Source organism: Cupriavidus sp. 01L43, from assembly GCF_056399925.1.
In genome coordinates this window covers 56,695-169,727 of record NZ_JBFTSH010000005.1, presented here as the reverse complement: position 1 = coordinate 169,727, position 113,033 = coordinate 56,695, and the positions used below count along the sequence as shown (strand labels likewise).

96 protein-coding genes and 1 pseudogene (2 of these 97 only partly in view) are annotated in these 113,033 nt (G+C 66.8%); 49 read left to right on the top strand and 48 right to left on the bottom strand.

Going from position 1 to position 113,033, the window contains the following annotated elements:
* The 5 genes in view from AC1DP9_RS11390 to AC1DP9_RS11370 are tightly spaced (at most 30 nt apart) and all read left to right on the top strand, a layout consistent with a single transcriptional unit that may run on beyond the window.
* Positions 1 to 193: the 3' portion of a class I adenylate-forming enzyme family protein gene (locus AC1DP9_RS11390; RefSeq protein WP_477107383.1), read on the top strand. 1,334 nt of this gene lie to the left of the window's left edge; 193 of the gene's 1,527 nt are visible here — the last part of the coding sequence; its start codon lies beyond the left edge, outside the window; its stop codon occupies positions 191 to 193.
* Positions 194 to 223: 30 nt separating this feature from the next.
* A complete protein-coding gene (locus AC1DP9_RS11385) occupies positions 224 to 1,315 on the top strand; it encodes an ABC transporter substrate-binding protein (protein WP_255370788.1) in 1,092 nt (363 codons plus the stop codon).
* Entirely contained in the window at positions 1,312 to 2,655 is a 1,344-nt protein-coding gene (locus AC1DP9_RS11380; RefSeq protein WP_477107382.1) for an acyl-CoA thioester hydrolase/BAAT C-terminal domain-containing protein, read from the top strand. Before AC1DP9_RS11385 ends, AC1DP9_RS11380 begins: the two co-directional genes overlap by 4 nt.
* Positions 2,652 to 3,410 carry an ABC transporter ATP-binding protein gene (locus AC1DP9_RS11375; protein WP_477107381.1) on the top strand — a complete coding sequence of 253 codons (759 nt, stop codon included), beginning with the start codon at positions 2,652 to 2,654 and terminating at the stop codon, positions 3,408 to 3,410. Before AC1DP9_RS11380 ends, AC1DP9_RS11375 begins: the two co-directional genes overlap by 4 nt.
* Positions 3,400 to 4,185: an ABC transporter permease gene (locus tag AC1DP9_RS11370; RefSeq protein WP_477105186.1), complete on the top strand. Its 786-nt coding sequence runs from the start codon at positions 3,400 to 3,402 to the stop codon at positions 4,183 to 4,185. Before AC1DP9_RS11375 ends, AC1DP9_RS11370 begins: the two co-directional genes overlap by 11 nt.
* 189 nt (positions 4,186 to 4,374) lie before the next feature.
* Here AC1DP9_RS11370 and AC1DP9_RS11365 read toward each other — a convergent pair whose 3' ends face one another.
* The gene (locus AC1DP9_RS11365) at positions 4,375 to 8,262 is read right to left on the bottom strand and encodes an autotransporter domain-containing protein (RefSeq protein WP_477107380.1); all 3,888 of its coding nucleotides are present in this window, start codon (positions 8,260 to 8,262) and stop codon (positions 4,375 to 4,377) included.
* 491 nt (positions 8,263 to 8,753) lie between these two features.
* Between AC1DP9_RS11365 and AC1DP9_RS11360 the strand changes: the two genes are divergently transcribed.
* Entirely contained in the window at positions 8,754 to 9,413 is a 660-nt protein-coding gene (locus tag AC1DP9_RS11360) for a carbonic anhydrase (protein ID WP_477107379.1), read from the top strand.
* Positions 9,414 to 10,038: 625 nt separating this feature from the next.
* Here AC1DP9_RS11360 and AC1DP9_RS11355 read toward each other — a convergent pair.
* The gene (locus AC1DP9_RS11355) at positions 10,039 to 10,383 is read right to left on the bottom strand and encodes a hypothetical protein (protein ID WP_477107378.1); all 345 of its coding nucleotides are present in this window, start codon (positions 10,381 to 10,383) and stop codon (positions 10,039 to 10,041) included.
* A gap of 132 nt (positions 10,384 to 10,515) precedes the next feature.
* Positions 10,516 to 11,082 (bottom strand): TetR/AcrR family transcriptional regulator, encoded by a 567-nt coding sequence (locus tag AC1DP9_RS11350; RefSeq protein ID WP_441591227.1) that lies wholly within the window; start codon positions 11,080 to 11,082, stop codon positions 10,516 to 10,518.
* A gap of 118 nt (positions 11,083 to 11,200) precedes the next feature.
* On the opposite strand from AC1DP9_RS11350, the gene AC1DP9_RS11345 reads away from it, so the two are divergent.
* Both AC1DP9_RS11345 and AC1DP9_RS11340 read left to right on the top strand, forming a co-directional pair.
* The gene (locus AC1DP9_RS11345) at positions 11,201 to 11,845 is read left to right on the top strand and encodes a glutathione S-transferase (protein WP_477107377.1); all 645 of its coding nucleotides are present in this window, start codon (positions 11,201 to 11,203) and stop codon (positions 11,843 to 11,845) included.
* A 179-nt stretch (positions 11,846 to 12,024) separates the two neighbouring features.
* A complete protein-coding gene (locus tag AC1DP9_RS11340; protein WP_477107376.1) occupies positions 12,025 to 12,672 on the top strand; it encodes an alternative oxidase in 648 nt (215 codons plus the stop codon).
* A gap of 16 nt (positions 12,673 to 12,688) precedes the next feature.
* On the opposite strand, the gene AC1DP9_RS11335 is transcribed toward AC1DP9_RS11340, so the two are convergent.
* Complete coding sequence (locus tag AC1DP9_RS11335; protein ID WP_441644899.1) at positions 12,689 to 13,633, bottom strand: LysR family transcriptional regulator; 945 nt, start codon at positions 13,631 to 13,633, stop codon at positions 12,689 to 12,691.
* A 119-nt stretch (positions 13,634 to 13,752) separates the two neighbouring features.
* Between AC1DP9_RS11335 and AC1DP9_RS11330 the strand changes: the two genes are divergently transcribed.
* Together AC1DP9_RS11330 and ggt are read left to right on the top strand one after the other, a co-directional pair.
* Positions 13,753 to 14,739 (top strand): tripartite tricarboxylate transporter substrate binding protein, encoded by a 987-nt coding sequence (locus tag AC1DP9_RS11330; RefSeq protein WP_477107375.1) that lies wholly within the window; start codon positions 13,753 to 13,755, stop codon positions 14,737 to 14,739.
* A gap of 2 nt (positions 14,740 to 14,741) precedes the next feature.
* The gene (gene ggt, locus AC1DP9_RS11325) at positions 14,742 to 16,367 is read left to right on the top strand and encodes a gamma-glutamyltransferase (protein ID WP_477107374.1); all 1,626 of its coding nucleotides are present in this window, start codon (positions 14,742 to 14,744) and stop codon (positions 16,365 to 16,367) included.
* A gap of 15 nt (positions 16,368 to 16,382) precedes the next feature.
* On the opposite strand, the gene AC1DP9_RS11320 is transcribed toward ggt, so the two are convergent.
* The 6 genes and pseudogenes from AC1DP9_RS11320 to AC1DP9_RS11295 all read right to left on the bottom strand — a co-directional run.
* Positions 16,383 to 17,573, bottom strand: a complete 1,191-nt coding sequence (locus AC1DP9_RS11320) for a M24 family metallopeptidase (protein ID WP_477107373.1) — start codon at positions 17,571 to 17,573, stop codon at positions 16,383 to 16,385.
* An 8-nt stretch (positions 17,574 to 17,581) separates the two neighbouring features.
* Positions 17,582 to 18,550: a Bug family tripartite tricarboxylate transporter substrate binding protein gene (locus AC1DP9_RS11315; protein ID WP_477107372.1), complete on the bottom strand. Its 969-nt coding sequence runs from the start codon at positions 18,548 to 18,550 to the stop codon at positions 17,582 to 17,584.
* A gap of 146 nt (positions 18,551 to 18,696) precedes the next feature.
* Positions 18,697 to 19,308, bottom strand: coding sequence for a TetR/AcrR family transcriptional regulator (locus AC1DP9_RS11310; RefSeq protein ID WP_092294060.1), 612 nt, complete (start codon positions 19,306 to 19,308; stop codon positions 18,697 to 18,699).
* 109 nt (positions 19,309 to 19,417) lie between these two features.
* Positions 19,418 to 20,416, bottom strand: coding sequence for a tripartite tricarboxylate transporter substrate-binding protein (locus AC1DP9_RS11305; protein WP_477107371.1), 999 nt, complete (start codon positions 20,414 to 20,416; stop codon positions 19,418 to 19,420).
* A gap of 49 nt (positions 20,417 to 20,465) precedes the next feature.
* Positions 20,466 to 21,641, bottom strand: a complete 1,176-nt coding sequence (locus tag AC1DP9_RS11300) for an acyl-CoA dehydrogenase family protein (protein ID WP_477107370.1) — start codon at positions 21,639 to 21,641, stop codon at positions 20,466 to 20,468.
* Between the two features lie 9 nt (positions 21,642 to 21,650).
* Positions 21,651 to 23,021, bottom strand: a pseudogene (locus tag AC1DP9_RS11295) (AMP-binding protein); the annotation flags it as partial.
* A gap of 6 nt (positions 23,022 to 23,027) precedes the next feature.
* On the opposite strand from AC1DP9_RS11295, the gene AC1DP9_RS11290 reads away from it, so the two are divergent.
* Positions 23,028 to 23,804: a LysR substrate-binding domain-containing protein gene (locus AC1DP9_RS11290; protein ID WP_477107369.1), complete on the top strand. Its 777-nt coding sequence runs from the start codon at positions 23,028 to 23,030 to the stop codon at positions 23,802 to 23,804.
* A gap of 169 nt (positions 23,805 to 23,973) precedes the next feature.
* The gene (tehA, locus tag AC1DP9_RS11285) at positions 23,974 to 24,963 is read left to right on the top strand and encodes a dicarboxylate transporter/tellurite-resistance protein TehA (protein WP_477107368.1); all 990 of its coding nucleotides are present in this window, start codon (positions 23,974 to 23,976) and stop codon (positions 24,961 to 24,963) included.
* A 68-nt stretch (positions 24,964 to 25,031) separates the two neighbouring features.
* Here tehA and AC1DP9_RS11280 read toward each other — a convergent pair whose 3' ends face one another.
* From AC1DP9_RS11280 to AC1DP9_RS11260, 5 genes are all read right to left on the bottom strand, one after another.
* Complete coding sequence (locus tag AC1DP9_RS11280) at positions 25,032 to 26,039, bottom strand: zinc-binding alcohol dehydrogenase family protein (protein WP_477107367.1); 1,008 nt, start codon at positions 26,037 to 26,039, stop codon at positions 25,032 to 25,034.
* 30 nt (positions 26,040 to 26,069) lie between these two features.
* Positions 26,070 to 26,924 (bottom strand): alpha/beta fold hydrolase, encoded by an 855-nt coding sequence (locus tag AC1DP9_RS11275; protein ID WP_477107366.1) that lies wholly within the window; start codon positions 26,922 to 26,924, stop codon positions 26,070 to 26,072.
* A 31-nt stretch (positions 26,925 to 26,955) separates the two neighbouring features.
* Positions 26,956 to 28,002, bottom strand: coding sequence for an alcohol dehydrogenase catalytic domain-containing protein (locus AC1DP9_RS11270; RefSeq protein WP_477107365.1), 1,047 nt, complete (start codon positions 28,000 to 28,002; stop codon positions 26,956 to 26,958).
* A 10-nt stretch (positions 28,003 to 28,012) separates the two neighbouring features.
* Positions 28,013 to 28,732 (bottom strand): hypothetical protein, encoded by a 720-nt coding sequence (locus AC1DP9_RS11265; RefSeq protein ID WP_092294078.1) that lies wholly within the window; start codon positions 28,730 to 28,732, stop codon positions 28,013 to 28,015.
* Between the two features lie 97 nt (positions 28,733 to 28,829).
* A complete protein-coding gene (locus AC1DP9_RS11260) occupies positions 28,830 to 29,681 on the bottom strand; it encodes an alpha/beta fold hydrolase (protein ID WP_477107364.1) in 852 nt (283 codons plus the stop codon).
* Positions 29,682 to 30,106: 425 nt separating this feature from the next.
* Here AC1DP9_RS11260 and AC1DP9_RS11255 point away from each other — a divergent pair, with 425 nt between their 5' ends.
* A complete protein-coding gene (locus AC1DP9_RS11255; protein WP_092294082.1) occupies positions 30,107 to 30,748 on the top strand; it encodes a response regulator transcription factor in 642 nt (213 codons plus the stop codon).
* Here the strand turns inward: AC1DP9_RS11255 and AC1DP9_RS11250 are convergent, their stop codons facing one another.
* The gene (locus AC1DP9_RS11250; protein WP_477107363.1) at positions 30,749 to 32,029 is read right to left on the bottom strand and encodes a sensor histidine kinase; all 1,281 of its coding nucleotides are present in this window, start codon (positions 32,027 to 32,029) and stop codon (positions 30,749 to 30,751) included.
* A gap of 270 nt (positions 32,030 to 32,299) precedes the next feature.
* Here AC1DP9_RS11250 and AC1DP9_RS11245 point away from each other — a divergent pair, with 270 nt between their 5' ends.
* From AC1DP9_RS11245 to AC1DP9_RS11235, 3 genes are all read left to right on the top strand, one after another.
* The gene (locus tag AC1DP9_RS11245) at positions 32,300 to 32,689 is read left to right on the top strand and encodes a response regulator transcription factor (RefSeq protein ID WP_477107362.1); all 390 of its coding nucleotides are present in this window, start codon (positions 32,300 to 32,302) and stop codon (positions 32,687 to 32,689) included.
* Between the two features lie 150 nt (positions 32,690 to 32,839).
* A complete protein-coding gene (locus AC1DP9_RS11240; RefSeq protein WP_092294088.1) occupies positions 32,840 to 33,736 on the top strand; it encodes a LysR family transcriptional regulator in 897 nt (298 codons plus the stop codon).
* A gap of 109 nt (positions 33,737 to 33,845) precedes the next feature.
* On the top strand, positions 33,846 to 34,799 hold the full coding sequence (locus tag AC1DP9_RS11235) for a GlxA family transcriptional regulator (protein WP_477107361.1): 954 nt from the start codon (positions 33,846 to 33,848) through the stop codon (positions 34,797 to 34,799).
* 26 nt (positions 34,800 to 34,825) lie between these two features.
* On the opposite strand, the gene AC1DP9_RS11230 is transcribed toward AC1DP9_RS11235, so the two are convergent.
* Positions 34,826 to 35,815 (bottom strand): AraC family transcriptional regulator, encoded by a 990-nt coding sequence (locus AC1DP9_RS11230; RefSeq protein ID WP_477107360.1) that lies wholly within the window; start codon positions 35,813 to 35,815, stop codon positions 34,826 to 34,828.
* Between the two features lie 252 nt (positions 35,816 to 36,067).
* On the opposite strand from AC1DP9_RS11230, the gene AC1DP9_RS11225 reads away from it, so the two are divergent.
* Positions 36,068 to 37,420, top strand: coding sequence for a nucleobase:cation symporter-2 family protein (locus AC1DP9_RS11225; protein ID WP_477107359.1), 1,353 nt, complete (start codon positions 36,068 to 36,070; stop codon positions 37,418 to 37,420).
* Positions 37,421 to 37,423: 3 nt separating this feature from the next.
* Positions 37,424 to 38,821 (top strand): amidohydrolase family protein, encoded by a 1,398-nt coding sequence (locus AC1DP9_RS11220; protein ID WP_477107358.1) that lies wholly within the window; start codon positions 37,424 to 37,426, stop codon positions 38,819 to 38,821.
* A 37-nt stretch (positions 38,822 to 38,858) separates the two neighbouring features.
* Here AC1DP9_RS11220 and AC1DP9_RS11215 read toward each other — a convergent pair whose 3' ends face one another.
* Positions 38,859 to 39,635, bottom strand: coding sequence for a DUF899 domain-containing protein (locus AC1DP9_RS11215; RefSeq protein ID WP_477107357.1), 777 nt, complete (start codon positions 39,633 to 39,635; stop codon positions 38,859 to 38,861).
* Positions 39,636 to 40,027: 392 nt separating this feature from the next.
* Between AC1DP9_RS11215 and AC1DP9_RS11210 the strand changes: the two genes are divergently transcribed.
* The 3 genes from AC1DP9_RS11210 to AC1DP9_RS11200 all read left to right on the top strand — a co-directional run bounded on the left by AC1DP9_RS11210 (position 40,028) and on the right by AC1DP9_RS11200 (position 42,867).
* Entirely contained in the window at positions 40,028 to 40,771 is a 744-nt protein-coding gene (locus AC1DP9_RS11210) for an acetoacetate decarboxylase (RefSeq protein WP_477107356.1), read from the top strand.
* Positions 40,772 to 40,818: 47 nt separating this feature from the next.
* Positions 40,819 to 41,601 (top strand): 3-hydroxybutyrate dehydrogenase, encoded by a 783-nt coding sequence (locus AC1DP9_RS11205; protein ID WP_092294102.1) that lies wholly within the window; start codon positions 40,819 to 40,821, stop codon positions 41,599 to 41,601.
* A 63-nt stretch (positions 41,602 to 41,664) separates the two neighbouring features.
* Complete coding sequence (locus AC1DP9_RS11200) at positions 41,665 to 42,867, top strand: DUF3734 domain-containing protein (protein WP_477107355.1); 1,203 nt, start codon at positions 41,665 to 41,667, stop codon at positions 42,865 to 42,867.
* 1 nt (position 42,868) lies between these two features.
* Here AC1DP9_RS11200 and AC1DP9_RS11195 read toward each other — a convergent pair whose 3' ends face one another.
* The 6 genes from AC1DP9_RS11195 to AC1DP9_RS11170 all read right to left on the bottom strand — a co-directional run bounded on the left by AC1DP9_RS11195 (position 42,869) and on the right by AC1DP9_RS11170 (position 48,191).
* On the bottom strand, positions 42,869 to 43,588 hold the full coding sequence (locus tag AC1DP9_RS11195) for a response regulator transcription factor (protein ID WP_255370790.1): 720 nt from the start codon (positions 43,586 to 43,588) through the stop codon (positions 42,869 to 42,871).
* Positions 43,589 to 43,801: 213 nt separating this feature from the next.
* Positions 43,802 to 45,007, bottom strand: a complete 1,206-nt coding sequence (locus AC1DP9_RS11190; RefSeq protein WP_477107354.1) for an NAD(P)/FAD-dependent oxidoreductase — start codon at positions 45,005 to 45,007, stop codon at positions 43,802 to 43,804.
* A gap of 217 nt (positions 45,008 to 45,224) precedes the next feature.
* Complete coding sequence (locus AC1DP9_RS11185) at positions 45,225 to 45,725, bottom strand: Ohr family peroxiredoxin (RefSeq protein ID WP_092294108.1); 501 nt, start codon at positions 45,723 to 45,725, stop codon at positions 45,225 to 45,227.
* A gap of 19 nt (positions 45,726 to 45,744) precedes the next feature.
* On the bottom strand, positions 45,745 to 46,485 hold the full coding sequence (locus AC1DP9_RS11180; RefSeq protein ID WP_441591207.1) for an SDR family oxidoreductase: 741 nt from the start codon (positions 46,483 to 46,485) through the stop codon (positions 45,745 to 45,747).
* A gap of 148 nt (positions 46,486 to 46,633) precedes the next feature.
* Positions 46,634 to 47,605: a GlxA family transcriptional regulator gene (locus tag AC1DP9_RS11175; RefSeq protein WP_255370791.1), complete on the bottom strand. Its 972-nt coding sequence runs from the start codon at positions 47,603 to 47,605 to the stop codon at positions 46,634 to 46,636.
* A 4-nt stretch (positions 47,606 to 47,609) separates the two neighbouring features.
* Complete coding sequence (locus AC1DP9_RS11170; RefSeq protein ID WP_441591205.1) at positions 47,610 to 48,191, bottom strand: CBS domain-containing protein; 582 nt, start codon at positions 48,189 to 48,191, stop codon at positions 47,610 to 47,612.
* 286 nt (positions 48,192 to 48,477) lie between these two features.
* Here AC1DP9_RS11170 and AC1DP9_RS11165 point away from each other — a divergent pair, with 286 nt between their 5' ends.
* Positions 48,478 to 49,092 (top strand): flavodoxin family protein, encoded by a 615-nt coding sequence (locus AC1DP9_RS11165; RefSeq protein WP_092294117.1) that lies wholly within the window; start codon positions 48,478 to 48,480, stop codon positions 49,090 to 49,092.
* 54 nt (positions 49,093 to 49,146) lie between these two features.
* Here the strand turns inward: AC1DP9_RS11165 and AC1DP9_RS11160 are convergent, their stop codons facing one another.
* Entirely contained in the window at positions 49,147 to 50,850 is a 1,704-nt protein-coding gene (locus AC1DP9_RS11160; protein ID WP_092294119.1) for an FAD-dependent oxidoreductase, read from the bottom strand.
* A gap of 215 nt (positions 50,851 to 51,065) precedes the next feature.
* Between AC1DP9_RS11160 and AC1DP9_RS11155 the strand changes: the two genes are divergently transcribed.
* Positions 51,066 to 52,079, top strand: a complete 1,014-nt coding sequence (locus AC1DP9_RS11155; RefSeq protein WP_477107494.1) for a LysR family transcriptional regulator — start codon at positions 51,066 to 51,068, stop codon at positions 52,077 to 52,079.
* On the opposite strand, the gene AC1DP9_RS11150 is transcribed toward AC1DP9_RS11155, so the two are convergent.
* Positions 52,039 to 52,947, bottom strand: a complete 909-nt coding sequence (locus tag AC1DP9_RS11150; RefSeq protein ID WP_477105199.1) for a LysR substrate-binding domain-containing protein — start codon at positions 52,945 to 52,947, stop codon at positions 52,039 to 52,041. The two genes, AC1DP9_RS11155 and AC1DP9_RS11150, sit on opposite strands and share 41 nt — an antisense overlap.
* A gap of 106 nt (positions 52,948 to 53,053) precedes the next feature.
* On the opposite strand from AC1DP9_RS11150, the gene AC1DP9_RS11145 reads away from it, so the two are divergent.
* Positions 53,054 to 53,803: an SDR family NAD(P)-dependent oxidoreductase gene (locus tag AC1DP9_RS11145; RefSeq protein ID WP_092294125.1), complete on the top strand. Its 750-nt coding sequence runs from the start codon at positions 53,054 to 53,056 to the stop codon at positions 53,801 to 53,803.
* Positions 53,804 to 53,879: 76 nt separating this feature from the next.
* On the opposite strand, the gene AC1DP9_RS11140 is transcribed toward AC1DP9_RS11145, so the two are convergent.
* Positions 53,880 to 55,532 (bottom strand): hypothetical protein, encoded by a 1,653-nt coding sequence (locus AC1DP9_RS11140; protein WP_477107353.1) that lies wholly within the window; start codon positions 55,530 to 55,532, stop codon positions 53,880 to 53,882.
* 213 nt (positions 55,533 to 55,745) lie between these two features.
* A complete protein-coding gene (locus tag AC1DP9_RS11135) occupies positions 55,746 to 56,183 on the bottom strand; it encodes an Lrp/AsnC family transcriptional regulator (protein ID WP_092294129.1) in 438 nt (145 codons plus the stop codon).
* Between the two features lie 118 nt (positions 56,184 to 56,301).
* Here AC1DP9_RS11135 and AC1DP9_RS11130 point away from each other — a divergent pair, with 118 nt between their 5' ends.
* Entirely contained in the window at positions 56,302 to 57,213 is a 912-nt protein-coding gene (locus AC1DP9_RS11130) for a DMT family transporter (protein WP_441591202.1), read from the top strand.
* On the opposite strand, the gene AC1DP9_RS11125 is transcribed toward AC1DP9_RS11130, so the two are convergent.
* The gene (locus tag AC1DP9_RS11125; protein ID WP_477107352.1) at positions 57,205 to 58,089 is read right to left on the bottom strand and encodes an aldo/keto reductase family oxidoreductase; all 885 of its coding nucleotides are present in this window, start codon (positions 58,087 to 58,089) and stop codon (positions 57,205 to 57,207) included. The two genes, AC1DP9_RS11130 and AC1DP9_RS11125, sit on opposite strands and share 9 nt — an antisense overlap.
* 114 nt (positions 58,090 to 58,203) lie before the next feature.
* Between AC1DP9_RS11125 and AC1DP9_RS11120 the strand changes: the two genes are divergently transcribed.
* Positions 58,204 to 59,094, top strand: a complete 891-nt coding sequence (locus tag AC1DP9_RS11120; protein WP_092294135.1) for a LysR family transcriptional regulator — start codon at positions 58,204 to 58,206, stop codon at positions 59,092 to 59,094.
* A 1-nt stretch (position 59,095) separates the two neighbouring features.
* Here AC1DP9_RS11120 and AC1DP9_RS11115 read toward each other — a convergent pair whose 3' ends face one another.
* The gene (locus AC1DP9_RS11115; protein ID WP_477107351.1) at positions 59,096 to 62,629 is read right to left on the bottom strand and encodes an autotransporter domain-containing protein; all 3,534 of its coding nucleotides are present in this window, start codon (positions 62,627 to 62,629) and stop codon (positions 59,096 to 59,098) included.
* Positions 62,630 to 62,665: 36 nt separating this feature from the next.
* Between AC1DP9_RS11115 and AC1DP9_RS11110 the strand changes: the two genes are divergently transcribed.
* From AC1DP9_RS11110 to AC1DP9_RS11100, 3 genes are all read left to right on the top strand, one after another.
* Entirely contained in the window at positions 62,666 to 62,923 is a 258-nt protein-coding gene (locus tag AC1DP9_RS11110) for a hypothetical protein (protein ID WP_477107350.1), read from the top strand.
* Positions 62,924 to 63,312: 389 nt separating this feature from the next.
* The gene (fur, locus tag AC1DP9_RS11105) at positions 63,313 to 63,759 is read left to right on the top strand and encodes a ferric iron uptake transcriptional regulator (RefSeq protein ID WP_092294139.1); all 447 of its coding nucleotides are present in this window, start codon (positions 63,313 to 63,315) and stop codon (positions 63,757 to 63,759) included.
* 126 nt (positions 63,760 to 63,885) lie between these two features.
* On the top strand, positions 63,886 to 64,293 hold the full coding sequence (locus tag AC1DP9_RS11100; RefSeq protein ID WP_092294141.1) for a PXPV repeat protein: 408 nt from the start codon (positions 63,886 to 63,888) through the stop codon (positions 64,291 to 64,293).
* 34 nt (positions 64,294 to 64,327) lie between these two features.
* Here AC1DP9_RS11100 and AC1DP9_RS11095 read toward each other — a convergent pair whose 3' ends face one another.
* Positions 64,328 to 65,239, bottom strand: a complete 912-nt coding sequence (locus AC1DP9_RS11095) for a DMT family transporter (RefSeq protein WP_477107349.1) — start codon at positions 65,237 to 65,239, stop codon at positions 64,328 to 64,330.
* A 560-nt stretch (positions 65,240 to 65,799) separates the two neighbouring features.
* Here AC1DP9_RS11095 and AC1DP9_RS11090 point away from each other — a divergent pair.
* On the top strand, positions 65,800 to 66,126 hold the full coding sequence (locus tag AC1DP9_RS11090) for a PadR family transcriptional regulator (RefSeq protein ID WP_092294144.1): 327 nt from the start codon (positions 65,800 to 65,802) through the stop codon (positions 66,124 to 66,126).
* 126 nt (positions 66,127 to 66,252) lie between these two features.
* Here AC1DP9_RS11090 and AC1DP9_RS11085 read toward each other — a convergent pair whose 3' ends face one another.
* Entirely contained in the window at positions 66,253 to 67,746 is a 1,494-nt protein-coding gene (locus AC1DP9_RS11085) for a putative bifunctional diguanylate cyclase/phosphodiesterase (RefSeq protein ID WP_477107348.1), read from the bottom strand.
* A 307-nt stretch (positions 67,747 to 68,053) separates the two neighbouring features.
* Between AC1DP9_RS11085 and AC1DP9_RS11080 the strand changes: the two genes are divergently transcribed.
* Positions 68,054 to 70,039: a sensor domain-containing diguanylate cyclase gene (locus AC1DP9_RS11080; RefSeq protein WP_092294148.1), complete on the top strand. Its 1,986-nt coding sequence runs from the start codon at positions 68,054 to 68,056 to the stop codon at positions 70,037 to 70,039.
* Positions 70,040 to 70,099: 60 nt separating this feature from the next.
* Here the strand turns inward: AC1DP9_RS11080 and AC1DP9_RS11075 are convergent, their stop codons facing one another.
* The gene (locus AC1DP9_RS11075) at positions 70,100 to 70,471 is read right to left on the bottom strand and encodes a hypothetical protein (RefSeq protein ID WP_092294150.1); all 372 of its coding nucleotides are present in this window, start codon (positions 70,469 to 70,471) and stop codon (positions 70,100 to 70,102) included.
* Positions 70,472 to 70,689: 218 nt separating this feature from the next.
* Between AC1DP9_RS11075 and AC1DP9_RS11070 the strand changes: the two genes are divergently transcribed.
* The gene (locus tag AC1DP9_RS11070) at positions 70,690 to 71,040 is read left to right on the top strand and encodes a four-helix bundle copper-binding protein (protein ID WP_092294152.1); all 351 of its coding nucleotides are present in this window, start codon (positions 70,690 to 70,692) and stop codon (positions 71,038 to 71,040) included.
* A 136-nt stretch (positions 71,041 to 71,176) separates the two neighbouring features.
* Positions 71,177 to 72,592, top strand: a complete 1,416-nt coding sequence (gene fumC, locus AC1DP9_RS11065) for a class II fumarate hydratase (RefSeq protein ID WP_092294154.1) — start codon at positions 71,177 to 71,179, stop codon at positions 72,590 to 72,592.
* A gap of 19 nt (positions 72,593 to 72,611) precedes the next feature.
* Here fumC and AC1DP9_RS11060 read toward each other — a convergent pair whose 3' ends face one another.
* Entirely contained in the window at positions 72,612 to 74,414 is a 1,803-nt protein-coding gene (locus AC1DP9_RS11060; RefSeq protein ID WP_477107347.1) for an OPT/YSL family transporter, read from the bottom strand.
* Positions 74,415 to 74,587: 173 nt separating this feature from the next.
* Between AC1DP9_RS11060 and abiEi the strand changes: the two genes are divergently transcribed.
* The 3 genes from abiEi to AC1DP9_RS11045 all read left to right on the top strand — a co-directional run bounded on the left by abiEi (position 74,588) and on the right by AC1DP9_RS11045 (position 77,146).
* Positions 74,588 to 75,148 (top strand): type IV toxin-antitoxin system AbiEi family antitoxin, encoded by a 561-nt coding sequence (gene abiEi / locus AC1DP9_RS11055; protein ID WP_092294158.1) that lies wholly within the window; start codon positions 74,588 to 74,590, stop codon positions 75,146 to 75,148.
* Positions 75,126 to 76,016, top strand: coding sequence for a nucleotidyl transferase AbiEii/AbiGii toxin family protein (locus AC1DP9_RS11050; protein ID WP_477107346.1), 891 nt, complete (start codon positions 75,126 to 75,128; stop codon positions 76,014 to 76,016). Before abiEi ends, AC1DP9_RS11050 begins: the two co-directional genes overlap by 23 nt.
* A gap of 194 nt (positions 76,017 to 76,210) precedes the next feature.
* The gene (locus AC1DP9_RS11045; RefSeq protein WP_477107345.1) at positions 76,211 to 77,146 is read left to right on the top strand and encodes a 2-hydroxyacid dehydrogenase; all 936 of its coding nucleotides are present in this window, start codon (positions 76,211 to 76,213) and stop codon (positions 77,144 to 77,146) included.
* Between the two features lie 12 nt (positions 77,147 to 77,158).
* Here the strand turns inward: AC1DP9_RS11045 and AC1DP9_RS11040 are convergent, their stop codons facing one another.
* From AC1DP9_RS11040 to zwf, 5 genes are read right to left on the bottom strand one after another with little or no spacing between them, the layout of a single operon-like run.
* A complete protein-coding gene (locus AC1DP9_RS11040; RefSeq protein WP_477107344.1) occupies positions 77,159 to 78,499 on the bottom strand; it encodes a sensor histidine kinase in 1,341 nt (446 codons plus the stop codon).
* Positions 78,499 to 79,206, bottom strand: coding sequence for a response regulator (locus tag AC1DP9_RS11035; protein ID WP_477107343.1), 708 nt, complete (start codon positions 79,204 to 79,206; stop codon positions 78,499 to 78,501). Before AC1DP9_RS11035 ends, AC1DP9_RS11040 begins: the two co-directional genes overlap by 1 nt.
* Before the next feature lie 15 nt (positions 79,207 to 79,221).
* Positions 79,222 to 80,244, bottom strand: a complete 1,023-nt coding sequence (locus AC1DP9_RS11030; protein WP_477107342.1) for a glucokinase — start codon at positions 80,242 to 80,244, stop codon at positions 79,222 to 79,224.
* Between the two features lie 36 nt (positions 80,245 to 80,280).
* On the bottom strand, positions 80,281 to 80,961 hold the full coding sequence (gene pgl / locus AC1DP9_RS11025; protein ID WP_092294169.1) for a 6-phosphogluconolactonase: 681 nt from the start codon (positions 80,959 to 80,961) through the stop codon (positions 80,281 to 80,283).
* Positions 80,962 to 80,995: 34 nt separating this feature from the next.
* A complete protein-coding gene (gene zwf, locus AC1DP9_RS11020; protein WP_092294171.1) occupies positions 80,996 to 82,444 on the bottom strand; it encodes a glucose-6-phosphate dehydrogenase in 1,449 nt (482 codons plus the stop codon).
* A gap of 366 nt (positions 82,445 to 82,810) precedes the next feature.
* Between zwf and edd the strand changes: the two genes are divergently transcribed.
* Positions 82,811 to 84,649, top strand: coding sequence for a phosphogluconate dehydratase (gene edd, locus AC1DP9_RS11015; protein WP_477107341.1), 1,839 nt, complete (start codon positions 82,811 to 82,813; stop codon positions 84,647 to 84,649).
* Here edd and AC1DP9_RS11010 read toward each other — a convergent pair.
* Both AC1DP9_RS11010 and AC1DP9_RS11005 read right to left on the bottom strand, forming a co-directional pair.
* Positions 84,646 to 85,569, bottom strand: coding sequence for a mechanosensitive ion channel family protein (locus tag AC1DP9_RS11010; RefSeq protein WP_477107340.1), 924 nt, complete (start codon positions 85,567 to 85,569; stop codon positions 84,646 to 84,648). The two genes, edd and AC1DP9_RS11010, sit on opposite strands and share 4 nt — an antisense overlap.
* 292 nt (positions 85,570 to 85,861) lie before the next feature.
* A complete protein-coding gene (locus AC1DP9_RS11005) occupies positions 85,862 to 87,130 on the bottom strand; it encodes an MFS transporter (protein WP_477107339.1) in 1,269 nt (422 codons plus the stop codon).
* Positions 87,131 to 87,371: 241 nt separating this feature from the next.
* Here AC1DP9_RS11005 and AC1DP9_RS11000 point away from each other — a divergent pair, with 241 nt between their 5' ends.
* Positions 87,372 to 89,540: a TonB-dependent receptor family protein gene (locus tag AC1DP9_RS11000; protein WP_092294179.1), complete on the top strand. Its 2,169-nt coding sequence runs from the start codon at positions 87,372 to 87,374 to the stop codon at positions 89,538 to 89,540.
* A gap of 109 nt (positions 89,541 to 89,649) precedes the next feature.
* Here the strand turns inward: AC1DP9_RS11000 and AC1DP9_RS10995 are convergent, their stop codons facing one another.
* Together AC1DP9_RS10995 and AC1DP9_RS10990 are read right to left on the bottom strand one after the other, a co-directional pair.
* Entirely contained in the window at positions 89,650 to 91,242 is a 1,593-nt protein-coding gene (locus AC1DP9_RS10995) for a peptide chain release factor 3 (RefSeq protein WP_092294181.1), read from the bottom strand.
* A gap of 76 nt (positions 91,243 to 91,318) precedes the next feature.
* The gene (locus AC1DP9_RS10990; protein WP_092294183.1) at positions 91,319 to 92,326 is read right to left on the bottom strand and encodes a YihY/virulence factor BrkB family protein; all 1,008 of its coding nucleotides are present in this window, start codon (positions 92,324 to 92,326) and stop codon (positions 91,319 to 91,321) included.
* A 1,275-nt stretch (positions 92,327 to 93,601) separates the two neighbouring features.
* Between AC1DP9_RS10990 and AC1DP9_RS10985 the strand changes: the two genes are divergently transcribed.
* Positions 93,602 to 93,922: a hypothetical protein gene (locus AC1DP9_RS10985; protein ID WP_092294187.1), complete on the top strand. Its 321-nt coding sequence runs from the start codon at positions 93,602 to 93,604 to the stop codon at positions 93,920 to 93,922.
* Between the two features lie 189 nt (positions 93,923 to 94,111).
* Here the strand turns inward: AC1DP9_RS10985 and AC1DP9_RS10980 are convergent, their stop codons facing one another.
* The 3 genes from AC1DP9_RS10980 to AC1DP9_RS10970 form a co-directional block, all read right to left on the bottom strand.
* Positions 94,112 to 95,485, bottom strand: coding sequence for a sigma-54-dependent transcriptional regulator (locus AC1DP9_RS10980; RefSeq protein ID WP_092294389.1), 1,374 nt, complete (start codon positions 95,483 to 95,485; stop codon positions 94,112 to 94,114).
* A 125-nt stretch (positions 95,486 to 95,610) separates the two neighbouring features.
* The gene (locus tag AC1DP9_RS10975) at positions 95,611 to 96,066 is read right to left on the bottom strand and encodes a hypothetical protein (protein WP_092294188.1); all 456 of its coding nucleotides are present in this window, start codon (positions 96,064 to 96,066) and stop codon (positions 95,611 to 95,613) included.
* 435 nt (positions 96,067 to 96,501) lie between these two features.
* On the bottom strand, positions 96,502 to 97,875 hold the full coding sequence (locus AC1DP9_RS10970) for an NCS2 family permease (protein ID WP_477107338.1): 1,374 nt from the start codon (positions 97,873 to 97,875) through the stop codon (positions 96,502 to 96,504).
* A gap of 329 nt (positions 97,876 to 98,204) precedes the next feature.
* Between AC1DP9_RS10970 and AC1DP9_RS10965 the strand changes: the two genes are divergently transcribed.
* Together AC1DP9_RS10965 and AC1DP9_RS10960 are read left to right on the top strand one after the other, a co-directional pair.
* Entirely contained in the window at positions 98,205 to 98,408 is a 204-nt protein-coding gene (locus AC1DP9_RS10965) for a cold-shock protein (RefSeq protein WP_008646365.1), read from the top strand.
* Positions 98,409 to 99,900: 1,492 nt separating this feature from the next.
* Positions 99,901 to 100,995, top strand: coding sequence for a replication protein RepA (locus tag AC1DP9_RS10960; protein WP_092294194.1), 1,095 nt, complete (start codon positions 99,901 to 99,903; stop codon positions 100,993 to 100,995).
* 105 nt (positions 100,996 to 101,100) lie between these two features.
* Here the strand turns inward: AC1DP9_RS10960 and AC1DP9_RS10955 are convergent, their stop codons facing one another.
* Positions 101,101 to 101,304 carry a cold-shock protein gene (locus AC1DP9_RS10955; RefSeq protein WP_006159056.1) on the bottom strand — a complete coding sequence of 68 codons (204 nt, stop codon included), beginning with the start codon at positions 101,302 to 101,304 and terminating at the stop codon, positions 101,101 to 101,103.
* A 392-nt stretch (positions 101,305 to 101,696) separates the two neighbouring features.
* Here AC1DP9_RS10955 and AC1DP9_RS10950 point away from each other — a divergent pair, with 392 nt between their 5' ends.
* The gene (locus tag AC1DP9_RS10950) at positions 101,697 to 102,353 is read left to right on the top strand and encodes an AAA family ATPase (RefSeq protein WP_092294390.1); all 657 of its coding nucleotides are present in this window, start codon (positions 101,697 to 101,699) and stop codon (positions 102,351 to 102,353) included.
* A gap of 5 nt (positions 102,354 to 102,358) precedes the next feature.
* Positions 102,359 to 103,387 carry a ParB/RepB/Spo0J family partition protein gene (locus tag AC1DP9_RS10945; protein ID WP_092294196.1) on the top strand — a complete coding sequence of 343 codons (1,029 nt, stop codon included), beginning with the start codon at positions 102,359 to 102,361 and terminating at the stop codon, positions 103,385 to 103,387.
* A 73-nt stretch (positions 103,388 to 103,460) separates the two neighbouring features.
* Here AC1DP9_RS10945 and AC1DP9_RS10940 read toward each other — a convergent pair whose 3' ends face one another.
* Positions 103,461 to 105,056 (bottom strand): phage integrase family protein, encoded by a 1,596-nt coding sequence (locus AC1DP9_RS10940; RefSeq protein WP_477107337.1) that lies wholly within the window; start codon positions 105,054 to 105,056, stop codon positions 103,461 to 103,463.
* A gap of 274 nt (positions 105,057 to 105,330) precedes the next feature.
* Here AC1DP9_RS10940 and AC1DP9_RS10935 point away from each other — a divergent pair, with 274 nt between their 5' ends.
* From AC1DP9_RS10935 to AC1DP9_RS10910, 6 genes are all read left to right on the top strand, one after another.
* Entirely contained in the window at positions 105,331 to 109,005 is a 3,675-nt protein-coding gene (locus AC1DP9_RS10935; RefSeq protein ID WP_477107336.1) for an autotransporter outer membrane beta-barrel domain-containing protein, read from the top strand.
* Positions 109,006 to 109,415: 410 nt separating this feature from the next.
* The gene (locus AC1DP9_RS10930) at positions 109,416 to 110,306 is read left to right on the top strand and encodes a helix-turn-helix transcriptional regulator (RefSeq protein ID WP_477107335.1); all 891 of its coding nucleotides are present in this window, start codon (positions 109,416 to 109,418) and stop codon (positions 110,304 to 110,306) included.
* A gap of 323 nt (positions 110,307 to 110,629) precedes the next feature.
* Entirely contained in the window at positions 110,630 to 111,166 is a 537-nt protein-coding gene (locus tag AC1DP9_RS10925; RefSeq protein ID WP_255370793.1) for a DNA-binding response regulator, read from the top strand.
* Positions 111,167 to 111,264: 98 nt separating this feature from the next.
* Positions 111,265 to 111,567: a hypothetical protein gene (locus AC1DP9_RS10920; protein ID WP_255370794.1), complete on the top strand. Its 303-nt coding sequence runs from the start codon at positions 111,265 to 111,267 to the stop codon at positions 111,565 to 111,567.
* 351 nt (positions 111,568 to 111,918) lie between these two features.
* Entirely contained in the window at positions 111,919 to 112,608 is a 690-nt protein-coding gene (locus tag AC1DP9_RS10915) for a phosphatase PAP2 family protein (RefSeq protein ID WP_477107334.1), read from the top strand.
* A 36-nt stretch (positions 112,609 to 112,644) separates the two neighbouring features.
* Positions 112,645 to 113,033 carry the start of an undecaprenyl-phosphate glucose phosphotransferase gene (locus AC1DP9_RS10910; protein ID WP_092294206.1) on the top strand. It continues 1,018 nt past the right edge of the window, so the window shows 389 of its 1,407 coding nt (coding positions 1-389); its start codon is at positions 112,645 to 112,647; its stop codon lies beyond the right edge, outside the window.

Sequence of the window (113,033 nt, the reverse complement as noted above, 5' to 3'; positions counted from 1 at the left end):
GGCATTCGTGGTGCTGCGTCCAGGCATCGCGCCGCCCACCGAGCACGCGCTGCGCCAATGGTCGCTGACACAGCTGGCCGCCTATCAGCACCCGCGGCAGATCTGGTATGTCGATGCGCTGCCGCTGGCCGCCACGCAGAAGATCGACCGGCGCGCACTGGCCGACGAAGCCGTGCGCCTACTGGTTCCATAACACCCCCCCGATTGCAATCCGCAGGAGTCCATGATGTTGTTCTGCAAGCCGGCGCGCGCCGGCGCCATCCTCGCCGCGCTCGGCACCACCGCTCTCTTCGCCACCTCGGCCCAGGCGCTCGATGAAGTCACGGTGGCGCTGGCCATTCCCCCGGCTGTCCACGACGGTGCGCCGTATGCCGCCGCCGAAGCGCTGGGCCTGTTCAAGGAAGCCAACCTTAGCGTCAAGACGATCGTCTTCCAGGGTGCTGGCGCCCTGCTGCCCCAGGTGGCGGGCAAGCGCGTGACGTTCGGCTATCCAACATCGGAACCGGTTATCGCGAGCTATTTCTCGGGCAAGGACCCGCTGCCACTGCGCTATTTCTATAACGGGGTGCCAGGCAATACGATGGAGTTTGCCGTGCTGGCCGATTCGCCGATCCGCACCCTGGCCGACCTCAAGGGCAAGCAGATCGGCGTGGGCGCGCTGACATGGGGCACGATTCCGGGCGGCCGCGCGGCGCTGCGCATCGCAGGCCTGGAGCCGGGCAAGAACGTCGAGTACGTGGCAGTGGGCGCGCTCGGAGCGGGGTTCCAGGCGCTGCGCACCCATCGCGTTGATGCGCTGAACTTCAACAGCAGCTGGGACGACATGCTCGAGTTCTCCGGCACCAGGATCCGGCGCATCGCATATCCGGCGGTGTTCCAGGAGACGGCCGGCAACGGCTTCATCGCACACGTCGATACCCTGCGCGACCAGCCCGACCTGGTGCGCCGCTTCGGCCGCGCCTACACCCAGGCCCAGATCGTTTGCGAGGCGAATCCCGCATTCTGCGTCAAAGCGTTCTGGCAGCAGCATCCGGAGACCAGACCGGCCGGCGACGAAGCCAGGCAGCTCGCCGAGGCGTCCGAACTGCTGACGCGCCGGCTGAAACGCGTGCTTTACACGCCGTCGGGTACGCTTCGCGTGCCGGGCCAGTACGATCTGCCGGCCATCCAGCGCGGCATCGATGCCATGGCCAAGGCCGGAGAATATCCCAGCGCCGACGTGCCGGTACAGAAGATCTTCTCGAACGAGTTTGTCCAGGCGTTCAGCGACTTCGATCGCGCCGCGCTGGTACGTCGCGCAAAGGCAGCCCAATGACCCGGCATCTGCACGCGCGAATCGATATCGCGCCGGCTGACGCGCTGGTGGATGTGCCGCGCGAGATCACGCTGCGAGGTTTCAACGGTGACGAATGCGTGGCCCTGGCCGCCACCTTGAACCATCCTGACGGCAGCCAGTGGGAAAGCCAGGCCATGCTGACTGCCGATGCCGACGGCACGGTCTCGGTCAGCGCCACGGCTCCAGTCAGCGGCGACTGGATCGTTGCCGACGCCACCGCGCCGGTCTGGGCGATGCGGCGGCTGCGCGCCCCCACGCGCCCGGCATGGAGCGAAGGCACCGCACCGCTAGAGATCGCGCTGACAGCCACGGGCCAATATGGCGCACAGGCGCGCGCGCAATACACCTTGCGGTTCCTGGCGCCCGGCGTCACGCATCGGCCAGTACGCGAAGCGGGGCTTAGTGGCACGCTCTACACCCCGGCGAGCCCCGGCCCGCATCCGGCGGTACTGGTGCTTGCCGGTTCGGGCGGCGGGATGCACGAACAACGCGCCGCGCTGTACGCCTCGCACGGCTACGCGGCGCTGGCGCTTGGCTATTTCAAGGCACCGGGCAGGCCAGATCATATCGACGACACACCGCTCGAATACTTCGAAACCGCGCTACGCTGGATGCACGATCGCCTGGCGCCCCGGCACGGATTCGTTGCGATTTCAGGCGTGTCGCGCGGCGGTGAACTCGCGCTGCTGCTGGCGTCCTGCTTCCCTGCGCTGGTCTCGGCCGTCGTCGCGTACGTACCCAGCGCTGTGGTGCATGGCACGCTGCGCGCGGGCCATCCTGACAAACCACGCGATGCCACCGCGTGGACATGGCGCGGCGCGCCGCTGCCCAATGTCTGGCGCGACAACCCCGACGCCGACTGGCACGCGTTCGATCATCCGCCCGCACCCGGCCAACCGGTACGTCAGGCAGCCGCTTTCCATACACCGCTGCGCAACGCCGGGGCCATGGCACGCGCCCGCATCCCCGTGGAAAACATCCTGGGACCCGTTCTGCTGATATCGGGCACCGATGACGGTTTCTGGCCATCCACGCTCTACGGTGACCAGGTGGCCGATGTACTGGGCCAGCGCAAGAACGGGGCGCCCGTAGAGCACGTGCGCGGCGAAGGCGCCGGACACGCAATCGGGCTACCGCAGTTGCCCGCAACGCTGATCGCAAAGCCGCACCCGGTGGCAGGCCTGCTGCTCGATGGCGGTGGCACCGCGATGGCTAACGCCAGGGCGAGCGCCGTCTCTTGGGCACGGGTGGTCAATTTCCTCGCCGACGCCGCGCAGCGGTCGGCAAGCGGTCATGCTGTGGGAGCGCCCGCGTCATGAGCGCCGCACTCTCGATATGCGGCGTGGGTCTGACCTATCCGACGCGTTCCGGCCATACCGAGGCCCTGTCCGACGTCGATGTGGAGATCGGTGAAGGCGAGTTCGTCGCCTTGCTCGGCCCCTCGGGATGCGGAAAATCCACGCTGCTGCGCCTTGCCGCCGGCCTGCTTTCACCGACGCGCGGACACATCGCACTGAATGGGCGGCCCGTCGAGGGGCCCAGCCGCAGCACCGGCGTGGTGTTTCAGAAGCCGAGCCTTCTGCCCTGGAAGAGCGTACGCGAAAACGTGCTGCTGTCAGCACGCACGCAGGGACTGGACCCTGCCCGCGCAAAGGCCCGTGCGGATCAACTGCTCGACCTTGTCGGCCTGACCGCCTTCTCCGAAAACTATCCGTTCGAGCTGTCGGGCGGCATGCAGCAACGCGTCGGCATCGCGCGCATGCTGCTACCTGACCCCGCACTGCTATTGATGGACGAGCCTTTTGCCGCGCTGGACGCGCTGTCCCGGGAGACCCTGACCTTCGCGCTGCAGGACATCTGGAGCGTCCAGCGCAAGTCGGTGTTATTCATCACCCACAGCATTCCCGAGGCCGTGTTCCTGGCCGACCGAATCCTGGTCATGTCGCCCCGCCCTGGCCGCATCGTGGAGTCACTGCCAAATCCGCTGGCGCGCCCGCGCAGTCTCGACACGTTCGACAATCCGGAGTTCACCACGCTCACCCAGCATCTGCGGAGACATTTCAATGCCCACTGACACCGTGGCCCGGCGGCTGCCCGCACTGGTCTATCCCGCTATCAGCATCGGCCTGCTGCTGCTCGCCTGGGATCAGGCCGTACGATGGCTTCAGATTCCCGACTACCTGCTGCCACCGCCAGAGGCGGTGTTTCGTTCGCTCGCAGATGGCTTTTTCACGGGCACGCTGTGGCCGCATATCGGCGCCACGCTGCTCAACACGGTGGCCGGCTTTGCGGTGGGCAGCGTGCTGGCCGTGGTACTCGGCGCGTTGCTGGCGGAATCCGAGACTTTCGAACGCTTTGTCTACCCTCTGCTGGTGGGCCTGCAAGCCACCCCGAAGGTAGCGCTGGGACCCATCCTGCTGGTCTGGTTCGGTTTTGGCGCAGCATCGAAGATTGTGCTGGTGGCCCTGGTCTGCTTCTTTCCGCTGTTCGTCAACACGGTCAACGGCATCCGGCGCACCGATCCCGAACTGCTCGAAGCGTGCCGCGCCTTCAGCGCTTCGCGCGGTTTCCTGCTCTGGCACGTAAAGCTGCCGGCAACGCTGGGCGACATCTTCTCCGGCTTGCAGATCGGCGTATCGCTGGCATTGATCGGCGCCGTGGTGGGCGAATTCCTCTCCGCGCAGCGGGGGCTGGGTTTCCTGATTGCATCATCGTCGGTCAGCATGAACTCGGCCACGATGTTCGCGGGCGTATTGCTGCTTGCGCTGACAGGGCTCATTGGCGTAGAGGGGGTTCGGGCCGTCCACCGGCGTGCCGTCTTCTGGCATCCGACGGTACGGGGCCGATAGCAGCGGCGAGAAATCTAGACCAACAGACCGCGTGCGTCCGGGATCGGCCGTGGACTCAACCGGTCGATGGATCGTTGTCTCACTCCAGCCGACACCTGCGCCAGAGTGCAATGCGCCGCGCAAGGGAAATACAATCGGTGCTCTATGGGATTTTAGGCAATCAGCTGGTGATCCACCGAAGCACGATGTTTAAAACCTCCACCGCAATCCCACCGTCCCGGTATGGTCCTGGTTGCCGCCGCCAAACTGCCCGGTATAGCGCAGGCCGAGCGTGGCCATGGGCGAGATGGCGAAATCGGCGCGCAGTTCGGCCAGGGCCGCGTTCTGGGCGATCGGGGCGCCCGTCACCGTGAACGGCTGGCTGCCGTCGAACGCCAGCGTTGTGGCCGGGCGTACGTCGCCGAACGCGTGGCGCCAGCCCGCCCCGACGTAGAACGCCGCGTCGGTGCCGCCAAACTGGACGCGCGCGCTGGTGCGCAGGCCGAGCGTGGTGGTGGTCAGCGTGTTGCTGTCGCCCGGGCTGTGCAGGGCCGTCGAGCCGCCCGTCTCCGCGAAGCTGCGCGTGCGTGTGTCGCTCCAGGCCACGCCGGCATACGGCTCGAGCTGGGTTGCCGCCGATAGCGGCATGGCGAAGCCGGCTTCCGTGAAGACCTGCGCCGTGCTGGCGTGATAGCTGGCCGTCAGGGACTGGACCGTGCTGCCCCCGAGGCTGGCCTGCCGGTCGGTGTCGGCGTCGTGCCAGCTATAGGCGGTGCCGAACAGCCATTTGAGCTTGCCGCCGCCGAGCGCGAAGGCGCGGCCGCCATATAGCGTGGCGCTGAAGGAATCGGTGATGGCGCGCGAGGACCGTTCGCTCACGCGCAGCGTGCTGTTGGCGTAGCCGAACGCCCCGCCGATGCGCCAGTCTTGCCCCACCGCCCCGTCGCCGCCCAGATAGAAGCCGCCAGTCTGCTGGCGCGCGCGCGCCGCATCGGCACTCCCATGGAAATTCTGCCAGTTGCCAAGCACCTCCACCCACAGCGGCTGGGCGGCGGAAATGGGCAGCGCTGCGGCCGGCAGGGGGCCGCCTAGCTGGGCGATGGGCGCGCCGGGCAGCATGCCGGCGGACAGGCTGTCGTTCAAATGCGCCAGCGGCAGCGCCCGTGCGCCACCCGCCAGGGTCATCAGACCCGTGGCCACGCTGGCGTGGGCCTCCCCGGAGAGACTGTCGAAGACGGCCGGCGGCGCGCCCTCGGGCAACGTCACCACGGCTTCGTGCACCGGGTTGCTGTCCGACAGGGTCTCCAGTGCGTTGGCCACGGCACGCTGGTTGCCGGTGACCGCGGCGTCGGCAAAGCGCATCGGGCGCGGGGCGGCTCCGCCAATCCCGCCACCTGCGCCGCCACCTGCGCCGCCACCCGTGCCCGGATCGACCGGCGAGACGGGCGATACAGGGTCCGTCACGTCCTTGCGCGTAAGCGCCAGGGTGACCTCGTTGGGGCCATATGTCAGCGTCGGGTCAAGGAACGCGTAGTTCGAACTTACCGACGCAAAGCGGCCCTGCATCGTCCCGGCCGTCAGGATGCTGTAGCGGCGCGTGGACGCGAAGTTGCCGTCGGGGCCGACATGGACCACCGCACCGCCGAGTGTGGCCGTACCGCTCACCGCCACGCGGTCGCTGGCCGACGAGGCCGGGTCGGCTTCCACGCGATAGGTCGAACCGGCGGCCAGCGTCAGGTCGCCGATGACGGTCAGCGTGCCGATGGAATTGCCCGGTGCCAGCGTGCCGCCCGATGCAATCACGGTACTGCCCACACTGCCGGCGCCGCTCAGCGTGGCGCCGTTATTCACCATGACCGCACCGGTCACGCTACCGCTCACTGCCAGCGTGCCGGCGCTGACCTGCGTCGCACCGGTATAGGTATTCGTGCCGCTCAGCGTCAGCGTGCCGGTGCCGATCTTGATCAGACCGCCGCCGGTGCCGCCACCGGCCCCGCCATCCTCGATCGTGCCGCTCACGGTGGTGGAGGTGTTGTTGCTGCCCACGGTCAAGACGTTCTGGCCGAGCTGGAAGCGCCCCGCCCCCGCGATGGCGCCGGCGGTGATCCGGTGGTCGAAGGCCGGCCCGGACGTGCCCGAGAAATCGACCCAGCCGCCCGCATCCGCCACCAGCGAGGCGTTGCCGGCGGTACTCCAGCCCCAGAACTCGGTGTAGCTGCCACTGCGCGTGGTGACCTGGCTGTTTCCGCCGGTGCTGCCCTCCTGGAAGGACATCACGCCCCCGTCGTTGACGATCGTGGCATTGGCCGCCGTGCTGCTGCCGAGCAGGTACGTGAACCCGCCGAGGTTCGTCACCTGGGTATTGCCAAGCGTGCCGGCGCCGTACAGGTTGATGTAGCCGGATCGATTGACCACCTGCCGGCCGCCCAGGTCGAAGCGGCCGTTCAGGCGCAGCGTTGCGCCGCCATCGACACTGACTGCACCACTGCCCAGCGCGCCGTTGACGTTGGCGATCAGCGTGCCGGCGCTGACCTGCGTGCCGCCGGCATAGGCGTTCACGGCGTTCAGTTCCAGCGTGGCGTTGCCGGTCTTGGTGAGGCCGCCGGGGCCGTCGATGACACCGTTGTGCGTCAGCGTGCCATTCGTGACCTCGAAGGTGCCGCCGCCGGCACCGAGCGTGGTGGCGCGCGCGGTGGTCATGGCTGCGGTCGTGCGCAGCGTGCCGCCGTTCAGCCCGAGCGAGCCAGCTGCCGCCCCAAGGTTGGCGTCGGACGAAATCGCCAGCGTGCCGCCCAGGATTTGCCAGCTCGTGATATCCGTGTTGCTACCGGCGAGGGTCCAGACCGACGCGCCGATTTTCTCGAAATGCTCGAAGCCACGATAAAGGCCGGCGTTGCCGATGCCGCCGGTCAGCGTGGCAGCGCCCGTGTCGCCAGCCAGCGCCAACGTGTCGTCAGTGCCGTAGGCCTCGATGCTCCCCACGAAGCTGTTGGTCCAGAACTCGAAACGGTTCGTGCCGCCCGTGAACTGGACCGCCGCCGCGCCGGGGCCGCTTGCTACGATGGTCCCCTTGTTGACGATGGTCAGGTTGCTGCCGCGCACGCCCACGCCGGACGCACCCGTAGTGCCGTTCGCGGCCGGCGAACCATCGAAGTTCATGCCACCCTGGCCACCCACGCCCCCCGCGCCCCCCCTGATCGTGCCCTCGTTCAGCAGCGTGGAGCCGCTGGCCAGTTCCATGCCGCTGCCGCCCATGCCGCCCTTGCCGCCCACGCTGCCGTAGAAATCGTAGACGCCGTCGCCGCCGTTGCCCCCGGTCCCGCCATTGCCACCCGCCACCACGGCATTTGCTTCGATATGTACCGTGGCCGCGCTGGTCAGCAACATGCCGACACCGCCGTCGCCGCCGTTGCCCGCGCCTTGGAGGCCCGCGATCGGCTTCGACCCGCCGCCGTTCCCGCCATTGCCGCCCCGGCCGCCGGACACCCCGCCGCCCGCCTTCACCACGATCTCGGTACCGCCCGCGTGGATCAGGCCGTACCCACCTTCGCCACCGCCGCCGCCGCCCCCCTGATACGCTACCGGCAAATAGCCGTCATCGCCACCGTTGCCACCCTTGCCACCACTGCCGCCGAACACGCCGGTGGAGATGGTGGTCGGCACGGCACCCATCACCATGCCATCCGCGCCACCCCCGCCGCCACCGCCGCCGCCACCTGCGTACGAGGCATTGTCGAAGTTACCGTTGCCACCGTCGCCACCACCCTGGCCCGGCGCGGTACCCGCTGCGCCCGCCAGCCCCCGCGGCATCGCCTGGGACGCGTTGATGCCGCCCGCCCCACCGGCCGCGTTGCGCGCGCCGCCCCCGCCGCCGGTGCCGTCGCCATCGGGCACGGTCAGCCCACTCTGGCCAGCCTGGCCCGAAGCGACGCCGCCCAACCCGCCCGGCAGGTTAAAGCTGTAGCCCCCGGCGCCACCATTGCCGCCAGCGGCCTGCGCCGGCGACCCGGAAAGGGACATCATGAGGATGGCAACAGCGCCGGCAATGGCGCGCAGGCACGGCTGTTCACCGGCGGTGAGGCTCGAATCTCTTGTCATGCGGATTTGCGGCCGGCCAGGCCGGCGACCCTTTTCCCTGCGCGGCGACCAGCGGCTTGCCGGCTATGCGTGCGCTTTCATTGTTTTAATGTGCAGGCGGGCGCCCGTGCGAACATCAGTGGCATCGGCAAAAAGCCGAAACGGCGCACGAGATGCGCCCCCTCGGGGCGGGATTTTCGCAATTTTGCGAATAGAAAGATACGCCTGAGTACCGCAGATATGCCTCAAAACAACAGCCCATATGTTTAAGCCGCGCTTCGAGGTTAATGTTCATGCGTCCCGCACGCCCAATGCGCATTCACGGCTAGATGCGCGAAGGTGCCTCCCGCGTGGATCGCCAGGCGGACAGCGAGGCTGGCCGCGACACTTCTTTCGAGTCCCCGGTCCGTCGCCCTTCGGCTAGTCCCCAATCCCAGTTCATAATAACGACCGCGGCGCGACGAATGGAACGGCGTGTGCCTGCATCTCTTATTTCGACGTGGAGAACGCAAATGCGTGACATCATCGACGGCTTCCTGCGTTTTCAGCGAGAGGTCTATCCGCAACGCGTTGAGCTCTTCAAGCAACTCGCGACGACGCAACATCCAAAGGCGCTGTTCGTCACCTGCTCGGACAGCCGCGTCGTGCCTGAACTCCTTACGCAACGTGAACCGGGCGAATTGTTCGTGATTCGCAATGCCGGCAACATCGTGCCTTCGTACGGTCCAGAACCCGGCGGGGTCTCGGCCACCGTCGAGTATGCGGTCGCGGTGCTGGGCGTAAAAGACATCGTGATATGCGGCCACTCCGATTGCGGCGCGATGGGCGCCATTTCGCGGTGCACGTGTCTTGACCATCTCCCGGCGGTTGCGAGCTGGCTGCGCCATGCGGATGCCGCCAAAGCCATCAACGCGGCGCACCATTTCGACACGCCTCGCGCCAAGCTCGACGGGCTCGTGCGCGAAAACGTGATCGCGCAACTTGCGAATCTGCGCACGCATCCCTCTGTGGCACTAGCCCTCGAGCAAGGACGACTGAATCTGCACGGCTGGGTGTACGACATCGAGGCAGGTAGCATCGACGCACTGGACGGCACGACCCGACGCTTCGTGCCGTTGGCCGAGTCGCCGACGACAGTTGCGGTGACTTCCCATCACCACAGAAGCGTATGACTGCGCCCTCCCTTCGCGCCAGTAGGAAGGTGCCAGGAATAATTGGGACCTGAAGTGAAGAGCGCGCAGGGCATCCGCTCGTACCCGCCGAAATGCGTGTCGACTTCTGACTGATCTACCACGGTAACCTCCACTCCCACCCTTTCCTGCGGAAGCCCCCGGAGGATCGCTAGTGCGGGTTCAAGATGAAATGCCGCCTCTTTATCTCTCGCGAACGTCGTACCGACCCGGATCAGATAGCTTTCCCCGTTCGTAGCGCAGGCGTGTACGGTGGCGGCCGAGTGTTAGCCATTCGACACGAAACTCCAGGATGTCCTCGACATTCGGTTCACACCGGCGAGACGCGTGAGCGTCCGCCGGCGTGTGCCGTCAGTCGGCGTTGACGGTGATGCCGCGCGACTTGGCCAGGAGGGTATTTCCCATACCGTCAACGCCAATCGAAACTTGCGCAGCGATGGAGGGGAGAATTGTAGATATTGCCGGCGGCCCATAGGTCGCGGCACGCTCGTTCTTCGTTCACCATCCAGCGTGTGTGTGCCTCCGCCGTTGCCAAGCTGCCCAAGCCATTCCCACTAGAAACGCCAGTGCCGGGGCGAAGATAGGCACAGCCGCACGAAGGACCACTCTACTTACCGTCATGGCCTGCTCTCTCGGTCGATTCATTGATCACGGTTGGGTGATGCTTCCAAAGCAGGGCCTCCACGCCTTCCAACTGCAACAGGTCCACGCCGGTGACGATCAATCTCGCGCAATCGCCACCTGAGTCCTCGTGGGCCTCCGGGCTCTGAGCGCCTACGATTTCCACAATCAGGCTGCGAAGTGCGGGTAAAACTCCCTGCTCGCCCTCCTCGCCCACCGACTTCTGTGAAAGCTGGACGCTAACGGCGAGGCCGGGATAAGTGTCTCGCAAAGCCTGACAGGCACTGGCTGCTGAAGATTGATTAGAAAAGCTCGCCGTGATCGTGGACATTTCATCCTCCGTGCCCTGCGCATCGAAATTAGCGATTCCTGCAACCACCATGCCAAGTCGCGCGCCTTCATCGTGTTCGCCCCCGACCGTGGATGGTCAAGCCTAACCCGCGCCGGCGGGCGGTTCAGGCGACTAGGGAATGAGGCCGGCCTGGCGACAGCCCATAACCGCGTTATCGAACAGGCCGATGTCCCGGCGCCCACGCGCCACCAGTTGCGCGCCTTCGATGGCGGCAAACATCGCCAATGCGCGTTGGCGGCGCTTCTGCACGCCCGCAAGTGGATCGTCCATTTCCACCACTCGCATGAGCCACGCGATATTGACATCTGTAAAACGGCCCACTTCCGAGCGCACGGCCTCAGGCAGGGCTTCCTGTTCCGCTGCCATGATTCCACAGAGGCACATACGGTTGCCGTTCAGCAGCGCGGCCCGAAAGATCGCCACATAAGCGTCGAGCAGCACCGTCGGATCCTCGGATGTCTTGAGCAACTGTTCCAGCATCTCCGCGCCTGAATCCGTGTACTCGCGCGCCAAGGCTGCGCCGAGATCTCCCTTGGTGGGGTAATGGTGATGGACGGCGGGTCCTTTTATGCCCAGCCGAGCCGCAATGTCGCGGAAGCTGAGCGCGTTATAGCCCTGCGCTTGGACCAGTCCTCGGGCTATTTCTAAGATGCGTTGTTTGGTGTCTGTCGAAGCCATGCCGCATTGTACTAAATGACTTAGCGCTAAGTAAGCTTGACGCGGTGCGAATGAGCCTTTAGGATCTGCCTACTTATCAATAGGTAAGCTACCCAAGAACGCGCGCTACAGGCACAAAATGAAAATCTTCGACATCCCAGGCTTTCCTAATCCGCTGCGCATCCGCATCGTTCTCGCTGAAAAATCGCTGGCCGACCGCGTGACTTTCGTGAAGATCGATCTTCCCGCCGCCGAGCACAAGCAGCCAGCCTTCCTGGCCATCAATCCCACAGGCACCGTTCCGGTGCTGCAGTTGGACGATGGCACGTACATTTCAGAATGCACGGCCATCACGGAATACCTCGACAATCTCGATGGCAAGCCGGTGCTGACCGGCCGCACGCCAAAGGAGAAGGGCGTCATCCATATGATGCAGAAGCGCGCTGAGTCTGAACTGATCGATGCGGTAGGCATCTATTTCCATCACGCGACGCCCGGGCTAGGCGCCGGGTTGCAGCCCTACAAGAGTCCGGACTGGACCGGACGGGTGGAATGGGGCAATCGCCAGCGCGAGAAGGCCGAGGCCGGTATGCGCTACTTCAACGCGGTGCTGTCCAAGCAAGCGTATGTGGCGGGTGACACGTTCTCGATGGCCGATATCACTGTGTGGGCGGGGCTTCTGTTCGCGGGCTTTGCCGAGATTCCGGTGCCGGCCGAATGCGTTCATCTGATGGCATGGCGGGCCAGGATGGATGCGCGGCCATCGGTCAGCCATCCGGCCTGACCGCGTCTCCCTCCGGTTAAGTCGCGCCGGCGTTACTTCGGCGCGCCCAGCTGCGGGGGTCCACCCGGCGCCGTTGTGTCGTCGCTCTTAAAGGTGTATTGTGGATACATGTTTTACCGGAATCCATCTGGTCAGATCGATTCCAGCTTAGTTTCCCCGCTAACCTTTAGGAGCAAGCAATGGATTCCCCCGCCGCCTCGGCCAACCTGGAACGGCATCGTTCCGCCGAGAATATGTCCGACCGTGTCGCTTTGGCCATCACACTGACGCTGYGGGTGCTTGCGGATACCTTCTTCGCCAAGCGCTATGGCAATCGTGCCATTGTGCTTGAGACAGTCGCTGCGGTACCCGGCATGGTGGGCGGCATGCTTATCCACCTACGTTGTTTACGCTGGATGGTGGCCGACCATGGCTGGATCCGCACCTTGCTCGATGAAGCCGAGAATGAACGCATGCACCTTATGACGTTTGTCCAGATCGCCAAGCCGAACTGGTTTGAACGACTGGTCATCCTGGCTGTGCAGGCCATCTTCTTTGTCGCGTTCTTCCTGCTGTATCTGAGCTCGTCACGTACTGCGCATCGCATGGTGGCGTACTTTGAGGAACAGGCTGTCATCAGCTATACGCTGTACCTCGCCGAGATTGACGCCGGTCGGGTAGAAAACATTCCGGCCCCGGCATCCGCCATCGCCTATTGGAATCTTCCCGAGAATGCTCGCCTGCGGGAAGTCGTCATTGCAGTCAGAGAGGATGAAATTGGTCACCGGGACGTGAACCATGAATTCGCCGATGCGCTGACTGCCGCCCCGGTTCGGCAGACGGGCTGATCGTCCACACGCTTTCCTACTCCCCCCGCATCGTCCTCTTCGCTTCGCGCCGCAGGATCGAGACGAATTTCACCAGCGTTTCATCCTGGCCGCCACGTCGCCACACCACGCCGACTGGGCCGAACGAGCCCACGTCGGTCAGGGGCAGGCGGCGTACCAGCGAGCGGGCCACGAGGTGCCGGGCCATGGCGCCCGAGCAGACGCCCAGATAATCGCTGGCATGGAGAATGGATTCGAGAACCATGACCGATCCTGTCTCCAATGCCGGCACGATTCCCGCACCGCCCCGCTCCAGCAGCGTGTTTTCCAGCCGCACGCGCATCAGCGTATCGCGCGGCGGCATGGCCCATGGATAGGCGTACAGGTCCGTCCAGTCGATCTGGGTGGCGTCCGAGAGCGGATGGTCGGGTCCGACCACGATCGCAATATCGTCTTCGAACAGCACTTCGTGCTCAAGCGTCGGCCCATAGGCGCGTGCATCGATCGAGCCCACGATCAGGTCGAATTCGCGCTCTTCGAGCTGGCTCAGCAACCTGTTGAAGACACCCTCCGACACCTGGAAGGCCACGTTGCCTTCGTCTTTCTGGAACGCGAGGATGGCACGCGGCAACAGATGGGCGATCCCCGCCGTCACACTCCCAATGTGCAGCCGCGACACCTCGCCTCGCTCGAGCGAAACGAGTTCGTCATTCGTCCGGCTGACTTCGCCGAGCACGCGCAGCGCCAGCTTGCGCACGGCTTCGCCCGCTGGCGTCAGCCGCATCTGCTTGCCCCGTAGCACGAGCCGGGCGCCGACCAGTTCCTCCATCTCGCTGAGCCAGTGCGAGACGGCCGACTGGGTCATGTGAAGCCGGTCGGCGGCCAGCGTCAGCGTCCCCGCCTCGATCAGTACCAGGAACGACTCCAGATGGCGCATGCGCAACCGCCGGGCCCACGCTACGGCGTCTTGCGGTGACTGCATGAGCATTTCCTCATAGTAGGTTCGTAAGTTTTCATTGGCGACGACCGGGAAGTCGCGGCAATAATGCGACAGCAGCGGCCGCACTGCAACCACGACACGACTGAAGATAAGGATACGACATGAGGAAAATCTCCACTCGGGGGACGATGCTGGCTGCTGCCGCGCTGGTGCTGGGCGCCACGGGGCCTGCCTGGGCCTGCGGGGAGGCCGGTAACACCAGCCCGATCCGCCTGGTGGTCTCGCAGCAGGCCGGTGGTGGCACCGACACGCTGGCACGCATGTGGGCCGAAACCGCGCGGCGGGAACTGGGCACGACGGTCGTCGTCGAGAACAAGGCTGGCGCTGGAGGCGTCATCGCGGCGAAGTACGTGCTCGGCCAACCTGCCGACGGCTGCACGCTCTTCCTGGCCGGCGTGTCGCAGATGGTGCTCAACAAGTTTGCCTACGCGCCGCTCGCCTACAAGCCTGAAGTCGACTTCGCGCCGGTGGCGGTGCTGACGACCACGCCTTTCGTGCTGGTCGCCAATCCGCAATCCGGTATCCGCACCCTGCAGGACCTTGAGGCGATGGCGAAGGCCAAGCCCGACGCGATCAACTTCGCATCGTCGGGCAAGGGCAATTCCACGCACGTCATCGTGGAGTTGTTCCAGAAGAACCAGAAGCTCCGCATGACCCATGTGCCCTACAAGGGCGAGCCCGATGCCATCGTCGGGACGGTCAGCGGACAGACCCAGCTCATGGCGCCCACCGTCGCCACCGCCACGCCGCAGATTCAGGCCGGCAAGCTGGTTCCCTTGGTGCTGTTCTCGCCGAAACGCGTCCCCGAACTGCCTAACGTGCCCACCGCATCCGAGCTGGGCCTGACGGGGTTCGACGACCTCGGCTGGATGGGGATTGCTGCCAAGGCTGGCACACCGCCTGAAACGATCCGCCGCCTGCACGCCGCCTCGCAAAAATTCCTGACCGACAGCGCCGTGCTTCAGAAGATGAAGACGATGCAGGTGATCCCGATGCCGGGACCGTCGAACCTGCTGATGCAACTGACCGAACGCGACACCGCCCGGCTGCAGAGCGCGATGTCCGACGTCGATTTCAAGGCGAACTGACCATGAGCACGCGTGGAATGGTGGTGTGCCCGCAGCCGGAAGCTGCGGAATCGGGCGCGGAGATCCTGAAAGCCGGCGGTAACGCCATCGACGCCGCAGTGGCGTGCGCGCTCGCCCAGACCGTGGTCGATCCGCTGATGTGCGGTATCGCCGGATTCGGCACCGCAGCGGTCTACCTGCCCGGCAGCAACGTGCATGAGTATTTCGACTTCCACGCGACCGCGCCGGGCAATGCCCGACCGGACATGTGGGCCGACCTGCTCGAAGGCGAAGCCCGCGACGGCTTCGGCTTCTTCATCAAGGACCGCCTCAACGACATCGGCTATCAGTCCGTCGCCACCCCGGGCACGCTGCGCGGACTCGAGGCGATGCACGCCGCGCACGGCCGCCTGCCGTGGGCCGAAGTGGTCGCCCCGGCCGTCGACTGGGCGCGGCACGGCTACTTCGTCCGCCCCGGCATGTATGCCTTCTGGAACGACGACGCCACCTTGGGCCGCGCCAGCAACCGGGAGCGGCTGGCCTTCAGCGCATCGGGCCGTACGCTCTACTGCAAGGCGGATGGCAGTCCCAAATCCGTTGGCACGCCCATCGTCAATCCCGACATGGCCAACGTGCTGGAGCGGATCGGTCGCGTCGGTGCCGACGATTTCTATCGTGGTGAAATTGCCGCTGCGATCGTCGAAGACATGCAGCGCCATGACGGCCTGATTTCGAAAGCGGATCTCGATGACTATCAGGTGGTCCGACAAAAGCCGCTGTTCGGTCGATACCGCGACCGCGTCGTGGCGACGAACCAGCCCCCCGGCGGTGGCGCCATGTTGCTGGAGATGCTGCACGCGCTCGAACAGTTCGACCTGGCGGCCATTCCGCACAACTCGCCCGAGTACATCACGATTCTGTGCGAGATCATGAAGCAGGCCACCGTCGACAAGGACCGCCATATCGGCGACCCCGCCTATGTCGACGTCCCGCTCGACTATCTTCTGTCGGCCGAGCGGGCGGCAGCAACGGCCGACGCGGTGCGGAGCGGGCAGCGTGTCGAAGTGACGCGCGTCAATCCGGGCCATGCGGTGCCGCGCGACACCACGCATCTCTCGGTGGTCGATGGCGACGGCAACTGCGTGTCGCTGACGCATTCGCTCGCCATGCCGGCCGGGGCGATCACACCCGGACTGGGGTTCATGTACAACGGCTGCATGGGCGTGTTCGATCCCCGGCCCGGTCGGGCTGGGAGCATCGCGCCGGGCAAGCGCCGCTTCACGTCGTCTTGCCCGACCATCGTGTTCCGGGATGGCAAGCCGGAGATCGTGCTCGGCGCGCCCGGGGGCACCCAGATTGCCATGGGCGTGCTGCAAGCCATCCTGAACGTGGTGGATCGCGGCATGACGATGCAGGAGGCCGTGTCGGCGGCCCGGTTCTCGTCGACCAGCAACGCCATCGACATCTGCAATCGGGTACCGCGGGCAGTGGCTCGGCAACTTGAGCAACGCGGCTACGAAGTCATCCGAAATCCCTACAACTACACCATCGGCTGGGTGCACGCTGTGCGACTCAGCGACGGCCGCCTGGAAGGCGGCGCCGACCCCGGACGCGATGGCGTCGCCTACTCGGTGGAATCGTTGATGTAGGGCAGATTCGGAGCGCTACCCAACCGTGGCGTACGCCAACGTCTTCGGCGTCTGGACGATCACCTCAGGCGCATCGCCAACAATGACGGTGTCGTCCAGACGAAAGCCGCCGAGACCATACACGTACAAGCCGGGCTCGGACGAATAGACCTCCCCGGCCAGCAGTCCCCGCGTGTTGAACGCCATGTCTTCGGGATACTCATGCAGCATCAGGCCCACCGCGTGGCCCGTCCTGTGGAAGACGTATTCCCCGCATCCCGCGGCTTCGATCACGGCCTGCGCGGCGGCATCCATATCGCAGACGCGCCGGCCGACCACGGCGGCGGCCACCGCAGCGTCCGTCGCCTGCGCGGCCACACGATAGAACCTCGCCTGCTCGTCGGTCGGCTGGCCGCAAAACCACGTACGTTCATTCTCGACGTAGAGCCCGTTCAGCCTCGGGAGTACGAGGTTGACGATGGTGTCGCCCTTCGCAATGCGCGCGCCGCAAGAGGCGCCATCGCCGTGCGGGGAAGCGGATGCAGCGCCGGTGAGGGTCCAGCACTTCAGGATCTCGAAGTCCTCGCCGGGGAACCGCCTCGCCGCTTCTTCCACCATGAGCGCCGCCATGGCGTGGTCCAGCTCCTGAACCAGACGGCCGGGGCGAATGTTCTCCCGGTACCGATCCTGGACCCAGTCGGTCAGGCCGGCCAACGCCCGCATGTTCTGGAGTTCCTCTTCATGCTTGACCCACCGGAGACTGCGCATCTCGGCAAGCGCCGGTCGCAACGTCATCTCGGGAAGGTGGCGCTGCGCCCCGGCCAGAATGGGATGCGGCACGTCCACAGCGATGCGCGACATCGCCAACCCCTTCTGGCTCAACAAGCCTGCTACCACCTCCGGCAGTTGCGACGGCAAGGCAAGACGGTTGGCCACACGCGGGTGCTCGGCATAGTAGGTCACGTCCGAGAGCCAGACCGTGCCCTTCTCCGTGGCGAAGCGCATGTGGTTGGTGGAGAGCTCGTTCATTACCGCGAACGTGTCCCCGTTGCGCGGCACGACAACGAACACCGGCCGCTCCCATGGCCAGACATCGAGCTGGAAATTCGTTGCGTACTGGAAGAAGTCAGGCGTGCCGAACACCAGGGCATCCACGCGCAAGCGGTCCATCAGGCGTCGCATCGCCGACAGCCGGTATTCGTGTACAGCGTTGGTCAGATGAGGCATGTCGTGGCCTAGAGAGAGATGTTGAGACGGCGAATGGTGGGGCCCCACGCGTCGGCATCGCGCTTCATATAGCGCTCGACTTCCGAAGGCGGGCCCTTGATGGCATCCAGAAACTGGAATCCCAGCTTTTCCTTGAACTGCGGATCGTCAAGAACATGGTTGATATCCGCGTTGATCTGCTGGACCACCCCCGGCGGCGTGCCGGCCCGCGCCACGATCGCGTACCAGCCGGGCACCTCGACGTCGTAGCCCAGCTCCTTGAACGTAGGCACTGTCGGCAGCGCAGTCAGGCGCCGCTCACCGGTGACCGCCAAGGGCAGCAGCTTCTTGCCCACGATGAACGGCTGCACACCCGCCACGACGTTCATCATCACGGGCGTTTGTCCATTCATCAGGCTGGTCGATCCCCCCGTCCCGTTGAAGGGCACGTGCTGCATCTTGATGCCGGTGCGCTCCGCCACCAGTTCCATGGCGAGGTGCGTGGAGTTGCCGATGCCACCGGACGCAAAGCTGATCTCGCCGGGCCGTGCCTTGGCCATGCGCACGAAATCCTGGAACGTTTGCACGTGCAGGGATGGAGCCGCGACGAAGACGAACGGCGAGTTGGCGAGCATGGCCACGCCAGTCAGGTCCTTGGTCGGCGAGTACGGCAGCTTCGGATAGAGGAAGGGATTGAAGGCCAGGTTAGACACGCCGGCAAAGAACAGCGTGTGGCCATCGGCCGGCTGCCCCAGTACGTACGAGATGGCCAGCGTGCCGTTGGCGCCTGGCTTGTTCTCCACGACAACCGGCTGCTTCCACGCCTGCCCGAGCTTCTCGGCCAGTGCGCGTGCCAACACATCGTTGCCCGTTCCACCCGCCTGCGGCACTACCAACCGGATGGGCTTGGTCGGAAAACCTTGCGCGCAGGCGGTGGCCGACAGCGCCAGTGACGCAACCGCCGCAGCAGTCCATCCCCATAACTTTTGCACGTTCATCTCGCACCCTGAAATCATCTGTTTCGTCGCTACCGCTAGCGACGATTACCGAAATGTACCATGTGGTACACGATGGGGCGAAATTGGGGTTTACGCGAGCGCGCAACGACGGTATCGGGTGAGAGTGCTTCGGGGGTCGGTCGGGGCTACGCGCCCTTCTTCGACTTTCCAGGCGAGGTCATCTTGCTGGCGAAGTACTTGAGCGCGGCCGTGGTGCCCTTGCGGTCGCCTGTCGTGATCAGGTCCAGCAGCAGGCCGCGAATCGTCGCCACTTCGACGCGTGCGAACAGCCGCGCCTCTTCCGCGCTGATGTGCATGGCTTGCTGCAATCGCTCGGCAATTACTGCGGTCCAGCTACCAATGACATCGTCAAGAAAGCCGCTGAAGCGTTCACGATCCCGGATGGCTCTTCCGTAGATTTCGAACAGCAACTGCATGATGGGCAGATAGCTCGACGCGGAGTAGCGCTCCCATGCCGCCACCAGGGTCGCTTCCGCATCCAGTCCATCCACGTGCAATTGCTCACGTGCCTGCTGCTCGGCATGCCGCACGCGGAACAGCAGTGCCTGCCAGAAGCCGTCAGCGGAGCCAAAGTAGTAGATGAGCATCCGGTGGCTGGTTCCCAGTGCATCCGCCACACTGCGCAACGACAGATCCCCAAGACCGTTCTCGAGAACATGCACGGTTGCCGCATCGAGCAATTGAATGGCCTGCTCGCTAGCGGAGCGGTCGGGCGGCGAGGCTTTGGTTTTTGGCATCCTTGGCTTCGGATTCGGGAATAAGGGGCGGGGGTCAAAATGTACCATGCAGTACAAGACGGCAGCGCTCTCTTCATTCGTCGGCCTGGCCGCAGCGCCACGCTGATCGCTATCCAGCCTCGCCTTTCATCCCGATCTTCGTCACCAGCGCCCCGTAGCGTGAGGTTTCCGCTGCAACCAGCTCCGCGAACTGTGCAGTCGAGGCGCTCTTGCGAATCTCCCCGCCATTGGCCTTCATCGTGGCGTCCAGCTTGCCGCCGGCTTGCAAGGCGGCTACCGCCTCGAACAGCCGCCTGGCGATCGGGGCCGGCAGGCCCGCTGGCGCGAACAGTCCACTCCAGTTGTCGAGCACGAAGCCGGGCGGTAGCGATTCCGCCAGCGTCGGCACTTCCGGAAAATGTATGGAACGCGCCGCCGCGGACACGGCCAGCGCGCGCACCTGTCCCTGCCGGATCATCGCCGCGGCCGTGCTGAGCACAGGCATGCCGAACTGCGTCTGCCCGCTGATCATCGCGGTGAGGATTTCGTTGGCGCCCTTGTACGGGATGTGCACCGCTTCCGTGTGCGTGTCATGCAGCAGCGTTTCCACCGCCAGATGCGACACACTGCCGTTGCCGCCCGAACCATAGTTCAGCGCGCCGGGTCTCTTGCGCATCGCGTCGATCAGTTCGCGGGCCGACTTGTAGGGCGACGAAGCCGGCACGGCAAGCACCACGGGCCCGCCCGACAGCGCCGAGATCGCCGTGAAATCGCGCGACGGATCGTAGGGCGGTTCGCGATACAGGTGCACATTGATCACGTGCTGGTTGGCCAGCACGCCCAGCGTGTAGCCATCGGGAGCCGCCCGCTTCAAGGCGCGCGCGCCGATGATGCCGCCGGCCCCGCCGACGTTCTCCACCACCAGCGGTTGCCCCAGCACCGGCCCGAGTTCGGCCGAGATGGTTCGGGCGATGGAATCCGGCGCGGTGCCCGCGACAAACGGCACGACGAGCCGGATGGGCCGGCTGGGATACGGTGCGGCGGCCAGCGCCACGCGGCCAAACGTGCCGCCCAGCGCCGCGGCGCCGGCGGCGGCGCCTGCGCTGGCAAGCCAATGACGACGATTCATGGTTGTCTCCTGATAGGCGCGCGGTCTGGGCCGCGTCACCGGTCCGCGTTCAGGCAGCAGCGGGATCGAGGATCGCCTTGGCAATCGTGTTGCGCTGGATCTCGCTGGTGCCGGTGAAGATGCGGAACATGCGCAGCTTGCGCCAGGTCTGCTCCACGGGATGTCCGCGTGTCACGCCCACGTTACCGTGGATCTGCACGGCCTTGTCGGCCACTTCGAAACAGCGCTCGGACACGAACAGCTTGCAGGCGGCGGCCTTCATGCGCAGGTCGGCGCCGGCATCGGCCAGCATCGCCGTCTGCGCAATCATGCTCTCGCAGGCCCACAGCGCTGCCGCCATATCGGCCAGCATATGCTGGATGGCCTGGAAGCGCGCGATCGGACCGCCAAACTGCCGCCGTTGTCCCGCGTACTCGACCGATGCCTGGTACGCGCGCGTCGCCAGCCCGAGCATCGAGGGGCAATGCAGCAGTCGGTTCACGTTGATGCGCGACATGCCGAGCTTGAAGCCCCGCCCTTCCCCGCCGAAGATGTTGGCGCGCGGCACACGCACGTTCTCGAAACGGATATCCGCATCGATATGCTGGCCGGACATCGGCACGTAGGCCTGTTCGACGGTGACGCCGGGCAGGTCAAGGTCGACCAGCACTGCGGTGATCGCGGGCGGCGTGGTGCCTGCATCGGTCACGCACATCACGATGGCGAAGTCCGCGAACGGTGCCCCGCTGATGTAGTGCTTCTGGCCATTGACGACCAGATCGTCGCCATCTGCCACAGCGGTGGTCCGAATGCTCTGCGCGTCAGATCCGGAATGGGGTTCCGTCAGCGCGAAGCAAGTGGACTTCTCCCCCCGGATCACCGGGCGGAAGTAGCGCGCCACCTGGTCTGGCGTGGCGTACTTGAGCATATTGCCCACGCGGGGCGGGCCACCCAGATCGCCCAGCACGTGCGGTGCCAGTACCGCGCCGCTGGCGGCAAGGTCGGCCTTGAGCGCGCACTGCTCCTGGATGTTGAGTCCCTTTCCGCCAAGTTCTACCGGCAGGCAGGCGGCGTAGAGGCCCAGTTCGCTCGAACGGCGCCATACCTTGCGCAGCACCTCGCGCGGCCATGGGTCTTCAGTGCCCAGACCGAGCTCCTGTTCGAGCGGGCGCAGGTCATCGTCGATGAAGCGCGCCACGGCGGCCCGCGTATCGATCAGCACCGGATTGGTCAGATGGTCGAACATAAGCACTCCTCAGTTCACGCGGCGGCCGGCGCCGGCCCAGTACTGCTCGCGCACGAGCTTGCGGGCCAGCTTGCCGCTGGCGTTCTTGGGTAGTTCCGCCACGAAGTCCACCGAGCGCGGCGACTTGTAGTCCGCAATGCGCGCGCGGCAATGGCCGATCAGTTCGTTCGCGCTGGCCTGCCGGCCCGGCCACAACGCCACGACAGCCTTGACGCTTTCGCCCCAGGTATCGTCCGGCACGCTGATCACGCACGCCTCCATCACGTCGGGGTGCTGGTACAGCGTGGCCTCCACTTCGTTCGGATAGACGTTGAAGCCGCCCGAGATGATCATGTCCTTCTTACGGTCGACGAGATAGATATAACCCTCCGCATCCACGCGGGCGAGATCGCCGGTATGGAGCCAGCCATCGACCAGCACCTCGCTGGTCAACGCCGGCTCGCCCCAATAGCCCTGGAACACGTCTGCGCCGCGAATCACCAGTTCGCCGATCTCTTCGCCGCTGACCTCCTCGCCGCGCTCGTTGACCACGCGGACTTCGGTCTCGCCCAGCGCGCGGCCGCAGGACGCCAGCCGCTCGGGGTATTCGTCGATGGCCAGTGCATGGTCGACCGTGGAAAGCCGCGTGACGCCGGACGTCGATTCGCTCGCGCCATAGCCCTGCGACAGCACCGGGCCGATGCGCTGCCACGCCTCGCGGATGCGCGCCGGCGCCATCGGTGCGGCGCCATAGGCCAGCGTCTTGAGGCTGCTCAGGTCGGCAGTGGCAAGCGTCGGCTCGGCCAGCAACATGTTGATCATCGCCGGCACCATGAAGACATGGGTCAACTGCAGGCGCGCGACCTCGGCCAGGAAATGCGCGGGCTCGAACTTCTCGAACAACACCAGCGTGGCGCCGAGGAACAGGTACGGCTGCATCAGCATGCCGGAGGCATGCGTGACCGGGCCGATCAGCGCGAGGCGGTCGCCGGGGCGCGCGGGCCGGTCCATGGTCAGGATCATCTTGCGCAGCGCCGCCAGCCGGTTGCCATAGCTCTGCATGGCCGCCTTGATCTTGCCCGTGGAGCCCGAGGAGAAATGCAGCACCGCCAGATCGTCGGGGTGCGGCGTGTAGTCGATCGCTGCCATGCTGCCACTGGCCATGAGCGACTCATAGTCACCATGGCCCGGTGCCCCGGTCTCGATGGCGAAGAAGTGCTCCACGCTGCCAAAGCCTTGGGTATCCCGCGAGTAGCCGGTATATCCGGGCCCCACGATCATCACGCGCGGCGTGCAGTTCTCCACCACGTCGGAAGCCTCGGCGGCGGCGAAGCGCGGGTTCAGCGCCGCCTTGACGAGCCCGGCCTTGTACAGCGCGCATTCAATCTCGACGATCTCGGGCAGCGCGTGGAAGCGCAACTCGGCGTGTCGCTGTTCGAGCGCACGGCGCTCGGCATGCGGGTGACGCCGGCTGGAGCGGTGTTCCTGGAACGGGCGCGCCGCATCCGGCTGGAATACGAAGACGCGCTCAAGGAGATGCGCGGCATCCAGACGGGGGAACTGGGCTTGCTGCGGCTGGGCTATTCGCCGTCGATGCCAACCGGGCTGGTGCTCGGCGCGTGCCGCCAGTTGATCCGGGAGCGGCCGGTAGCCAGGCTGCGGCTGACGATGCGCGTAGCGCGCGAACTGATGGATCTGGTGGAGACCGGCGAACTGGACCTGGCCTTGGCTCCCCTGCCGCGCCAGCCCAACCCGGCGCTAGAGATGCGGGAACTGTTCACCGACCGCCTCGCCGTGGTCGCCGATGAGGCCCATCCGCTGCAGCAGCGGCGCAACCTCACGCTGGCCGATCTGGTCGGCCAGCAATGGATGCTGCCCAGCGCCCACGTATTGATTCGCCAACAACTCGAGGCCGCGTTTGCCGAGCTTGGCCTGCCACCGCCCATCCTGCGTGTGGAGACGGATTTCGGCAGCGCCACGCTGTTCGACCTCGTGCGCGGCACCGACATCCTGTGCATGGCCGCTGCCAACGGCAACAGCCGGATTGCCGGACTGCACCCGATCGCGCTGCGCGCCGATGCACTCGACCTGGGCCGCCGCGTCGGCGTGCTGTCGCGGGCGGGCGCCTACCTGTCCCCGCTCGCGAACCGGATGGTGGATCTGCTCGCCGCGAAGTCGGTGTGAGCGAATTCGCTGGCCAGTGGCAGCCGCTTCCGCCCCTATGCTTTGGCATAGGTGTCGATGGCTCTTCGAACAATGATGCGGATACAGACTGAGAATTGGCGTCCGACCTCCATCTGTCTAACATTCCGGCTATCAGTCGCACGTTTTGTTCGACATCCGGAGGAACCTCATGACCCCCAGCAATATATCCGCCCCCGTCGCCGCCACGCGTGCCGGGTTCGCCGTTCCGGCCTCTGCCATGGGCATTGTGCTCGGCATGGCCGGCCTATCGAACTGTTGGCGGGTCGCTCATACGCTATGGGGTGTCAGCGCGGAGATTTCTGACGCGCTCTTTGCGGTCACCACGCTCATCTGGGCCGTGCTCGTGCTCTTGTACGCCGCCAAGTGGGTGGGGCATCGTAGCGAGGCATTGGCGGAGGCACGACATCCCGTCGCATGTTGCTTTATCGGCTTGATCCCGGTGGCCACGCTGCTGATTGCGGTCTGGCTACACGGTTACGTTCCAACGTTGGGGCGCGCCCTGATCGTGGTGGGCGTGGTTGCCCAACTGGCCTTCTCGACGTTCCGCAGCGGCGGCATGATGCGAGGGGGTCGCAAGCTCGGCGATACCACCGCGGTGATGTATCTACCCACCGTGGCGGGCAACTTTGTCTCCGCGATGGCCATGAGTTCGCTTGGCTGGATGGATCTCGCCAAGCTATTCTTCGGCGCCGGCCTGTTCTCGTGGCTCGCGATCGAGTCGATCCTCACCTACCGACTGCATCTTGGCGACGAACTGGCCACTGCGGTGCGACCGACACTGGGTATCCAGTTGGCGCCACCGGTAGTTGGCGCGGTGGCATACCTTGCCGTCACAGGTGGCAGCCTGGACTGGCCCTTCTACGCAATGTTCGGTTATGGCGTCCTGCAGCTACTGTTCCTGGCGCGGCTCGCAACCTGGTTTTCGGCGGCGGGCGCGACACCGGGTTTCTGGGCGTTCAGCTTCGGGGTCACCGCGCTGGGGCTGTCCTGCATGCGCGCCGCGACCATCGCACCTGCTTCTCTATTCGCGAACCTCGCATTGCCCCTGTTCGTCTTCGTCAATCTCTTTGTCGGCGCGCTGTTCCTGATGACACTGCGCCTGTTGCTGCAAGGTCGTCTGTTCCGTCGCACTACTTAACCGGCAGTCACGAAAGCGCGCCCAGGACCGCAAACGCGGTTCTGGGCGTTGCGCCTGCCTTGCCTCGGCTAGCTACGCTCGAGGACTATCTTCCCGACGGTCTTGTTGCTCTCCAGCGCTGCATGCGCACGACGGAGGTTTTCGGCCGTGATATCGCCGTAGTGCTCGCCAACCGTGGTCTTCAGCACACCCTCATCGAGCAATGCCGCCACGCGCCCGAGCAGCTTATGCTGCGCGATCATGTCGGCGGCCCGGTACATCGACCGCGTGAACATGAATTCCCAATGCAGCGAGATCGACTTGCGCTTGAGCGGCATCGCGTCCAGCGTTGCGGGATCGTCGATCAGCGCCAGTTGTCCCTCGGGCTTGAGCAGGTCGACGATCTGGGCGTAGTAGCTGTCCGTGTGCGTCAGGCTGATGACATGCTCGACCTGAGGCAGCCCCAACGCCGCCAGTTGCGGCTGCAGCGGCTGGCTGTGGTCGATCACATGGTGCGCGCCTCGCTCGCTCACCCACTTCCGGGTCGCGGGCCGGGAAGCCGTGCCAATGACCGTCACGCCGGTGAGCTTGCGCGCCAACTGGATCAGGATCGAGCCGACACCACCGCTCGCGCCGATCACCAGCAGGCTCTGTCCCTGGCCGCCACCCTCGGGGATGCGCAGCCGATCGAACAGCAGCTCCCACGCCGTAATGCTGGTCAGCGGCAGCGCCGCAGCCTCGGCGGGCGCGAGCGAAGTGGGCCGATGCCCCGCAATCCGTTCGTCGACAAGGCCATACTCGGCGTAGCTGCCCTGGCGCGTGATATCGCCGGCGTACCAGACCTTGTCGCCCACCTTGAAGAACTCCACCGCAGCGCCAACGGCCTCCACCGTGCCGACGGCGTCCCATCCCAACACGCGCGGCGCGCCCGGCTGCACACCGAGGCGTAGCTTGCTGTCCACCGGATTCACTGCAATCGCCTCGATCCGGACCCGCAGATCACGGGAATCCGGTTCCGGCCGCGGGAGGTCCACCTCGTACAAGGCACGCGGATCCTCGATGGGCAGCCCGGCCTTGTCGTAAACAATCGCTTTCATTCTGCTTGACTCCTCGATAGGTAGAACAGGCTACGCGCCGCGCAGGAACTCGCGCACGTGCGCGACGTAGGTGGGGGCATACTGGAAGAGGGCCCCGTGACCGGCGTTCGGATAGACGATCAATGTCGCATCTGGCAGACCCTCCGCCAGCACAAAGCTGTTACGCGTAGGGATCATGGTGTCGTTGTCCCCATTGGTCACGAGCACGGGATGCGGAATCTTGCCGAGCTTGCCGGTGACGTCACCCTCCCAGTTCGCCCAGGCGATCATCGCGCCAAGTTGCGCCGGCGCAACCTCGGTGCTGGCCGGCAGGTCCGGCTCGCCGGTTCGCGATGCAAGGCGCTCCAGGAAAGCTTGCGCAGCGGCGGTGCCGGCGGGCGTCGCCGGGAAGAAGAGCCGCTTGAGTTTTTCCGGCATCGGCATCTCGCCATCCGTGTAGATCGCAACCAGTTCGGGACGATCCATGCCGGCACCCTCGCCGCCCTGCGGCGCACTGCCCGACAGGATCACACGCGCCACCAGTTCCGGTCTGGCGATCGCGATATCCTGCGCGAGAAAGCCGCCGAGCGAGTAGCCCAGGATGTGGCACTTGCGGAGTGCGATGGCGTCGGCGAACCGCAGGACATGCCGGGCCATGGCCTCGATGGTGGCCGGCACGGCACCGCCGGAGCGTCCCACCCCCGCGTTCTCGAAGAGGATGATCTCCCGGTCCGCGGACAGCGCGTCGATGATCGCCGGGTCCCAGTTGTCGAGCGTGCCAGTGAAATGCTGGAGGCAAAGCAGGGGCAAGCCGCCGTTTGCGTTGCCGAAGCGCCGATAGGCGTAGCGGACGCCCTCGGCTTCGGCATACTGCGTCGGGGCATTGGATGAGGTTACGGGTGTCATGCTGGTGTCCAGTGTTGTTCAGCCATCGTTGTCATGCCGCCGCGGAGCCGTCGTACGCGGGCATGACCAGCACCGCCCGGAACCGGACATCGGCACGCATCATGCGGTCGTAGGCTGCCTGCGCCTGCTCCAACGGGAAGGTCTCGATCATGGGCCGGATGTCCTGCAAGTTGGCAAAGGCCAGGGTCTGCTCGTTGTCGAAGACCGTTCCCGTGAGAGCGCCTACCACCGCACGCGCGCCGAACACGAGGTCCATTGCCGTCAGCGAGATGGGGTCGCCCGGGACGGCCACGACGACCAGCCGTCCGCGCGCCGCCAGGCCGGGAACGAGCGCCGACATGCCGGCGCCCGTAGGTGCCGTTCCCAACACCACCTTGGCCCCGCCGAGACTGCGCAGCACGGCCACAGCGTCTTCGCTTTCCGAGTCGATATAGCGATGGGCGCCCAGCTCGGCCGCCAGTTCCGCCTTGTCGGCGCCACGCGCAATCGCCACGGTATGGAAGCCCATCTTGCGCGCGAACTGCACCGTGAGATGGCCGAGGCCGCCCAGTCCATGGACCGCCACCACGTCGCCGGCCCGCGCATTGGCGTTACGCAAGGCGTTGAAGGTGGTCAGGCCGGCGCACAGCAGCGGAGCCGCCTCGGCAGCGTCGAGTTCTTCCGGCACACGTACCAGCCCGCGCGCTTCGGCGAGCATCCGTTCGGCGTAGCCGCCATCCGTCGTCATGCCCGTAATGACCGGGCTCTCGCAGTTGACGATATCGCCCTGCCGGCATGACGGGCAGCTACGGTCTTCGCCGGCCAGGAAGCCTACGCCCACGCGCTGGCCGATGCGCCAACCATCGACACCATGGCCCAGTGCCTCGATCCGGCCCACGACCTCGTGGCCGGGCACCATGGGCCGCTCCGGGTCGGCGGGAGCGCGCCCCACCGTGGCGCTGTCCGAGTGGCAGACGCCGCACGCTTCCACGCGGATTCGGACCTGTCCGTGTCCAGGCTCGGTCACCGGGCGATCGATCAGCGCCAGCTTGCCAGGCGCCACCACTACGGCGGCGCGATAGGTTTGCGTTGCAGTCATGGTTGCGCCCTCACTCGAAGCGGAAGTCCGACAGATCCACGCCCACGATCAGCGGCTCCGCCATCGCCAGGTTCTCGGGCGTGCGCGGGTAGATGCGCATGCGCGTCGGCATGCGAATGCCCTGCACCTCGACATAGTCGGAAAGATAGCGGGCGGCGGCGTTACGGCCCTGGATGTCCACCTCGTAGTCATGACGGCGCAGCAGGCCGTCCGCGTCGAAGTAGTAGGTCTGCTCCGCGCTATGCGTGGCCACGGCATCGGGGAAGGTCACACGCAGACGCCGCCAGGAGAGGCCGTCCACCACCCACGGCTCGATCTCGGTGGCACGCACGCCGGGGTGGCGCAGCACGAATGGCGACGTCAGATACGTCCACATCGTGTAGCCAGCGAAGTACGCCAGTTGGGCATTCGACCAGGGGGTCTCAAGCTCGAAGCCGGCGAATGAGGCACGGGGGTTCGAGAGGGTCTCGACCGGCGTACCGTCCGGTTGCAGGATCTCCACGCGCGCCGGCGTGAAGACCGAGTGGTTCGTGGTCGGTGCGAAGGGTTCGTGCGACACCCGTTGTGCGTGAAGGTCGACGGTCACGCGTGAATCCGTCAAGACCCCTTCACGTTGCTTCAGCGTCCACAGGACACCCGTGTGGTGCAGGCGCGCCGACACGCGCTGGAAACCCTGGAAGCGTTCGAGGCCACCCGCGGCCTCGATGGCGAAACTGATCAAATCAGACATGCTTTACCTTTCTGAAGACGAAACGATCCACTTCGACGCTGACGCGCGAAGGTGGGGAAATGGTGCGACCGGCGCGCCGTGTGCCGGTCGGTATCCGCTAAGCGTGGGTATCGATGAAAGCGGCCACGTGCCGAGCAGCCGCAACAGGAAACTGGAGGTGGGGACCGTGCCCGGCGCGCGGGAACGTCACCAGGTGGAGGGTCGGCAACTGGTTGTTCAGCGCATACCAGTTCTCTACCGGGAACACGATGTCGTGATCGCCGCCCACATGCAGCACCGGAATGTGCGTGGACTTGAGCGCGTGAAGCACGGCTTCGACCGGGAAGGCGGGGTTCCGCGGCCCATCGCCAAGTTGGGCGCCGGCCCATTGCCATGGCACCTCGGGGCTGACGTCGGCTTTGCGCGCGGCGAGCCGCTCTGCGGATTGCCTGGCCGCCTCCCGGCTCTCCGGAGAGGCCGGCTCGAAGAACAGGCTGACGAAATCGTCGAAGTCGTTCTCGCGCTTGGCCAGCGTATAGAACAGCGCCTCGCCCGGTTTGGCCAGCTCGCCCGGCGGTGTCGTGGCGAGCAGCACGGCGTGGCTGACGAGCTGAGGCGCCAGTGTCATCACGAGTTGGGCAGCAATACCGCCGACCGACCAACCGCCGATGATGACCTTGCCGAGGTCTAGCGCGGCGATCAGGTCGATCGCATCACGGGCCAGCGACGCAGGCTGATAAGTCGGCTCACCGGTGGATTGCCCCATGCCGCTGTAGTCGAACACGGTCACCTGGAAGCCCTGGCTGGCCAGGGAATCGAGGAAGAGAGGATCCCAGGCGTCCATGGTGCCCCGGAACCGCACGCAGAGCACGACCGGCTTTCCACGCCCGAAGGTGCGATAGGCGAGGCGCCGTCCCGGCACGTCGGCGAACCGGGTTTTCGCGGTGAGGCTTGCCGAGACTTCGGCCATTGAAGCATTCATTGAGTCCAACCTTGCATGACCATCGATGCACTGTAAGGCACGGATGCCAGGCCTTCATGATTCCCGCTCCGCAGAAAATCTCAAACGACATTTATCGTGAGGTTTTCGGACATGCGGACCCTGAATGCCGTGCCGCGCCCTCCCAATCGCGGCGCTTTCGATGCGCGCCGCGCCAGCATCAAAACTATCCGCAAAGCCAGACCGGATAAAGCGTGGACGCCTGAACAGTACATCCGTGCGGGCCGAACAATGGGTCATCCAATGCCGCGCTGACGCCAGTTTCCCGCACGTTTCCGGGGCATGACACGTTCACTTCGCACAGGGGGGATATGCGACAATCGCCGCGACCTTGAAGACAGAAACACAACGCTGTCATCGCGGTTGGTGCGTTTTTTAAACCCGTGAAGTGAAGCATGTCCATGGATGCCAAGACACAGGACGCGACGTCAGTCGTCTACATCGTCGACGACGAGGAATCGACCCGCTCGTCATTGACCAACCTCCTGCGTTCCGTGGGATTCACCGTCCGCAGCTTCGAAGGGACAGCGGCGTTCAAGGCATCGGCGAGCGCGAACGTACCGGGCTGCCTGCTACTCGATGTTCGCCTGCGTGGAGAGAGCGGATTGTTCTTTCAGCAGCAGGAGAAGGCGAACCACCGGATGCCGATCATCTTCATGACGGGATATGCCGACGTGAGCATCTGCATCAAGGCGATGAAGGCCGGAGCTGCGGACTTTCTTCTCAAGCCATTGGCAGAGCAGGATGTCATCGACGCCGTGACGGCCGCCCTGGCATTGGACAAGACCCTGCTCGATGCGGATCACGCGCGCAACAAGCTGGCGCAGCTCTATGACTCGCTGACCGCGCGCGAGCGCGAGGTGCTGGCCTACGTGGTAGGCGGCGCGCTGAACAAGCAGATCGCTGCCGGCATCGGCATCAGCGAAGTCACTGTCAAGGTGCATCGTGGCACTGCCATGCGGAAAATGAAATCGAACTCCGTCGCCGACATCGTGCGCAAGGCGCAGATGCTTGGCATCGAGCCGATGTGGCGCTGATCAGGGCCGCCGCGCCTGTCCTTGCACGCCCGGCAGCGTAAAGCAGAGCGTCGCGCCCTCGCCTCCCATCGACTCGGCCCAGATGCGGCCGCCGTGGGCCTCGATGATCGACTTCGAGATGGACAGGCCCAGGCCCAGGCCTTCGGCCTTGGACGTCGCGAAGGGCTGGAACAGCCTCTGGAACGCTTCAGCGTCGATACCCGGCCCGGAATCGGCCACCTTGAACCGAATGCTGTCCTCGCCTTCCGGCTCCGCCTGCACGGCGAGACGGCGTACCGGCGCATTCGTTCTCGCTTCGATGGCGTGGATACCGTTCAGTAGCAGGTTGCCCAGGACTTGCTGCAGCTGCAGACGGTCCACGAACACTCGCAGGCCGGCATCCACGTCAGTTTCCACGACGATGCCCTTCGCCTCCGCTTCAGGCGTGATCAGGAAGATCGCCGACGCCACCACTTCGGCCGCCGACTGCAACCTGGCCTGCGGCGGCGTATGTGTCATGAAACCGCGCAGCTTGTGGCAGATCTCGGTGGCGTCACGGGCCCAGCGCGCTGCGTCGCGTACGGATGACTTGGCTTCCTCCATCTCCGGCTGGTCGCGCTCCAGCCATCGGGCTGCGGCTTCGATCGACGTCCTGGTCGCGGACAGCGGCTGGCTGATCTCATGCGTGATCGACGCCGCCAATTGTCCGATCAGTGCAATGCGTCCGGCGCGTGCCATCTCGGCGCGCATCGACTGCAGGCGGCTGATGTTCTCCTGGTACTCGGAGATGTCGAACGCGAAGAACTGCAGCCGCGCATAGCGGGCAGGCTGGGCCGGCAACGAGCAGCGCCATACGATGGGGATCGTCCGTCCGGTCAGCGACGTCAGCGTGCGCTCGCCCTGACAGGCTGTCGCGCCATCGAACATCGCCTTGAGTACCTTCGAGTTGCTAAGCCGGCTGGCGGGAAGCAGGTCCCTGGCCTTCGCGAAGAAAGATGCCCGGGAGTCCGCATCGAACAACGCCAGCGCGGCGTCATTGGCGTCCACGAAAACGTGATGACGATCGCGCAATTCCTGGATGGCCATCGGATTGGCGTCCAGATAGGCCTCCAGATCCGTCACGCCCTCCGCCTTGCGCGCGTCGACCCATTGCCGGATCCCGGACCAGTCCTCGATCAGGATGGGAATCGGCGCGAAGCGAAAGGTCTCATCCCCAGGATGGCTACACGATGCCAGGCGTGGACAGGCGTCGGGGTCGATTGCGATCTGGGGCGTGGAAGCTTCGGGGCTGGGATGGATCATGGAAGACGGATATGGGCGGCAGGCCACGCGGGCGCCATGGCAATCATGCCGGACCGTGGATGTACCGGCATCTATACGAACGTATAGTCTGCCGCGCTGTGGGCCTTGAAGCTACGGCGCCACCAGCCCCGAGGCCGGAGGCTTCTTCGGGACAAACCCGATGTGCCATGGCGTACGTGCCGCGATACGTCCGTATAAGTGTCCCCGGCACCGCGATTGCGCTAATGTCCGGACGAGAGACCCTTCGCCGCGTTGCGCTACCGATATGTCGTGTCAGTCCTGACGCCCGTGCCTGCCAAGATTGTCTGTGTCATCGATGATGAACCGTCCGTCCGGCGTTCCACCGGCGCGCTGATCCGCGCGCTGGGTTGGGGCGTCTCCTTTTTCTCGTGTGCCGAAAGCTTCATCGCCCATCCGAGCAGCACCGCCTACGACTGCCTGATCTGCGATATCGCGCTGGAAGGTATCTCCGGCCTCGAACTGCTGCGACGGTTCCGTCATGCGGGGCACGCAACACCGTGCATCTTCGTCACCGCCCATGGCACGCCTCAAAACCGTTCCGAGGCCATGCAGCTCGGTGCGGCATGCATGCTCGACAAGCCGGTGGATCCTGATGAGCTGGTCGACTGGATGTCACGCATCCTGGGTTCGATACCCTGACGCGACACGCGCCCGGCCCGTGCCGCCACGTTGCGCACGGTTATACGAACGTGTCGCCCACCATGCGCCAATCGCGACTATTGCGGGCGTGCTGCCGTCCCTACACTCGACGGCATCACCAATCGAGCTGATGCACAGGGGAAACCGGCCATGGAACGCATGCTGCAAGCGATGGAGGTATTTGCGCGGATCGTCGAGTGCGAGAATTTCACGCGTGCGTCGAGTCTTCTCGGCATACCGAAGGCCTCGGCGAGCTTGCTGATCCAGCAGCTCGAAGTCCATCTGCAAGTGAAGCTGCTGCACCGGACGACGCGCCAGGTTCGACCCACCCCGGCCGGCATGACCTTCTACGAACACTGCCTCAAGATACTCCTCGCCATCACCGACGTGAAATCCGTGATCGGGTCCAGCGCGGGCAAGGCGAGCGGCAAGCTGCGTGTGGAGCTGCCGGGCGATATCGCACGCCAGCTGATGCCGCACCTGACCCAATTCCGGCATGAGTATCCGGACGTCAGCCTGCAGATCTCGACACCGCGGCACGCCTCGAACCTGATCCGCGATGGCATGGACTGCGCGATCAGGCTGGGCGAACTCGAGGATTCCTACAGTTTCAGCCGCCGGATAGGGAGCTACCGCCTGATCACCGTGGCAAGCCGGCTCTATCTGTCGCGGCATGGATGTCCTGCCAAGGTAGAAGACCTGGCGGGGCATCGCACGGCTCACGCCGCACAGCACGGTGCCGGCCGCCCTTGGGAGTTCGCGTTCGAGCTTGGCGGCCGCCACACGCGGCATCCTGTGCCGGAGTCCATCGCCTTCGACGACATGGACCTGCTGTTGCACTACGGTCTCCAGCATGGTGGCGTCATTCAGGTCTGGGATGCGGTGGCACGACCCTATCTGGCCAGCGGCCGGCTCGAGGAAGTTCTCGCCGATTGCCGACCCGGCGTCCTCCCGATTCACGCCGTCCACTCGTGCCGAACGCGGGAATCCATGTCGCTGCGCGTGTTCGTCGACTGGCTGTCCGCCGCGCTCGAAGCCGAGCATTGAGCCGGCGGTCAGGATCGCCTGGCACCATTCCCAGTCTCCACGATGCCGCACGTACATTTCGCTTGACATCTATAATCCGGGTTTTCAGGCAGCGGTAGGGGTGGAAAGGATGCATCGGATCGGCTACTTCCTGACAGATGGCTTCCAGGTCATGGCCATCGGCACCCAATCGGTGTTCGAGTTCGCCAACGTCGTGGCGCGTGAGCGTGTCTACAGCGTGACGAACTACTCTCTGGATGGCGGCGAGGTGCAAGCGTCCCTCGGCGTTTCCGTCAAGACGACACCCGTGCATGCGAGCAGCGAGGCCGACACCTGGATGATCAGCGGCATCGTCGATCCGACCCAACGCACCAGCACCGCCCAGGAACTGGATTTCGTGCGGACGGCGTCGGAGCAGTCACGCCGCACGGCGGGCCTCTGCACTGGGGCCTTCGTGCTGGCAGATGCCGGCCTGCTCGACGGCAAGCGGGCGACCACACACTGGGCGTTCGCCGAGGCGCTGCAGGCGCGCTGCCCTGCTGCGCGTATCGAGCCTGACCATATCTTCGTGGCGGATGGCGCAATCTGGACGTCCGCCGGCCTGACGGCAGCGATGGACCTGGCCCTCGGGCTGGTCGAGAAGGACCTGGGCAGCGAGGTGGCCACCAAAGTCGCTCGCGTCATGGTGATGAACCAGCGGCGCGCGGGCGGCCAGCCCCAGCAGTCCGAGCTGCTCAAGCTCGCCCCCAAATCCGACCGCATCCAGACGGCGCTCGAATATGCGCGCCAGAACCTGTCGCGGCCGTTACGCATCGATGAACTGGCGCGGGCCGCACATCTCAGCACCCGGCAGTTCCAACGCATCTTCCAGTCCGAGACGGGCCACTCCCCGGCGAAAGCGGTTCAGCAGCTTCGCATCGAAACGGCACGCACCATGATCGAGCGCGGGCGCCATTCCCTGGAAGTGATCGCGCGGGAAACCGGCTTCCGCGATCGCAATCATCTGCGAGAGGTCTTTGTTCGCACCTATGGCGCAAGCCCGCAAGAATTGCGCAGGGATGCCAGGACGCTGATCGCCGCCTAGCGAGCGTGGCGGCAGGCGATCCCCCCTCAGCCCCGCAACGTCACCGAAGGCAGCTCCCCAAACTCCCGCTGGTACTCGCGCGAGAACAGGCTCAGGTGGGTGAAGCCATGCCTTAGGGCGATGGCGGATACCGCGCCCCGTTCCAGGGTGGCGCGCTGGAGGTCCGCGCGCGCGGCCTGGAGGCGCAGCACGCGCAAGTATTCCATCGGCGTGGTGTTCTTGGCCTTGCGGAAGCCCAGTTGCAGGGTGCGCTCGCAGACGCCGCAATGGGCGGCCAGCGCGCCGAGCGTGATTGGCTTGTCGAGGTGGGCGCGCAGGTAGCGGATGGCGCAGCGCACGTAGGCCGGCAGGGCGGCGTGGAAGCCGCGCGGGAGCAGGCTGCCGTCATGGCCGAACTGGTCCACCAGCAGCGTGCCGAGGATCAGCCGCTCGATGGCGGCGTCAGTGGCCGGCAGCGCGGCGCCATGCGCGCGGGCGTCGAACTCGGTGCGCAGCCATACCATCATGGCCTGCCAGCGCGGCGTATCCACGGCGCGGAAATCGAAGACCAGCGGCGCCGGCGCGTCGAAGCTGAAGCATTCCAGGAACGCCGCTTCCAGCGCCTGCCGGCGGATGACCACGCTGAAGCGCTCGCAGTCGGCATCAGGCTGTAGCCGCACCGGCAGCGAAGGCGAGAACACGCGCACCGCGCCCACCGGCATCTCGTCGGCGCTGCCCTCCATCACCAGCCGGCAGCGGCCCGCCGTCACGGTCTGGATCACGAATTCGTCCTTGCCGACGCGCGGCTCGATCTCCATCGCCCGGCCATAGCGCGTGGTGGCCAGCGTCAGGTGACCGATCTGGCACGTGCGCAGCTGCACGTCGGGCGTCGCGTCTTCGGCGTTTCCGACGCTTTCCCCTACATCGAGCCGCGTGGGCCCGAACACCCGCGCGGAGAGCGACTGCACGTGGTCCAGCGCCCGCGCGCGGCCAGCGTGGGCCGTGTTGCCTGTCTGCGATGCGGCGCGCTGCGTCATGGCACGTCTCCGGTGAGGTGCGGCCATCGTAGGAGCCACGCTCCGCTCGGGCAAGTCAGGGAAACCCGCTGTGCCGTGCCCCTGTCCGGATCTCGCGCGGTTTCGTTTCGATGCTGGCGGCTTCGTATCGATGCTACGGCCGCCGCGCCGCGCTCGCTACTGTCAGGGCAGGCGGCCACGCGGCTGCCGGCGGCAGCACGGCCCGACCACGATCGGCCGGCCCGCCCTTCCAACATGGCAGGAGACAACCCCATGCAACCCCCAATCCACCCCGTCGACCAGATGCTGCCCGCCCGGGCGATGGTCTCGCTCGGCTTCCAGCACATGCTGGTCAGCTACCTCGGCGCCATCGCGGTGCCCATGATCGTGGCCGGCGCGCTCAAGATGACGCCTGCCCAGACCACGCTGCTGATCAGCACCGCGCTGTTCACCTCGGGCATCGCCACGCTGCTGCAGACCGTGGGGTTCTGGAAGTTCGGCGTGCGGCTGCCGTTGATGCAGGGCGTGGCGTTCGGCTCGGTGGGGCCGGTCATCGCCATCGGCAGCGACCCCGCACTGGGCTTCAACGGCGTCTGCGGCGCGGTGATCGGCGCCGGCATCATCACGCTGTTCCTGGCGCCGGTGATCGGCCGGCTCAAGCGCTTCTTTCCGCCGGTGGTGAGCGGCTGCATCATCACTGCAGTGGGGCTGTCGCTGTTCCCGGTGGCCTACCAGTGGACCGGCGGCGGGCACGGCGCCAAGGAGTTCGGCTCGCCGATGTTCTTCGTGGTGGCGTTCGGCACGGTCGCGCTGATCCTGTTCGTGAACAGCCACGGCGGCAAGCTGGTGCGCAGCCTGGCGGTGCTGATCGGCCTGCTGGTCGGTGGCGTGGCGGCGTGGCTGCTCGGCATGGGCAATTTCGACGAAGTGGCGCGCGCGCCGTGGTTCACCCTCGTCACGCCGTTCGCGTTCGGGCTGCCGACCTTCAACGCCGGCGCCATCGCCACCATGGTGATCGTGATGGTGGTGCAGATGGTCGAGTCGATGGGGTTGTTCGTGGCCATTGGCGACATCGTCAAACGGCCCGTCACCGAGCGCGAGGCCACCAACGGCCTGCGCGCCAACGGGCTGGCCAGTGCCATCGGCGGCATGTTCGCCGCGTTCCCGTTCATCGCCTTCATGGAGAACGTGGGCCTGGTGATCGTCACCGGCGTGCGCAGCCGCTGGGTGGTGGCCACCTGCGGCGTGATGCTCTGCGCGGTGGCGCTGGTGCCGAAGATCGGCGCGCTGTTCTCGTCGATCCCCTCGGCCGCGCTCGGCGGGGCCACGCTGGTGATGTTCGGCGTGGTGGTCGCGGCGGGCATCCGCACGCTCGGCCAGGTGGACTACGAGCGCAAGCCGGCCAACCTCAGCGTGGTGGCCATCACGCTGGGCTGCGCGTTGATGCCGGTGATCATGCCGTCCCTGCTCGCCAAGCTGCCGGCCGCGCTGCAGCCGTTCGTCCACAGCAGCGTGATCATTGCCTGCGTGGTGTCGGTCTTCCTCAACCTGCTGCTCAACGGCATCCCGGCGCGCGACGAGGAGCCGGCGCTGGCCGTCGCGCCCGAGCACATCCCGGAGATGTAAGCCATGACCCCTCCCCTCTCCCCTTCCCCGCAAGGCAACCTGCTGGTGCGCGGCGCGGCGGCCGTGATGACCGGCCGGGCCGGCGCCGCGGCACGCGCGGGCGCCGTCGACATCCGCATCCGTGATGGGCGCATCGCCGAACTGGCGGCCGGGCTCGTGCCGGGCGCCGACGAGACGGTCATCGACGCCACCGGCTGCGTGGTCTACCCCGGCTGGGTCAACACCCACCATCACCTGTTCCAGAACCTGCTCAAGGCGGTGCCGGCGGGCATGAATGCCGATCTCCAGGCATGGTTGGCGAGCGTGCCCTACCCCCGGCTGGCGCGCTTCACGCCCGAGTTGTTCCGCACGGCGGTGCGGCTGGGCATTGCCGAGCTGCTGCTGTCCGGCACCACCACCTGCGCCGACCATCACTACCTCTACCACCACGGCCACGGCGCGGAGACCGGCGACGCGTTGTTCGAGGAAGCCGAAGCGCTCGGCATGCGGCTGGTGCTGTGCCGGGGCGGTGCGATCCAGTCGGCCAGCGACCATCCCGGCATGCGCGCGACCGCGCTGGTGCCGGAGACGCTCGACGAGATGCTCGGCGATATCGAACGCCTGAAAGCCCGCTACCACGACGCCGCGCCAGACGGCCTGCGCCGCGTGGCCGTGGCGCCGACCACGCCCACGTTCTCGCTGCCCCCCGTGCTGCTGCGCGAGGTAGCCGGCTTCGCCCGTGGCATGGGGCTGCGGCTGCACACGCATCTGTCGGAGACCGACAAATACGTGCGCTTCTGCGCGGAGAAGTACCGCTGCACGCCGGTGCAGTTCGTGGCGGACCACGACTGGCTCGGCCCGGACGTCTGGTTCGCCCACCTCGTCACCGTCACGCCGGACGAGATCCGCATGCTCGGCAGTACCGGCACCGGCATGGCCCACTGCCCGGTCAGCAACGCGCGGCTCGGCAGCGGCATCGCGCCGGTGCGGGCGATGGCCGATGCCGGCGTGCCGGTGTCGATCGGCGTGGATGGCGTGGCGTCGAACGAGTCCGGCAGCATGGTGCACGAGGCCAATTTCGCTTGGCTGGTGCACCGGGCGCTCGGCGGCGCAACGCAGACCCGCGTGGAAGAGGTCATCCACTGGGGCACGGCCGGCGGCGCCCAGGTGCTGGGCCTGCCCGGCGTGGGCACGCTGGCGCCGGGGCAGTCCGCCGATCTGGCGATCTACGACGTGGGCGGCCTGCGCTTTGCCGGCTTCCACGACATCGCCACGGCCCCGGTGGCGGCGGGCGAACCGACCCCAGTACGCGATGTGTTCGTGCGCGGCCGGCACGTCGTGCGCCAGGGCGAGGTGGTGGGGCTCGACGTGGAGAAGCTGCGCCGCGAGGCGCGCGACGCGCTGGAAGTGCTGATGGCGTAAGCGGCTTGCCGAAAGCCGCCGCAGGGTGCGGCGGCGTTCAGGGCTTCTTCTCCGCCGCCGAGGCTTCGCGGAATGCCTTCTCGCCGGCGGTGGATATCTCGACCCACTTCTTGTCGGGCGCTGCGCCGTCCACGTAGCTGTCGTGCCAGTTCCACCATTTGTAGGTGGGCGTCTGCGGGTAGCCTTCGGGCGAATCCTCCCAGAGTTCCTGACGCCCCAGCGGGGTGATGTCGAGGCAGTTCCAGGTGTTGCCCATCTGCTCGTCGCCGCGATTGTTCAGGAAGTAGGTGCGAAAGATGCGGTCGCCGTCGCGGAAAAAGACGTTGGTGCCATGCCATTCGTCTACACCAAAGTCGGCATCGAAGCGGTCCGTGATGGTGAACCACGGAATGTCCTTCCAGCCCATGCGCGCCTTCAGCCCCGCAATCTCCGCCTGCGGCGCGCGCGAGACGAACACCATCGTCGTGTCCCGGGCGTTCAGGTGGGCCGGATGGGCGATCTGGTCGGCCACCAGCGAGCAGCCCCGGCAGGCATGCTCGGGCCAGCCGTGCACGCCGGGCTCGTAGAAAGCGCGGTAGACGATGAGCTGGCGCCGGCCGTCGAAGAGGTCCGCCAGGCTGCGCTTGCCGTCGGGCCCCTCGAATGTGTAGGGGGTGTCCACCGCCATCCACGGCATGCGGCGGCGCTCGGCGGCCAGCGCGTCGCGGGCGCGGGTCTGGGCCTTCTCCTTCACCAGCAGCGCCTGGCGCGCTGCCTCCCAGGCGTCCGGCGATACCACCGGCGGGGTCTTCATGTCCTTGGTTGATGTCGTCATGGTTCGCGATCTCCTATGCGGGGCGATTCCGGGCAAGTTTGGCACCGGGTGCCGGGATTGGGGAGTAACAAGGCTGACGGGATTGTGTAGAAATCGCCGCCGCAAATGCCGCCTCCGGCACAACCTGCGCACTTATGCGCCGTCATCGTCACAATCGCTCATCCGTGGGGGCACGTCGTCTACGACTCCGGGATGATGGCGTCGCCGTCCGGTATAGCGCCGGCCCCCTCCCATCCGCCGCCAGCCCTTGCCAGCACTGGCCGCGCGGCGGTCGATACCCACGTCTGATGGATTCCCCCCCGCCGGCCTTCCAGAATGAACCGGACCGTCACGGCTCCTGTCATGGGGACAGCGACCGCGCCGCACGGACCGCCTTCAGGAGGCACAAGCACATGGACGTCCGGACCATCCGGGAGCGCGCGTTCGCCGCGCCGCTTTGCAGCCCGGCCTATCCGATGGGACCGTACCGCTTTCTCCATCGGGAGTTCTTCGTCATCACCTACCGCACCGACCCCGAGCGGCTGCGCGCCGTGGTGCCGGAGCCGCTCGAGATTGCCGAACCGGTGGTCCACTACGAATTCATCCGCATGCCGGACTCCACCGGCTTTGGCGACTACACCGAGTCCGGCCAGGTGATTCCGGTGATCTACCAGGGCCGGCGCGGCAACTACACCCATGCGATGTTCCTCGACGATCACCCGCCGCTGGCGGCGGGGCGCGAGCTGTGGGGTTTTCCGAAGAAGCTGGCCACGCCGCGCCTGGCGGTGGAGACCGACACGCTGCTGGGCACCCTCGACTACGGTCCGGTGCGCGTGGCCACCGGCACCATGGGCTACAAGCACAAGGCGCTGGACCAGCAGGAGGTGCACGACGCGCTGGCGAACACGCCCAACTACCTGCTGAAGATCATCCCCCATGTGGACGGCACGGCCCGCATCTGCGAGCTGGTCTGCTACTTCCTCAAGGATGTGGACGTGAAGGGCGCCTGGAGCGGCCCAGCCGCGCTGTCGCTGTTCCCGCACGCGCTGGCCCCGGTGGCAGACCTGCCCGTGCTGGAGGTGCTGGGCGCGAAGCACTATGTGGCCGACCTGACCCTCGGGCTGGGCGAGGTGGTCTTCGACTACCTCCAGCGCTAGCCCCAATCCCTTTTCTCTTTCCCTTCCCCTCTTTCGGAGAAACAAACATGAAGCTCCAAGGCAAATCGGCCATCGTGACCGGCGCGGCAAGCGGCATCGGCAAGGCCATCGCAGAAACGTTGGCCCGTGAGGGCGCGGCCGTAGCCGTGGCCGATCTCAACGCGGACGCCGCCAACAAGGTCGCGGCCGAGATCGAGGCCGCTGGCGGCCTGGCCATGGGCGTGGCCATGGACGTGACCAACGAGGATGCCGTCGAGTCCGCCACGGCGGCGGTGGCGGAGCGCTTCGGCGGCGTGGACATCCTGATCTCCAACGCCGGCATCCAGATCGTCGCCCCGATCCACGAATACAGCTTCGCGGACTGGAAGCGCATGCAGGCCATCCACCTCGACGGCGCCTTCCTGACCACGCGCGCGGCGCTCAAGCATATGTACCGCGACAACCGGGGCGGTACGGTGATCTACATGGGCTCGGTCCATTCGCACGAGGCTTCCCCGCTGAAGTGCGCCTACGTGGCCGCCAAGCACGGGCTGCTGGGCCTGGCGCGCGTGGTGGCCAAGGAAGGCGGCGAGCACAACGTGCGCTCGCACGTGATCTGCCCCGGCTTCGTGCGCACGCCGCTGGTGGACAAGCAGATTCCGGAGCAGGCGCGCGAGCTGGGCATCAGCGAGGAAGAGGTGGTGCGCCGCGTGATGTTGGGCGGCACCGTGGATGGCGTGTTCACCACCGTGGAGGACGTGGCCGAGACGGCGCTGTTCCTGTGCGCCTTCCCCTCCACCGCGCTGACCGGGCAGTCGTTCGTGGTCAGCCACGGCTGGTACATGCAGTAAGGGCGACGGGCGCCCCGTGGGAAACCCCGGGGCGCCACACGCCAACCGAGGCGAGGAGAAGACATGTTTCTCGAGAAGCAACCCCTGCAGGGCAGCTCCGGCGCCGCGCGGGCAAGAATCGAAGTGGATCGCGGCTATGCCGTGCGGGCGCTGGTGCTGCAAGGCGGCGGCGCGCTGGGCTCCTATCAGGCGGGCGTCTACGAAGGGCTGGCCGAGGCCGGCATCGAGCCGAACTGGGTGGCGGGCATCTCCATCGGCGCGCTGAATGCGGCCATCATCGCCGGCAACGCCCCCGAGCACCGGGTGGCGCGGCTGCGCGAGTTCTGGGCCCATATCTGCCGGCAGCCCTGGCTGCCCAGCCTGTTCCCGTACGAGACGATTGCCGACAGCGCCCAGCACTGGCCAGACCCGCTGCGCATCTGGTTCGATGGCATCGAGGCCGCACGCGCACTGGTCGAGGGCCAGCGCGGCTTCTTCTCGCCGCGCGTGTGGCGCACGCCGGGCGCCCACAGCGCGAGCTACTACGACACCTCGCCGCTGAAGGCCACGCTGGAGCGCTTTGCCGACTTCGACCGCATCAACCGCCATGCCGACATGCGCGTGTCGGTGGGCGCCGTGAACGTGCGCACGGGCAACTTCGTCTATTTCGACAATACCCAGATCACGCTGCGCGCCGAGCACTTCATGGCCTCCGGCGCGCTCCCGCCCGGCTTTCCGGCCGTGGAGATCGACGGCGAGTACTACTGGGACGGCGGCCTGGTCTCCAATACCCCGCTGTCGGCCATCCTGCAGGCCAAGCCGCGCCGCAACGCGCTGATCTTCCAGGTGGACCTGTGGAGCGCCCAGGGCGCGCTACCGGAAGACCTGATGGCGGTGGCCACGCGCCAGAAGGACGTGCAGTATTCCAGCCGCACGCGCCTCATTACCGACTCGATGAGCGAGCAGCAGAACTTCCGCCGCCTGCTCAACGACGTGCTGGCGCTGGTGCCCCCGGCGCGCCGCCAGACCGAGGCCTACCTGCGCGCGGCGGCAAGCGCCTGCGACGCCCGTCGCAACGTGATCCAGCTGATTTACCGCGATAAATCGTTCGAAGGCAGTGCGAAGGACTTCCAGTTCGGGCCGCTGACGATGCGGGAACACTGGACCAGCGGGTTGGACGATATCCGCGACACGCTGAGCCGTCCGGAATGGCTGGCCATGCCCCCGCATGAGGAACCGTTCGTGACGCACGACATCCATCGGCAAGAGGCCGAGGACGATCAGTAACTCAGTAACCCATCGCCGCCGGCTGGGCCGCGCCATCTCCCGGGCGCGGCGCGGCCGGGCTGGCCCCGCGTGGCGGGCACAGGCCGAGTTCCAGCGCCATCTTCACCAAATCGGCGAAGGTGCGCGCTGCCATCTTGCGCATGGCCCGGGCGCGATGGATCTTGATGGTGACCTCGCTGATCCCCATTTTTCCGGCAATCTGCTTGTTCATCAGGCCCGAGGCGGCCAGCGTCATCACTTCCCGCTCGCGCTCGCTGAGCGTGGCATAACGGGCGCGCAGGTCGTCGCCGCATTGCAGCGCGTGACGCTTGGTGCGATCGACGGCAATTGCCGCCGACACCGCGTCGAGGAAATCCTGGTCCCGGAACGGCTTGGTCAGGAAGTCCACCGCGCCGGCCTTCATCGCCCGCACCGACATCTCGATATCGCCATAGCCGGTGATGAAGACCACCGGCAGACACATGCCGCGCTGGTTCATCTCGCGCTGCACCTCCAGCCCGTTGGCCACCCGCAGGCGCACGTCGAGCACCACGCAACTGGGCGAGTCGTCGATTTTCACCGCCAGGAACTCTTCCGCCGTGAGGAAGGAGCGCGAGCGCATGCCGACGGAGCGCAGCAGGTTCGCCAGGGCGTCGTTCATGCCGGGGTCGTCATCGACGATGTAGATCAGCGGTTCGAGGGGGGCGCAGCCGTGAGGGGACTTCGGTGGCAGGGATTTCACGATGGGCTCCGGGTCTTGCAGACAACAATTTCAGTTGCTGGAAGTCTAGGCAGGCAGACGGCAGCCAACAAGACGCATGCCCGGGAGGCCGCGTTTCCAAGTCCGCACCAATCGCCCCGGATACGGACGACAAAAAAAGAACCGACGGCCCCGGAGGAGGAAGCCGTCGGTCAAACGGGATGGAGGAGACAGGATGGAGAGAAGCGGGACGACTTAGAACGTGATGTTCGGGTTCCCGGCGGCCAGCGCCTGCTCACGCACGGGCGCGGGCGGGTAGATCCACTGGGTGTTGATCATCATCTTGCGTTCCTTGCCTTCGGCGTGCGTCAGCTTGACCTGACGGTCCCAGCCTTCGGTGTAGACCGCGCCCCAGCTGCCCAGGTCCAGGCAGGTGGCGTAGAACGGCTGGCTGTAGTCGAGCGTCGGCAGGCCCAGCAGGTCGGCGGCCACGTTGTGGCCGGCAAAGCGGCCCATGAACAGCGCGTGCTGGCAGGACATCAGCGAGTAGTGGTCCTGGTCGTCGGTGAGCGCGCGCACCACGTCGCCGGCGCCGAAGACGTCCTTGGCGCCGATCACGCGGAGGTCAGGCGTCACGTCCATGCGGCCCTGGCGGTCCAGGTTCGGGGACACCTGCTTGGTCAGCGTGCTGGCGACCATGCCGCCGGTCCAGATGATGGTGTCGGTGTCGATGCGCTCGCCGGTGGCCGTGACCACGCCGGTGGCGTCCATCGACACCACACCGGCACCCAGGCGGGTTTCGATGCGTAGCTGGTCCAGCGCTTCCAGAATCTGCGGACGCGGGCCCGGGCCGAGGTCGGGGCCGATGGCCTCGATACGCTCCACGACCACGATGCGCGGCTGGTAGTCCTTGCCGAAGATGGCGCGCAGGCGCTCGGGCAGCTCGGTCGCCACTTCCAGGCCGGTGAAGCCGCCGCCGACCACCACGAAGGTATTGCGGGAGGCCGTGCTCGGGCGCGCGGCCAGGCCCTGCAGGTGCTCGCGCAGCTTCACGGCCTCGTCGATCTGGTCCACCGCGAAGGCATGCTCGGTCAGGCCCGGCAGGGGCGGACGGAACAGGCGGCTGCCGCTGGTCAGCACCAGGCGGTCATAGCTGACCGACTGCGTGTCGCCGGAGGTGGTGGTCACATCGACGCTGCGGTCGCCCGGGTGAATCCGGTCGACGGTGCCTTCGATGAACTTCACGTTGACCGCGTTCAGCAGCGGCAGCAGGGGCACGGCCATCTGCTCAGGCTGGGCTTCATGCAGGCGGGGGCGCACGTGCAGCTCGGCCTTGGGCGACACCAGCGTGATCTCGACCACGGTGTCCGCGTTGCGCTCCATGTCCACGACACGCGCCGCACCGAGTGCGGACCAGACGCCGGCGAAGCCGCCACCCACAATCAGAATCCTTTGTTTCATGGTCGTTTCCTCTTTATCTCAGCCAGGGGTGCCGCCGGGCACGGCAGCGATGGGATACCTACGGGAGGGCAGGGCACCGCTGCAGTGCGGGGACACTGCGGCGGTGCGGCTTGGTTGCCGTCCTGCTTGGGATGAATCGTAGGTGGAGGGGCGGTGGACCGGAAGTACCGCCACGGTACGCATGCTGTTGCCGCGCAGGCACCAATCGAGGGTGTACTCAGTGGGCGATGGCGATGACGCTTCGCATGCCCTCGCGGGCCATCTTGGCGTAGGGGCACATGCGCTCGGTATTGCGCACAAGCTCCTCGGCCACGTGCCGTTCCACACCCGGCATGCGGATGCGGACGTCCGCGATCAGCGCGTAGGCGCCATCGGCGGGGTCGCGCCCGAACGCGACCTCGACGGCCACGGTCATCGCTGCGACATCGACGTGCGCACGCTTCGCGATCAGGCTCAGCGCGCCGTGGAAGCAGGCGGCAAAGCCCGCCGCGAAGAGCTGCTCGGGATTGGTGCCGCTGCCCGGGCCGCCCAGCGCGGCGGGCAGCCGCAGGTCCAGCATCAGATTGCCGTCATCGGATCTCGCCACCCCGGATGCACGGCCGTGCTCCGCCGTGCCGCCCGATACCGTGACGGTGGTCGTATACAGCGCGGTGAAGCCCTGGCCCCGGTATCGGTCGAGCAGCGTCAGCGGTGGAGGTTCCAGCCTCTCGTTATCCATCGTGTCTCCCGGCTGGTTGTTATCGATGCATCCAGTCGCTGAAGCTGATGTGGCCGAGCCGCGCCTCCCCTTCCGGCACCAGCGTGCCCTCCTGGAGTTCGGCGCCGAAGTAGCGCGCGTCCGGATCCGCCACGGCGGTCTTGGTAGCGCCGGTGGCCTTGAGGTAGCGCTGTACGAGGTCGCTCATCTGGAAACGCTCCGGGCCGGCGATGTCGACGATGCCGTTGACCGGCGCGGCCAGGGCGGCGTCCGCCACGGCGTCTGCCACGTCATCCGAGGCAATCGGCTGGATCAGCGCGGGCGTGATGCGCAGCGTGTCGCTGTCTCCCGCCGACTGGACGATGGCGCCGAGGAATTCGAGGAACTGCGTGGAGCGGACGATGGTGTAGGGGATGCCGGCGCCCCGGATCAGCGCTTCCTGGGCGATCTTGCCGCGGAAATAGCCGCTCTGCGCGAGCTTGTCCGTGCCGACCACCGACAACGCCACATGATGGGCGACCCCGGCGGCCTTCTCGGCGGCGGCCAGGTTGCGGCCGGACGTCTCGAAGAAGTGCAGCACCGCGTCGTCGGCGAACGACGGCGAGTTCGCCACGTCCACCACCACCTTGGCACCGGCCAGCGCCTTGTCCAGCCCTTCGCCGGTCAGCGCGTTGACGCCCGACTTCGGCGAGGCCGCCACCACGTCATGCCCTTGCGCGACGAGACGCGCCACGACCTTCGTGCCAATGAGGCCGGTTCCGCCAATGACCACAATCTTCATGATGCTTCTCCTTGCTGAGTGCTGCGTTGCCGAGGGGGGATGAATTCACCCTCATGCTAGACACCGGCGGCGCGTGGCGCCAGACCGACGCCAAGCGCACGGTGTTTCCTGTTTCGCACCAATCACAAGGAGACGTACAAGAAGAAGGCTAGCGGTTCACCTGCAGGCGGTATTCGCTGGGGGAGAGGCCGAAGTGGCGCTGGAAGGTCACGCGCATGCGCTCCTCGCTGCCGAAGCCGCATTCGTTGGCAATCTGGTCGATGGCCCGGTTCTGGTCCTGGAGCGCCCGCCGGGCGGCTTCGAGCCGGAAYAGCTCCACGCCCTTGGCCGGCGTGCGGCCGGTCTTCTGCTTGTAGACCCGTGCGAAGTTGCGCGGGCTCATGCCGACATAGTCGGCCAGCTGCTCGACGGAAAGCTCGGCCCGGGACAGGTTTTGCACGATCCACATATGGAGCGACTCGAACACCGGCACCTGCCGGCTCTGCGTGATCAGCATCTCGCTCAGTTGCGGCTGCGCGCCGGGCCGCTTCATGTACACCGCGAGTTCCTTGGCGGTGTTCAGCGCCACCTCGTGGCCGTAGTCGGCCTCCACCATGGCGAGCGCGAGGTCGATGCCGGTGGTGACGCCGGCCGAGGTCCAGAGATGCTGCTGTTGCACGAAGATGGCGTCGGCGTCCAGGTCCACGCTGGGAAACAGCTCGTGGAAGCGGTCGCGCATCGCCCAGTGGGTGGTGGCACGCTTGCCGTCGAGCAGGCCGGCGAAGCCCAGCAGGAAGGCGCCGGTGCACACGGACGCCACGCGCCGGACCTTGCACGGCGCGTCGTGCAGCCAGGCGATCAGCGACGCCGAATGCTGGGCTACGTCGATGATCTTCGGGGAGCCCGGCACGATCACCGTGTCGACAAGGCGCAGATCGAACGTCTCCAGCGACTCGACCTGCAGCATCGTGCCTTCCGCCGACGGTACGGCGCCGCCATCCAGGCTGGCGGTATGACAACGGTAGCCCGCCAGCCCGTGCTCGTGCGCGTAGCGGGAAGCGGCCCAGAACACGGTTTGCGGTCCGGCCAGGTCGAGCAGGCTCACTTCGGGATAGACCACGAAAAGAATATTGCGTGGCATCTGTTCAATGTTCCCTGCGTACGGCGTAGGTGTCTGGCCCATGGCTGGTAGCGCTGAAATCGGTGGATGTTAAGTCTTGCGGACAATCTGGCGCAAGACCGTGACCGGCGGATGTCGGGCTGCCTGGTGGACCCGGCGGACCCGGCGGACCCGGCGGCACGTGGCGCAGATCGATCACGGCCTGCATCAGCGCAGGGCGTTCGACCATGCCGAGGTAGGCACCGTCCCGGGTCACGACCAGCGGGTCCGCCGGGTGCCGGTGCAGCGTCGGCGTCAGTGCCCGCGCCAGCTCGATGACCGTGGCATCGATGCAGAGCCGGTGCGGCGCGTGCGAGACGAACTGCACGCAGTGTTCGCGATGGATCCAGCCCCGGTAGCACGGCAGCCGCACCACATCGCCAATCAGCTCGCGGCAGATCACCCCCACCGGCACCTCCCCCCTCAGCACGGCCACCGCGCTGGCGGTGGGATGCTGGGCCAGGATCCGCAGCGCGTCACCCAGGGACTGCGTGTGCTGCACGGCGGGAATTCGGCGCAGCAGGGTCGGCAGCACAGCCGTTGGCACGCGATACGGGTCTTGTCTCATCGGGGAGTCGGGGGGCCCACGCTGGCGCAGGCTGGATCGGGACACTGTCAGAGCGAGTCTAGTCAGGCGCGGGATGGTGAACAAGACACCTGGCGCGGCCACGAAGTTTCCCCGTACGCACCAATCGCCCGGCCGATGCCCGGTACGTGCCGAACGCGGCTGGCAGCTTGGCAGGAATTATGGGAACGCTGTCATTTACGTCACATTGGCCCCTAATTACCATCGAAGCAAGTCCAGAACAGGCCGAAAAACCGGCCGGCATCGAAGTCTTTAGTGAGAAGCAAGCATGAACAATGCAGTACGCGTCGCGGTGGTGTACCACAGTGGGTATGGTCACACGCGCCGACAGGCGGAAGCCGTGCACGCGGGCGCCGCCAGTGTCATGGGGGTAAGGAGCGTGCTGATTCCCGTGGAAGACGTCGACGCGCACTGGAAGGACCTGGAATCGGTCGACGCGGTCATCTTCGGCACGCCCACCTATATGGGTAGCGCCTCCGCGCAGTTCAAGGCGTTCATGGACGCCTCGTCGCAGACCGTGTTCGCCACCGGCGCCTGGAAAGACAAGGTGGCCGCCGGTTTCACCAACGCGGCCTCGCGCTCCGGTGACAAGCTGAACACGCTGCAGCAACTGGCGATTTACGCCGCGCAGCTCGGCATGCACTGGGTCAACCTGGGCCTGCCGCCCGGCCACAACCACTCCGGCTCCACCGAGGACAGCATGAATCGTCATGGCTACTTCCTTGGCGCGGCGGCCCAGAGCGATGCGGATGTCTGCGCCGATGACGGCGCCACCGCGGCGGACCTCAAGACTTCAGCCTACCTGGGTGCGCGCGTGGCGCGTGTGGCCCTGCAACTGGCGGCCGGCCGGGCCGAGTTGGCCAAGCTGTCGCTGGCGGCGTAATCACCGCGGCGGCCCGCGCACCGGCTCCGGGTGGGTGCCCTTAGGTGGGCACGCTCAGGCCGCTTCCTGCGCGGCAGCCAGGTAGCCGTGAATCTGCGAGACGACCACAGCCCCTTCGCCCACGGCGGTGGCCACGCGCTTGGTCGATCCGGACCTCACATCGCCGATGGCGAAGATGCCCGGCACGCAGGTTTCCAGCGTGTTGGTCGGCTGTCCGGCCAGGGTGCCTGTCAGCACGAAGCCCTTCTGATCCAGGCCCACCTGGCAACCGCCCAGCCATGCCGTATTCGGGTCGGCGCCGGTGAACAGGAACACATGCTGAATCGCTTTCTTCTCTTCCACACCCGTCTCGCGGTTGCGGAGCACCACGCCGGTGAGCCGGGCGTCGCCGCTCAGGTCCGTCACTTCGGTGTGCGCATGGACGGTGATGTTGGGCTGCGCGGCGATGCGGTCGATCAGGTACCGGGACATGCTCTGTTCGAGGCTCGCCCCCCGGATCACGATATGCACGTGCGCGGCGTGCGCGCCGAGGAACACGGCGGCCTGGCCGGCCGAGTTGCCGCCGCCCACCAGCACCACTTCCTGGCTGGCGCAGAGCTTGGCTTCCACCGGCGATGCCCAGTAATAGAGTCCCCGGCCCTCGAACATCGCCCGGTTCGGGATCGGCGGGCGACGGTAGGCGGCGCCGCTGGCGATGATCATCGTGCGCGCGCGCACCGTATCGCCGGCCTTGGTGCGCACCTTGTGCACCGTGCCGCAGTCCAGCCGGGCGACTTCGACGGGGCTCGCGATATGCGCGCCGAACTTCTGCGCCTGGGCGTAGGCATTGGCGGTCAGCGTGTGGCCCGAGATGCCCGCCGGAAAGCCGAGGTAGTTCTCGATGCGCGCGCTGGCGCCCGCTTGCCCGCCGGGCGAGAGGGCGTCCAGCACGATCACGCGCAGGCCTTCGGACGCCGCGTAGACGGCGGCGGCGAGTCCCGCCGGGCCGGCGCCGATGATGCCGACGTCGTAGACGCGGTCCTTGTCGAGTTCGGGCAGCAAGCCGAGGCAGGCCAGCACCTGCGTGGTATCGGGGCGGCGCAGCACCGTGCCGTTGGGGCAGATCATCAGCGGGAGGTCGGCCTCGTGGGCGTCGAACTTGCGCAGCATGCCGGCGGCGTCCTCGTCGGTGTCGAGATCGAACACCGAGTAGGGGTAGTTGTTGCGGCGCAGCAGCGCCTGGAGTTCGACCATGGCGGCGTCGCTGCCGTGGCCGACCAGCGACGGGCCGCGCCCGCGCTGGATCATCGCCGTGCGGCGCAGGATCAGCGCCTGCATGATCAGTTCGCCGAGCACCGCCTCCGCCACCATCAGGGAGCGCAGGCAGGCCGGGCGCACGACGATGGCGCGCACATCCTCCATGGCGATGCCGTCCACCAGTTCCGGCATGCCGGAAAGCTGGCCGATCTCGGCCAGGAAGTTGCCCGGGCCGTGTTCCGTGACCAGCGTGCTGTCGCCGATGCCGTCACGCTGGACGATGCGCACCCGCCCTTCCACCACCAGCACCAGCCCGCTGGCCGGGTCGCCGGTGCGCACCACCAGTTCGCCGGCACGCCAGGTCCGTTCAGCGCCATAAGGCGCGATCCGGGCGATGTCTGCGGCGGTCAGGTGCGGGTACATCTGCCGACGATGAAACGCAATGACCGGAGCGCCCGGTTGCTCTCCCGACGCATCGCCAGCGGCGGTGGCGGAAGTGAGGGGGTTCGGGAGGGTGTCCATGGCGTTTTCGAGGGTGAGGTGGGCTTGGATTGCAGAGTAGCAGTCCGGCCCCGGAAACTCAGTCATGCACTCGGCGACTCCCGTACGACTTACGTATATCGATCCGCAACCGCTTCGACTGGGGAACAGCAGGAATGAACCGATCCGACACATTGGACCCGGCGGCAGGCGTGGCATCGATCGTCCCGGCGACGCCCTTGGCGCCCGGGGAGGCCATGGAACGTGGCTTCCGCGTCAGCCTCCCGAATCGCGCCGATGCGCTGTCCACGGGCTTTGCGGCGAGCTACGCCGGCATCATGGCCTTCATGGCGGTGGCCAGCGAGGGCAGCTTCGCCAAGGCCGGCGAGCGCCTCGGCATCGGCCGCTCGGCGGTGAGCCGCAACGTGCAGAAGCTGGAGACGCAGCTGAGCACGCGGCTGTTCCTGCGTACCACGCGCACCACACAACTGACACGCGAGGGCCAGCGCTTTTTCGAGAATTGTCATCAGGGCGTCACGCATATCGTCGAGGCCATGAACGACATGCTGGAGCTGCGCGAAGGCCCGCCGCGCGGCATGATCCGCATCAGCGCCACCGTGGGCTTTGGCCGGAAGGTGGTGGCACCGCTGCTGGAGCCATTCATGGCCGCCTATCCCGAGATCGCCATCGAATTGCTGCTCGACGACCGGCCCACCGACTTCGCCTCCGAGCAGGTCGACGTGGCCTTCCGCAACGGACGCATCGAGGACTCCAGCATCATCGCCAAGCAGCTGATTCCGATGCAGATGGCGCTGTGCGCGTCGCCCGCCTACGTGGCGCGGCACGGCCTGCCCGATGCGCTGGAAGACCTGAGCCGGCATACCTGCATCAACTTCCGCTTTGCCAGCGGGCGGGTCTTCGAATGGGAGTTCAAGGTGGAGGGGCAACTGCGCAAGGTCATGCCGACCGCGCGGCTCACGTTCAACGACGCCGACCTGGTCCTGCATGCGGTCCTGCAGGGCTGGGGCATCGCGCAGCTGGCCGGGTACCAGATCGCCGAGCCCTTGGCCGCCGGGCAACTGGTGGTGGCGATGGGCCGCTACGCGCCCGACGACCGCGGGCACTATCTCTGCTACCTGAGCCGGCAGCACCTGCCCACGCGCATCCGCGTGTTTATCGACTTCATGACCGATGCGATCCGCGCGCAGGAGCTGAACTGCCTGACCGACTTCAACCCCGAGCCGGATCTGATCCCGGCGCCGATCGGTTGAGTGCCGCCGCGACGAAGTCGATGAACACCTTCGCGCGGACGGGCAGGCGCCGCCCGAAGCTGTGCAGCACCTGCAGCGGCACGGGCCGCAGGCCGACATCCGGCAGCACCACGCGCAGGCGGTTGGCGTCGAGATCGGCCTGCACGGCCGTGCGCAGGATCTGGGCGATGCCCAGCCCGTTGACGGCGGCGGTGCGCAGCGCTTCGCCGCTGTCCGAGTCGAACGCGCCTTCCAGCGGCACGCGCGCCCCATCGGCAAAGGCGATCGGCACCACCTGCCCGGCCAGCCGGTAGCGCACGTGCCGGTGCGCGGCCAGATCCGCCACCGTGCGTGGCACGCCGTGCCGCTCCAGATAGTCCGGGGAGGCCACCAGCACCAGCGGCAGGTCGGCCAGCGGCTTGGCGAACAGGCCGCTGTCGACCACCTGCCCGGCGCGCAGGGCCAGGTCGAAGCCTTCACGAATCAAATCGACATGCTGGTCGCTGACGCTGACCTCCAGCGCCAGCCGGGGATGGCGCGGCATCAGGATCGCCGTGACCGGCCCCAGCAGCGAGCGCGCGAGGTCGCTCGGCATGCTGATGCGCAGCGTGCCCACCGCCGTGGACGGGGTGCCCAGCACCTCGGCGGCCTCCTCCAGCCCCCGCACCAGCGACGCCACGCGCCCGTAGTAGGCCTGCCCCTCGTCGGTCAGCTCGAAGGCGCGCGTCGAGCGGTGGAACAGCTTCACGCCCAGCCGCGCCTCCAGCCGCGCAATGCTCTTGGACACCGCCGAGGGCGTGGTGCCGAGCCGCCGCGCGGCGGCCGTGAACGAGCCCGCTTCCACGGCGCGGACGAAGGCGGACAAGCCATGCAGGCGTTCGATCGACATTGATGACAGGTTGGCACAAGTGATGGGTCTATTGTAGGGCTGGGAGGCCCCGGCCCGCTCTGGCTAAATGCGTAGGCAAACCCATCAGGGTTATCGAGGAACGCATATGAACACGCTAGCAGGAAAGGTCGCCGTCGTTACCGGCGGCAACAGTGGCATCGGTTTCGCCATCGCCCGTCAATTCGTCGACCAGGGCGCCCATGTGGTGATCGTCGGGCGCCGCAACGACGCCGTGGAGGCCGCCGTGGCCGAACTGGGCGCGAAGGCAGTCGGCCTGACCGGCGACATCGCCGATCTCGCCACCCACGACCGCGTGGCCGCCCTCGTTGCCGAGCGCTTCGGCGGCGCCGACATCTACGTGGCCAACGCCGGGATGAACATCATCACCGAATCCGCACAGGTCGGCATCGACGAGTACGACACCCACTTCGCCACCAACACCCGGGCGGTGTTCTTCGGCGTGCAGAAGATTGCGCCGGTGCTGCGCAACGGCGGCGCGGTGCTGCTGGTCAGCTCGATTGCCAGCGGCAAGGTGCTCGACGGCCACGCGGTCTATGCCGGCAGCAAGGCCGCCATCGAAGCGTTCGCGCGGAACTGGGCGCTGGAGTTCAAGGGACGCGGCATCCGCGTCAACGTGATCAGCCCGGGCCCGACCGAGACGCCGATCCTGGCCAAGCTGGGCGTCGGCCCGGCCGAGCGCCCCGGCTTCGAGGCCGCCATGGCCGCCGCCATCCCGCTGGGCCGGCTGGGCCGCGCCGACGAGGTGGCATCGGCCGCCGTGATGCTGGCAGGCAATGCCGGGAGCTTCATCACCGGCGTGAACCTGCGCGTGGACGGCGGCATCTCGCTGACCTGAGCCGGCTGATCCGGGCGCAGAAACGAAGAAGCCCGCCGGAAGGCGGGCTTCTGTCATGCGTACAGCGGTGTAGTGCTTACTGCGGACGGTTCACCGAGATGTCGAAGAACGGCACCGGCGCGCTGAGGCTGATCATCACGCCCAAGCCGGTGTTGTTCAACGTCATGGCAATCCCCTCGCGCAGGCCGTTGGCGGCCGCGCGATAACGCAGACCCGGCACCGGGCTGTTCTGCGTCCAGCTGTCCGGACGGCCGTCGCCGCGCAGGCGCGAGTAGACGCCGGTCACCGGATCTGCCGCAGTGATCGTCGTCGATGCCGTTTCCATCAAGAGCGTGCTGTCGGCGAAGGCCGTGAGGTCCCAGTACGAATTCTTCGTGCCGACCACCGGCATCGCGCGGGCAATCGCCTTGGTGGCGATCATGATGCCGTTCGGCTGTGTGATCACGACCGTGAGCTGGCCGTCCGTGCCCTTGAACGCCACGGCTTGCGCAACGCCCGAGGTGTCCGTCAGGTCGAAGCCGCCAGTGGGGTTGACCGTGACCGTGCCCAGATCGGCGTCGAGCCATGGCGTGCAGGTGCTGGTACCCGTGCAATCCGCGCCGGCGGTCATCTTGCCGGCGGCATTCAGGGTGAACTTCACACGCGCGGGCGCGTACGGCACGCTGGGGTCGTCACGCTCGAAGCCCAGGCCGTTCCAGTCGCCAGCCAGTTCAGCCAGCGGCAGGGTCTGCGCCGGGACGATCAGCGGCGGGAAGACCGTGGGGGCACCGACACCCAGGCTCGGCACCACCATCATGCCGATGCCCGACTTCGCCACCATGATGTCCAACGCCATCGGGGCGGTGCCGAACGTGAAGTGGCAGGCGTCGCCGACAACCGGGGTCAACGGCGTGGGGGGAGCAATTTCGATACCGTCGGCGAAGCTGGTCACGGGAACGAACGACGTCGTGTCGGCGTTGAACTTCATCGGCCCGATGATGCCGCCCGTCACCATGAAGTAGTTGCCCGTGCGCAGGCCCGCGCAGGTGGCCGAGGCCGGCTGGAGAACCGTGCCGATGGCGGTCGCGCCGGCGTTGCTGCCCACTGCCGACGACAGGTCGGCCAGCGTGGTCTTCGCCGTGGCCAGGCGTGCCATCAGTTGGTCCAGCAGCTTGTCCAGCGCATTGCCGGCGTTGCCGCCATTGGCGGCCACCAGCGGTGCCTTGAACGGGTCGATGCCCGTCAGGTCGACCACGCCGGTCAGGACCAGGCTCACGGCATTGTTGGCCTTGGTCAGGCCGTCCGCGGTGATGAGGTTCTGGGCATTCTTGTCGAACTGGGTGAAGAACGTCGTAGTGCTCCCGCCCGCCAGCGAGGCGGTCAGCAGTTCGGTCAGCGGCGTGATGTTGGCCACGGCGCTGGTGCCGGAGCCGCCTTCCACCACCGAGTGCAGCGTCGTGCCGTCCGGCGTGGTCACGGCCAGCACGCACGGACGCACAGCGTTGTCGATATTGAGGGTGAACGTGCCGTCAGCGGCCGTGGTGGCCGTGCCGCTACCCGTGGCGCATTTCGCCTGGACCGTGGCGCCAGCCAGCGCCGCACCGACCGCAGCCGTGCCGCTGATCTTGGTGGTCACCGGCGCGCTGCCCGAACCGCCGGCCGGCGTGCTGGTGGTGCCATCCCCGGAGCCGCCGCCGCAGGCCGAAAGCACCGCAGCCGCCAAACCCGTCAACAAAATCCTCGATTTCATCCCTGACCTCTTTCTTATGATGTCTTTCCCCGCGCAGCGACCCGCAGCGCGTACCCGCGGGCAAATCTACGATGCCCGGCGGCGTGGAGTGTCAGGGAGTGGTCTTGCGCCGGCCAACCCGCTGTGGGGGGATTGACAACACAACAGGATTGGCACGTTTCGGCGATTTTGTCTCAAATCGCAATAATGCGTTATTCGACACCTGAATCCTTGTCAGAGCGGCGGCAGCCGCCGCCTGACCGGCTGGGATTTGACGATGGACGAACTGGTCTCCGCCATATCGGTAATCCGCTCGAGAATATGGTCCAGGTGCTCGATGGAGCGGAGGTACAGCCGTCCGATAAAGCAGTCGTCCCCGGTCACCTTGTCGCATTCGCCGAATTCCGGAATCGATTCGATCAGCTTCTGCACCTGCTGGAGCTTCCCCGGCAGCGGCCGGATGCGGACGATGGCCTGCATCGGGTAGCCGAGCGTGCGCGGTTCGGCATCCACGGTAAAGGCGCGGATCACCCCGCGCTCCTCCAGCCGCCGCAGCCGCTCCGACGCCGCCGGCGACGACAGCCCCACCTGCTCCGCCAGCGCCTTCACCGGCATGCGCGCGTCCTGCTGGAGCAGCGCCAGGATACGGCGGTCCAGATCGTCGATCGACATAGGAAATTTCCCCCTTTTGCCTAATTAAGTAAGGAATATAGGCGACTTGCCTACATTCCGGCATGGGCAGCGGGCGGACGACCTCGTAAACTGCCTAGCCTCGATAGGAGGATTCGCAGTGGACGAGCGCAAACGCGGGATGATGGAAATGGTGGCGGCGATGGTCATCTCCGGCACCATCGGCTGGCTGGTGGTGGTGTCGGGCCGCCCGGTGACGCAGGTGGTGTTCTGGCGCTGCGCGTTCGGCGCGGCCGTGCTGCTGGCGGTCTGCGCCGCCAAGGGCTACCTCAAGCCGGGCACGCTGAACCGCCGCCAGTTGCTGCTCGCGGTGGCGGGCGGCGTGGCCATCGTCGCCAACTGGCTGCTGCTGTTTTCGGCCTACGCGGGGGCGTCCATCTCGATTGCCACGGCGGTCTACAACACCCAGCCGTTCATGCTGGTGGCGCTCGGCGCGGTGTTCCTGCGCGAGCGGCTGACACTGGCCAAGCTCGGCTGGCTGCTGCTGTCCTTCGGCGGCATGCTGCTGATTGTGCAGGCCAAGCCCGGCGCCGGCGCGCCGCACGGCGACTACCTGGTCGGCATCCTGCTGGCGCTGGGCGCGGCGTTCTGCTACGCGCTGGCCGCGATGTTTGCGAAGCAACTCAAAGGCACGCCGCCGCATCTGATCGCCCTGATCCATGTGATCGTCGGCACCGTGATGCTGCTGCCGATGGCGGTGTCGTCGGATTTGCCGTCCGGCCTCGTGCCGTGGGCCACGCTGACCACCATGGGCGTGGTCCATACCGGCCTGATGTACATCCTGCTCTACGGCGCGATTCAGAAATTGCCTACGCACCTGACCGGCGCGCTGTCCTTCATCTATCCGATCGTCGCCATCCTGGTGGACCGGGTGGCATTCGGTCACCAGTTGCACCCGACCCAGCTGGTCGGGGCGACGCTGATCCTGCTGGCCGCCGCCGGCATGACGCTGGGCTGGCCATGGCGCAAGCCGGCAGCAATGGTGGAGGTGGAGGGCAAGTCCTCAACGTGAGGCGGGGTCTGGCGCGCCGATGCGGTCGAGCGCCGCGAGCACGTCCGGCGCCAGCGCCAGCGTGGCTGCCTGCAGGTTTTCGCGCAGATGGCCGACCGACGAGGTGCCCGGGATCAGCAGGATATTGGGCGACCGGTGCAGCAGCCAGGCCAGCGCCACCTGCATCGGCGTAGCGCCCAGCGAGCGCGCGATATCCGCCAGCGCCGTGGACTGGATCGGCGAAAACCCACCCAGCGGGAAGAACGGCGTGTAAGCGATGCCCTGCCGCGCCAGATCGTCGATCAGCGCCTCGTCGTGGCGGTGCACGAGGTTGTACTGGTTCTGCACGCAGACAATCTTCGTGATGCGCTGCGCCTCCGCCACCTGCGTGGCAGTGACATTGCTCAGTCCGATGTGGCGAATCAGGCCCTTTTGCTGAAGTTCGGCCAGCGCCACCACCTGCCGCTCCAGCGATCCTTCGGACGGCGCGTGGATATCGCCCATCGCCCGCAGATTGACGATGTCCAGCGCCTCCAGCCCCAGGTTGCGCAGGTTGTCGTGCACGCCGCGCGCGAGGTCTTCCGGCTCCAGCGCCGGAATCCAGGCGGCATCCAAGCCGCGCACCGCGCCCAGCTTGGTCACGATCAGCAGATCGTCCGGATACGGGTGCAGCGCCTCGCGAATCAGCTGGTTAGTGATATGCGGGCCGTAGTAATCGCTGGTGTCGATATGGTTCACGCCCAGCGCCACGGCCTCGCGCAGGACGGCGATGGCGGCGTCGCGGTCCTTCGGCGGGCCGAATACGCCGGGGCCGGCCAGTTGCATCGCGCCGTAGCCGAGGCGGCGAATGGTCCGGCCGGCCAGCGAAAAGGTGTTCAGGGGTTGGGATGCCGACATGACGCGCTCCTTGGAAGTGGGTGAAGCGAGTATGAGAGCGATTGCGCTGTTCGATAATCCCATCTAGATTGCACAGGTTGTTCAATAATCTGCACAGTTCGTGCCATTGCTGCGATGGAATTCAACGACCTTGCCGCCTTTGTTTCAGTCGCCCGCGCGGGCGGGTTCCGGGATGCTGCACGGATCGGCGGGGTATCCGCATCGAGCCTGAGCATTGCCGTGCGCCGGCTGGAAGCGCGGCTCGGCCTGCGGCTGCTGAACCGCACCACGCGCAGCGTGGCGGCGACCGAAGCCGGGCTGCGCCTGCTGGAGAAGCTGACGCCGCTGTTCAGCGAGATGGAAGCCTCGCTCGACGTGCTGAACCTGTTCCGCGACAAACCCACCGGCACGCTCCGGCTCAACGTGCCGTCGAGCGTGGCCACGCTGGAGCTGACCGCGCTGCTGCCCCGCTTTCTTGAGACTTATCCCGATATCCGCGTCGAGGTGATCGTCGAGGACAGCTTTGTCGATCTGCTGACGATTGGCTGCGACGCCGGCATCCGCTATGACGAGCGGCTGGAGCAGGACATGATCGCCGTGCCGATTGGCGCGCGCGTGCAGCGCTTTGCGACGGCTGCGGCGCCGTCCTATCTGGATCGGCACGGCCGGCCCAGCCATCCGCGCGAACTGCTCGGCCACGCCTGCCTGCGCGGCCAGTTCGCCGGCGGCGCCATGCCGCCGTGGATCTTCGAGCGCGATGGCGAGGTCGTGACGCTGGACCCGCCCGGCCCGCTGGTCGTGAAGCCGGCCGCCGCCTTCCACCTCGCCTTCGAGATCGCCCTGGCGGGCGGCGGCGTGGTCCATTTCTTCGAGGGCGGCCTGCGCCGCTACCTCGATAGCGGCGCGCTGGAGCCCATCCTGGAGCCGTGGTGGCAGACGTTCTCCGGGCCGTTCCTCTACTATCCCGGCCATCGCCACGTGCCCGCCCCGCTGCGCGCTTTTATCGATTTCGTGAAGGCGGCGTAAATCAGAACGGCGCCGCCAAGGTCAGCCGCACTCCCTGCTGCAATCCGCCCATGCCGAACATCACGTTGTAGTCCAGTCCGAAGCGCATCGAGCGGGTGCGCAGCTTGGCGCCCAGACCCACTTGCACGCGGTCGCGACCGTACGGCGAGCCGTTCACGGTGTAGGCCGGCCCGGCGCCGGCCAGGTCGGCATAAGCCAGCCCGGCCCCGCTCTGGCCGTTGAAGTCGTGCTGGAACTCGACCCGCGCGAACGGCAGGAACAGGCCCCAGCGCGTGGGCTGCGCGTACTCGGTGCGCAGGCCCAGCGTGCCGGACACCGCGGTCACGGTCTGCCCGAAGTAGGTCAGCGAACTGAAGCCGGCGCCCGTTTCCGAATACCGGTCGAGCGTGCTTTCCGAGACCGACAGGCGGCCGTAGGGCGACACCAGCCACGCCGAGTCGCGGTACTCGTAGCCGGTGGAGACCGAGGCGAAGACCTGATGCCCGTCGCGGCTGCCATAGGCGAAGGCGCTTTCGTCGCCCACCCAGCGGCGCGAATCGAAATTCAGCGAGCCGTAGCCGGCCACCCCGTCGATAAACAGCGAGGGCTTCGGGCGATAGCTGCCGTAGAGCGCCACGCTGAAGGCGTCGGCCTTGCTTTGCGTGCCGGAGGCCCCGACGTCCGTCGAATCGCGCCCGTAGCCAAAGCCGAGGCCGAGCGTGAATTCGTCCGAGAACCGGTAGTCCGCGCCGGCGGTCACGCCGCCCGTGGTGAAGCGGAAGCCGGACCGTTGCGCCGTGGTGTTGGCGAAGCCGAAGTCCACCGTGCCGGCGGTCCAGAAGGCCAGGCGGATATCGTCGTTGTCCGGCGTCGGCGCAGCGCCGGTGTTCGGCAGGTCTGGTGCGGTGCCCTCGCCGGTGCCATCGCCGGTGCCATCCCCGGCGCCGGCTTCGGCGGCCACCGCGGCCTCGCGCGATCCCGCTCCCCTATCCATCCCACCGCGCCGGCCCGTGTCGGCCAGCCGGCTCGCGGGCAGCACGCCGCGCAGGCAGGCATCGCGCGCGGTCAGGTTCTGCTCGGACTCGCAGCGCCGCGTATCGCCCTCGGTGCGCGGCATCTGCACCGTGATCTGGTTGCCGGACGGCGCCCGGCCCTTGCCGTGCAGCTGCTCCAGACGCTGGTTGTAATTGCTGAGCTGCGCCGTCGCAAAGCGGCGCGCGGCCTGGATCTGGGCGTTGATCAGGCCCGAGACGTCCGGGTCGGTCGACGGATCGCGGCGCGCGGCCACGCTCAGCTCGAGCACGGCTGGCGACGAGGTGGCGATGGCATTGCTCAGCGTGTAGGTCACCACGGCGGCGCCCGAGAACGCGGCAGCCGGCGTGAACGTCACCGTGTAGCCGGCGGCGGCAGCCACCTGCTTGTCCGCGCTCGCGGGGCTCTTGGCCGCGCTGGCGGCCACGGTGGCACTGCCGGCGTTGGCCGGCGTCACCGAGACGATGGTCACGCCCGTGAACGGGCCACCCGTGGCGCCCTCGGTCACGTCCACGCTGACCGGCCGGTTGGCGAGGGTCGAGAGCTGCCGCTGGGCCACCGCGATCGGCACCGCGTTCACGGTGACGGTGACCGTCACCGGCGCCGAGGCCCCGGCGCTATTGTTCAGCGCGTAGGCGAACGTCACCGCGCCCGAGGTGGTCGGCGTGGGGGTGTAGACGATGTCCAGCCCATTGACGACCACGCTGCCACTGGCCGGCGGCGTGGTGATCGCCACGCCCGAGAACGGCGCGCCCGTGGCGTTGGCGGCGGCATGGATCGTCACTGGTCCGTTGGAGGCCGTGGTCACCGCCACTGGCGGCGCTGTGGGAATCGTCTGCGCCGTGGCCAGCGTGAAGCTGCGGGTGGTGGTGAATGGCGCGCCCACCCCCGTGCTGCTGTCCATGATCTTCACGGTAAAGGTGGAGGCGCCCGGCGTGGTCGGGGTACCGCTCAGCACACCAGTGCTCGCGTTCAACGACAATCCGGGCGGCAGCGTGCCGGCCGAGATGCTGAAGGTGTAGGGTGCCACACCGCCAGCGCCGGTCAGCGTCTGGCTGTAGGCGGTGCCGAGGGTCGGCGTGGGTAGCGTGGCGGGCGACAGCGTCAGCGTGGGCGTTCCCACGATCAGCGTGTAGGGCCGGCTGCCCGTGTATGGGCCGCCGCCGGTGCTGCTGTCCGTGGCGGTTACGGTGAAGGTGAAGGCGCCACTCGCTGTCGGCGTCCCCGACAGCAAGCCCGCCGGGGACAGCGTTACGCCAGCCGGCAGCGCCCCGCTGGTCACGGCATAGGTATACGGCGCCGTGCCCCCACCTGCCGTCAGGACCTGGTTGTAGGGCGCACCCACGGTGCCGTTTGGCACGGCCGTCGGACTCATGGTCACCATCGGCACGCCGACGGTCATCGCGTAGCTCTGCGTAGTCGAGAAGCCTGCGGTGTCGGTCGCGGTGATGCTGAAAGCGACAGCGCCGCCCCCAGTTGGCGTGCCCGCTAACACCCCACTCGGGCTTAGCGCCAGCCCGGACGGGAGCGTACCGCTCGTCACGGCATAGCTGTACGGCGCGGTCCCGCCGCTTGTCGACATGGTCTGGCTGTAGGCGATGGCGACCACGGGAGCAGGCAAGGTGCTCGGACTCACCGAGAGGATTGGCGGAAGGACCAACAGCACCAGCGTATTGCTCGTCTTGGAGAACGGGCCGACGCCCGTGCTGCTGTCGGTCGCTTTGACCGTGAAGACGTAGGTGCCGGCGCTCGTGGCCGTGCCGGCCAGCGTACCGTTGGAGGCGAGGCTGATCCCAGACGGCAGTGCGCCCGAGGCGAGCGTATAGGTGTACGGCGCGGCGCCGCCGGACGCCATGGCCAGCGACTGGCTGTACGGCACGCCTGCGGTGGCGGCGGTTGGCGAGGGCAGCGCATAGCTGATCGTCGGCGGTGCGACCGTTATCGTGACAGTGGCCGGCGTCGAGGTACCCGAACCGTTCGAGGCCGTGTAGGTGAAGCTGTCCGGGCCGGCATAGCCGGCCATCGGCGTATAGCTGATGGACGTGCCCGACGTCATGACAGTGCCGTGGGCGGCTGGCATCGCTACCGCGACGCTGGTAGCCGCACCACCGCTCAGCGCCAGCGTGATCGGGTTGTTGTTGCTCCCGTAGGCCACCACAGCGGAGACGGCTCCCGCCGTGGGCAGCGGGGTGAAATAGGTGAATTGGTCCGCGGCGCTGGTGGCGCTGGTACCCTCTGCCGTGGTCACGGTCACATCGACCGTGCCGGCGGCCCCGGGGGGCGCTGTGGCGGTGATATTCGTCGAACTGCCCACGACGAAGCTGGCCGAGGTCGCGCCGAACCTGACGTCGGGTATGCCTGTGAAATCGGTCCCGATGATCGTCACAATCGTGCCGCCGGCGGTGGATCCGCTGGAAGGGCTGATCGACGTCACCGTGGGCGGCACCGCCCATGCCAGTTGCGCGACAGCCATCATCCACAGCGCCAGGATCGTTCCCAGCCATCGCCGGAAGACCCTCGCCATGCCCGTGGAACCTGCGCGCGCCACCCCTGCGGCGCCGTGCTGGCAACCGCCTCGTTTTTTGTTGTTTTGCACCCGATTTCTCCCGCAACCCCGCTTTTATTTAGGGGGCTGTTCTTTTTTCAGACCGGGCAGACCATAAGCGAAAGTGGCGCCTACGACATCCCCCTATTGGGTACTGTCGCCCGTGCAGCGGCCGCTTTGTCCATTTTTCACAACGGACTCGCCAATCAAAAATTCCTGAAAATTCCTCTTGAAATGAGATCGATTCCCATTTACACTGCTTTCACTGTCTGACGAACGGCACCGCCGGCGCAGACAAAACAGTTTTCAGGGCGTGGCAGCAATGCGGCGCCTGTTACCGACTTTTGTGGGGACCGCTCCGACACACGGAGCGTTTGGTAGTAGCCAGTCGCAGGAAGATCGGGAAAACATCCAGACCCCGTTTTCCCGATCGCGTCATCCTGCGACAAGCCAGGCCACCTTTTTATTCCGCGCGCCGTCAGGCACGGCGCGCCGCCCGGGACGGGCTGCCAGTCTGCGTCGTCCGGCCCGGGTGCTTCTCGCCTGATTTCCAGCACGCCTCGGCCGGTGGGCCATCGATACCTCGATACCCGCGCCCACCGCCTTCGGAATCCTCGTGGAGTCAACTAACTGAGCGCACCCCGCCCGGTGCGAGCCGCCGCATGTCCCTGTCATCCGTGAAGTCCAGCCCTACCCCTCTCCAACGCGCCGGCCTCAAAGCCACGTCGCCCCGCATGCATGTGCTGGAGGCGTTCCGGCGCAGCGACCGCCGCCACCTGAGCGCGGAAGATGTCTACCGGATCCTGCTGGCGCAGGAAGTGGATGCGGGCCTGTCCACGGTCTATCGCGTGCTGAACCAGCTGGTGCAGGCCAATATCCTCCTGCGACACACCTTCGAGGCCGACCACGCCGTGTTCGAGCTGAACGAGGGCGGCCACCATGACCACCTGATCTGCGTGAGCTGCGGGGTGGTGGAGGAATTCCGTGACGAGGGGATCGAGCAACGCCAGCGCAAGGTGGCGGCCGAGAATGATTTCGAGCTGCGCGAGCACATGCTGGTGCTCTATGGCCTGTGCCCGGCCTGCCAGGTGGTGCCGGGAAGCGAGTAATCGGCCGGGCAGAAGTGCCGGCCGGATCTCTTACAGAATTGGCCGATTCTGTTACAAATGTGCGTGAATAGTAATACGCCAGATGGGTAGAGTGGAGTCATAACCTCTCACCCCCTGGTGAATACTATGAACAAGCGTCCTCTTTCCCTGCTGGTTTTCGTCGCTGGCGCCGCCGCGCTGGCGGCCTCCACTGCCGCCATGGCGCGCGTCGATATCGACGTCAACCTCGGCGCGCCGGCCCCGGTCTACGTGGCACCCGCTCCCGTCTATGTCGAGCCCCGTCCGGCCCCGGTCTACATGCCGCCGCCGCCGGTGGTCTATCGTCCGGCGCCGGTGGTGGTGGCGCCGGTCGTGATCGGCTGGCATGGCGATCGCTACTGGGATGGCGGCCGCTGGTATGACCGCCGCCAGTACCAGGCGTGGCATCGTCACGACAACGGCCATGGCTATGGGTATGGCCGCGACCGTCACGATGACCATCGCGGCCATGACGACCACCGCGACCATGGTGACCGTGGCGACCACCGCCACTAAGTCAGACCAATAAGTCAGACCAATAAGCCAGTCGTCAGGAGCTTGCCGCAGCGGGCTTGACCGCCAGCGCGGCCGGCTTCAGCACCAGCCAGACCGCCGCGCCGATCAGCAGCATGCCGGCGGCATGCGCCCACGACAGCGTCTCGCCCAGGAACATCCAGCCCCAGACGATGCCGAACGGCGGAATCAGGAAGGTCACCGTCAGCGACCGCACCGGGCCCAGATCCGCCACCAGCCGGAAATACAGCACGTAGGCGATGGCCGTGCAGACCATGCCGAGGCCGAGCATGGCCGCCCACACGCCCAGGCCAGCGGCCGGCAGCGTGTTCTCGCGCACCAGCGCGGCCAGGCTGAACGGCAGCAGGAACAGCGTCGCGCCGACCATGCTGCCCGCCGCCACGAGCCGGTTATCCAGGCCGCCGCGCGCGGTGATCCAGCGGCGCGTCAGGAAGCCGGCCAGCCCGTAGCACGAGGTCGCCACCAGGCAGGCCAGCGCGCCGAGCAACACATCGTGCGAGAACACCACCGGGCCAGTGCGCGTGAGCACCGCCACCCCGGCCAGCCCGATCAGCACCCCCATCCCCTTGGCGCGCGTCAGCTTCTCGGCGAAGAACAGACTGCCGATCAGCACGCCCATCAGCGGCGTCATGGCGTTGAAAATGGCCGAATAGCCCGCCGGCAGCCACAACGCAGCCACCGAATACATCACGAACGGGATACCCGAGTTGATGATGCCCAGCGCGATCACCGGGCGCCACTTGCCCTGCATGTCCCATTTCACTTTCATCAGCATCAGGCAGGCCGCCAGCGTGACGGCACCGATCAGCACGCGGAAGAACGCTGTCGGCAGCGGCCCCAGCACCGGCGCGCCGATGCGCACGAACAGGAAACTGGCGCCCCAGATGGCGGACAGCGACAGCAGACGAATCAGGTCGGAAGGTTTCATGGGCTTCGTGAGAAGCAACGACTCGGGCGCCTGCCGCGAAACCGTTGCGCATTGGATACAAAACGACGAAAAATCGATCGATATGCCCCGTGCCGTAGGTTGATCGAACAACACGGCGCGCGACACCGTACTGCCATTACACCGCGCCCGACGGCAGGCTGCGCGCTGGAATCGGACCTGATCCTGACCACGAAAATGGCCAGAGAACACGCGCTAAAAGTCGCAAAGTCTGCCCATAAGTGGGGCAAAGATCACCATTGTTGCGGAATCGCTGCAGAATCTCTTTCGGATGCCTTTCATACCTACCCCCCATATGTGGGGAGCCCTAGCACAGGGCGTGACATCGCGTATTCGATTCCGCTAAACTCTGTTCTGCGCCAGAGTTAATTGACCCCTCCGACGCATTCCCGACAAGCCGCCAGGCAACCCTGGCGGCTTCTTTTTTTTCTGCCGTCGGAAAGCGCCTATCGTATGCGACTTCGGCATCTCTTGGGCAGCGCCGCAGCGCGCGCGGTAAAATCCGCGTCAACCGCCAGTCCCCCCTTTGCGTTGCCTGCCTCATGAAACGACAGTTCCTCGGCTTGTTAGCCCGCGTCTACGTCTTGCAATTCGCCATGGAGGTGCCCGCCACCGTGGCCATGCTTGCAGAAATGCTGATGGAGTACGGATTCCAGGTGGATATCGGCACGGTGCGGCCTTTGCTGCGCGCGTTGCAGATGGATGGGTATCTGGAAAGTGTATTGCGCGACGGTATCGGGCGGGTCTATCAGCTGACCGAACAGGGACGCGAGGAACTGGCGAGCAGCCGGCTGCGCATCGACGAACTGTACCGCCGGCTCCATTCGCCCAACGGCGAGGACGCGGCGGCGTCCATCGTCAACGGCTGAGCCCCGACTGATCCCCAGACAAGACAAACCCGGCTGTGCGCCTGAGCGCCAGCCGGGTTTTTTCATGGCCAAAGCGAACCTGAAGCGTACCCGTTTCTGCGGCGCCGGATGAGTGCCGGAGGGGCCTCAGGCGACGCGCGAGAAGCCGTCCCCGGCCAGCAGCAGGTCGCGCAGCGCGTTCAGCCCCAGCGGTTGGGAGAACAGGAAACCCTGTACCGCGTCGCAGCCCTCGCCACGCAGGAAATCCAGCTGCGCGGTCGACTCCACACCTTCCGCCACCACGTGCAGGTGCAGTTGATGGCCGAGCGCGATGATGGCGGCCGCCACCGCGCGGTCGTGGCCGGGCATGGCCAGGTCATCGACAAATGACTTGTCGATCTTGAGCTTGCTGATCGGCAGCCGCGTCAGGTAGCCCAGGCCCGAATAACCCGTGCCGAAGTCGTCGATGGACACACTCACGCCCAACTGGCGCACGCGCCGGAACGACTCGATCGTGGTCTCGCCGCCATCCACGAGAATGCCTTCGGTGACCTCGATGGTCAGGCTCGGGGCCGGCAGGCTGGCCGCCTGGAGGCAGCGCGCGACGGTCTCCGGGAAGTCCGCCCGGCGCAGTTGCAAGGGCGAGATGTTCACCGCCACGTCGATGTCGCGGCCCAGTTCGTTGCGCAGGGTCTGGATGTCGCGGCAGGCGGTGGCCAGCGTCCACTCGCCCAGCGCGTCGATCATCCCGCACTGCTCGGCAATCGGGATGAATTCGGATGGCTGCATCACACCGCGCTCGGGGGTTTCCCAGGCGATCAGCGCCTCCACGCCCACCACGTTCAGCGTGGCGAGGTCGACGATGGGCTGGTAGCGCAGCCGGAACTCCTGCTCGGCCAGCGCGCGGCGCAGCAGCGCCTCGATGGTAAAGCGGGTCAGCGAAGCCTCGGCCATCTCGCTCGCAAAGCGCCGCAGCTGCGCCCGGCCGCCGCGCTTGGCCGCGTACATGGCCGAATCGGCGGATTTCAGGAGGTCGGTCAGCGTCTCGCCATCATCGGGATAGATCGCCATGCCGAGCGAAGGCGTCACCCGCAGCGGCTGCCCGGCCAGGTGCCCGGCCAGCTGCAAGCCTTCGGAGACGCGCGCCAGGATCTTGGCCGCCGTCAGTTCGGCCTCGCTGTCATGGCGCAGGCCGCCCAGCACCACGGCGAATTCGTCGCCGCCCATGCGTGCCACCACGTCGCGCGGCTGCACCGTGCCGCGCAGGCGCTGGGCAATCGTGCGCAATACGTCGTCGCCCACCGGGTGCCCGAGGGTTTCGTTGATGTGCTTGAAGTGGTCGAGGTCGAGCAGCAGTAGCGCCACGCGCTCGCCATGGCGGCGCGCATCGTCGAGGACGGCCTCGGTGCGGCTGTGCAGCGCGGCGCGGTTCAGCAGCCCGGTCAGCGCATCGTGCTGCGCCAGATGGCGGATGTACTCGTCCACGCGGCGGCGTTCGGTCTGGTCCTGCGTCGCCTGGGCCTGGGTCACCTGCCCGGACGCCCGGCGGCTCCACCACGCCCGCGCCGCCCAGCCCGCCAAAGCGCCGCCCGCTGCAACCAGCAGCCAGGGCAGAACGGGCAACCACGCGGACAAAGTCATGAAGGCAGGATAAAAGACGGTGGAAAATGGCGCCGGCCCCCCCTCGTTTGGGGGGCAATTTCGACACGCCGGCCGCACTATACCGTGCCGGCCCAACGGCGCACAGTGCTTCCGCACACACATGCGCGGGCCGCCAGCAGAAATGCGCGGCCGTTGTCAACGCCGTTTCCCCCGGCTGACTCAAACGGGTGATGCGTGATAGGTTCCCCCGCTGCCGCACCCCGGAATCAGGCACGGGAAGTGCGTGAGCAGCATTGTTTTCCACTCCCGCGCGCCCTCGCCCTCCGTATTGCCCGCGTTTGTCAGCATGCCCCGCATCCAACCCTCCCTGAAGGCGCGCATCGCGCTGATCACCACGGTGCTCGCCGCCGTGCTGGGGACGGGCATCGTACTCGGCTCGCTCTATTACGCGCACCGGGACCTGGAGGACGCCCTCCAGAACCAGCAGGACTCCATCGTCAAGCTTTCTGCCGACCAGCTCGACACGGCCATGGACGACCGCATCGTGATGCTGGCCCATATGGCACCGCAGATCGGCGCGGTGCTGGAGGGCGCACACGGCCGGGCTCGGGAGGACGTACGCGCCGACCTGCTCGACGTCATCGGCAAGACCATCCCGGTGCCGGCGGCGTTCAATTCGGTGGTGGTGACCGATGCCACGGGCAGCGTGCTGACATCCTCCGGCCCGCCGATCGAGGTGGCCGACCGCGACTACTTCCGCGAGGCGGTGCGCACGCTGAACCCGGTGGTGGCCGCGCCGATCCACGCGCGCGTCGATGGCACGATTGGCGTGCTGGTGGCGATGCCGGTGGTCTCGGCGTCGAAGCAGTTCCTCGGCCTGGTGGGCGGCTGGCTCGATCTGTCGCGCTCGAACTTCCTGGTCGAGATCGCGCGTAGCCGGCTGGGTAGCACCGGGTTCTACTGTCTGGTGTCAGCGGGTGCCAAGCCGGTCTACGTGCAGCATCCGGACACCCGCCAGGCCCGCCAGCCGGCCCGCGCCGTGGGCGACACCTGCGGCGAGACGGACCAGACTGCGACGTTCGAATTCCTGATGCCGGAACGGCCCGTGATCGCGCGCTACCTGATGTCCACCACGGGCTGGGAGTTGATCGCCGTGCTGCCCGCGCGCGAGGCCTACGCGCCCTTGCGCCAGATGCAGCGACGCTTCCTGATGATGGCGGGGCTGGTGCTGGGCGGCGTGGCACTGGCGATCTGGCTGGCGGTGCGGCGGCTGCTCATGCCGCTGTCGCGGCTGCACCAGGTGGTGCAGGCCAGCGCCGACGACGCCGACGCCTTCGAGCGCCTGCCGCGCCGCCCCCAGCGCGATGAAATCGGCGACGTAACGCGCGCGTTCATCCGCCTGATGCGCGATGTGCGCCAGCGCGGCCAGCAACTGGCGCGCAGCGAGCGTCGGCTGCGCGCGGTCACGGACAACCTGCCTTCGCTGCTGGCCTTTGTCGACAACGACGAGCGCTACGTCTTCAACAACATCGCCTACGAGCAGGCATTCGGCATGCCGGTGGAGGCGATCCGGGGCAAGACTGTGCGGGAGCTGCTGGGCGAGGAGCGCTACGCGCTGGCGCGCCCCTTCCTGCAACAGGCGCTGGCGGGCGCGGTGATCACGTTCGAGAGCGAATACCGCACGCCGCAGCCGCACTGGATGGAAATGAGCTACCGCCCCGAATGGAGCGAGGACGGCAAGCAGGTGGTGGGGGTGCACATCCACGTGCAGGACATCACCCAGCGCAAGCTGGAGCACCAGCGGCTGGCGCGGATCTCCCAAACCGATCACCTGACGCAGCTCGAGAACCGGAGCGCCTTCGAGAGCCAGCTCCACGCGGCCATGGCGCGCAGCCGTGATGAGAATAGTCTGATAGCGCTGCTGTTCCTCGACATGGACCGCTTCAAGGCGGTGAACGACGCGCACGGCCATGCCACGGGCGACATGCTGCTGCAGTCGTTCGCCCTGCGCGTGCGCCGCTGCGTGCGCGACCAGGACCACGTCGCACGGCTGGGCGGCGATGAATTCGCGGTCATCCTGGAAGACATCCCCTCGCCCGCCACGGCCCAGCGCATTGCCGAGTCCATCCTGGACTCCATCGGCCAGCGCTTTTACTTCGACGGCGTGATGGCCGATGTGGACGTCAGCATCGGCGTGGCGCTCTATCGCGGCAGCCCGATGACGGACGAGACGCTCAAGCGCATGGCGGACGCGCTGCTCTACCGCGCCAAGGCGCTCGGCCGGGGCCGCTACGAGATTGGCCCGGCGGAGCTGATGGCGCTGGAAGCCTGACGCCCTGAAGGGGCATCACCGGCGGACTTTCGGCGCTGAAAGCGCCACCCGCCCGGGGGCTCAGTGCTTGGTCGAGTCGTCGGACGCGTCCGATGCCTGCGGCGCGGCCTCGTCGAACGGCACGTGCCGGCCATCGGCCGACTGGTAGCCCAGCCGCGCGCTCTCGCCCATCATCCGCTCGTAGGCCAGCATGGCCTCGGCCACCGCCTGGGGTTCGCCCTTGAATACGACTACATCGTTGCCGCAGCTCGGGCACTCGCCGCCGAATACGGCGTCGATGCCGCGCAGGCCGGGGGCCGGAATCGCATCGAAATTGGTGAACGAGGTCTTGCACGCGCCGCAGACCAGTTGTGCGGGCCGCAGGGCGTCGATTCGTGCCTGCGCCTGCTGCGCCCGTTCCTCGGGCGTGCCCCGCCGTTTTGCTTCACCCATGATGCCGTCCTTTCTCGCAGCTTATCGCTGCCAATTTGCAACTTCTTCACGCTTCTCCGGCCATTCAAATCGATGGACCGGAACTATCCAACGCTGACGGCGCCGAACCTGAGGCGGCCATTGTAGACCACGCCACATTGCGGCAGGACGCCGAGGCGCCTGCTATTGTGGATAACGGTTGCTGGTTGTCGACCACCCACCCCCAAGGAGGACACCCGATGATTCGACCCACAGTGCGAGAGAATTTTGACCGGTATGCCGACTGTATCGCCGCCTGCAATGCCTGTGCGGCCGCCAGCCTGAAGTGCGCGGCCGCCTGCCTCGAGGAGCAAGACGCCCGGAAGATGACCCGCTGCATCGCCCTGGACATGGACTGCGCCGGCATCTGCACCCTCGCCGCCTCCTACATGCTGCGCAATAGCGAATTTGCTCCCCTCGTCTGTGAAGACTGCGCCGAAGTATGTAAATGGTGCAAGGAAGAATGTGAACGACATGACCATTGGCACTGCCAGGAATGCGCCGCGGCGTGCCAGGCCTGCATGGAAATGTGCCTCAAGATGACCGCCTGACCCGCCGGCATCGACAGCAATATCCACGGCAATCTAACCGCCTGACGGCGAAAGGGGCTTCAGCGCGAATGTGACGCGGGAAGGCTATGCTAGCAGTCCTGCCTGATCCTGCAGCCTTCCCTCAAGGAGTCCGTCCATGTCCGCCAAGCCCGCAAACCCCTCGTCAGCCACCCGCATCGAAAAAGACAGCCTCGGGGATGTGGCCGTGCCGGCCGATCATCTCTGGGGCGCCCAGACCGAGCGCTCCCGCCAGAATTTCCGCATCGGCACTGAGAAGATGCCCCCGGCGCTGATCGAGGCGTTCGCCGTGCTCAAGCTCTGCGCGGCCCGTGCGAATCGCGACCTGGGCGTGCTGAAGCCCGAGATTGCCGAAGCCATCGAGCAGGCCGCCGAGGAAGTCATCGCCGGCAAGTGGCCGGCCGAGTTCCCGCTCTCGGTCTGGCAGACCGGCTCGGGCACGCAGACCAACATGAACCTCAACGAGGTGATCTCCAACCGCGCCATCCAGCTGCTGGGCGGCGAGGTCGGCAGCAAGAAGCCGGTTCACCCGAACGACCACGTCAACGCGAGCCAGTCGTCCAACGACAGCTTTCCCACGGCGATGCACATCGCCGCCACGCGCGCCATCCAGCAGACGCTGCTCCCCTCGCTCGAAAAACTGCAACAAACCTTCGCAAAGAAGGTGGAAGCGTTTGCCGACATCGTGAAGGTGGGCCGCACGCACCTGCAGGACGCGGTGCCGCTGACCCTCGGCCAGGAATTTTCCGGCTACATGACGCAGGTGGCGGACGCGCAATCGCGCCTGCAACAGGCCATGCTGCGCGCGATGCCGGTGGCGCAGGGCGGCACGGCCGTCGGCACCGGCCTGAACGCGCCCCCGGGATTCGCCGCCGCGTTTGCCCGCTCGCTGGCCGGCTACACCGGCCTGCCGTTCGAGCCCGCGGCGAACCGCTTCGCGCTCCAGGCCGCCCATGACGCGCTGGTCGATCTGTCGGGCGCGCTGAACACCACGGCGTCGTCGTTCCTGAAGATCGCGCGGGACTTCATGCTGCTCGGCTCGGGCCCGCGCGCCGGGTTTGCCGAACTGCAACTGCCGGCCAACGAACCCGGTTCGTCGATCATGCCCGGCAAGGTCAACCCGACCCAGGCCGAAGCCCTCGCCATGGTCTGCTGCCGCATCATCGGCAACCATACGACGGTGACGCTGGCCAACAGCCTCGGCACGCTCGAACTCAACGCCTACAAGCCGGTGATCGTCTATAGCCTGTTGCAGTCTGTGGTACTGCTGGCCGATGCAGCGTCGAGCTTCGCCGAACACATGGTGGAAGGCGTGGAGCCCGACCGCGCGCGCATCCAGGAACTGCTCGAACGCTCCCTGATGTCCGTGACCGCGCTGAACCCGCATATCGGCTACGACAAGGCCGCCGAAATCGCCAAGCTGGCCGTGAAGAAAAACCTGTCCCTGCGCGAGGCCGCCATCGCCTCCGGCCACGTCACCGAGGAACAGTTCGGCCAGTGGATCGACTTCAAGGGGATGACGAAGGAGGTGTGAGCGCCCGGCTGGAAGGCGGTCAGCCCACGACCGCCACCAACCCTGCCACGCCCAGCGCCAGCGCCGCCAAGGCATCGCCGGCGATCAGCCCGCCGCCCACCAGCGAGGTCGTGCTCATGTCCTCGGGCAGCGCGGCATCGCCGGCGGGCGCCGAGCGGTATTTCGCCACGCTGTTCGCCACACTATTCACCACGCTGGCCAGCACCCCGCCCGCCGCCATCCACGCAGCGGCCGGCAGGTTCACGAAGCCCCCGAACGACGACGCGTACGGCGACGGCAGCACGGCGGCATCGAGCAGGAAATCGACGGTCTTGCCGGTGCCGCCGGACTGCGCGAAGCGCCGGTAGCGGGCCGATGCGCGGATCGTCTTGCGCGCGACCTCGGTCACCAGGCCGATACCCACCCCGATCCACACCGCCAGCCGCTGGTAGGGCCGGTCCTCGGTCATGCTGCGCAGCGCGCCGACGATCTTGTAGGTCATCGCCGAGGTCCAGCGCGCCGGCTGCTGGTCGGCCGGCAGCAGGGTCTGGTCGAGCCGCAGCACCGGATACGCCTGCATGAACAGCCGCGCCAGCAGCACCGCCAGCACCGCGCCCACGACGATGCCGGCCACCTGATAGCCGAACTGCGTCATCCGGTTGGTGCCGAGCCGCCAGCCGGTGGAGCGGTCCTGCTGCATGTCGCACGCCTCGGCCGTGGAGACGAGCAGCACGGTCGCGGCGATCAGGCCGATATGGGGCTCGCGCAGCCCCACGGCGGCCATCAGGATCACCGTGAGCACGAAGGCCGACGAGATCGGATTGGAGTCCACCATGCCGACCGAGATGCCGTTGACCAGCGCGAACACCAGCACCAGCGCCACGGCCATCAGCTGGTAGCCCACCGGCTGGCCGAACCACACCGCGCCGGCCGCCACCACCGCCGCGCCCCAGACCACCACCCAGAGCCAGATCCAGCGCATCGGCAGGCCGCGTTGTTGGGGGGCGGGGGCCGGCACCGGGTTGGCCGGCTGCCGCTCCCGCCAGGCCCGCACGAGCAGCATCGACACATCGATCAGCGCCGCGCCCATGATCATGCCCAGCGCGATCAGGAAGGTGATCTTGCGATAGGGGTCGCCCGGCGCCAGCCAGCCAATCGACACGAAATACGGCGTCAGCGCCCATCCCGCCAGCCCCCCGACCAGCGCCGCGATACCGATGCGCGCGCCGACGATCATCCCGGCGCCGAAGGTGGACGCGGACAGGTCGATGGCGCCCAGCCACGCCACGCGCGAGACCCCCACCCCGGCCACCGCCCCAAGCGCGATGCCGCCACCCAGCCGCGCCACCGAGCGCCGCAGCAGCACCGGGTCCGTCAGCGCGCGCAGGATGTTGGCCACGGCCAGCCCGGACGGGAACGTCAGCTGCATGCGGTCCACCAGCAAGGGCGTGTAGAGCATGCCCACACCCACGCCATACATGCCGATGCACAGCATGTAGCCGATCAGGTGCCAGAGCGGCGGCGCATCCATGCCCATCCAGCCCATCGCCTGGATCACCACGACCATCCCGCCCATCCCGGCCACGGACGCCGCCGCCGTCTGGATGTAGTTCGCCCCATGCCGCCCCGCCGCGCCATAGCCCGCCGTCACCGCCGAACCCAGAATGCCGGCCAGCACCTGCCCGCCAATAAAGAACCCGAGCGAGAAGTTCATATAGGCCGCCGCCACGCAGCCGAGCGGCCCAAGCACCAGCATCCCCGCCGCGCCAAGCAGGGCGTGGTATTGCCAGGTATCAGGGGCGGGCAGCCAGCGCCAGCGGGGAGTGGTGAGGAGGGTGGACATGAGATTCCGGACGCGAATGCTCCCAAGCATAGTGGCGCGGACGCCACCGTGCGGTGAAGGCATGGTATCTATACGAAAACCGCCTATTTATGTCCTGTTACTGTATAGATAAGCTGGGCACCCGCAGGATCTGCACATATAATGACCAAATCTGTCCATTTATCGTAGAGATAATGATCCTCAGTGCCTTGTTGGCCACCCTGGAGCATTGGGATCGCGCCGGCATCTGGAGCTTTTCGCTTCCCGTCCTCAGCCAGCTTTTTGGGGAGTCCGGCGACACGCTCAACAAGTCGCTGTCCCGTCACCAGCGCACCGGGATGATCGAGCGGATCGCCCGTGGGCTCTATATCAATCCGCGGGCGCGCTCCCTGCCGCCCGACGTGCTCAGCGCCCTGCCGGCGTTCCTGCGCCCGTGGGACCTTAACTACCTGAGCCTCGAATCGGCGTTATCCGAGGCGGGATGGCTGTCGCAACTCCCTTCGCGGCTGACGCTGATGACGACAGGCCGCAGCCAGACGTTCCACACGCCGTACGGGACGCTCGAATTCACCCATACGGCGCGGCACATCGACACCCTGCGCGACGATCTCGTCTTCGATGCACGGCGCAAAATGTATGTCGCCAAGCCCGAACGCGCGCTGAAGGACCTGCGCCGCGCCGGGCGCAATGTCGATCTCGTGCAGATTCCCTCGCAGTCTCCCCATTCGGACCATGCCATTTCGCACCCGTACTGATCTCCTGGCACTGGCCGGCCGATACGCCACCGAGCGGCGCGTGCCGGCGGGCACGATCGCCAAGGAAATCCTCCACTACGAAATCCTCTACGCCCTGCTGCAGAGCGGCGCGGCCGCCGCGCTGACCTTCCAGGGCGGCACCGCGTTGCGGCTCTGCTATCAGGGCACGCGCTATTCCGAGGACCTGGACTTCGTTGCCGGACGCGCATTCGATCCTACTGTCATGGCGCCGTTCGAGGCCCTGCTCCGGCGGGAAATTGCCAATGCCTACGGCCTGGAGGTGGAGATCCGCACGCCCGCGAAGGATGCGGCCCCGTCGGACGTTCACGTCGCGCGCTGGAGCGCACGCGTGCAGATGCCACAGGCCGACCGCAGCGTGCCGCAGGGTCAGGTCATCCATATCGAGGTTACCAATGTGCCGGCGCACGATCCCGATCTGGTCGCGGTCAGCGCCAACTATCCGCACTTGCCGGAACCCCTCCGCCAGATGATCGTCACGGCGGAGACGCCGCGCGAAATCCTTGCCGACAAGATGGTGGCACTGGGCGCCCGCCCCTACATCAAGGCGCGCGACGTCTGGGACATCAAGTTCCTGACGGACCGCCAGCTCACGCCTGACATGGCGCTGATCGGCAGGAAGCTGATCGACTATGGCTGGACCGTGCCGTCGTACAAAGACCGTCTGCGCGAGCGGCTGGCGCTCCTGTCCCAACCCGAGACGGCCAAGGCGTTCCACGCGGAAATGACGCGATTCGTCGATGCGGGCGTGGCGAGCCAGATCGCCAATCCCGCGCTGGCCGCGCAGTTCCTGCGGCGTGCGGAAACCCTGGCCCAGAAGGTACTCGACGCCGATCTCGCGGTCGCCTGATCCGGCCCGGATGGGGCCAAAGCGTACCCGTTTCTGCGCAGGCGTTTCCGCCGCCTTCCGCCTCCCCCGCCCCCAAACCGTACCCATTTCTGCGCGCCCCGACCCTTGCGTGGTCAAGCATTGATCCGGCGTCGGGCATAGAATGTCGCGTCGGTCCGCCGGCATCCTCCATTCACTTCCCTCGCCGTTACGTCATGAAGCCCGCCCTGCTTGTCCTGATCCAGCTCGAACCCGCTCATCTTGAACTCGTCTCCGCCCAGTACGACGTCCGCTACGCGCCCACGGCCGAGGGCCGGGCGGCGGAGGTGGCGGCGCACGGCAAGACGTTCCGCGCCGTGTTGACCAATGGCACGGTCGGCCTGACTGCTGCCGAGATCGCGGCCATGCCGGCTGTGGAGGTGGTGTGCGCGCTGGGCGCCGGCTACGAGAACATCGACCTGGCCGCCTGCCGGGCGCGCGGGATTGCCGTGGGTAACGGCGCGGGCACCAACGACAGCTGCGTGGCCGACCACGCCATGGCGCTGCTGCTGGCCACCGTGCGCCGCGTGCCGGCGCTGGACCACGCCACGCGCGACGGCATCTGGCGCAACACGCTGCCGCTGCCGCCGAACTTCTCGGGCAAGCGGCTCGGCATCGTCGGCCTTGGCACCATCGGGCGGCGCATTGCCCAGCGCGGCCAGGGCTTCGACCTCGAAATCGGCTATCACAACCGCCGCGCGCGCGAGGACGTCTCGTTTTCGTACTTTGCCGATGTGGGCGCGCTGGCCGAGTGGGCCGACTATCTGATCATCGCCACGCCGGGCGGCGCGGAGACGCGGCATCTGGTCGATACGCCGGTGCTGCGCGCGCTGGGGCCGCACGGCTACCTCGTCAATATCGCGCGGGGCAGCGTGGTGAACACGGCGGCGCTGGCCGATGCCTTGCGCGCCGGCGAGCTGGGCGGCGCCGGGCTCGATGTCTATGAGAGCGAGCCGCTGCCGCCCAAGGAATTGTTCGATTGCCCGAACGTGGTGCTGACCCCGCACATGGCCGGCTGGTCGCCGGAAGCGGTGCTGGCGTCGGTCAGCCAGTTCCTGGAGAACGCGCGCCGGCACTTCGCGGGCGAGCCGCTGTTCGCGCCGGTCGGCTAAGCACCGACAGGCTCAGGCCGCGACGGGGAAAGTCACGCGCACGCGCAGCCCCGGCGCGGCGTCTTCCAGCGCCACGCGGGCGCCGTGCGACTGGACGATCTCGGCCACGATGGCCAGCCCCAGCCCGCTGCCGCCCGTGGGCGCCTCCGGTACGCGGTAGAAACGGTCGAACACGCGCGCGCGTTCGTCGGCGGGAATGCCCGGGCCGTTGTCGCTGACCTGCAGTTCCACGCCGCCATCAGACAACCTCGCCACCCGCACATCGATCCGCCCGCCGGCCGGAATGTAGTGCAGGGCGTTGTCGATGAGATTGGTCAGCAGGATGCGCAGCGCGTCTGCATCGCCCCGCACCATGGCGCCTTCGGCAGCATCGGCCTCCAGCCCCAGGTCGATATCGCGGTCGATGGCCGCCTGGGACATTTCCGCGATCACCCCCGCAGCCAGCGCGCGCAGGTCCACCGGCTCATGCGGCGGCGGCGCGGCGCCGGGCTCCTGCCGCGCCAGCGTCAGCAACTGCGCGACGAGGTGCGTCAGCCGCTCCAGCCCCTGCCGCAACTGCGACACGGCTTCCTGCCGGGCCGGCGCGCTGTCGGCGCGCTCCACCAGTTGCGCCTGCAATTGCAGCGCCGCCAGCGGCGTGCGCAGCGCGTGGGCGGCGTCGGCCACGAAGGCGCGCTGGGTGTCGATGGCCTGCGCCAGCCGCGCCAGCAACTGGTTCAGCGCGTCGGAAAGCGGGGCGATTTCGTCCGGCATCTGGCGCAAGGCCAGCGGCGCCAGCGTGTTGGCGTCGCGCGCGCGCACCTCGGTGGCAATCTCGCGCAGCGGGCGCAAACCCCGTCCCACCGCCATCCAGATCAGCCATGCCAGCAGCGGCAGCAACAGCAACAGCGGCGCCACCGTGCGCAGCGCCATATGCGCGGCCAGTGTGCGGCGCGCGCTCATCGGCTGGGCGATCTGGACCACGGTCGGCCCCAGCTGCACGCTGTAGATGCGCCATTCGCCGGAATCCGTCAGCACGCTGGAGAAGCCGAGTTCCGCGCGTGGCGGGAGCACCGGGTGGGAGTGAGACAGGTAGAGACTGCGGCCCGTGCCGTCCCAGATGTGGATGACCACGTCCTCGTCCGCATGGAGCAGGTCCGCGCTGGCGCCGCTGCCATTGCCGCCGTCGAACGGCGGCGCCATCGGGCTCGGGAACTGGCTCGGCAACGCCGCCGCCACCTGCTTCATCTGGTAGTCGAACAGCGCGTTGGCCTCCTGCCGGGCCTGCGCGTAGATCAGCCCGGTGGCCACGGCGATGCCCGCCGCCAGCCCGGCGGCCAGCCACCACAACAACGTACGTTGGATCGAGCGCATCAGGACAGATGCTCCTCGTCGGCGCCGTCTTGCTTCGGCACCATGTAGCCCACGCCACGAATATTGCGGATCAGGGCGGCGCCGAACTTGCGGCGCAGCGCGTGGATGTAGACCTCGACCGTGTTGCTGCCCACCTCGTCGTCCCAGCCGTAGAGGCGCTCCTGCAGTTGCGCCACCGACCAGACCTGCCCGGGGCGCGCCATCAGCGCGGAGAGCAGCGCGAACTCGCGCGCGGACAGCCGCACCGCCGTGCCGGCCTGCGTGGCCTCGCGCGTGGCGGGGTTGAGCACGATGTCGCCGTAGCGCAGCAGCGGTTCGGCACGGCCCTCGGCCCGGCGCGCCAGCGCGTGCATGCGCGCGGCCAGTTCCTGGAGGTCGAAGGGCTTGACGAGGTAGTCGTCCGCGCCGGCGTTGAGGCCGGCCACGCGGTCCGCCACGGCGTCGCGGGCGGTCAGGATCAGCACCGGTGTGCGCACGTTGCGGGCGCGCAGCGTCTTGAGCACTTCCAGGCCCGAGCGGCGCGGCAGGCCGAGGTCGAGCAGCACGAGGTCGTAGCCGCCGTCGGCGCGGGGGCCGTGCTGGTCAGACGCGGCGTCGAGGCCGGCATCGCCATCGCGCACCCAATCGACGGTAAAGCCCTCCTGGCGCAGCGCCACCTTCACGCTTTCGCCAATCATGGCGTCATCTTCCACCAGCAATACACGCATGTCGGGATCAATCAGTCAGGGGTGGGCGGCGCCGGCATGGCGCATGTCGCCCTCCAGGCGGTCTGCCAGCGCGCGCGCCAGCCCGGGCAGCGCCGGGTAGGCGGCCGTGATCACGTAGACCGGGATGTCGGCCAGATAGGCGCCCATGCGGCCCTTGGCGGCGAAGCGCGCGGCGAACGGCGAGGCCCGGAAGGCATCGACGAAACGCGGCACGATACCGCCGCCGAGGTAGACCCCGCCGCGCGCACCGAGCACCAGCGCGACATCGCCCGCCACCGAGCCGAGCAGGCCGCAGAACGCCGCGAAGGCGCGCTGGCACAGCGGGTCGCCGGTCTTGATCGCACCATCCGTGACCTCGGCCGGCGTCAGTGGCTGGGCCAGAGGCGTACCCGTTTCTGCGACCAGCGCGGCATGGATCTGGGACAGGCCCATGCCCGACAGCATCCGCTCCGCCGAGACCCGGCCCAGATGCTGATGGGCGTAGCGCCAGGCGATCCACTCGTCGTCGGTGTCCGGCATGATTTCGATATGGCCGCCCTCGCCGGCCAGCGCCACCGCGCCGCCGCCGGGCGCGGGGACCAGTCCCGAGACGCCCAGCCCCGTGCCCGGCCCCAGCAGCGCGCGTGGCGCCGTGGGCACCGCCGTGCCGTCGCGCACCAGCGCGAGGTCCTCGGCGGGCAGGTAGGGTAGCCCCAGCGCCAGCGCGGTGAAATCGTTGATGGCGACCAGCGTGTCGAAGTTGAGTGCGCGGCGCGTGGCGTCGATCGAGAACGCCCAGTTGTGGTTGGTCAGCTTGACGTGGTCGCCGGTCACCGGATTGGCCAGACCGATGGCCGCATGGCGCGGGCGCGGCAGGTCGTGCAGGCCGCGCAGGTACTGCTGCATGGCGGCTTCGAGCGACGGAAAATCCGCCACCTTCAGCGCGGTGACCGCACCAATTCGCAGCGGCGCCGTCTCCAGCGCCATCCGCACGTTGGTGCCGCCCACGTCGGCCAGCAGGCGGGGAAACGAGTCGGCTTGCGAATCAGGAGGAGACATCGGGACCCTTTGTCGAAAACGAACGTTGGCGGGCGATCAGGTACGGAACACGTCCACGCCATGGCGGTGGCGCGCCAGCACCAGGCTCACCGGCAGCGCCGGCGTGGGCGCCTGGAGCGCGCGGGCCAGCACCTCGGCCTTCTTCTCGCCCGTGATGGCCAGGAAGGTGCGTTCGGCGGCCAGCAGCGCGGCGAGGTTCAGCGTCACGCGGGCGTGGTTCGCGCTGGTCGGATGGGTGACGAGGAAACCGGGCTTCGGCTCGGACAGCGCGGTCTGCAGCTCGGGCGCCTCCGGGAACAGCGACGCCGTGTGCCCATCCTCGCCCATGCCGAGCACCACCACGTCCGGCTGCTGGAAGCGTTCGTTGAGCCGCGCCACGGCGCGCTCCGGCTGGGACGCCTCGGCGGCATCCTCCACCAGCGGCACCCAGGCCGCCACGCCCGCGGCCTCGCGCAGCAGGTTGTGGCGCACCAGCGCGCCGTTGCTGTCGGGATGGTCCGGCGGCACCGCGCGCTCATCCACCAGCGTCACGGTCACGGCGTCCCAGCGGATGGGCCGATAGCGCAACCGCTCGAACATCGGCACCGGCGAGCGCCCGCCGGACACCGCCAGCACCGCCCAGCCCTTGGCCTGGATCACCAGATCCAGCGCATGGCCGATCGAGAGGGCCAGCGATTCGGCCTGATCCATCACGGAGGCATGTTCGTACTGGCGCATGATCGGTCCCTTTTATATATAGACAGGCGGTGGGTCAGACTTCCTCGTGCCAGAGCGCTTTGTCGCGCGACATCAGCGCCGACGACGCCGCAGGCCCCCAGGTGCCGGCGGTATACGACTTGGGCGGCACGGTGCTGTCGGCCCAGGTGTCGATGATCGGCTCCACCCAGCGCCACGCCTGCACCTGCTCGTCACGACGCACGAACAGGCCCAGCCGGCCGCGGATCACGTCCAGCAGCAGGCGCTCGTAGGCGCCGGCGCGGCGCACCTTGAACGAGTTGGCGAAGTCCAGGTCGAGCGAGGTGGGGGTCAGTTCGAGGGTATCGCCCGGCTGCTTGACCAGGAAATACAGCTTGATGCTTTCCTCGGGCTGGAGCTGGATCACCAGCCGGTTCTGCGGCGACAGCGTCAGCGGCTTGGGGAAGATGGCGTGCGGCACATCGCGGAAGTGGATCACGATCTCGGCCACGCGCGACTGCATGCGCTTGCCGGTGCGCAGGTAGAACGGCACGCCCTCCCATCGCCAGTTGGCAATCTCGGCCTTGATGGCGACGAAGGTCTCGGTGCGGCTGTCCGGGGCGATGCCCGGCTCGTCGATATAGCCCGGCACCGGCTTGCCGCCGACCGCCCCGGCGCGGTACTGGCCGCGCACGGTCTTCTCGGCCACGTCCTGCGGCTGGATCGGCCGCAGCGCCTTCAGGATCTTGATCTTCTCGTCGCGGATGGCGTCTTCCGACAGGCTCGCCGGCGGCTCCATCGCCACCATGCACAGCAGTTGCAGCAGGTGGTTCTGCACCATGTCGCGCAGTGCGCCGGTGCGGTCGTAGAAGTCGCCGCGCGACTCCACGCCCAGTTCCTCGGCGATGGTGATCTGCACGTCCTGCACCCATTCGCGGCGCCACAGCGGCTCGAACAGCGCGTTGCCGAAGCGGATCGCCATCAGGTTCTGGACCGATTCCTTGCCCAGGTAATGGTCGATCCGATAGATCTGGTCTTCGGCGAAATACTTCGCCACGGAGGAATTGATGGCCTCGGACGAGTCCAGGTCGTGCCCCAGCGGCTTCTCCAGCACCACGCGCACGTTGGGCGTGTTCAGGCCGGTGCGGCCCAGCTGCTCGCAGATCGGCACGAAGATATGGGGGGCAGTGGCCAGGTAGCAGACCACCACCTCGGGCTTGCGGGCCAGCACCTTCTCGGCGAGGGCGTCGAAGTGGGCGGGCTCGCGCGCGTCGGCCTGGACGTAGCAGATGCGTTGCAGGAACGAGGCCCAGGCGTCGGGCGGCGCGTGCTCCAGCGCGGGCCGCACGGTGTCTTCCAGCGTGGCGATGTACTGCTCGGTGGTCTGGGCGTGACTGCCCGTGGCGAGGATGCGCGCGGACGGATGCAGCACGCCGCAGCGGTGGGCGTCGAAGAGGGCCGGCAGCAGCTTGCGCCGTGCCAGGTCACCGGTGCCGCCGAACAGCACCATGTCGAAATCGGGCATGCTCACCCTGGGCTCCTTGCGGGGGGAAGTGGGCGCCCCGGCCTCTACTGAGTGCCGGCGAGGGGCGGATAAGTTCCGGCCATGTTACGTCACTCGCCCGGGATTGGGCAGTGGGCGGGGCGGATTCGGCCGGCGGGCGGACCCCGGGCGTACCCGTTTCTGCGTAGCGTCGCGGACGGCACACGGGGGTCGCACCGCGGGTTCACACCGTTGTCACAGGCCGGCGCGGAACATCCGGGCGTGTGAGCGATCCGACCTGTATCCGCTCACTTCGCGCCCCAGCCGCCCCGGGGCGCATCCGGCCGATTTGGACTACGCTGATGGAGCGCCGCACGAAGCGCCCCACGCCTCACAGGAGAACACTCCATGCCACGCCACCCTGTCCTGGAGCGGGTTACGGCCCGCATCGTGACCCGCAGCCACGCCACGCGCCAGGCTTACCTCGACCGCACCCGCGCCATGGCCGGGCAGAAGGTCGAGCGCGCCAACCTGTCCTGCACCAACCTCGCCCACGGCGTGGCCGCCATGCCGGACGACGCCAAGATCCGCCTCAAGGCGCAGGAGCGCCCCAACCTGGCCATCGTCTCGGCCTATAACGACATGCTGTCCGCCCACCAGCCGCTGGAAGCGTTCCCGCGCTGGATCAAGGAGGCCGCGCTGGCCGCCGGCGGCACGGCGCAGTTCGCCGGGGGCACCCCGGCCATGTGCGATGGCGTGACGCAGGGCCAGGACGGCATGGACCTGTCGCTGTTCTCGCGCGACGTGATCGCCATGGCCACCGCCGTGGCGCTGTCCCACCAGATGTTCGACGGCGTGCTGTACCTGGGCGTCTGCGACAAGATCGTGCCCGGCCTGGTGATGGGCGCGCTGTCCTTCGGCCACCTGCCGGCCGTGTTCGTGCCGGGCGGGCCGATGACCACCGGCATCGGCAACGAGGAGAAGGCGCACATCCGCCAGCTCTACGCGGAAGGCAAGATCGGGCGCGTGGAGCTGCTGGAAGCCGAGACCCGGTCCTACCACGGCCCGGGCACCTGCACCTTCTACGGCACCGCCAACTCGAACCAGATGCTGATGGAGATCATGGGCCTGCACCTGCCGGGCACCGCCTTCATCAACCCCGGCACGCCGCTGCGCGAGGCCCTGACGCGCCATTCGGCCACCCACGCGCTGACGCTGGTGCATGGCGGCGAGCGCTACACCCCGGTGGCCGATGTGCTCGACGAACGCGCGTTCGTCAACGGCATCGTCGGGCTGGTGGCCACGGGCGGGTCCACCAATCACACGCTGCACCTGATCGCCATGGCGCGCGTGGCTGGCATCCAGCTGACCTGGGACGACTTCGATGAACTCTCCGCCGTGGTGCCGCTGCTGGCGCGCGTCTACCCGAACGGCAAGGCCGATGTGAACCAGTTCCAGGCGGCCGGCGGGCTGGCAGTGGTGATTCGCGGCCTGCTGACGCTGGGGCTGCTGCACGACGACGTGACCACCATCGCCGGCAAGGGGCTGGCCGACTACACGCGCGAGCCGGTGCTGCGCGACGGCAAGCTGACCTGGATCGACGGTCCCACGGCCTCGCTCGACGACACCATCGTGCGCCTGCCCGACCAGCCGTTCGCGCCCGATGGCGGGATCAAGCTGCTCGACGGCAATCTCGGGCGATGTGTTATCAAGACATCCGCCGTGAAACCCGAACATCAGGTGGTGGAGGCGCCCGCCATCGTCTTCGAACGGCAGGATGACCTGCTGGACGCCTTCAAGCGCGGCGAACTCGAGCGCGATTTCGTGGCGGTGCTGCCGTGGCAGGGGCCGGCGTCGTGCGGCATGCCCGAACTGCACAAGCTCACGCCTACGCTGACGCTGCTGCAGGACCGTGGCTTCCACGTGGCGCTGGTGACGGATGGGCGGATGTCGGGGGCGTCGGGCAAGGTGCCGGCGGCCATCCACGTCTGCCCGGAGGCGCTGCTGGGCGGGGCCCTCGGCAAGGTGCGCACCGGCGACATCGTGCGTGTGGACGCGCCAGCCGGCGTGCTGACCGTAAAGCTGGCCGATGCCGACCTGGCGGTGCGCGAGGCCGATCGGCCTGATCTCTCGCGCAACCGGCACGGCGTGGGGCGCGACCTGTTCGGCGGCTTCCGCGCCCATGTGAGCACGGCCGAGACCGGCGCGTGCTCGCTGTTCGCGGACGAAGGGGTGGAGCCGCGCTAGTTCGGCCGGCGCGGCGGGGTGCGGCGGGCGTCGTAGCGGTCCGCCTTGCCATCGCTGTCGGCCCCGTCTGCCAGCGCCTCCTCATCCACCTCCGGCACGTGGACTTCCTGCACCGGCACGGCGATCCGGCAGCCGGCGGCTTCCAGCGTGGGCTTCAGCTTGCTGAAGAAGCCGAACTGCACGTTCCAGAAATCGTCATTCGAGGTCCAGTAGCGCGCGTTCAGCGCGATGCCCCGGTCGGTGTACTTCGTCACCATGACCTCGGGCCTGGGCTCGGCCAGCAGCCGCGGCTCCTTGGCCAGCATGGCCTTGAGGGCATCCAGCCCAGCCTGCACGGGGCTGTCGAAGGTCACGGCGATCTCGATATCCATGCGCCGCGTGACGTTCTCGCTGTAGTTCATGATCGAACTGCCCCAGAGCTTGCCGTTGGGCACGCGCAGGCAGACCCCGTCGAAAGTCGTCAGCTCGGTCATGAACAGCCCGGTCTCGCGCACGGTGCCGGCCACACCCTGGGCGTCGATGTACTGGCCCACGCGGAACGGGCGCAGCAGCACCAGCATGATCCCGGCGGCGATGTTCTGGAGCGTGCCCTGCAGCGCCAGGCCGATGGCCAGGCCGGCGGCGCCGAGCATGGCGATGATGCTCGCGGTCTGCACGCCGAACTGCGACAGCACAAGCACCACGGTCAGCACCCGCACCACCCACTGGGCCACGCTCGCCAGCATCGGCCGCAGTGTGTCGTCCACATGGGTGTGATGGAGGCCCTGCCTGACGGCCCGCGCGGCGCGGCCGGAGAGCCACCAGCCGGCAAGCAGGATGGCCAGCGCGGCGAGGCAGTTCAGCCCCTGACTGACCGCGAACTGGGTGAGATAGGCCCAGGTGGCCTGGACTTTGTCGGCGTCGATATACGGCAATTCCATGCGTTCGCTCCTCAGTGCAACCCGGGCCGACTCGCGAAGGACGTGCCAGCCAGCCCGCCGGGCAATCCCAAAGCGTACCCGTTTCTGCGTGGGCCGTTGCCACGCAATGGCTCACGGGGGCCCGCACGGCGCGCCGCTTACATCACAGTCGGGGGAGGAAAGGCAGAGGGAGTGCAGTGATTACAACTTTCGGCCGTGAGCCGTTGTAATCCCTGCATGGAGAGCGCGGGCAGCAGGGCCCGGCGGGAAGGTGGGCGCAGAAACGGGTACGCTTTGCCCGGATCGGAAGCGGTCAGCGCGCCGGGGCCGGGCGGTCGTGGGGATGATCGTGCAGGCGGTCTCGGTCGGCCAGCGCCGGGAACAGCCGCATCCACGCGAACACCACCAGCACCGTGCCGGCGCCGCCCAGCAGCACCGCGCCCACGGGCCCGAGCAGCGCCGCCGTGACGCCCGATTCGAACTCGCCAAGCTGGTTCGACGCCCCGATAAACACCGAGTTGACCGCCCCCACGCGACCCCGCATGTCGTCCGGGGTATCGAGCTGCACCAGCGTCTGGCGCACCACCACGCTGATCATGTCCGACGCGCCCAGCACCACCAGCGCCCCCATCGAGAGCGGCAGCCAGCTGGAAATGCCGAAGACCATCGTCGCCACGCCGAACAGCGCCACCGCGCCGAACATCACGCGGCCCACGCGCCGGTTCAGCGGGTTCCGCGCCAGCCAGAGCGCCGTGACCAGCGCGCCGATGGCCGGCGACGAGCGCAGCAGCCCCAGCCCCCACGGGCCAGTGTGGAGGATGTCCCGCGCATAGATCGGCAGCAGCGCCGTGGCGCCGCCGAGCAGCACCGCGAACAGGTCCAGTGACACCGCGCCCAGCAGCACCTGATGGCTGCGGATATAGGCAAATCCAGCAAACAGCGTCTTGATGCTGACCGGCGTGGTCAGCCGCTGCGCGGCCTGGCGCAGCTTGAGCGTGGCCACCAGCACGGCGGCGATGGCGAACAGCACGGCGCTGATCGAATAGACCACGCCCGGGCCCGCCACGTAGGCGAAGCCGCCCAGCGCCGGGCCGATGATGATGGCGGTCTGGCTGGCGGAACTGGCCAGCGCCACCGCGCGCGGCAGCTGGCGCGGCGTGACCACGCTGGGCAGCAGCGCCTGGAGCGTGGGCGTCTCGAACGCGCGACAGGCGCCGATGGCCGCCACGAACAGGAAGATGTACTCGCGCGTGATCCCGCCCGAAAAGCTCGCCACGGCCATCGACACGGCAATCACCGCTTCCAGCGCCTGGCAGGTACGCACGATCCGCCGGCGGTCGAAGCGGTCGGCCACGTGGCCGGACATCAGCAGCAGGACGATCGACGGCAGGAACTGCACCAGCCCGACCATGCCGAGCATGAAGGGATCGCGCGTGAGGTCGTACATCTGCCAGCCCACCGCCACCGTGAAGATCTGGTAGCCGATGGTCGTGCAGAGTCTGGCGAACCAGAAATGTCGGAAGGCGGGATCGCGGAAAACGGTGTCCGGCTCGGCGGCCGGCACAGGTGTGACGGTGGACATGGGGGGCGGCAGGAAGGGATGCGATGTGCGCCGGATGACACACGTGATGGCAAACGGGCGCGCGGCTCGTCGGTCATCGTACAAAGCTGAGAATTCTAGCCGACCCGACCCGAGGGCGCTGAATTCTCCATGTATCAATGTTGATGCATTCCCGCCACGCCGGGGACAAATTGCGCCGTCATGGGAATCATTCGTATTTATAATCCGGGCAACTTTTTGCAAGTATTCCCTGGACCTCATCGTGCTGCCCGCATTTCGCCTCAACGTCGCCGCCACTGGCGTCGCCCTGCTCTGCCTCTCTGTGTCGGTCTCGGCACAAACCGCTCCCGAATCCGCCGAAACCCCGAACGCCCCTGCCAACGGCAGCACGCTGAACGCCGTGACGGTGGTCGGCAACTGGCTCGAGGCGCCGAACGAGGAAAAGGTACTCGAGCACCCGGGCGCGCGGACCATCGTCGACCGCGAAGCGATCAAGGAGACCGGCGCGAACAATGTGCGCGATGTGCTGCGCCGCATTCCCGGCGTGCAGGTCCAGGACAGCAACGGTACGGGCGGCAGCGACATCTCGCTGAACGTGGGCGTGCGCGGCCTGACCTCGCGGCTTTCGCCGCGCTCCACGATCCTGATGGACGGGGTGCCGCTGGCTGTGGCGCCGTATGGCCAGCCGCAGTTGTCGATGGCGCCGCTGTCGCTCGGCAACCTGGAAGCGATCGACGTGGTGCGTGGCGCCGGCTCGGTGCGCTACGGCCCGCAGAACGTGGGCGGCATCATCAACTTCGTGTCGCGCCCGATTCCCAAGACGTTCGCGGCCGATGCCTCGATCGAGACCGATATCTACAGCCATGGCGGCAACGCCAAGGCCAATCCGACCGCGTTCATCGGCGGCACCAACGAGCAGGGCCTGGGCGGCGCGCTGCTGTACTCGGGCGTGCACGGCAATGGCTACCGCGAGAGCAACGACTACGTCGATATCGACGACCTGATGCTCAAGGGCGCGTACCGGATCTCGAAGAACGACGAGATTTCGGCGGCCTTCCACTATTACGAAGCCCACGCCGGCATGCCGGGCGGGCTGACCTCGGCGCAGTACGCGGCCAATCCGTTCCAGTCGGATCGCCCGTATGACGATTTCTCGGGCCGTCGCTCGGATATCTCGCTCAAGTATTCGCACAACGACGCCAACCGCAAGTTCGAGGTGCTGACGTACTACACCGACAGCTTCCGCGGCAGCACGATCGAGCAGCAGGGCACGGGCGCACAGGCCGCGCAACGCCGCCTGACCACGGCGCCGCGTAACTACCACGTGTTCGCCTTCGAGCCGCGCTACTCGCAGCTCTTCCGTACCGGCAGCGTCAGCAACGAAGTGAGCGTGGGCTACCGCTACCTGCGCGAAGCAAGTGATGAACAAGCCACTCGCACGGCGTTCTATCGGCCCGGCTCGGTGAACGCGCCGGACCTCGCCGCGCCGGTCTACCAGTGGCGCACGGGCGGCACCACGGCCAATGCGGTCTATATCGATGACACGATCAATTTCGGCAACTGGACCATCACGCCCGGCCTGCGCTACGAATTCATCCGCTCGGACCTGACCGACCGCTTCACCAACGTGCGCACCGATGTGTCGTCGAACGAGCCGCTGCCGTCGCTGGCCGTGCTGTACCACATCAGCGACAACTGGACCGCGTTCGCCAACGCCGGCGTGTCGTTCGGGCCGCTGCAGTACTTCCAGATCGCCTCGACCACCAACGGCCTCGTGCCGGAGAAGGCCAAGACCTACGAGGTCGGCACGCACTTCAACAGCACCAACGGCTGGGGCGGCGAGCTGACGCTGTTCAACATCGACTTCGACGACGAACTGCAGCTGCGCGGCGGCACGGGCGGCGCGCCGGACGCGTGGACCAACCTCGGCGCCACGACGCACCGGGGCGTGGAATCGTCGATCCGCTATGACTTCGGCACGCTGTCGAAGACGCTGGCCGGCCTGAGCGCGTACGCCACGTACACGTTCACCGACGCCACGTACAACCAGGGCAACTTCGCCGGCCGCGACCTGCCGTTCTACTCGCGCCACGTGGCCACGCTGGGTATGCGCTATGCGCGCAACCGCTGGGCGTTCAACCTGGATGGCTTCGCGCAGTCGAAGCAGCGTTCGCCGGGCGACCCCGCCACGGCCACCGCCTACCAGACGGCGGAGACGGCCGATGGCCGGCTGGGCGATATTCCGGGCTACGCGCTGATGAACATGCGCCTGGGCTACGACTTCGGCAAGTCGGCGCAGAACCTGAAGCTGGCAGTGGGGATCAAGAACGTGTTCGATCGCCGCTACTTCACGCGCTCGACCGACAACAACTTCGGCAAGTACGTGGGCATGCCGCGTACGTTCTACATCCAGGCATCGCTGGCGTATTGAGCGATTGTGCTGGCAGCTCAAACGCTGCCGGTTTGCTCCCTCTCCCGCATGCGGGAGAGGGGCCGGGGGAGAGGGATTGAGCCAGCGGCGCGATCCCCACTTCCCCAGGTCAGACGATCTCGCGCGTTTCCAGGAACTGGAGGTTCGGGAAGCGCTCCTGCGTCAGGCGCAGGTTGACCATGCTGGGTGCCAGGTAGACGTGGTCACCGGCGCCGTCCAGCGCCACGTTGTGGCCGGCCTTCTCGATCAGCTTCTCGATCTCGGCAGCATCGCCACGCAGCCAGCGCGCCGTGGCGCATTCATGCGATTCGAAGATCGCATCGACCCCGTACTCGTGCTCCAGCCGGTGCGCCACCACATCGAACTGCAGGATACCGACCGCGCCGAGCACCAGATCGTTCGACGCCAGCGGGCGGAACATCTGCGTCGCGCCCTCTTCGGCCAGCTGCTGCAACCCCTTCTGCAACTGCTTGACCTTGAGCGGGTTGTTCAGCCGCGCGCGGCGGAAGAACTCGGGCGCGAATGACGGAATCCCCGTGAACTTGAGTCCCTCGCCCTCGGTGAACACATCGCCGAGGCGGATCGTGCCGTGGTTCGGCACGCCGATGATGTCGCCCGCGTAGGCTTCCTCGGTGGTGTTGCGGTCCTGCGCCATGAAGGTGATGGCGTTGTTGATGGCCACGGTCTTGCCGGCCGAGACGTGCAGCAGCTTCATGCCCCGGTCGAACTTGCCCGAGCAGACGCGCACGAAGGCGATGCGGTCGCGGTGGCGCGGGTCCATGTTCGCCTGGATCTTGAACACGAAGCCGGTGAACTTGGCTTCCTCGGGCTCCACCACGCGGCTCTCGGTCTGGCGGGCCAGCGGCGGGGGCGACAGCTCGCACAGCGCGTCCAGCATCGACTGCACGCCGAAGTTGTTGATCGCCGAGCCGAAGTAGACCGGGGTCTGCTTGCCGGAGAGGAAGGCTTCCCTGTCGAAGGTATGCGATGCACCGCGTACCAGTTCGATTTCCACGCGCAACTCGTCCGCCTGGCTGCCCAGGATGCGGTCGAGTTCGGGGTTGTCCAGCCCGTCCAGGATCGCGGCGGTGCCCTTCTCGCCCTTGGGGTCGAACAGCTGCACCTTGTCCTCGATCATGTGATACACGCCGCGGAACGCCTTGCCCATGCCGATCGGCCAGGTCATCGGCGCGCACTGGATCTTGAGCACGTCCTCGATTTCATCGAGCAGTTCGATCGGCGAACGGCCTTCGCGGTCGAGCTTGTTGATGAAGGTCAGGATGGGCGTGTCGCGCAGGCGGCAGACGTTGAGCAGCTTGATGGTCTGCGCTTCCACGCCGTTCACCGAGTCGATCACCATCACGGCCGAGTCGACGGCGGTCAGCGTGCGGTAGGTGTCTTCCGAGAAGTCCTCGTGGCCCGGGGTATCCAGCAGGTTGACGATGTTCTCGGGGACGTCCGGCCGGCGGCGGTACGGGAACTGCATGACCGACGAGGTCACCGAGATCCCGCGCTGCTTTTCCAGTTCCATCCAGTCGGACGTGGCGTGGCGGTCGGCCTTGCGGGCACGCACTTCGCCGGCCACCTGGATGGCGCCGCCGAACCACAGCAGTTTTTCGGTCAGCGTGGTCTTACCCGCGTCAGGGTGGGAGATGATGGCAAAGGTGCGACGACGCGCAATTTCGGAAACGAGCGAGCTCACGGCAACGGAATCTGGTGACTGACAGGCAGGATCGGGTGGAGGGCCCCGGGCGGGGCACAGGGAATGGGGCGGTATTTTACCGGTTCGCGGCCCCCGGCGGGGTGGCGCCGTGCGCGGCACCCGGCCCCGCGCGGTTTTCCATCGCCGGATCGCGCCCGCGCAGGCTGCCGAACTGCAACGCGTACTGGCGCGTCAGCTCGGCGCCGAAGAAGAAGATTTGTGCCGAATAGTACACCCACAGCATCAGCGCCACGACCGAGCCGGCCGCGCCATAGGACGACGCCACCGCGCTGTTCCCCAGATAGATCCCGATCAACCGCTTGCCCACGGCGAACAGCAGCGCGGTGATGATCGCGCCCATCGTCACATCCCGCCAGGCGATGCGCGCGTTCGGCAGCATCTTGAAGATCACCGCGAACAGGGCCGTAACCACCGAGAACGAGAACACCGTGGAAATAGCGTCCGCCACCGGGGCGAACCAGGAGGCCGTCCAGAGCGCGCCCCAGAAGCGGTCGATGACGGCCAGGGCCGCGTTGACCACCAGCGAGACCAGCAGCATGAAGGCCAGCGCCAGCACGATGCTGAACGACAACATCCGCGCGCGGAGCAGCTTCTTCCAGCCCGCGCCAGCCGGGGGCGGGGCGTGCCAGATGTCGTCCAGGCTGCTCTTGAGTTCGGCGAAGGCACTCGTCGCGCCGACGATCAGGATGCCGAACGCGATGGTCGCCGCCACGCCGCTACCCCCGGCGCGGTGCGTGGCGGCCAGAATCCCCTGGATGGCGGCGGCGCCCTGCTCGCCCACCAGACCGTTGAGCTGGGAGAAGATCTCGCCGCGCGCAGCCTCGGCGCCGAAGAACAGGCCGGCGATCGAGATCACAAGCACCAGGATCGGCGCGAGCGAGAACAACATATAGAAGGAGAGCGCCGCGCCCTTGCTGGCCGCGCGGTGCTCGAACCAGGACTGGATGGCGGCCGAGACCACGCGGAAGGTGCGCGCGGCCGTGTGGCGGTCGGGCAGGATGCGTCCACGCTGGGGCCGGGGCGGCGCGCCCTCGGGCGGCCGGGAAGCTTGTTCAGGAGGCATGCCGGATCTCGGATGGTGGAGGGTGATGACCTCGTCACGTTCAGAGCATGGACGACGCGGCCGGGGCTGTCTGTCCGCGCGCGTCCGACCTGCGTTCATGATAATGCGCATCCGGAGCGGCGCCGGTGCAACCTGCTACAGTAAGTTCAGGCACACCCGCCGGCGCGCGGACCCGCCGCGCCCGGCCAGGAACAGGAGACTTCCGTGATCCGCACCTCGATCAGGCGCCCCGTTGCCGCGCTCTGCCTTGGCCTGCTGGCGCTGGCCGGCTGCGAACAACAGCGTGGACAGCCGGGGCCGAAGCCCATTTCCGGCGCCACGTCCAATGTGACCCCGGGCGACCGTCCGGCACCGATGGCGCCGAGCGCATCGGTCCCGTCGGGCACCCCGCGCTAGCCGCCGGCGCCTCGCGCCCATCCTCCCCTGCCCTGCCACGCCGGCTCGACGCCCGACGAGCGTACCCGTTTCTGCGTCGATCCTCCCCGCCACCCTCATGTTTCAGCCCTGCAACCGGGTGCACACGCGTGCCGCGCCTCCGTGCGGGCGCGTCCGGGCTGCGCATCAGGACGCGCCATCGGCCCTGCCGCCCCACCGGCACGCGCAACGGCGTGCCGCCGCGCGGTCATTCGGGGGCGACATGTGCTGCCGCCTCCCACCTTGGCAGCGTTGGCAAGGGCCCGGGCAACGCGCGATGACGCGCCGATCGCCCCAGCCGCCCTGCCACATGTCACACGACCACGCGCGCCTCCGTCCGCTTGCGTTACAGCGGCGAAACCGATCGACGCCGCCTGGCGTCCCGTTCCGGGGCTGGCACAGGTGCCGACGTCGCGCAGCCCCTATAAAACAAGCGTTCGGCGCGCATTGGCACACTTGTCGCTCTGTACCGGGCAGGGAGAAGCACGCGCCTTAGACAACTATTCGACTGACACGCAGGAGGAACCTCCGCCATGCGTCATCCGCCCGCGCGAATGACGGCACGCAGGCGCGCCCATCGGTTGGCGGGCCCCGCACCGTCCGTGATTGACCTGCTGTCGCCGCCCCTGCTTCCGTCGCCCCGCCAGCCACTGCGCCCGATCGCCTCGTATTGCGCCGCGGCCAGCCGCACGCTGGCGGTGTCCGCCAGCCGGCGCCGCAACGGGTTGCCGGCAGGCTGAGGGCACGCCGCAGGGACAACATGAGATGACAGCCGACATCGGCATTGCTTGCAGTATTTGAAAGCTTTACGTGCTCCGTCCCCCGGCGGGCACCTTTTTCCAGCAAGGGAGTGAGCCACCCATGAACGCCAGAGTCCCCGCCATCATCGCGCTGGCGCTGCTCTCGACCGCGACGACTGCCGCGTTCGCCGGCAACTACGCGTACTTCGACCGGCCCGACTGCGCCAACCTCAACAGTCACGCCGCCCTCAGCAATGACAGCTATGTGCGCAGCTTCGCCTGGGCCTGGGGCGATCTGACCTTCGCGCCCGACCAGAGCGCGAACCACCCCGACGAGCGCCAGGCGCGCGACAGCGCCGAGCCGCGCGACCCGCTGCCCACGCGCGGGCCAGTCGACGCCACGCCGCCAAGGCACCGCCGCGACAAGATCAGCATGAGTTGAATGGACTAAGGAACGAAGGGAGGGAGGCAGGAACGATTCTTGTGTGCGATCAAGATTGAGGACGATCTCCGCGCGGGCCAGGCCGCGCTAGCCTGCCGCTGCTGTCCGGGCGGTGGGACGAAGGGGGTCCGGCGAGCGGACGTCGCCGGGTTCCCCCTGGCACTTCGGCACGGGCGTGCCCGGGGCGAATTACTCCGCCACGGCGCCCGGTTGCGAATCGACGCGGATGTTGTGCTTGTGCATGAGCCGGTACAGCGTCACGCGTGACACATTGAGTTCTCGCGCCGCCGGCACCACGTGAAAGCCGTGGCTGGCCATCACCGTGCGGATCGCCTCGCGCTCCGCCTCCTCGCGGATGGCATCGAGCGTCTTGCGCGGCAACTCCACGCCCCCATGCAATTGCAGGTCTTCCGCAGTGATCTTGCGGTTGTCCGTCATGACGATGGCGCGCCGGACCCGGTTGATCAACTCCCGCACGTTGCCCGGCCAGGCGTACTGCATCATCGCCTGCGTGGCGCACGCGGAGAAGCCGCGAATACGCCGGTGGGCCTCGTGCCCGTGCTCGGTCAGCACCGCGTTGGCCAGCAGCAGGATGTCTTCGCCCCGATCGCGCAGCGGCGGAATCGTCAGCGTCAGCACGCAGAGCCGGTGGAACAGGTCGGAGCGGAAGCGGCCGTCCGTCTGCGCCAGCACCAGGTCCACGTGCGTGGCCGAGATGATGCGCAGGTCGAGCGGAATCGACTGATGCCCGCCCAGCCGCGTGATGCAGCCCTGCTGCAGGAAGCGCAGCAGCGCCACCTGGCTCTCGAGGGGCAGGTCGCCGATTTCATCGAGGAACAGCGTGCCGCCCTGCGCCTGCTCGATCCAGCCGATCTTGCGCGCGTTGGCGCCGGTGAAGGCGCCTTTCTCGTAGCCGAACAGTTCCGACTGCACCAGGTGCGAGGGGATGGCGCCGCAGTTGATCGCCACGAACGGGCCCTTGCGGCGGCTCGATGCCTCGTGGACGGCCTGCGCAGCCAGTTCCTTGCCGGTGCCCGACTCGCCCGAGATGAAGACCGGCGCGTCGTTGTGCGCCACCTTGGCCAGCGAGCGGAACATCACGCGCATGACATTGCAGTCGCCGATCATCGGGCCGTGCGGCACATGCTCGGGCGCGCGCACGCCATGCAGGCTGGCCATGCCGTGGGCGTGCTTGAGCGTGTACGCCAGTTCATCGAACGAGAACGGGGTGCGCACGTAATCCACGCAATAGTCGCGGATCATGCGGCGGATGCGTTCGTCCTCGATCATCTCGTTGGAGGTGATCGCCACCCAGGTCACGTGCAGATGCTGGAGGCCCTGCTCCAGTTGGGTCAGCTCCGCATCGGAATAGGTCGATTGCAGGTCGAGGATGCCCGCCATGGGGGCACTGCCCCGCACCACGCGCTCCAGGTCGCGCACCTGCTGCACGCGCCGGATCTCCCAGCCCTGGCCGAATTGCTCGGCACTGAATCCAAAATCTTCGAAACGCGACACCAGCACGATCTGTGCGGAGCGTGTCGACGCTTTGCACAGTCGGTCCATGCCGTTCTCCCTGACGTTTGTCTTTTTGTTCGCGGCGGCCACCCCGGCAATCGCGCCGGAAGCGGGCCACATGGCCCGGCTGGTTTCCGCCGGCTGCGGGGGCTCCCCCGCGCGCAACGTCGGCATCACGGTCTGGACAGACTGCGAGACTGTTCTTCGAGCACGCTGTCGTAGTCACGGCCGGCGTGCAGTTCGTCGCGGATGCGGCGGCGCACCATGTCTTTCTCGCGCATCAGGTCCACGCTGGGCGCTTCGGGCGACTGGCCGGAGTACTGGAAGTAAAGCGCCTTGTAGGTGAGCTGGCTCAGGATCCATTCCTGGAGCAGCGTGCGCTGGCGCGCGAGTTCCTCGGCCAGCATGCGATGGCGTTGCATCAGGGCCTCGACGGCCTGGCGCGTGCGCGGCGAAATCTCCGTGTCCTCGGCGAGCAGCACGGCGACTTCGGTGTCCGGGCCGCCTAGGTCGGCGTCCCGTAGTGAAATATCGGACGCGTCACTGGCCAATGGCGCGCGGTGAATCGATCGACTGGCGGATGCACTGATGGGCCCGAATTCGGGACGCCGGATCTCTCCTGCGGTCATGATTTGTTCCCCGTTGAACAACACCCCCGGCACTGCGTACGATTACCACTGTCTATGTTTGGTTTTGAGCTGTCTGTTGTCTGCCACACGTGTCGGCCGTGTGGTCTGTTATGACTTCTGTGACTTCCTGGTGGCCCCGCCGCCGCTGCAAGACGGTCTCGTTGGACGCTCTCGGCCGATGGCGGCCTCCGCGCGCGGGCCGCGGCCCTCCATATAGGCCGGAGTCAAGAAAGGGCGCTCTCACGCGCCCTTCTTCTACTTCGCCTCTAGTTCAGTGCATTTGAGACGGTTTGTCCAGCCCGAAGTGATCGGTTTCAGCCATGTCTCATACTTTAGTGTGAGATCAGAATCTCACACTGCAGGCCATCCGTCAGGTTAATGAGCGCTCACATTTAACGCAGAATCGGGTACGGCGTCGGACGTTTTCGGTCGGTTTCAGTGCCCCGGCAGGTAATAGAACTTGAACAGAAACACGGCGGCGATGATCCACGCCATGACCGGTACTTCGCGCGCGCGGCCGGTCAGCAGCTTCAGCACCGCGTAGGCAATAAAGCCGAACGCGACGCCATTGGCCACCGAGTACGTGAACGGCATGCCGAGGACGGTGAGCACGGCGGGGACGACCTCGGTGACATCGGTCCAGTCGATGTCGACCAGCTCGCGCAGCATCAGGCAGGAGACATAGAGCAACGCCGGCGCGGTGGCATATGCCGGCACCGTGCCGGCCAGCGGCGCGATAAACAGGCAGGCCAGGAACAGCACGGCCACGGTCACGGCGGTCAGGCCGGTGCGGCCGCCGGCCTGCACGCCAGACGCGCTCTCGATATAGGCGGTGGTCGACGACGTGCCGAGCAGCGAGCCGGCCATGATGGCAGTGCTATCGGCCATCAGCGCCTTGTTGAGCCGATGCATCTTGCCAGCCTTGAGCAGCCCGGCGCGGTTGGCCACACCCATCAGTGTGCCGGTGGCATCGAACAGCTCGACCAGGAAAAAGACCAGCACCACGTTGATGATGCCGATGGACAGCGCGCCGGCGATATCGAGCTTGAACAGCGTGGGCGCGATCGACGGCGGGGCCGAGAACACGCCGTGGAAGGTGTTGCCGCCGAACAGGAAACTGAGCACGGTGGTGAGCAGGATGCCGATCAGGATCGCACCCTTCACCTTCAGGCGGTCCAGCGCGACGATCACGAAGAACCCGATAGTCGCCATGATCGCGGGAGGCTGGTGCAGATCGCCGATGGTCACCAGGGTGGCCGGGCTGGCCGCGATGATGCCGGCGTTCTTCAGCGCGATGATCGCCAGGAACAGCCCGATGCCCGCCGTGATCGCACCCCGGATCGCATGCGGGATACCCTTGACGATCATCTCCCGGATGCGGAACAGCGTGACCAGCAGGAACAGGCAGCCCGAGATAAACACCGCGCCGAGCGCCGCTTCCCACGGCAGGCCCATGCCTTTGACGACTGTATAGGCAAAGTAGGCGTTGAGGCCCATGCCCGGCGCCATCGCGATCGGATAATTCGCAAAGAACCCCATGATCAGCGTGCCGATGGCCGCGGCCAAGCAGGTGGCGACGAACACCGCGTCCTTGGGCACACCGGCATCGCCGAGGATGCTCGGATTGACGAAGATGATGTACGCCATCGTCAGGAACGTGGTCACGCCGGCCAGCACTTCAGTGCGCACGTTCGTGTTGTGCTCGGCCAGGCGGAACAGGCGCTCGGCCAGGCTGGCGCTGGCCTGGCTGGACTGGAAGGCGGGCGCGGAATCGCTGCCCGGCCGCTCGGCGGGGTCCGGTAGGGACATGTAGGGTCTCCTGGAATGTGTTGCGCCTGCTTTCGTCTGGCTCGCCCGGCCCGGGCGGCAGCCATGGGCTGCATGACAGACAATAGGCAAAAGGCGGGATGATCCCATAGGCCAACGTGACGGTGCCAGCCCCTGGCGGGGAATCCCCACCTTGACGAAGCCGCGAATCCCCCGTATAAACCACAGCTAGATTCAAGCGACGAGGCAACAGTTCATTCGTTAGCCACCGTTGGTACTTCGGTTGTCCATGGTGTCCTTTCCTTGAGTTGGCAGTGCGATGGTGTGTGCACCATCGGTTTCTTTTTTATCTTTTTTTGGAAAGCAATACCATGCAAACCGGTATCGTCAAGTGGTTCAATGACGCCAAGGGCTTCGGCTTTATCAAGCCGGACGCAGGCGGTGATGATCTGTTCGCCCACTTCTCCGAAGTGCGCGCCGACGGCTTCAAGTCGCTGCAGGAAAACCAACGCGTGTCGTTCGAAGTCAAGAACGGCCCGAAGGGTCTGCAAGCTGCGAACATCACGCCGCTGTAAGCCAAGGTAGCTCCGGCACGCCGCAAGGTGTGCCAGCAACCGAAAGAGCCCCGCCATCACTGGCGGGGTTTTTTTTCGCCTGTTTTCCGCCGGATCGGGCTTCAGGTCGACCGGCTTCAATTTATCGTGCGTCTTTTTTCGTGCCCCGCGCAGTCGCGCCGCAGAAACGGGTACGCCTTCCTGATTGATCTCCGCAGAAATGGGTACGGCTGGCGGCTGGCCGTCGCCTCGGCAGGCCGCTATCGCACGCAGAAACGGGTACGCATTGGCTTGTGGCGTCCCATCGCTCGAGGCCGGTTTCCTTCGATTTTTGCCTGGCTAGGGTGGGAATCCGCCGCGAGTTGTCCCCGCAGAATCGGGTACGCCGCGAAAGCCCACCGTATACGGTCCGCAGCCTCATATGGGGTCGCAGAAATGGGTACGGTTTCAGCAGCAGGTGACGTCGGAGGTGTGGACGCACGCGCAGAAACGGGTACGGTCGCTCAGGGCGCGGGAGATGTATACGTTCCGAGCGGCACTGCGGGGCGTCAACGTAGCGCAGAAACGGGTACGCAGCGGATTCCTCGGTTTGATTCGGCATACGTTGAGAGTGAGTACTGGCTTTTAAGCAAAGCTAATGCTATAGTCGGACCGGTTTTGCAGGCTGACGTATTGCGCCCGCAATTTGCGCAGAATTGGGTACGCACTTGGCATTTGCTGGCGCTGGAATCGCCGCAGAAATGGGTACGGTTGCCGGCAGCGCAGCAAAATGCTGCCAACTCGCAGAATTGGGTACGCCGCAGAAACTGGTACGCAACGAGGCTGGGAGGCTTCGAACCTGCCCAGCGCAGAAATAGGTACGCTTTGAGCCGCTTGGCCCGCAGAATCGGGTACGCATCGACTGGCTGGAAACCTCACGGCGCACCCATTTCTGCGGGGATAACGCGGTTGTTCACAGCCCCTCCACGCAGGGAAACGGCCGTCGGGTACGGTTCGCGCAGAAACAGGTACGCTTTTTGCCCATCCCGCTGTGGAAAAGCCTGTGGGATCAGTGAGTTATCCCCGCAGAATCCGGTTCGCTGTTTCCGCTGAAACGGGTTCGCCCAGCCGCAGATTCGGGTTCGGGGCTTCGCAGAATCGAGTACGCTTCCACGCAGAATCGGGTTCGCGGGGCGTACTTTTCCCTTTTGAAATCAACGGCGTTTTCCCTCCGTATACGGTTTACAAGTAGTTAACCCGTAACGGTATCGTTTACTTGTAGCTGATGCGCCGCCAACCGTGGACAACCCTGGCGGGTTGCCCACCGCATGCCGGCCATCCTGCCAGTCGTGAGAAACCCGACACCCGAAACAGATCGCTTGCAGAGAAGCCCGTCAGCGCTGACAGGGAACCGCAAGCTCGGGGGCAACGCGACCGGACAGCCAAAACACACAAAGAACGTATACGTACCTGTTTCTGCGTGACAACGTTTACGGGTTCGCGTAAAAAGGCGGGTAATCCGAAGCCCGTCAATATGCCCATCAAACGCTCCCTGGCCACCGAGGGGGATCGCTCCGTCCTGCAAGGGGATCACGAGCCTTCCCGCATCATCGTTCCCGGTAACGAGAACGTCCTGGTTCCGTCCGAGAAATTCCAGCGCCTCTTCGACGAGGCCCAGGCGATGGAGCGCGAGGACGCCTGGCACAGTGGCGAAGTGGGCTTCCTGAGCCGCGCCAGCGTGCAGGTAACCCTGCCGTATCGCGCCCCGAAGGGCGCGCCGCCCGTGTGGACGCGCACCAGCGGCAACATCTCGCTGATGATCCAGCCGGGCTACTTCACGCAGCAGCGCTCCGAACGAGCGGCCAATGGTCGTCAGAAGCTTGTCTCCGAAACCGTGTCGCTCGGGTATCCGTACGGCTCCTATCCGCGTTTGATGCTTGCCTGGATCGGCAAGGAAATCATGGCGAAGAAGAAGCGCGGCGAGTTTACGGGCACGGTCGAGGACCGCCGCATTTCGCTCGGTAATTCGCTGTCGGAATTCATGTACAACCTCGGCATTCCGATGGCCACCGGCGGCAAGCGCGGAACCATGACGCTGGTGCGCCAGCAAATGATCCGGCTGTTCTCGGCGACCATTGCGATCGTGCAGAACAAGTCGACGCCGACGCCCAATCAGACGCCGAATCACGAACCCCTGTCGATCGACCGCGTGGGCTACCTGCTGGCCGACCAGCTGTCGACGTGGTGGGACCCGATGCAGCCCGGTCAGGGCTCGATGTTCGAGAGCTTCGTGGTGCTCTCCGAGCCGTTCTTCAACGAGCTGGTGAACCGTCCCGTACCGGTCGATATGCGCGCGCTCAAGGCGCTCAAGCAGTCGCCGTTCGCACTGGACGTGTATTCGTGGCTGACCTACCGGTTCTTCACGATCCAACGACGCACCGAGATCCCTTGGGAAGCGCTCCAGATGCAGTTCGGTACCGAGACCGAGAGCGAGCGCAAGTTCCGCGCGCTGTTCCGCAAGGCGCTCAAGGATGTGCTGGTGGTGTATCCGGGCGCCAAGGTCGACGCCGATTCGTCGAAAGCCCTGGTCCTGCAGCCGTCCCGCACGAGCGTTCGCAAGCTGGCCTGAAGGCGATCTGACCGCTGGAACGAAAAAGGCAAGCGACGAGCGCTTGCCTTTTTCTTTTACCCGTCACGCGCTTGCGCGCATGGCAGGACGTTCAGTGAGACAGGGTCAGGCGGGCTTGATCGCCGATGCCTGCAGACCCTTGGGGCCCTGCTTCACTTCAAACGTCACACGCTGACCATCCTTCAGGGTCTTGAAACCCGAGCCCTGGATTTCCGAGAAGTGCGCGAACAGATCTGCACCACCGTCGTCCGGGGTAATGAAGCCGAAGCCCTTGGTCTCGTTAAACCACTTGACCGTACCGGTTGCCATAGGAATTTCCTTTCGAAGCAAGTTCTTGTACACAACGCAAACAACCGTTCAAGCACGTTGAGGTCTCGTAGATACCGAACGGAAGCCAACGAGGTTGACACGACTTGACTCGACTGTAGCGCGCATCATAACCAGTTTGTTCTGCTGTGTCATGTGCGGGGTAATGCGCACTATCTTTACTTTAGGCGGATTCTCTGCCTCTTTTCAAGAGGAAATCTCCGCAAATTTGAGGTAGGCGGTGTTTACCCTTTCACCGTGGCGTGGAGGTATCACGCTACGAGACATAAAATTTGAATAATGAAAAATGGGTTGTAGCGCACTGCCGATTTGGCTACAGTTCCGCCTGTAGAGAACTCGTCATGTGCGCTTTCAGCGCTGAAAGTGAGGCCAGTGTGGCAGCAAAAATCATTACCGTGTTCAACCAGAAAGGCGGCTGTGGCAAGACCACGGTAAGCATGCACCTGGCTGGCACGCTGGGCCTGCGCGGCGCCCGTTCCATGCTTGTCGATATGGATGAGCAGGGCACCGCCACGCGATGGGCCGCACAGGCGACCGACGAACGCCCGTTTCCCGCTTCCGTGATCGGCCTGGCGCCGTCCGGCGGCGCGATGCACCGCGAAGTCCGCAAGTTCATCCACGACTACGACTACATCCTTGTCGACTGCCCGCCCGCCGTGCATTCGGCCGCGCCGTCGAGCGCGCTCCTGATTTCCGACCTCGCGATCATTCCGGTTGTGCCGTCGCCGCCTGACCTGTGGGCGGCCGTCGCAGCGAAGACGCTTGCGCAGCATGCCCAGGTCCAGAATGAGACCCTTCAGATACGCGTGATGGCCAATATGGTCCAGCGACGCGTCTCGATTGCCCGCCAGGCCATCGAGATCCTGGGGGATGACGGTGATGTGCCGCTGCTGAACGCCCTGATCGGCTCCCGTTCGGCGTTCCGGGAATGCCAGGCCATTGGCTGCACCGTGCACGGTGTGCCGGGCGCCCGCGAGGCCGTGCAGGAGGTCGACATGATGGTCGACGAAATCCTGTCCCTGATCGAGTAATTCCCATGGCAACGAAACTGAAAAGCCTGAAGGCCGGCATGCTGGCCGGCATGGCGGCGGAGAAAACCCGCAACGACACGATGGATCGCTTCGCCAGGGCGGAAGCGGCGATCTCCCAGCACCCGAATGGCCTGCTCCAGACCCAGCGTCCGGAACGTCCGGTAGTTGCCGAAATCCAAACTTTCAGCGCTGAAAGTGCGGAACCGACGGAAACGGGTCGAACGCTGATCAAGATCCCCATTGCGCAACTGCACGACAATCCTTTCAATGCGCGTCGAATTTATGATCCCGCAGTGGTGCAGGAACGTGCTGCGTCGATCGCTACGCATGGGCAGAAAACGCCCGGTCTGGCGGCGCCGGACCCGGTGCGCCCCGGGCACTACATCCTCATCGATGGTCACTATCGCAAGCGCGCCCTGGCCTCGGCCGGCAAGCTCGAGATGGAATGCTTTATCGAGAGCGACCTCAGCGATCTCGATTTCTACCGACTCTCGTTCCTGCTCAACGAGCAGCGCTCGGACCAGTCCGCACTCGACAACGCGATTGCCTGGCGGCAGTTGCTGGACGAAGGCAAGGTCCAGAAGGAGGAGGAGATCTGCGAGCTGACCGGGATGTCGGCGGGCACGGTTAACAAGACCCTGGCGCTGCTGAAGCTGCCGGATTCGGTGCTCGGCGTGATGCGTGAGCGACCGAGCGCCATCGGGATTGCCGCCGGTTACGAGCTGACGCTGTTCTGCAAGATCGCCGGCGAAGACCGCACGCGTGATCTGGCGACGCGCATCATGAACGACGGCCTGTCCAGCCGCGAGGTCGAGGCGATCCGTAAACATGCGCAGGAAGGGAAGTCGCGCAAGGTCAAGGAAATCAGCCGGCAGTACAAGATCCGGACCGAGTCGGGGCAGCTTCTCGGCACGATCAAGGAGTGGGATTCGGGCCGGGTAATGCTCGATGTTCAGCTGTCCGACCGCAATGCCCGGGAGGACCTGCTCGAAGTCCTTAAGGCACGCTTCGGATTGGATAAAACGCTACTCTGAGTTTTTTGCAGTCGCGTTCGCTAACTCATTGTTTCATCGAACATTTGGATCGCAGCAAAAGGTACGCTCGGGGTCATTTTGGGCCGTCCGGCAACGGACGCCCGGCGAGCGCCAGGAGGCGCGGCGTGAACCCAATTTCGGCCAGTTCTCGGCCCGCCGCGAAGCGCTTCCAGGTACCCCGTAGCAACTGGTCCAAACCACTCGCGGCGTAGCCCGCACGGACCTGCGCCTGCTTGGCGCGACCCCGCGTCGTGGCCGGAAATTCGCTTGGTGCGAGCAGGGCGGCGTCGGCGTTCCAGCCGGCCTCCACCTGAATCCCGCGATCGGCCCAGTGCGCGCGCAGCGCCATCCAGACGTCTTCATCGAGCAGCAAACCTGAATCTTCGGATTCATTTCGGGCCCCGGGCAGCAGCCGCGCGCTGCGTCCGGCGAGCCGGACATCCCCCAGCCGCATCGCCGGCAGTGCCGAAATCCGCACCCCGTGCCGATGCACCAGCAGCGCCGTCGCCCGTGCCGCCCGGTGTCTGGGGGAGGCCTCCACCGCCCCGAGCCATGCCAGGAAGTCATCGACAACACCGGGCGCAAGCAAGTTCGAGCGATTCGTTTCGATAGATTCCGACGCAGCAACGGGTACGCCCCCGGCCGGTACAGCCGCACCGCCTTGCCGCACCCCCGCCCGCACCATCGCCCGGAGCAGGGCGCGAACCACACGCAGGGAAGCCTCGATCGAGCTCGCGCCGAGTGGTCCCTCGAACGGCCGCCAGTGCGCCCGGTCTCGGGCGCCCGCCGGGCCGCACCAGAAGGCCGCCGGCTGGGGATCCGCGAGAAAGCTGCGGTAGCGCACGAGATCATCCGTCTCCAGCCCCCGGACCGAACCACGCTGCTGGGCGACCCAGAGCAGCAGCCGCTCCGCCTCCCGTCGATAGCTCCCGGCCGTATGCGGGGAGCCGCTGTGGCGGGCTACCCAGTCCCGAATGAACCGCAGGTCATCCCGGAGCACCGCCGCGCCGGGGTCGCCAGACGGTGGCGCCAGCATGTGTTCGAGCGGAGTGGGTTCGCGCATCGCCGGCCCCAGCCGCTCCGGGACCAGTGCGGGTCTGCTCCGGTATTGTGACGGTGAAAGCACATATGGCCGCACCGCCGTCGCGATCACCGACTGCTGCTGACCCAACCATCGTGTGATGACTTCGGCGGATTGCTGGCCGATGCGTGGCACGGCACGCCACCAACTACTGCCGCGCTGGTTCGCCAGATCAGTCAAATCGGCGATGGTGCGCACGCCCCCCGTCGCCAGCCGGCGGGCGAGGCTGGGGCGGAACCACAGCGATACCTGATGCCCCGGCAGCGGCCGGCCCTGGCCGAGCCGCTCGATGGACGACAACGCGTCCACCCGGCGCGTCATCCCGGCGTCAGACCGCCCGCGCAGCGCCTCGAACATGGCCGCGATATCGGGCCGGTCGTGCTGGAGCGCGAACTGCACCAGCCGGTCGCGCAGCGTCAGGATGCGCTGTACCGCCTGATGCTCGGTCAGCACATCGTCATCGTCCGGATCGAGCAGGTAGCGATTGGCGATGTCCACCGGCCGCATGCCCTGGGCATACGCCCGCACCACTGCAAATTCGGTTCGAGTGAGCTTGGTAGCGGCGAGCGTGTCGGGATCCGTGCTCATGAAGAAGGGGTGGTAAGTGATTGAGTTATAACAACTTTAGCGGAGTGCCAATCCGTACCAGGCACTTTTGAATATCAAAGTGCAATGTAAATTATTTTCGATGGGAAGCCAAGGGATTTGCCCGGGATGGCCCCTGGGCTCACCGTCTGCCGGTTTCGCTGAAACGCTTAAAACAGACCGCCAAACATTTGACTTCCGTTCTTCAGCCCAGTCTCCAGAATGAGGAAACCTCGCTGGTCAGTGTTAAGACCAAGCGGGCGAAGGGAGGCGACCCATGGTCAGCAGGCGGAGAAAGGCCGGCGTCGGCGTGGGCGCCGTGGGCGGCGTCGTTCTGGCGAGTCTGTCTCCCGCCGCGCACGGGCAGGCGGCCTGCCCGACCATCGGCACGGGGCAGGTATCCGCCACCACAGCCTGCACGGTCAGCGCTTCGGCCATCGGCACCACGGTAGCGGCGCCGGTGGCGATCACCGGCACCGGCGCCGGTGCGGATGTGACGGCGTCCGGCGTCACGCTGAGCCTCGGCGTGGCCAATGCGAACGGCGTCAACGCCTTGAGCGGGGCCCGGGTCTCGCTGACGGGCGGCGCCATCAATACCACCTCCAACGGTGCGGCGGCGGCCAGCCAGGTTGGGCTCAAGGCCGTTGGCGCGGGCTCCCGCGTGGTGGCCGATAACGTCCGGCTCAACCTGGCGCCGGCCAACTCGGTGTCGATGCAGGGCGTACGGGCCGAAGGCGGCGGGTCCGTGACGCTGACCCAATCGAACCTGACCGTGGGCGCCGCCGGCAGCGGGCGCAATTTCAACCATGGGCTCGTGGCCACCGGCGCGGGCAGCCTGATCACCGGTTCCGGCAACACCGTCGCGGTGGCGTCCAACTTCTCGAATGCCGCGCGCGCCGAACTGGGCGGCGCCATCGAGCTGTCCAGCAGCACGCTCACGGCCACCGGCACTGGCAATGCCGCGAGCGGCCCCGTGGCCGCCGCCGCCGCGGTCTCGGGCGGTCGCATTGCCATTGGCGGCAGCGGCAACCTGCTCACCGGCGGGCCGGCGACGATGGCGCACGGCGTGTTCGTGTCGGGCACCGGCTCCTCGGCCACCATCGACCAGGCTACGATCCGTGCCAGCGGCAACAATTCCGCCGGGGTCGCGGTCGACCTGGGCGGCATTGCGACCCTGACGAACAGCACGGTCAGCGCGCCGACCTATCGCGGCGTGTCGGTCACTGGCAACAGCGACGCCATGCTGACCGACGTCTCGGTCGATAGCGCGGGCAGTGCCGCCATCGCGCTGGGGTCCGGCTCGCGCATGTCGATCACGCGCGGCACCCTCAGCAGTGGCGGGCAGGTGCCCACGGTGAATGTCGGCGGCGTGGGCTCGACCCTGACCACCGAGGGCGTGGCGATCGTCTCCACGGGCAGCGCCAACGCGCCCGGCATCGCTATCACCCAGGACGGCCTGGCGACGATCAACGGCGGCACGGTCGATACCTTCGGCACCACGGCCCGCGCCCAGCGCGTGAAGGGCGTCACGGCCGCCTTGCCCAATGCGCGGCTCGTGACCAATGGCCTCGCCATCCACAACCGGGGCGACGAGGCGATTGGCGTGGCCGCCGACGATGGCGGCACGATCGAGATCAACCAGACCTCAGTACTCACCGACGGCCGCAACGGCATCGGTGTCTACGCGGGGGTGGACCCGCTCAAGCCCAACGTGGCAACGGTGGTAGCCACGGCGTCCCACATCGAGACGATGGGCGAGATCGCCCACGGCGCGCTGGCGCAGGCGCGTACCGTGCTCGACGTGCCCGCGCGGGTCTCCCTGACCAATGGCACCACCGTCATCACGCACGGCACGGGCGCGATGGGGCTGCGCGCCGTGTCGAAGGGCCGGGTCGAGGCGCTGTCCGGGTCCAGCGTGACGACCGAAGGGGCCGCCGCGCATGGCGCCTTTGCGCGCAACGCGCTGAGCCTCGTCCTGATCGATAACGCCACCGTGAGCACCAGCGGCGTGGGCGCGCACGGCGCCGTGGCGCTGGACGCCGGCCAGGTCAGCGGCAACCGGGCGACCGTGACCGCCACCAACGCGGACGCCGCCGCGCTCTACGTGGCCGGCTACAACGACACGTTCACCGCGCAGGTGCCCACCGGCGCGGACTTCAACGCCTCCGCGCTGACCAGCCGGAGCGGCCCGGCCATCGCCGTGGCCGGGCCGGGCACCGTGACATTGGCCGGCTCGACGGTTTCGGGCGTCGAGTGGCTCCGCGTCGGCTCGATTGGGGACTTTCCGACGCTGCCGCCGCCCGAGGCCCCCATCGCCCGGCCGGAGCCGCTGCCGTCCGTCGACGATCCCTCAACCCCGCCGTCCGATTCGGTCGCGCCGCTCGCGGCCCCCCTGCCAGCGATCAAAAAGCCCCTGGCCGTGGGCGATGTCGCCACCGTCGATGTCTCGGCCTCAACGCTGACCGGGGCGGCGACCACGCTACCGGGCACCACGTCCATCGTCACCCTGCGCGACCAGACCACGTGGCACCTCACCGGCAACTCGACGCTGACCACGCTCACCAACGCCGCGAGCCAGATCCTGTTCACGCCGCCGTCGGCGGGCACGTTCAAGACGCTGACGGTGAACACCTACACGGGCGCCGCGGGCGGCATCGGCCTGAACACGGTGCTGGCCGGCGACAACGCACCGTCGGACAGGCTCGTCATCGACACCGGCACCGCGTCCGGCACCACCGGGCTGACGATCACCAACGCCGGCGGCACCGGCGCGATCACGCAGCGCGATGGCATCCTGGTCGTCGATGCAGTCAACGGCGGCACCACCGCTCCCGGCAGCTTCGCGCTGGCCCGCCGCGCCGTGGCCGGCCCCTATGAGTACCGCCTGTACCGGGGCAGCCTGGACGGCAGTCAGGCCGATGCCTGGTACCTGCGCTCCGAGCGCGATCCGTCACCCGATCCGCCCCCGCCGGGGCCGCCCACGCCAGGGCAGGCGCTGTTCCGCCCCGAGGTGGCCGCCTATCTCGCCAACCAGCGCCTGGCCGGGCAGATGTTCGTGCACAGCCTGCACGACCGCCTGGGCGAGCCGCAGTACGTGGAAGGCCAGCCGTTCGACAAGGCCGAGGACAAGCCGCGCTCGGGATGGCTGCGCGTGGTCGGCAAATGGGAAGGCAGCCGCAGCCAGGACGGCAATTTCAAGGTCGATACCGACAGCTTCCTGCTGCACGGGGGCGCGGAATTCGCCAAATGGAAGGTGGCGAGTGAGGAAGACCGCCTGCATCTGGGGCTGATGGGCAGCTACGGCTATGCCAGCAGCGACGCGAAGGCGGCCGGCAACCCGGCGTCCGCCAGCGGCAAGGTGGAGGGCTTCAGCGTGGGCGCGTACGGCACCTGGTACCAGAACGACGAACGCAAGCTCGGTACCTATATAGATACGTGGTTCCAGTACGGCTGGTTCGACAACAAGGTCGAAGGCGACACCCTGCCCACCGTGAAGTACCACGCGCAGGGCTGGGCGGTCTCGGGCGAACTGGGCTACGCCGTGCCGCTGCGCCACGACTGGGTGATCGAGCCGCAGGGGCAGCTGATCTACGTCGATTACCGCGAACACGACATTACCGAGCCCAACGGCACGCGTATCGCGGGTGCCGACTCCACCGGCCTCATCACGCGGCTCGGCGTGCGGCTGCATCGCACCTATGTCCGTGCGGACGCGCGCAAGTGGCAGCCGTACGTGACTGTGAACTGGTGGCATACCAGCACGGACAGCAGCGTCCGCTTCAACGAGGTGCCGCTCGGCACGCTGTATCCGTCGAATCGCTATGAATTGAAGCTGGGGCTCAACCTGTCGATCTCGACGCGCTGGACCGGCTGGGCCAACGTGTCGGGCGCCTGGGGGGCGCAAAGTTTCCACCAGTATGCGGCCCGGATCGGGGCGAAATATACGTGGTGAGCGCGGGTGTCATACATGTGATGTATGGCAAACACCCGCTATGAAAGTGCTTGATGAGGCATTTTGTGCCGCAAGCAGCCTAGGCAAAAACCCAACACGGGAAAACCCCCGCAATGCAGCATTCGCTTGCAATCACTCCGCGTGCTTCCTATGCTGAACACCAGAATTCAATTTAATTTGAATCTGAGTTGCGAAGCATCTAACGCGTGTCATACGCGAAACGGGGCGGTAGGCATCCTCCGAGGGAGGGCCGGGCAGGACAGCAGCGAGCCAGGACGGGAAACGCTGCGAGGCTCAGGAGGCGATACCTATCGTATGGGCGTGCAGCCGTGCCAAAAGCGGAGCATGTCCAATCAGCGCGCAGTGGATTGTACGCGGCATCCGCGCGCGCCAATAAGAAGTGAGCGGCCATGGCCACCATCCTGTTGCTCGAGCCACATCCTTTGCTCCGCCTTGGGCTGCGCCACCTGTTGGCACAGGCGCATGTTCCCGGCGATCTCGTCGATATCGACCCCCAGTCCCTGCATGAACCGGATCCCTGGACGCACCACGCCGATCTGCTGATCTATGGCCTGCCCGCCGATGCGGAAGCCGGCTGGCTTGGCCTTGCCGGCCTGTGCCAGCGGCTGGAGCCGCAACGCGTGCTGGTGCTGGCCGAACACGTGCCGGCGCCGCTGCCCGAATTCGGCCTGCCCGAGACCGTGCGCGGCCTGCTGGCGAAAGCCTGCTCCGCCGAGGCGCTCGAAGCCGCCATCCGCCTGGTGCTGGCCGGGGGCGAATGCTTCCCGTCGCAGCTCCCGGTCATGCGTGGCGCCGAGCCGGCTGCCCATCCGTACGCCCATCTTGGCGGCGAGCATGCCCACGCCGCGCCGGTGCCGGTGCCGGTGCCGGCAGCCTACGCCGACGGCCGCGACAGCCGCCATGCCGCCGCGCCGATCGTCGTGCCGCTGCACGGTGTGCCGAGCCACGGCCCGCAGTCGCACGCCACGCCGCTGGAAACCCCGACGGCAGGCGCCCATCTGCTCAATATCACCGAGCGACAGTACGAAGTGCTGGCCCTGCTCGCGCGCGGCTATCCGATCAAGACCGTCAGCCGGCTGCTCAATATCTCGGTGGCCACGGCGAAGACCCATGCATGCACGCTTTATCAGCGGCTGCACGTGCGCAACAAGGGCGAGGCGGTCTACGTCGCGCTCCAGCGCGGTGCCACGCTGAACTGGCAAGGGCCGACGGTCACCGCGCCGGCCTCGATCCGCCCGTCCGCCGTCCTGCAGTCCCGGGAGGCCTGTGAGGCCGCCTGAGCGCGGTCGCGCAGCCATCCGCTCGCGTCCCCCTTCTGCCGGCCCGCCCTCATCCGAAAGCATGAGGCGGTGACCGGCTGCGGTTGCTAGCTTTATTGCAGGCCGATTTGCAGACCCATTGCGGACGGCGTCACCCGACGCACGCCGCCACCGTCATCCATCCCCAGCCTGCCATCTGTGCCTTCCCGGCTGCGCCTGCCGCGCGGGTAGGTCGTGCGTGTGCCCAATCGGCACGCGTTCAGTGAACCGACGTCCGATAACCGTCGCGCCAGCGGTGACCCACGCCGCGCCGCGCAGACGTCCAACATGCCCGATCTCTGTCGATGACGACCTACCTGATCGCCAGCAACGAAATGATGTGCCGCATCCTCGCCAGACGCATGGAGGGGCAGGACATCTCCATGCCCGTGCGATGGCACGCGCCTGACTGGCTGCTCGATACCCCGGACCCGGAGGCGCGCGCCGCCTCCATCGACAATCCGGACGCCTCCGAGACCGTGCCGGACGCCCCGGTGGACATGGCCATCGTCGACTGCAGCGGCGTGGAGGGCGACCCCCGCGCGCTGCTGGACCGCGTGCGCGAGCGGCTGGCCCCGCATCGCTGGCTCGTGTTGTCCGATTCGCTCGATGCCGCGCTGATGGTCTACGCCGCGCAGATCGGCGCCAGCGGCTGCCTGGCCGTGCCCGCCCCGATCGAACTGGTCTGTGCCGCCGCCGCGCTGGTCTGGGCCGGCGGCCAGTGCTTCCCGCGCGCGGCCCTGGCGCTGCTGCGCGCCCAGCCGCGCCATGCCGGCACCGCGCCCGTCTCCCACCTCTACCCCCACCCCCACTCCGCTGACGGCACTACGGCAACCGGATGAAGGCGCGGCCGCGTCGCGCGACCTATGCTTGCGAGAAGTCCACGGTCTGAAGCCGGTGCCTTTGAGAGGCCGGCCGCCGTGGCGACGCAGGGGGTCGTATGGAACACGGAGTCAATATCCTGGTCGTGCATGGCTTTGCCGTGCGCGAGGGCCGGGGCAAGTGGGCATGTTGTTTCGAGATTCGGCTCGCCATCGCAGGAGGCGGGCCGTTGTTGTTTCGGGGCGAGCTGCACGGCCGGTGCTTCGCCACCGAGGCGGCCGCCGTCCTCGCCGCGTGCGAGTTCGGCGAGCGGGAGGCCACCCGGCACATGGCCACCGCGCGCGCGATGATCGCGGCGGACGACGACGAGGCGTCGCGCCAAAAAAGAAGCCCGCCGACCGGGGGACCATGCGGGCTTTGAAATGGCGCCGTCCTGGACGTGCGCCATTCATGTGACGATAGCCAAACGCCGGCAACGGGCGTATTGGCCAGAAGCATCACGCGTCGCATGGGGCGCACGCCCCGGTCACCGGGCCTCCACCTTCCCGCGCAAACGCATGCCCCGCGCGGGGCGCGCGCCCGCCGGCGGCACGCCGCGCGGCACCGTCTCCACCTTCTGGCTGGTTGAGGCGGCTGAACATTGCGTCGCACACTGCGGGCGCGACGGTGCGAACCTCCGTCAGCCGGCCTAACCCCGTCATCCTTTTCTGTGAGCTGCCGCACCATGTCTGTCTGGCCCCTTGTCTCCCGCGTTGGCGAAAGCGCACTGCTCATGCCCTGCGCGCTCGTCGTGTTCGCGTGGCTGCAGTCGGGCCGCGCCCCGCACGACCGCGACAACGCCATGCGCTGGGCACTCACGTTCGGCGGCGCCGTGGCGCTGGTCGTGGCCAGCAAGCTGGCCTTCATGGGCTGGGGCATCGGCAGCCGCGCCTTCGACTTCACCGGCATCTCCGGGCACAGCACGATGGCCGCCGCCGTGCTGCCGGTGCTGGCGCGGCTGCTGGTGCCGGAGCGCCATCGCGTGATGGCGGTGGTGGCCGTGGCAGTGAGCGTGGCGGTTGCCATCGTGGTGGGCGTGTCGCGGCTGGCGCTGGAGGTACATTCGCCGGCCGAGATCGTGGCCGGGCTGGCGCTGGGCTTCGGCGCGAGCGCCAGCTTCCTGGTCTGGTCCGCCCGGCCGCTGCGCGCCGCGCCGCGCGTGGTGGCGGGCGTCGTGCTGCTGCTGGCGCTGGCGGCGCCGCATCCGTCGGTGAGCCTGCCGACGCATGGCATGCTCGAGCGCATCGCCAGCCATCTCGCCGGGCGGGAGGAGCCCTACCGGCGCGGCGAATGGCACGATGGGCTGGGTGGGCACGGCAGGCATGAAGCGCGACAGGGACACGCTGCCGCGCTGACCGGCGATGCCGCGCGCTGTGTGCGCCACCAAACAGACCCGGCCGCCCGGCAGCACGACGATACCTGACAGGGTGGCCCGCTCCGCCCCGGCAGGAGAACCAACATGTCAGCAGTGCGCGCCTTCGTCGCTGGGCGACAGGGAACCTTCCAGTACCTGTATCGCGCGACCGACGCCCTCGTCATCGGCGCCACCGGCTTTGCCATCGGCGAACTGGTCTTCCCCGAAGGCCTGCGCGGCGCCGCGCCGGTCCATGGCTTCCTGACCGCCTTCTGCGCGCTGGGCGCGCTGCTGATCTTTCCCGCCTGCGGCCTGTACGGGTCCTGGCGCGGACGCAGCAAGGCCGGGCTGGCCGTGCGCGTGCTGGCGGCCTGGAGCGTGGTCTGCCTGCTGGCGCTGGTGTCGGCCTTCCTGCTGCACCAGGTGGCTGGCGTGTCGCGGCTGTGGTCGGTGCTCTGGGTGGCGTGGTCGGCGGTCGGGCTGGTGAGTTCGCG

What these genes read in the sequence shown, in the direction of transcription:
- AC1DP9_RS11385 (WP_255370788.1), top strand. Translation starts at nt 224, where the DNA reads ATGATGTTGTTCTGCAAGCCGGCGCGCGCCGGCGCCATCCTCGCCGCG.
- AC1DP9_RS11380 (WP_477107382.1), top strand. Translation starts at nt 1,312, where the DNA reads ATGACCCGGCATCTGCACGCGCGAATCGATATCGCGCCGGCTGACGCG.
- AC1DP9_RS11375 (WP_477107381.1), top strand. Translation starts at nt 2,652, where the DNA reads ATGAGCGCCGCACTCTCGATATGCGGCGTGGGTCTGACCTATCCGACG.
- AC1DP9_RS11370 (WP_477105186.1), top strand. Translation starts at nt 3,400, where the DNA reads ATGCCCACTGACACCGTGGCCCGGCGGCTGCCCGCACTGGTCTATCCC.
- AC1DP9_RS11365 (WP_477107380.1), bottom strand. Translation starts at nt 8,262, where the DNA reads ATGACAAGAGATTCGAGCCTCACCGCCGGTGAACAGCCGTGCCTGCGC.
- AC1DP9_RS11360 (WP_477107379.1), top strand. Translation starts at nt 8,754, where the DNA reads ATGCGTGACATCATCGACGGCTTCCTGCGTTTTCAGCGAGAGGTCTAT.
- AC1DP9_RS11355 (WP_477107378.1), bottom strand. Translation starts at nt 10,383, where the DNA reads ATGTCCACGATCACGGCGAGCTTTTCTAATCAATCTTCAGCAGCCAGT.
- AC1DP9_RS11350 (WP_441591227.1), bottom strand. Translation starts at nt 11,082, where the DNA reads ATGGCTTCGACAGACACCAAACAACGCATCTTAGAAATAGCCCGAGGA.
- AC1DP9_RS11345 (WP_477107377.1), top strand. Translation starts at nt 11,201, where the DNA reads ATGAAAATCTTCGACATCCCAGGCTTTCCTAATCCGCTGCGCATCCGC.
- AC1DP9_RS11335 (WP_441644899.1), bottom strand. Translation starts at nt 13,633, where the DNA reads ATGCAGTCACCGCAAGACGCCGTAGCGTGGGCCCGGCGGTTGCGCATG.
- AC1DP9_RS11330 (WP_477107375.1), top strand. Translation starts at nt 13,753, where the DNA reads ATGAGGAAAATCTCCACTCGGGGGACGATGCTGGCTGCTGCCGCGCTG.
- ggt (WP_477107374.1), top strand. Translation starts at nt 14,742, where the DNA reads ATGAGCACGCGTGGAATGGTGGTGTGCCCGCAGCCGGAAGCTGCGGAA.
- AC1DP9_RS11320 (WP_477107373.1), bottom strand. Translation starts at nt 17,573, where the DNA reads ATGCCTCATCTGACCAACGCTGTACACGAATACCGGCTGTCGGCGATG.
- AC1DP9_RS11315 (WP_477107372.1), bottom strand. Translation starts at nt 18,550, where the DNA reads ATGAACGTGCAAAAGTTATGGGGATGGACTGCTGCGGCGGTTGCGTCA.
- AC1DP9_RS11310 (WP_092294060.1), bottom strand. Translation starts at nt 19,308, where the DNA reads ATGCCAAAAACCAAAGCCTCGCCGCCCGACCGCTCCGCTAGCGAGCAG.
- AC1DP9_RS11305 (WP_477107371.1), bottom strand. Translation starts at nt 20,416, where the DNA reads ATGAATCGTCGTCATTGGCTTGCCAGCGCAGGCGCCGCCGCCGGCGCC.
- AC1DP9_RS11300 (WP_477107370.1), bottom strand. Translation starts at nt 21,641, where the DNA reads ATGTTCGACCATCTGACCAATCCGGTGCTGATCGATACGCGGGCCGCC.
- tehA (WP_477107368.1), top strand. Translation starts at nt 23,974, where the DNA reads ATGACCCCCAGCAATATATCCGCCCCCGTCGCCGCCACGCGTGCCGGG.
- AC1DP9_RS11280 (WP_477107367.1), bottom strand. Translation starts at nt 26,039, where the DNA reads ATGAAAGCGATTGTTTACGACAAGGCCGGGCTGCCCATCGAGGATCCG.
- AC1DP9_RS11275 (WP_477107366.1), bottom strand. Translation starts at nt 26,924, where the DNA reads ATGACACCCGTAACCTCATCCAATGCCCCGACGCAGTATGCCGAAGCC.
- AC1DP9_RS11270 (WP_477107365.1), bottom strand. Translation starts at nt 28,002, where the DNA reads ATGACTGCAACGCAAACCTATCGCGCCGCCGTAGTGGTGGCGCCTGGC.
- AC1DP9_RS11265 (WP_092294078.1), bottom strand. Translation starts at nt 28,732, where the DNA reads ATGTCTGATTTGATCAGTTTCGCCATCGAGGCCGCGGGTGGCCTCGAA.
- AC1DP9_RS11260 (WP_477107364.1), bottom strand. Translation starts at nt 29,681, where the DNA reads ATGGCCGAAGTCTCGGCAAGCCTCACCGCGAAAACCCGGTTCGCCGAC.
- AC1DP9_RS11255 (WP_092294082.1), top strand. Translation starts at nt 30,107, where the DNA reads ATGTCCATGGATGCCAAGACACAGGACGCGACGTCAGTCGTCTACATC.
- AC1DP9_RS11250 (WP_477107363.1), bottom strand. Translation starts at nt 32,029, where the DNA reads ATGATCCATCCCAGCCCCGAAGCTTCCACGCCCCAGATCGCAATCGAC.
- AC1DP9_RS11240 (WP_092294088.1), top strand. Translation starts at nt 32,840, where the DNA reads ATGGAACGCATGCTGCAAGCGATGGAGGTATTTGCGCGGATCGTCGAG.
- AC1DP9_RS11235 (WP_477107361.1), top strand. Translation starts at nt 33,846, where the DNA reads ATGCATCGGATCGGCTACTTCCTGACAGATGGCTTCCAGGTCATGGCC.
- AC1DP9_RS11230 (WP_477107360.1), bottom strand. Translation starts at nt 35,815, where the DNA reads ATGACGCAGCGCGCCGCATCGCAGACAGGCAACACGGCCCACGCTGGC.
- AC1DP9_RS11225 (WP_477107359.1), top strand. Translation starts at nt 36,068, where the DNA reads ATGCAACCCCCAATCCACCCCGTCGACCAGATGCTGCCCGCCCGGGCG.
- AC1DP9_RS11220 (WP_477107358.1), top strand. Translation starts at nt 37,424, where the DNA reads ATGACCCCTCCCCTCTCCCCTTCCCCGCAAGGCAACCTGCTGGTGCGC.
- AC1DP9_RS11215 (WP_477107357.1), bottom strand. Translation starts at nt 39,635, where the DNA reads ATGACGACATCAACCAAGGACATGAAGACCCCGCCGGTGGTATCGCCG.
- AC1DP9_RS11210 (WP_477107356.1), top strand. Translation starts at nt 40,028, where the DNA reads ATGGACGTCCGGACCATCCGGGAGCGCGCGTTCGCCGCGCCGCTTTGC.
- AC1DP9_RS11205 (WP_092294102.1), top strand. Translation starts at nt 40,819, where the DNA reads ATGAAGCTCCAAGGCAAATCGGCCATCGTGACCGGCGCGGCAAGCGGC.
- AC1DP9_RS11200 (WP_477107355.1), top strand. Translation starts at nt 41,665, where the DNA reads ATGTTTCTCGAGAAGCAACCCCTGCAGGGCAGCTCCGGCGCCGCGCGG.
- AC1DP9_RS11190 (WP_477107354.1), bottom strand. Translation starts at nt 45,007, where the DNA reads ATGAAACAAAGGATTCTGATTGTGGGTGGCGGCTTCGCCGGCGTCTGG.
- AC1DP9_RS11185 (WP_092294108.1), bottom strand. Translation starts at nt 45,725, where the DNA reads ATGGATAACGAGAGGCTGGAACCTCCACCGCTGACGCTGCTCGACCGA.
- AC1DP9_RS11180 (WP_441591207.1), bottom strand. Translation starts at nt 46,485, where the DNA reads ATGAAGATTGTGGTCATTGGCGGAACCGGCCTCATTGGCACGAAGGTC.
- AC1DP9_RS11170 (WP_441591205.1), bottom strand. Translation starts at nt 48,191, where the DNA reads ATGAGACAAGACCCGTATCGCGTGCCAACGGCTGTGCTGCCGACCCTG.
- AC1DP9_RS11165 (WP_092294117.1), top strand. Translation starts at nt 48,478, where the DNA reads ATGAACAATGCAGTACGCGTCGCGGTGGTGTACCACAGTGGGTATGGT.
- AC1DP9_RS11160 (WP_092294119.1), bottom strand. Translation starts at nt 50,850, where the DNA reads ATGGACACCCTCCCGAACCCCCTCACTTCCGCCACCGCCGCTGGCGAT.
- AC1DP9_RS11155 (WP_477107494.1), top strand. Translation starts at nt 51,066, where the DNA reads ATGGAACGTGGCTTCCGCGTCAGCCTCCCGAATCGCGCCGATGCGCTG.
- AC1DP9_RS11150 (WP_477105199.1), bottom strand. Translation starts at nt 52,947, where the DNA reads ATGTCGATCGAACGCCTGCATGGCTTGTCCGCCTTCGTCCGCGCCGTG.
- AC1DP9_RS11145 (WP_092294125.1), top strand. Translation starts at nt 53,054, where the DNA reads ATGAACACGCTAGCAGGAAAGGTCGCCGTCGTTACCGGCGGCAACAGT.
- AC1DP9_RS11140 (WP_477107353.1), bottom strand. Translation starts at nt 55,532, where the DNA reads ATGAAATCGAGGATTTTGTTGACGGGTTTGGCGGCTGCGGTGCTTTCG.
- AC1DP9_RS11135 (WP_092294129.1), bottom strand. Translation starts at nt 56,183, where the DNA reads ATGTCGATCGACGATCTGGACCGCCGTATCCTGGCGCTGCTCCAGCAG.
- AC1DP9_RS11125 (WP_477107352.1), bottom strand. Translation starts at nt 58,089, where the DNA reads ATGTCGGCATCCCAACCCCTGAACACCTTTTCGCTGGCCGGCCGGACC.
- AC1DP9_RS11120 (WP_092294135.1), top strand. Translation starts at nt 58,204, where the DNA reads ATGGAATTCAACGACCTTGCCGCCTTTGTTTCAGTCGCCCGCGCGGGC.
- AC1DP9_RS11115 (WP_477107351.1), bottom strand. Translation starts at nt 62,629, where the DNA reads ATGGCGAGGGTCTTCCGGCGATGGCTGGGAACGATCCTGGCGCTGTGG.
- fur (WP_092294139.1), top strand. Translation starts at nt 63,313, where the DNA reads ATGTCCCTGTCATCCGTGAAGTCCAGCCCTACCCCTCTCCAACGCGCC.
- AC1DP9_RS11100 (WP_092294141.1), top strand. Translation starts at nt 63,886, where the DNA reads ATGAACAAGCGTCCTCTTTCCCTGCTGGTTTTCGTCGCTGGCGCCGCC.
- AC1DP9_RS11095 (WP_477107349.1), bottom strand. Translation starts at nt 65,239, where the DNA reads ATGAAACCTTCCGACCTGATTCGTCTGCTGTCGCTGTCCGCCATCTGG.
- AC1DP9_RS11090 (WP_092294144.1), top strand. Translation starts at nt 65,800, where the DNA reads ATGAAACGACAGTTCCTCGGCTTGTTAGCCCGCGTCTACGTCTTGCAA.
- AC1DP9_RS11085 (WP_477107348.1), bottom strand. Translation starts at nt 67,746, where the DNA reads ATGACTTTGTCCGCGTGGTTGCCCGTTCTGCCCTGGCTGCTGGTTGCA.
- AC1DP9_RS11080 (WP_092294148.1), top strand. Translation starts at nt 68,054, where the DNA reads ATGCCCCGCATCCAACCCTCCCTGAAGGCGCGCATCGCGCTGATCACC.
- AC1DP9_RS11075 (WP_092294150.1), bottom strand. Translation starts at nt 70,471, where the DNA reads ATGGGTGAAGCAAAACGGCGGGGCACGCCCGAGGAACGGGCGCAGCAG.
- AC1DP9_RS11070 (WP_092294152.1), top strand. Translation starts at nt 70,690, where the DNA reads ATGATTCGACCCACAGTGCGAGAGAATTTTGACCGGTATGCCGACTGT.
- fumC (WP_092294154.1), top strand. Translation starts at nt 71,177, where the DNA reads ATGTCCGCCAAGCCCGCAAACCCCTCGTCAGCCACCCGCATCGAAAAA.
- AC1DP9_RS11060 (WP_477107347.1), bottom strand. Translation starts at nt 74,414, where the DNA reads ATGTCCACCCTCCTCACCACTCCCCGCTGGCGCTGGCTGCCCGCCCCT.
- abiEi (WP_092294158.1), top strand. Translation starts at nt 74,588, where the DNA reads ATGATCCTCAGTGCCTTGTTGGCCACCCTGGAGCATTGGGATCGCGCC.
- AC1DP9_RS11050 (WP_477107346.1), top strand. Translation starts at nt 75,126, where the DNA reads ATGCCATTTCGCACCCGTACTGATCTCCTGGCACTGGCCGGCCGATAC.
- AC1DP9_RS11045 (WP_477107345.1), top strand. Translation starts at nt 76,211, where the DNA reads ATGAAGCCCGCCCTGCTTGTCCTGATCCAGCTCGAACCCGCTCATCTT.
- AC1DP9_RS11040 (WP_477107344.1), bottom strand. Translation starts at nt 78,499, where the DNA reads ATGCGCTCGATCCAACGTACGTTGTTGTGGTGGCTGGCCGCCGGGCTG.
- AC1DP9_RS11035 (WP_477107343.1), bottom strand. Translation starts at nt 79,206, where the DNA reads ATGCGTGTATTGCTGGTGGAAGATGACGCCATGATTGGCGAAAGCGTG.
- AC1DP9_RS11030 (WP_477107342.1), bottom strand. Translation starts at nt 80,244, where the DNA reads ATGTCTCCTCCTGATTCGCAAGCCGACTCGTTTCCCCGCCTGCTGGCC.
- pgl (WP_092294169.1), bottom strand. Translation starts at nt 80,961, where the DNA reads ATGCGCCAGTACGAACATGCCTCCGTGATGGATCAGGCCGAATCGCTG.
- zwf (WP_092294171.1), bottom strand. Translation starts at nt 82,444, where the DNA reads ATGCCCGATTTCGACATGGTGCTGTTCGGCGGCACCGGTGACCTGGCA.
- edd (WP_477107341.1), top strand. Translation starts at nt 82,811, where the DNA reads ATGCCACGCCACCCTGTCCTGGAGCGGGTTACGGCCCGCATCGTGACC.
- AC1DP9_RS11010 (WP_477107340.1), bottom strand. Translation starts at nt 85,569, where the DNA reads ATGGAATTGCCGTATATCGACGCCGACAAAGTCCAGGCCACCTGGGCC.
- AC1DP9_RS11005 (WP_477107339.1), bottom strand. Translation starts at nt 87,130, where the DNA reads ATGTCCACCGTCACACCTGTGCCGGCCGCCGAGCCGGACACCGTTTTC.
- AC1DP9_RS10990 (WP_092294183.1), bottom strand. Translation starts at nt 92,326, where the DNA reads ATGCCTCCTGAACAAGCTTCCCGGCCGCCCGAGGGCGCGCCGCCCCGG.
- AC1DP9_RS10985 (WP_092294187.1), top strand. Translation starts at nt 93,602, where the DNA reads ATGAACGCCAGAGTCCCCGCCATCATCGCGCTGGCGCTGCTCTCGACC.
- AC1DP9_RS10980 (WP_092294389.1), bottom strand. Translation starts at nt 95,485, where the DNA reads ATGGACCGACTGTGCAAAGCGTCGACACGCTCCGCACAGATCGTGCTG.
- AC1DP9_RS10975 (WP_092294188.1), bottom strand. Translation starts at nt 96,066, where the DNA reads ATGACCGCAGGAGAGATCCGGCGTCCCGAATTCGGGCCCATCAGTGCA.
- AC1DP9_RS10970 (WP_477107338.1), bottom strand. Translation starts at nt 97,875, where the DNA reads ATGTCCCTACCGGACCCCGCCGAGCGGCCGGGCAGCGATTCCGCGCCC.
- AC1DP9_RS10965 (WP_008646365.1), top strand. Translation starts at nt 98,205, where the DNA reads ATGCAAACCGGTATCGTCAAGTGGTTCAATGACGCCAAGGGCTTCGGC.
- AC1DP9_RS10960 (WP_092294194.1), top strand. Translation starts at nt 99,901, where the DNA reads ATGCCCATCAAACGCTCCCTGGCCACCGAGGGGGATCGCTCCGTCCTG.
- AC1DP9_RS10955 (WP_006159056.1), bottom strand. Translation starts at nt 101,304, where the DNA reads ATGGCAACCGGTACGGTCAAGTGGTTTAACGAGACCAAGGGCTTCGGC.
- AC1DP9_RS10945 (WP_092294196.1), top strand. Translation starts at nt 102,359, where the DNA reads ATGGCAACGAAACTGAAAAGCCTGAAGGCCGGCATGCTGGCCGGCATG.
- AC1DP9_RS10940 (WP_477107337.1), bottom strand. Translation starts at nt 105,056, where the DNA reads ATGAGCACGGATCCCGACACGCTCGCCGCTACCAAGCTCACTCGAACC.
- AC1DP9_RS10935 (WP_477107336.1), top strand. Translation starts at nt 105,331, where the DNA reads ATGGTCAGCAGGCGGAGAAAGGCCGGCGTCGGCGTGGGCGCCGTGGGC.
- AC1DP9_RS10930 (WP_477107335.1), top strand. Translation starts at nt 109,416, where the DNA reads ATGGCCACCATCCTGTTGCTCGAGCCACATCCTTTGCTCCGCCTTGGG.
- AC1DP9_RS10925 (WP_255370793.1), top strand. Translation starts at nt 110,630, where the DNA reads ATGACGACCTACCTGATCGCCAGCAACGAAATGATGTGCCGCATCCTC.
- AC1DP9_RS10920 (WP_255370794.1), top strand. Translation starts at nt 111,265, where the DNA reads ATGGAACACGGAGTCAATATCCTGGTCGTGCATGGCTTTGCCGTGCGC.
- AC1DP9_RS10915 (WP_477107334.1), top strand. Translation starts at nt 111,919, where the DNA reads ATGCCCTGCGCGCTCGTCGTGTTCGCGTGGCTGCAGTCGGGCCGCGCC.